The organism is bacterium (assembly GCA_023150945.1).
Lineage (GTDB): Bacteria > Zhuqueibacterota > Zhuqueibacteria > Zhuqueibacterales > Zhuqueibacteraceae > Coneutiohabitans.
The window spans coordinates 57,672-173,014 of record JAKLJX010000006.1 but is presented as its reverse complement, the minus strand read 5'-3'; the positions used below and the strand labels follow the sequence as shown (position 1 = coordinate 173,014).

91 protein-coding genes and 2 pseudogenes (2 of these 93 cut by a window edge) are annotated in these 115,343 nt (G+C 59.3%); 76 read left to right on the top strand and 17 right to left on the bottom strand.

Annotated elements, in window-relative coordinates; genetic code table 11:
* The 4 genes from L6R21_10260 to L6R21_10245 all read left to right on the top strand — a co-directional run.
* Positions 1 to 826: the 3' portion of an NAD+ synthase gene (locus L6R21_10260; protein ID MCK6559569.1), read on the top strand. Its footprint begins 902 nt before the window's first position; 826 of the gene's 1,728 nt are visible here — the last part of the coding sequence; its start codon lies off the left edge, out of view; it ends in the stop codon at positions 824 to 826.
* A gap of 27 nt (positions 827 to 853) precedes the next feature.
* A complete protein-coding gene (locus L6R21_10255) occupies positions 854 to 1,498 on the top strand; it encodes an FHA domain-containing protein (protein ID MCK6559568.1) in 645 nt (214 codons plus the stop codon).
* Between the two features lie 121 nt (positions 1,499 to 1,619).
* Positions 1,620 to 2,597: a FecR domain-containing protein gene (locus L6R21_10250; protein ID MCK6559567.1), complete on the top strand. Its 978-nt coding sequence runs from the start codon at positions 1,620 to 1,622 to the stop codon at positions 2,595 to 2,597.
* Positions 2,598 to 2,823: 226 nt separating this feature from the next.
* On the top strand, positions 2,824 to 4,977 hold the full coding sequence (locus L6R21_10245; GenBank protein ID MCK6559566.1) for a serine/threonine-protein kinase: 2,154 nt from the start codon (positions 2,824 to 2,826) through the stop codon (positions 4,975 to 4,977).
* On the opposite strand, the gene lptG is transcribed toward L6R21_10245, so the two are convergent.
* Positions 4,978 to 6,102 carry an LPS export ABC transporter permease LptG gene (gene lptG / locus L6R21_10240; GenBank protein MCK6559565.1) on the bottom strand — a complete coding sequence of 375 codons (1,125 nt, stop codon included), beginning with the start codon at positions 6,100 to 6,102 and terminating at the stop codon, positions 4,978 to 4,980. It abuts the gene before it with no gap.
* 33 nt (positions 6,103 to 6,135) lie between these two features.
* Positions 6,136 to 7,632 carry an LptF/LptG family permease gene (locus L6R21_10235; protein ID MCK6559564.1) on the bottom strand — a complete coding sequence of 499 codons (1,497 nt, stop codon included), beginning with the start codon at positions 7,630 to 7,632 and terminating at the stop codon, positions 6,136 to 6,138.
* Between the two features lie 404 nt (positions 7,633 to 8,036).
* Here L6R21_10235 and sprA point away from each other — a divergent pair, with 404 nt between their 5' ends.
* The 5 genes from sprA to L6R21_10210 all read left to right on the top strand — a co-directional run bounded on the left by sprA (position 8,037) and on the right by L6R21_10210 (position 17,822).
* Positions 8,037 to 14,561 carry a cell surface protein SprA gene (gene sprA / locus L6R21_10230; protein ID MCK6559563.1) on the top strand — a complete coding sequence of 2,175 codons (6,525 nt, stop codon included), beginning with the start codon at positions 8,037 to 8,039 and terminating at the stop codon, positions 14,559 to 14,561.
* A gap of 225 nt (positions 14,562 to 14,786) precedes the next feature.
* The gene (locus tag L6R21_10225) at positions 14,787 to 15,725 is read left to right on the top strand and encodes a M28 family peptidase (protein ID MCK6559562.1); all 939 of its coding nucleotides are present in this window, start codon (positions 14,787 to 14,789) and stop codon (positions 15,723 to 15,725) included.
* A 154-nt stretch (positions 15,726 to 15,879) separates the two neighbouring features.
* On the top strand, positions 15,880 to 16,071 hold the full coding sequence (locus L6R21_10220) for a hypothetical protein (protein MCK6559561.1): 192 nt from the start codon (positions 15,880 to 15,882) through the stop codon (positions 16,069 to 16,071).
* A gap of 85 nt (positions 16,072 to 16,156) precedes the next feature.
* Positions 16,157 to 16,837 carry a DUF4390 domain-containing protein gene (locus L6R21_10215; GenBank protein ID MCK6559560.1) on the top strand — a complete coding sequence of 227 codons (681 nt, stop codon included), beginning with the start codon at positions 16,157 to 16,159 and terminating at the stop codon, positions 16,835 to 16,837.
* A 10-nt stretch (positions 16,838 to 16,847) separates the two neighbouring features.
* Complete coding sequence (locus tag L6R21_10210) at positions 16,848 to 17,822, top strand: Ppx/GppA family phosphatase (protein ID MCK6559559.1); 975 nt, start codon at positions 16,848 to 16,850, stop codon at positions 17,820 to 17,822.
* Between the two features lie 100 nt (positions 17,823 to 17,922).
* Here the strand turns inward: L6R21_10210 and L6R21_10205 are convergent, their stop codons facing one another.
* Entirely contained in the window at positions 17,923 to 18,501 is a 579-nt protein-coding gene (locus L6R21_10205) for a sigma-70 family RNA polymerase sigma factor (protein ID MCK6559558.1), read from the bottom strand.
* Between the two features lie 100 nt (positions 18,502 to 18,601).
* On the opposite strand from L6R21_10205, the gene acpS reads away from it, so the two are divergent.
* From acpS to L6R21_10185, 4 genes are all read left to right on the top strand, one after another.
* The gene (gene acpS / locus L6R21_10200) at positions 18,602 to 18,976 is read left to right on the top strand and encodes a holo-ACP synthase (protein MCK6559557.1); all 375 of its coding nucleotides are present in this window, start codon (positions 18,602 to 18,604) and stop codon (positions 18,974 to 18,976) included.
* 176 nt (positions 18,977 to 19,152) lie between these two features.
* A complete protein-coding gene (locus tag L6R21_10195; GenBank protein ID MCK6559556.1) occupies positions 19,153 to 20,160 on the top strand; it encodes a 2-hydroxyacid dehydrogenase in 1,008 nt (335 codons plus the stop codon).
* Between the two features lie 12 nt (positions 20,161 to 20,172).
* Positions 20,173 to 21,750, top strand: a complete 1,578-nt coding sequence (locus L6R21_10190; GenBank protein MCK6559555.1) for an NAD(P)H-hydrate dehydratase — start codon at positions 20,173 to 20,175, stop codon at positions 21,748 to 21,750.
* A 30-nt stretch (positions 21,751 to 21,780) separates the two neighbouring features.
* On the top strand, positions 21,781 to 22,272 hold the full coding sequence (locus L6R21_10185; protein ID MCK6559554.1) for a VanZ family protein: 492 nt from the start codon (positions 21,781 to 21,783) through the stop codon (positions 22,270 to 22,272).
* A 19-nt stretch (positions 22,273 to 22,291) separates the two neighbouring features.
* Here the strand turns inward: L6R21_10185 and L6R21_10180 are convergent, their stop codons facing one another.
* From L6R21_10180 to ubiA, 5 genes are all read right to left on the bottom strand, one after another.
* Positions 22,292 to 22,945 (bottom strand): TrkA family potassium uptake protein, encoded by a 654-nt coding sequence (locus L6R21_10180; GenBank protein ID MCK6559553.1) that lies wholly within the window; start codon positions 22,943 to 22,945, stop codon positions 22,292 to 22,294.
* 60 nt (positions 22,946 to 23,005) lie between these two features.
* On the bottom strand, positions 23,006 to 24,433 hold the full coding sequence (locus tag L6R21_10175) for a TrkH family potassium uptake protein (protein ID MCK6559552.1): 1,428 nt from the start codon (positions 24,431 to 24,433) through the stop codon (positions 23,006 to 23,008).
* Between the two features lie 89 nt (positions 24,434 to 24,522).
* Positions 24,523 to 25,089, bottom strand: coding sequence for a hypothetical protein (locus L6R21_10170; GenBank protein ID MCK6559551.1), 567 nt, complete (start codon positions 25,087 to 25,089; stop codon positions 24,523 to 24,525).
* 36 nt (positions 25,090 to 25,125) lie between these two features.
* On the bottom strand, positions 25,126 to 25,677 hold the full coding sequence (locus tag L6R21_10165) for a UbiX family flavin prenyltransferase (protein ID MCK6559550.1): 552 nt from the start codon (positions 25,675 to 25,677) through the stop codon (positions 25,126 to 25,128).
* Entirely contained in the window at positions 25,674 to 26,513 is an 840-nt protein-coding gene (gene ubiA / locus L6R21_10160; GenBank protein ID MCK6559549.1) for a putative 4-hydroxybenzoate polyprenyltransferase, read from the bottom strand. The genes L6R21_10165 and ubiA overlap by 4 nt, the downstream gene beginning before the upstream one ends.
* A 237-nt stretch (positions 26,514 to 26,750) precedes the next feature.
* Between ubiA and ltaE the strand changes: the two genes are divergently transcribed.
* The 5 genes from ltaE to L6R21_10135 all read left to right on the top strand — a co-directional run bounded on the left by ltaE (position 26,751) and on the right by L6R21_10135 (position 33,059).
* Complete coding sequence (gene ltaE / locus L6R21_10155) at positions 26,751 to 27,785, top strand: low-specificity L-threonine aldolase (GenBank protein MCK6559548.1); 1,035 nt, start codon at positions 26,751 to 26,753, stop codon at positions 27,783 to 27,785.
* 490 nt (positions 27,786 to 28,275) lie between these two features.
* Positions 28,276 to 29,508, top strand: a complete 1,233-nt coding sequence (locus tag L6R21_10150; protein MCK6559547.1) for an ABC transporter substrate-binding protein — start codon at positions 28,276 to 28,278, stop codon at positions 29,506 to 29,508.
* 80 nt (positions 29,509 to 29,588) lie between these two features.
* Positions 29,589 to 31,361 (top strand): ATP-binding protein, encoded by a 1,773-nt coding sequence (locus L6R21_10145; GenBank protein ID MCK6559546.1) that lies wholly within the window; start codon positions 29,589 to 29,591, stop codon positions 31,359 to 31,361.
* A gap of 525 nt (positions 31,362 to 31,886) precedes the next feature.
* Positions 31,887 to 32,075 (top strand): 30S ribosomal protein S21, encoded by a 189-nt coding sequence (rpsU, locus tag L6R21_10140; GenBank protein MCK6559545.1) that lies wholly within the window; start codon positions 31,887 to 31,889, stop codon positions 32,073 to 32,075.
* Positions 32,076 to 32,201: 126 nt separating this feature from the next.
* A complete protein-coding gene (locus tag L6R21_10135; protein MCK6559544.1) occupies positions 32,202 to 33,059 on the top strand; it encodes an RNA polymerase sigma factor RpoD/SigA in 858 nt (285 codons plus the stop codon).
* A gap of 26 nt (positions 33,060 to 33,085) precedes the next feature.
* Here L6R21_10135 and L6R21_10130 read toward each other — a convergent pair whose 3' ends face one another.
* Positions 33,086 to 34,666, bottom strand: coding sequence for a hypothetical protein (locus L6R21_10130; protein ID MCK6559543.1), 1,581 nt, complete (start codon positions 34,664 to 34,666; stop codon positions 33,086 to 33,088).
* A 380-nt stretch (positions 34,667 to 35,046) separates the two neighbouring features.
* On the opposite strand from L6R21_10130, the gene L6R21_10125 reads away from it, so the two are divergent.
* From L6R21_10125 to L6R21_10070, 12 genes are all read left to right on the top strand, one after another.
* The gene (locus L6R21_10125; protein ID MCK6559542.1) at positions 35,047 to 36,111 is read left to right on the top strand and encodes a type III polyketide synthase; all 1,065 of its coding nucleotides are present in this window, start codon (positions 35,047 to 35,049) and stop codon (positions 36,109 to 36,111) included.
* A complete protein-coding gene (locus L6R21_10120) occupies positions 36,108 to 36,668 on the top strand; it encodes an isoprenylcysteine carboxyl methyltransferase (GenBank protein ID MCK6559541.1) in 561 nt (186 codons plus the stop codon). The genes L6R21_10125 and L6R21_10120 overlap by 4 nt, the downstream gene beginning before the upstream one ends.
* A 71-nt stretch (positions 36,669 to 36,739) precedes the next feature.
* A complete protein-coding gene (locus L6R21_10115) occupies positions 36,740 to 38,908 on the top strand; it encodes a glycosyltransferase family 4 protein (GenBank protein ID MCK6559540.1) in 2,169 nt (722 codons plus the stop codon).
* Positions 38,895 to 39,260, top strand: coding sequence for a cupredoxin domain-containing protein (locus L6R21_10110; protein MCK6559539.1), 366 nt, complete (start codon positions 38,895 to 38,897; stop codon positions 39,258 to 39,260). The genes L6R21_10115 and L6R21_10110 overlap by 14 nt, the downstream gene beginning before the upstream one ends.
* A gap of 121 nt (positions 39,261 to 39,381) precedes the next feature.
* Entirely contained in the window at positions 39,382 to 40,695 is a 1,314-nt protein-coding gene (locus L6R21_10105; protein MCK6559538.1) for a DUF5777 family beta-barrel protein, read from the top strand.
* 11 nt (positions 40,696 to 40,706) lie between these two features.
* A complete protein-coding gene (locus L6R21_10100) occupies positions 40,707 to 41,138 on the top strand; it encodes a hypothetical protein (protein ID MCK6559537.1) in 432 nt (143 codons plus the stop codon).
* A gap of 172 nt (positions 41,139 to 41,310) precedes the next feature.
* Positions 41,311 to 41,904, top strand: coding sequence for a cbb3-type cytochrome c oxidase subunit II (locus L6R21_10095; GenBank protein ID MCK6559536.1), 594 nt, complete (start codon positions 41,311 to 41,313; stop codon positions 41,902 to 41,904).
* Between the two features lie 176 nt (positions 41,905 to 42,080).
* Positions 42,081 to 42,866, top strand: a complete 786-nt coding sequence (locus L6R21_10090) for a class I SAM-dependent methyltransferase (protein ID MCK6559535.1) — start codon at positions 42,081 to 42,083, stop codon at positions 42,864 to 42,866.
* A 29-nt stretch (positions 42,867 to 42,895) separates the two neighbouring features.
* Entirely contained in the window at positions 42,896 to 44,314 is a 1,419-nt protein-coding gene (locus L6R21_10085) for a B12-binding domain-containing radical SAM protein (protein ID MCK6559534.1), read from the top strand.
* A gap of 59 nt (positions 44,315 to 44,373) precedes the next feature.
* Complete coding sequence (locus tag L6R21_10080) at positions 44,374 to 45,369, top strand: endonuclease/exonuclease/phosphatase family protein (protein ID MCK6559533.1); 996 nt, start codon at positions 44,374 to 44,376, stop codon at positions 45,367 to 45,369.
* 130 nt (positions 45,370 to 45,499) lie between these two features.
* Complete coding sequence (locus tag L6R21_10075; GenBank protein ID MCK6559532.1) at positions 45,500 to 46,969, top strand: B12-binding domain-containing radical SAM protein; 1,470 nt, start codon at positions 45,500 to 45,502, stop codon at positions 46,967 to 46,969.
* Between the two features lie 188 nt (positions 46,970 to 47,157).
* On the top strand, positions 47,158 to 47,799 hold the full coding sequence (locus L6R21_10070) for a class I SAM-dependent methyltransferase (protein MCK6559531.1): 642 nt from the start codon (positions 47,158 to 47,160) through the stop codon (positions 47,797 to 47,799).
* Positions 47,800 to 47,865: 66 nt separating this feature from the next.
* On the opposite strand, the gene L6R21_10065 is transcribed toward L6R21_10070, so the two are convergent.
* Positions 47,866 to 48,087, bottom strand: a complete 222-nt coding sequence (locus L6R21_10065) for a hypothetical protein (protein MCK6559530.1) — start codon at positions 48,085 to 48,087, stop codon at positions 47,866 to 47,868.
* A gap of 119 nt (positions 48,088 to 48,206) precedes the next feature.
* Here L6R21_10065 and L6R21_10060 point away from each other — a divergent pair, with 119 nt between their 5' ends.
* From L6R21_10060 to L6R21_09980, 17 genes and pseudogenes are all read left to right on the top strand, one after another.
* Entirely contained in the window at positions 48,207 to 49,394 is a 1,188-nt protein-coding gene (locus L6R21_10060) for an amidohydrolase family protein (GenBank protein MCK6559529.1), read from the top strand.
* Positions 49,395 to 49,564: 170 nt separating this feature from the next.
* On the top strand, positions 49,565 to 51,043 hold the full coding sequence (locus tag L6R21_10055; protein ID MCK6559528.1) for a B12-binding domain-containing radical SAM protein: 1,479 nt from the start codon (positions 49,565 to 49,567) through the stop codon (positions 51,041 to 51,043).
* Between the two features lie 388 nt (positions 51,044 to 51,431).
* A pseudogene (locus tag L6R21_10050) lies at positions 51,432 to 51,673 on the top strand (DUF433 domain-containing protein).
* Entirely contained in the window at positions 51,670 to 52,053 is a 384-nt protein-coding gene (locus L6R21_10045; GenBank protein ID MCK6559527.1) for a DUF5615 family PIN-like protein, read from the top strand. Before L6R21_10050 ends, L6R21_10045 begins: the two are co-directional and overlap by 4 nt.
* A gap of 186 nt (positions 52,054 to 52,239) precedes the next feature.
* A complete protein-coding gene (locus tag L6R21_10040) occupies positions 52,240 to 52,494 on the top strand; it encodes a DUF4258 domain-containing protein (protein ID MCK6559526.1) in 255 nt (84 codons plus the stop codon).
* 12 nt (positions 52,495 to 52,506) lie between these two features.
* The gene (locus L6R21_10035; GenBank protein MCK6559525.1) at positions 52,507 to 52,728 is read left to right on the top strand and encodes a DUF2283 domain-containing protein; all 222 of its coding nucleotides are present in this window, start codon (positions 52,507 to 52,509) and stop codon (positions 52,726 to 52,728) included.
* Positions 52,729 to 52,821: 93 nt separating this feature from the next.
* Complete coding sequence (locus L6R21_10030) at positions 52,822 to 54,888, top strand: site-specific DNA-methyltransferase (GenBank protein MCK6559524.1); 2,067 nt, start codon at positions 52,822 to 52,824, stop codon at positions 54,886 to 54,888.
* Positions 54,889 to 55,018: 130 nt separating this feature from the next.
* Positions 55,019 to 55,405 carry a GxxExxY protein gene (locus L6R21_10025; protein ID MCK6559523.1) on the top strand — a complete coding sequence of 129 codons (387 nt, stop codon included), beginning with the start codon at positions 55,019 to 55,021 and terminating at the stop codon, positions 55,403 to 55,405.
* 76 nt (positions 55,406 to 55,481) lie between these two features.
* Entirely contained in the window at positions 55,482 to 56,603 is a 1,122-nt protein-coding gene (locus L6R21_10020; GenBank protein MCK6559522.1) for a macro domain-containing protein, read from the top strand.
* Positions 56,604 to 56,615: 12 nt separating this feature from the next.
* Positions 56,616 to 56,912, top strand: a complete 297-nt coding sequence (locus tag L6R21_10015) for a hypothetical protein (GenBank protein MCK6559521.1) — start codon at positions 56,616 to 56,618, stop codon at positions 56,910 to 56,912.
* 61 nt (positions 56,913 to 56,973) lie between these two features.
* On the top strand, positions 56,974 to 58,164 hold the full coding sequence (locus L6R21_10010; protein ID MCK6559520.1) for a Fic family protein: 1,191 nt from the start codon (positions 56,974 to 56,976) through the stop codon (positions 58,162 to 58,164).
* 60 nt (positions 58,165 to 58,224) lie between these two features.
* A complete protein-coding gene (locus L6R21_10005) occupies positions 58,225 to 61,650 on the top strand; it encodes a DEAD/DEAH box helicase family protein (GenBank protein MCK6559519.1) in 3,426 nt (1,141 codons plus the stop codon).
* A 105-nt stretch (positions 61,651 to 61,755) separates the two neighbouring features.
* A complete protein-coding gene (locus L6R21_10000) occupies positions 61,756 to 62,058 on the top strand; it encodes a DUF962 domain-containing protein (GenBank protein MCK6559518.1) in 303 nt (100 codons plus the stop codon).
* Between the two features lie 266 nt (positions 62,059 to 62,324).
* Positions 62,325 to 63,635 carry a flippase gene (locus L6R21_09995; protein ID MCK6559517.1) on the top strand — a complete coding sequence of 437 codons (1,311 nt, stop codon included), beginning with the start codon at positions 62,325 to 62,327 and terminating at the stop codon, positions 63,633 to 63,635.
* A gap of 46 nt (positions 63,636 to 63,681) precedes the next feature.
* Positions 63,682 to 64,671: a threonine/serine dehydratase gene (locus L6R21_09990; GenBank protein MCK6559516.1), complete on the top strand. Its 990-nt coding sequence runs from the start codon at positions 63,682 to 63,684 to the stop codon at positions 64,669 to 64,671.
* Between the two features lie 18 nt (positions 64,672 to 64,689).
* On the top strand, positions 64,690 to 65,895 hold the full coding sequence (locus L6R21_09985) for a hypothetical protein (protein MCK6559515.1): 1,206 nt from the start codon (positions 64,690 to 64,692) through the stop codon (positions 65,893 to 65,895).
* A 323-nt stretch (positions 65,896 to 66,218) separates the two neighbouring features.
* Positions 66,219 to 68,489 carry a glycosyltransferase 87 family protein gene (locus L6R21_09980; protein ID MCK6559514.1) on the top strand — a complete coding sequence of 757 codons (2,271 nt, stop codon included), beginning with the start codon at positions 66,219 to 66,221 and terminating at the stop codon, positions 68,487 to 68,489.
* A gap of 48 nt (positions 68,490 to 68,537) precedes the next feature.
* On the opposite strand, the gene L6R21_09975 is transcribed toward L6R21_09980, so the two are convergent.
* Positions 68,538 to 69,311, bottom strand: a complete 774-nt coding sequence (locus L6R21_09975; protein ID MCK6559513.1) for a glycosyltransferase family 2 protein — start codon at positions 69,309 to 69,311, stop codon at positions 68,538 to 68,540.
* Positions 69,312 to 69,371: 60 nt separating this feature from the next.
* Here L6R21_09975 and L6R21_09970 point away from each other — a divergent pair, with 60 nt between their 5' ends.
* The 14 genes from L6R21_09970 to L6R21_09905 all read left to right on the top strand — a co-directional run bounded on the left by L6R21_09970 (position 69,372) and on the right by L6R21_09905 (position 90,605).
* Complete coding sequence (locus L6R21_09970; GenBank protein ID MCK6559512.1) at positions 69,372 to 69,854, top strand: HXXEE domain-containing protein; 483 nt, start codon at positions 69,372 to 69,374, stop codon at positions 69,852 to 69,854.
* Positions 69,855 to 69,859: 5 nt separating this feature from the next.
* Complete coding sequence (locus tag L6R21_09965; GenBank protein MCK6559511.1) at positions 69,860 to 71,368, top strand: hypothetical protein; 1,509 nt, start codon at positions 69,860 to 69,862, stop codon at positions 71,366 to 71,368.
* Positions 71,369 to 71,532: 164 nt separating this feature from the next.
* On the top strand, positions 71,533 to 73,038 hold the full coding sequence (locus L6R21_09960; GenBank protein MCK6559510.1) for a B12-binding domain-containing radical SAM protein: 1,506 nt from the start codon (positions 71,533 to 71,535) through the stop codon (positions 73,036 to 73,038).
* Between the two features lie 441 nt (positions 73,039 to 73,479).
* Complete coding sequence (locus L6R21_09955; GenBank protein MCK6559509.1) at positions 73,480 to 74,064, top strand: TIGR00730 family Rossman fold protein; 585 nt, start codon at positions 73,480 to 73,482, stop codon at positions 74,062 to 74,064.
* 673 nt (positions 74,065 to 74,737) lie between these two features.
* A complete protein-coding gene (locus L6R21_09950) occupies positions 74,738 to 76,039 on the top strand; it encodes an aminotransferase class V-fold PLP-dependent enzyme (GenBank protein MCK6559508.1) in 1,302 nt (433 codons plus the stop codon).
* Positions 76,040 to 76,133: 94 nt separating this feature from the next.
* A complete protein-coding gene (locus L6R21_09945; protein ID MCK6559507.1) occupies positions 76,134 to 77,666 on the top strand; it encodes a glycosyltransferase family 39 protein in 1,533 nt (510 codons plus the stop codon).
* A gap of 133 nt (positions 77,667 to 77,799) precedes the next feature.
* Complete coding sequence (locus L6R21_09940) at positions 77,800 to 80,418, top strand: fibronectin type III domain-containing protein (GenBank protein ID MCK6559506.1); 2,619 nt, start codon at positions 77,800 to 77,802, stop codon at positions 80,416 to 80,418.
* A 526-nt stretch (positions 80,419 to 80,944) separates the two neighbouring features.
* Positions 80,945 to 82,345 carry a B12-binding domain-containing radical SAM protein gene (locus tag L6R21_09935; protein MCK6559505.1) on the top strand — a complete coding sequence of 467 codons (1,401 nt, stop codon included), beginning with the start codon at positions 80,945 to 80,947 and terminating at the stop codon, positions 82,343 to 82,345.
* 215 nt (positions 82,346 to 82,560) lie between these two features.
* On the top strand, positions 82,561 to 83,256 hold the full coding sequence (locus tag L6R21_09930; GenBank protein ID MCK6559504.1) for a VIT family protein: 696 nt from the start codon (positions 82,561 to 82,563) through the stop codon (positions 83,254 to 83,256).
* Between the two features lie 166 nt (positions 83,257 to 83,422).
* On the top strand, positions 83,423 to 83,692 hold the full coding sequence (locus L6R21_09925) for a hypothetical protein (GenBank protein MCK6559503.1): 270 nt from the start codon (positions 83,423 to 83,425) through the stop codon (positions 83,690 to 83,692).
* 9 nt (positions 83,693 to 83,701) lie between these two features.
* The gene (locus L6R21_09920) at positions 83,702 to 84,109 is read left to right on the top strand and encodes a hypothetical protein (GenBank protein ID MCK6559502.1); all 408 of its coding nucleotides are present in this window, start codon (positions 83,702 to 83,704) and stop codon (positions 84,107 to 84,109) included.
* A gap of 147 nt (positions 84,110 to 84,256) precedes the next feature.
* The gene (locus L6R21_09915) at positions 84,257 to 87,829 is read left to right on the top strand and encodes a CHAT domain-containing protein (protein ID MCK6559501.1); all 3,573 of its coding nucleotides are present in this window, start codon (positions 84,257 to 84,259) and stop codon (positions 87,827 to 87,829) included.
* 24 nt (positions 87,830 to 87,853) lie between these two features.
* Positions 87,854 to 89,188 carry a methyltransferase domain-containing protein gene (locus L6R21_09910; GenBank protein MCK6559500.1) on the top strand — a complete coding sequence of 445 codons (1,335 nt, stop codon included), beginning with the start codon at positions 87,854 to 87,856 and terminating at the stop codon, positions 89,186 to 89,188.
* 157 nt (positions 89,189 to 89,345) lie between these two features.
* Entirely contained in the window at positions 89,346 to 90,605 is a 1,260-nt protein-coding gene (locus L6R21_09905; protein MCK6559499.1) for a VCBS repeat-containing protein, read from the top strand.
* A gap of 181 nt (positions 90,606 to 90,786) precedes the next feature.
* Here L6R21_09905 and L6R21_09900 read toward each other — a convergent pair whose 3' ends face one another.
* Together L6R21_09900 and L6R21_09895 are read right to left on the bottom strand one after the other, a co-directional pair.
* Positions 90,787 to 91,002 (bottom strand): hypothetical protein, encoded by a 216-nt coding sequence (locus L6R21_09900; GenBank protein ID MCK6559498.1) that lies wholly within the window; start codon positions 91,000 to 91,002, stop codon positions 90,787 to 90,789.
* Positions 90,999 to 91,301 carry a hypothetical protein gene (locus L6R21_09895; GenBank protein ID MCK6559497.1) on the bottom strand — a complete coding sequence of 101 codons (303 nt, stop codon included), beginning with the start codon at positions 91,299 to 91,301 and terminating at the stop codon, positions 90,999 to 91,001. The genes L6R21_09900 and L6R21_09895 overlap by 4 nt, the downstream gene beginning before the upstream one ends.
* A gap of 200 nt (positions 91,302 to 91,501) precedes the next feature.
* Here L6R21_09895 and L6R21_09890 point away from each other — a divergent pair, with 200 nt between their 5' ends.
* From L6R21_09890 to L6R21_09865, 6 genes and pseudogenes are all read left to right on the top strand, one after another.
* Positions 91,502 to 91,822, top strand: coding sequence for a nucleotidyltransferase domain-containing protein (locus tag L6R21_09890; protein ID MCK6559496.1), 321 nt, complete (start codon positions 91,502 to 91,504; stop codon positions 91,820 to 91,822).
* On the top strand, positions 91,815 to 91,988 hold the full coding sequence (locus tag L6R21_09885) for a hypothetical protein (protein ID MCK6559495.1): 174 nt from the start codon (positions 91,815 to 91,817) through the stop codon (positions 91,986 to 91,988). Before L6R21_09890 ends, L6R21_09885 begins: the two co-directional genes overlap by 8 nt.
* A complete protein-coding gene (locus L6R21_09880; GenBank protein ID MCK6559494.1) occupies positions 91,985 to 92,896 on the top strand; it encodes a DNA-3-methyladenine glycosylase in 912 nt (303 codons plus the stop codon). The genes L6R21_09885 and L6R21_09880 overlap by 4 nt, the downstream gene beginning before the upstream one ends.
* A 488-nt stretch (positions 92,897 to 93,384) precedes the next feature.
* Positions 93,385 to 95,055: an acetaldehyde dehydrogenase (acetylating) gene (locus L6R21_09875; GenBank protein ID MCK6559493.1), complete on the top strand. Its 1,671-nt coding sequence runs from the start codon at positions 93,385 to 93,387 to the stop codon at positions 95,053 to 95,055.
* A gap of 462 nt (positions 95,056 to 95,517) precedes the next feature.
* Positions 95,518 to 95,946: a hypothetical protein gene (locus tag L6R21_09870; protein ID MCK6559492.1), complete on the top strand. Its 429-nt coding sequence runs from the start codon at positions 95,518 to 95,520 to the stop codon at positions 95,944 to 95,946.
* Positions 95,865 to 96,082: pseudogene (locus tag L6R21_09865) on the top strand (hypothetical protein). The gene L6R21_09870 and the pseudogene L6R21_09865 overlap by 82 nt, the downstream one beginning before the upstream one ends.
* A 178-nt stretch (positions 96,083 to 96,260) precedes the next feature.
* On the opposite strand, the gene L6R21_09860 reads toward L6R21_09865, so the two are convergent.
* The gene (locus L6R21_09860) at positions 96,261 to 97,655 is read right to left on the bottom strand and encodes a DUF3187 family protein (protein MCK6559491.1); all 1,395 of its coding nucleotides are present in this window, start codon (positions 97,653 to 97,655) and stop codon (positions 96,261 to 96,263) included.
* On the opposite strand from L6R21_09860, the gene L6R21_09855 reads away from it, so the two are divergent.
* Positions 97,656 to 99,083 (top strand): geranylgeranyl reductase family protein, encoded by a 1,428-nt coding sequence (locus tag L6R21_09855; protein MCK6559490.1) that lies wholly within the window; start codon positions 97,656 to 97,658, stop codon positions 99,081 to 99,083.
* Between the two features lie 69 nt (positions 99,084 to 99,152).
* Here the strand turns inward: L6R21_09855 and L6R21_09850 are convergent, their stop codons facing one another.
* On the bottom strand, positions 99,153 to 100,217 hold the full coding sequence (locus L6R21_09850; protein MCK6559489.1) for a PA0069 family radical SAM protein: 1,065 nt from the start codon (positions 100,215 to 100,217) through the stop codon (positions 99,153 to 99,155).
* A gap of 426 nt (positions 100,218 to 100,643) precedes the next feature.
* Between L6R21_09850 and L6R21_09845 the strand changes: the two genes are divergently transcribed.
* Genes L6R21_09845 through L6R21_09835 form a run of 3 tightly spaced genes read left to right on the top strand, consistent with a single transcriptional unit; the run spans position 100,644 to position 103,146 of the window.
* A complete protein-coding gene (locus tag L6R21_09845; GenBank protein ID MCK6559488.1) occupies positions 100,644 to 101,996 on the top strand; it encodes a 5'-deoxyadenosine deaminase in 1,353 nt (450 codons plus the stop codon).
* A complete protein-coding gene (locus tag L6R21_09840) occupies positions 101,993 to 102,583 on the top strand; it encodes an inosine/xanthosine triphosphatase (GenBank protein MCK6559487.1) in 591 nt (196 codons plus the stop codon). Before L6R21_09845 ends, L6R21_09840 begins: the two co-directional genes overlap by 4 nt.
* Entirely contained in the window at positions 102,580 to 103,146 is a 567-nt protein-coding gene (locus L6R21_09835) for a class I SAM-dependent methyltransferase (protein ID MCK6559486.1), read from the top strand. Before L6R21_09840 ends, L6R21_09835 begins: the two co-directional genes overlap by 4 nt.
* 275 nt (positions 103,147 to 103,421) lie before the next feature.
* On the opposite strand, the gene L6R21_09830 is transcribed toward L6R21_09835, so the two are convergent.
* Entirely contained in the window at positions 103,422 to 105,998 is a 2,577-nt protein-coding gene (locus tag L6R21_09830; GenBank protein ID MCK6559485.1) for a beta-propeller fold lactonase family protein, read from the bottom strand.
* Positions 105,999 to 106,301: 303 nt separating this feature from the next.
* A complete protein-coding gene (locus L6R21_09825) occupies positions 106,302 to 109,436 on the bottom strand; it encodes a T9SS type A sorting domain-containing protein (GenBank protein ID MCK6559484.1) in 3,135 nt (1,044 codons plus the stop codon).
* A 438-nt stretch (positions 109,437 to 109,874) separates the two neighbouring features.
* On the opposite strand from L6R21_09825, the gene L6R21_09820 reads away from it, so the two are divergent.
* The 5 genes from L6R21_09820 to L6R21_09800 form a co-directional block, all read left to right on the top strand.
* Entirely contained in the window at positions 109,875 to 110,648 is a 774-nt protein-coding gene (locus tag L6R21_09820) for a cytochrome b N-terminal domain-containing protein (protein MCK6559483.1), read from the top strand.
* Positions 110,649 to 110,783: 135 nt separating this feature from the next.
* Positions 110,784 to 111,665 carry a cytochrome C gene (locus L6R21_09815; protein MCK6559482.1) on the top strand — a complete coding sequence of 294 codons (882 nt, stop codon included), beginning with the start codon at positions 110,784 to 110,786 and terminating at the stop codon, positions 111,663 to 111,665.
* Between the two features lie 10 nt (positions 111,666 to 111,675).
* Positions 111,676 to 114,321: a c-type cytochrome gene (locus L6R21_09810; GenBank protein MCK6559481.1), complete on the top strand. Its 2,646-nt coding sequence runs from the start codon at positions 111,676 to 111,678 to the stop codon at positions 114,319 to 114,321.
* Between the two features lie 146 nt (positions 114,322 to 114,467).
* On the top strand, positions 114,468 to 115,124 hold the full coding sequence (locus L6R21_09805) for a Rieske 2Fe-2S domain-containing protein (GenBank protein ID MCK6559480.1): 657 nt from the start codon (positions 114,468 to 114,470) through the stop codon (positions 115,122 to 115,124).
* Positions 115,125 to 115,206: 82 nt separating this feature from the next.
* A protein-coding gene (locus tag L6R21_09800; protein MCK6559479.1) for a hypothetical protein crosses the window boundary here: on the top strand, positions 115,207 to 115,343 show its 5' portion. Its footprint extends 67 nt past the window's final position; 137 of the gene's 204 nt are visible here — the first part of the coding sequence; the start codon lies at positions 115,207 to 115,209; its stop codon lies off the right edge, out of view.

The window sequence follows — 115,343 nt, the reverse complement described above, 5'->3', positions numbered from 1 at the left end:
CACGCGCGACTACGTGCGCAAGAACGGCTTCCAGAAAGTCGTGCTCGGCTTGAGCGGCGGCATCGATTCGGCGGTGACCGCTGTGATCGCCGTGGCCGCGCTGGGCGCGGAGAATGTCGCGGGCGTTTTGCTGCCCAGCTCGTTCACTGCCGCGGCCAGCAATGAAGATGCGCTGGTTTTGGCGCGCAACCTCGGCATTGCAACCCTCACCCTTCCCATCCGCGGCTTGATGGCGGCCTATGACGAAACCCTGGCAACTGCCTTTCACGGCCGGCCGCCGGATGTCACCGAGGAAAACATTCAGGCGCGCATTCGCGGCAACCTGCTGATGGCGCTCTCCAACAAGTTCAACTGGCTGGTGCTCACCACCAGCAACAAGAGTGAAACCGCGGTCGGCTACAGCACGCTCTATGGCGATATGGCGGGCGGCTTTGCCGTCATCAAAGACGTGCCCAAGAGCAAGATCTACGCCCTGGCCGGCTGGATCAACCAGCATGGCTTTCCTCAGCCCGTGATCCCGCTGCGCACCCTCGAGCGGCCGCCGACCGCAGAGCTGCGTCCCAATCAAACCGATCAGGACTCCCTGCCGCCGTACGATTTGCTCGATCGCATCATCGAGGAATATGTCGAAGATGATCGCAGCGTGCCGGAAATGATCGAGCGCGGCCTGCCCGAGAAAATCGTGAAGGAAGTCGTCAAGCTCATCGATCGCGCCGAATACAAGCGCCAGCAAGCGGCGCCCGGCATCAAGATCAGCACCAAGAATTTCGGTAAAGACCGCCGCATGCCCATCACCAACGGCTTCAGACCCGACGAGCCGCTTTGATTGCGTAATCGCCAAACCGGTTTTGCCATGGCTTCGCTCTTTATCACCAAAGACGACGTGCTGCTCTTCCAAGCCCGGCTGCGGAACGCCGAGGTGACCATCGGCCGCACCGAGGGCAATGTCATTCGCCTGGGCGATCTTTCGGTCTCGCGCTGCCACGCACGGCTGCACCGCGAAGCGTCCGGCAATTATCTGCTCGAAGACAACAACAGCACCAACGGCGTCATGGTCAACGGCCAGAAGCTGACGCTGCCGGCGCGGTTGCAGGACGGCGACGAGATCAAGATCGGTGCTTACGTGCTGCGTTTCGCCGAGGAATCCGCCACCACCACCGATCACCTGCGGGCGTTGTTTGCGCCGTCGACGCACAAAGTCGGCCGCAGGCCCGAGGCCACGGCCAGCGGCGCGCTGGTGAGTGAGGCGGAGCAGTTGGTTTTCACCATCGCGCAGGACCGGATCGTGCTCGGCAATCGCGGGGAGGTCGACATTCGGCTGGAGGGCGAGGAGCCGCTGCGTGCCTCTTTGTTCCGTCGCGGCGATCGTTTCTTCCTCTGCAGCGAAACCGGCGCGCCGTGCGTGCGCGTCAACGGCCTGCTCACGATGAATGCGCAGGTGCGCTACAACGACGTCATCGAAATCGGCGGCCGGCAGTTTGTGCTGCGCGCCGTGTGAAGTAATCACAAAATCCGCTTTTGCCTGAAACGGCTTTGTGCTATATTCGGCCTTGCCCAACGCTGCCGGGCGAGCGCCAGGCGGCGCCGCCTCGAACGTTTGATCATTCGGAGCAGTAACGATGCGGTTTGCCCATCTTCGATTGAACCACCGGATCAACAAAAGTGTCATACTGCCGGCGCTCTTGTGCCTGGCACTGCTGCCCGGCTTCCTGCGATCGCCGTCCCCGCCGCAACATGCCGCGAAGCAAGTCATCGCGCGGCGCGGCGACACCATCAGCTTTCTGGCGCTGCGTTACTACGGCTTCTTCGACGATTCTCTCCAAGCCGTGCTGGCTGCCGCCAATCCTGCCAAAGATCTGCATCACTTGCAGCCGGGCGATACGTTGAGTTTTCCCGCACGCGGCGCGGGTCAACCGCTTCCCGAGGCGCTGAAGAGCGTGGCGGCCAGCGCGGTGTTGACATTCACGGAGGGTGAAGTGAGTTACCGCCGGCCGCAGCAAAATCCCGCGTTTGTCGCGGCGCGGCCGAATCTGGTTTTGCGCAGCGGCGATGAAATCAAAACCGGCAAGAACGGCCGCGCGGAATTGGTGCTGGACAACCGCAGCGTGTTGCGCCTCGATGCCAATTCCCATTTGCGCATCGAAGATTTGCGGCGCGCCGGCGGCTATCAAGCCAAATTCGAGTTCGCCGCAGGCTCGTTGTGGACGCGCATTTCGAAACTTTTTCAACAAAAGCCGCAGATTGACGTCGAGTTTCCCACGGCGATTGCCGGCGTGCAGGGCACCACGTATCGCTCGTTGGTCGCGCCGGACAGTTCCACCACCGTGCGCGTGTATGACGGCGCCGTGGAAGTCCGCAACAGCCCGACGGCCGGCCGCAGCGGGCCACCGCAACGCATTGGCCCGCCGCAACAGGTGCCGGGCCCGGCGCAAGTTTCGCTCGAAACCTGGATCAAACTCGTGCGCGCCCATCAAGAAATCCACATTGCCAAAAGCGGCAAGCCCTCGGATCCGCGCGCGTTTCGCGATCAAGGCGCGGAGCTGGACTGGGTGCGCTGGAATCAACAGCGCGACCGTGAGCTTGATGCCGAACTGTGATCTTTCCGCAATGGAATCCTTGCCGTCAACGCAAACCGTATCACCGCCGAGCCGCAGAGCACGCTGAAAGGAGCCTCTTGGAAAAACACAGCGCACTCCGCCTCGCGCGGGTGAAATCAAATGCGCGCGTGACGCCATTGCCAAACGATGCATTGCCGCGGCAGGAACTTTTCCCCATCCCCTCAGCAGTTCTGAGGGTAAATTGTGATGCCCGCTCGCCCGGGTTATGATGACCAAACCTTCGCTTCGCTCACACCTTCCCCGCATGGTGGCCGGTGCGCTGCTGTTCGTCACCGTTCTGCTGCACGTGCGCCTATTGCCGTTGTCAAATGTGCTGGAATGGTTCGAACGCCAGAATCTCGATCTCTGCTTTCGCTTGCGCGGCAGTCTGCCCACTGATTCGAGTTTGGTGCTCGTGACCATCGATGATGCCAGCCTCCAGCGCGTGGGCGCGTGGCCCTGGCCGCGGCGCACGCTCGCCGGGCTGCTGCAAAAGCTGCTGGCCGCGCAGCCGCGGCTGGTGGTGTTGGATATCATCCTGCCGGCGCGGCCGGAGGAGGTTGCAGGCACTGCCGAATTGGCGCAGGTGATACGCGACAGCCGCGCGCAAGGCGGTGCCGGTGTAATTTTGCCTTACTACTTTTCTCGGATCAGCTTGCAGCCGTTGCCGCCGGTCGAGCCGCCGCCTCCGCCGGTGGCAGCCAGCGCCTTCATCCTATTCGATGCGCCGCCGCAAGAGGTGGCGGCACTGCCGCTGTTGCATGCCGCCGGCCTCAATCACGCTTCGCTGGATTTGCTTTCTGCGAGTTTGCCGGGCGGGCACATCAATCTCATCAGCACGGAGGAGATGGGTGATCCGGTCGTGCGCTGGGAGGCGCAGATCGTCCGGCACGGTGAGTTCTACTTGCCGGCCCTGCCGCTGCAGATTGCGGCCCAGGCAACGCAGCTCACCCGCGGACAGATTCGCTTGAAAGCCGGGGAGGGCATTCAGCTCGGCGAGCGGTTTATTCACACGGATCGCGCGGGCTGGAGTCTCATCAACTACTATGGTCCGGCGGGTGCGTTTCGCCAGATTTCCGCAGTGGAGCTTTTGGAGGGCCCAGTGTCTGCGCTCGCGGGCAAAATCGTGGTGGTGGGGGTGACCGCGGCGGGCACCCAGGATTTTCTGGCGTCACCCTTTGCCAGCCGGCTGCCGGGCGTGGAGAAACTCGCCACCTCCACCGCCAATATTTTGCGGCAAGAGCCGCTGCAGCGGCCGGATTACTTGAAGGCGGTGGAAATCCTGCTCATGCTCGGCGCCGGCACAGTGGCCTTTGGGCTTTGCCGGCGTTGGCCGCGGGCCTTGGGCGTGGTTTTGCTGTTGGGGTTGGCGTTGCTGCTGTGGCTGGTTGGCTTTGCCGCGTTTGCGGCAGGCCGAATGTGGCTGCACGGCATTGGCCTCATGCTGGCGCCGGTGCTGGCCGGAGGCAGCGCATTGCTGTTTGCGGAAAAGAAGAGCTTGACCGCAACACCTCCTTCCGCGCGCCGCGCAGCAACGGCGACCGAGGTGATTACCGATGGCAGCGGTTTGCGCCGCCTCGGCCGTTTCGAGATTACGGCCGAAGCCGGCGCGGGCGCGATGGGGAAAATCTATGCGGCGATCGATCCCACCCTCGGCCGCAAAGTCGCGATCAAGATTCTCCACCCGACGCACGGCCTCTCGGCGGCCGCGCAGGAGCGGTTGCGCGAGCGCTTTTTGCGCGAGGCGCGCGCCGCCGGTGCGTTGAATCATCCCAACATCGTTACCATCCATCAAGCGGATGAAGCGGCCGGCCGTTTTTTCATTGTGATGGAATTTTTGGAGGGCGAACCGCTCGACGAGGTGATCGAGCAGCAGGCGCCTTTGCCGCTGCCCCGGCTGCATCACCTGGCCACGCAGGTCGCCAGCGGCTTGGACTATGCCCACAGCCGCGGCGTGGTGCATCGCGACATCAAACCTTCGAATTTGATGATACTGGCCGGCGATACGGTGAAGATTCTGGATTTTGGCATCGCGCATCTGGCTCAGTCGACGCTGACGCAAGAGGGTGCGGTGTTGGGCACGCCCTGCTACATGTCGCCCGAGCAATTGCGGGGGGAGAAGATCGACGGCCGCGCCGATGTGTTTTCGCTGGCCGCAGTCGTTTATGAGATGGCAACCCGGCAGCGGCCGTTTGCCGGAGAGAATGTTGCTGCGATTTCCACCCAAATTCTTGCCGGCCGGCTGACCCGGCCGACGGCGCTCAACCGGCGGCTGCCGCCCGCCCTCGATGAAGTTCTGTTGCAGGCACTGCATCCCGAACGCGAGCGGCGTTACGCCACTGCCGGTGAGTTTGCTGCGGCCATGCAGCGCTTGCTGTGATCACGTCTTTGCCCGCCACAACACAAAGATTCCTCCCAACAAGAACATCCCATTCCCCAGCCAGGCGCCGAGCAGCGGCGGAATCGTGCCGTTCTGGCCGAGCGATTGCCCGGTCTTGACCATGCCGAAATAAAGAAAAGTGATCACCAGGGTGAGCGCCACACCCACCGCGCCACCCGAGCGCACCCGGCCGGCAGCCAGCGGCGCGCCGAACAGAATGATGATGAGGCTGGTGAACGGAAAGGAAATCTTGAGATAGAGATCCACCAGCCAGTGTTCCGGATCGCCGCCGTTGTTTGCCACTTCGGCAATGAAATGCTCCAACTCGCGATAGGACATTTCCTGCGGGTCTTTCTGCACCTTGGTCAAGACTTCGGGCGTGAACGAGAGCTGCGGCAATTGCAGCGTGTCGAAGGGAGTGGCGGTTTCACTTTCCCCCTCGAACGAGCGCTCGTAGCCTTTGAACGCCACCCAATGGCCGCCGCGCCAGCGCATGGCCGTGGCGTCGATGCGGCGCACGATGAAAACGCCGTCATACTCCTGGATGCTGATCTTGTTGGCGCTGCTGTCGGCGGCATTGTAGTAGCCGATGAACACGCGCCGGCTGCGCGGCATTTCCGGAAACTCACCGTTCCGGCGCACATTGTTTTCCGGCAGGCGTTCCTGCAAATAGAGATTCGAGTGGCGGGTGGGGAGATTGCGCGGCAGGCGGTCGATGTACTGGCTCTTCAGCTCGGCGCGGCGCTGGTTGGCTTCCGGCATTACGGTTTCGGCAAACACCAGCATCAACAGGCTCACCAGCAGGCCCAGGCCGAAGAGCGGCAGCAGAATGCGATGAATCGAAAGCCCCGAGGCCTTCATCGCGGTGAGCTCGTTGTGCTTGCTGAGCTGCCCGACGCTGAACATCGAAGCGAGCAGCATGGCGATGGGCACCATCAAAACGATGATGTAAGGCGTGTAGTAGAAATAATAGCTGAAGATCACCATCACCGGCACCTGCCGGTCGATGTAATCGGAGAGGCGTTCGACCAGATCGATAATGATGAAGATGCTGATCACCGCCACCAGCGAGAAGGCGAGGATGAACAGAAATTTGCGGAGCAGGTAGCGGTCGAGCAGGCGCATGGCGATTCACGCAAGCGGGAGCGAACAGTACGATCAGGTAGCAGAATTATTGTTTGGCGTCGCGGCACGGCGCGGCATGATCTTTGTCACCCAGGACAGGTCCGTGGAGGCGCGCACCGCCGCGGAGCGCAGGAGCAGAAACAAGCCCCAGGCACCGACGAAGAGATTCGCCGACCACATGGCCACGAACGGCGAGATGATCTGGCGCTTGGCCAAGTCTTCGCCGCCCACCAGGAACGTCCAGTAGATCAAAAAAAAGAGCAGGCTCAAGCCGCCGGCAGTGGCCATGCCGCCGCGCCGCGCCATGGTACCGAGCGGCGCGCCGATCATCACGAACACCAGACAGGCCACGGGGATCGAGTATTTCTTTTGAATCTCAACGCTCAGGGATTTGATGCGCCGCTGGTTTTGTTGGATCGACATGAGTTGGCGGTTGATCTGGGTTTGCAGATGGCGCTGGCTGTTCAAGAGATCGACCCGGGTGGTTTTGGCCGAAGGGCTGGCCGGCGGCATTTCGTTGCGGAAAAAGGGCGCGGCTGGCGGGCTGGTCTGCCGCCGGCCGGGGCCGCTGTCAGGCAAACCTGCAATATTTTCGCGCGCTTCGTTCGCAGCGCTGGAATCGGCAGGTATATTCAACAATCGCCGCAAAGAAACCGGCAGACCTCTGGCCAAAACGGCGTTTATTTGTTCACGGCTGCTCGCGATCTCTTCGCGATTTTGCCGCACTTCGGTGCGCATGTGATTCGCGCTTTTTTCCCGGTCGCCGCGATATTCCGATTCGCTGCGGCTGAGGAACATGTCATCCACAGGGATTTTGATGACGTGTTTGGGAAAGGCGATGCGGCGGAATTCCTCGGATTTTTTGAGATCGATCTCCTGCATTTCGCCGTCGAACAACGTCAGCACCAGCGCGCCCTGGCTGGCACTGAGTTCGATCAAGCCGCGTTTGGCGGAAATGGTGCGGCTCATTTCCGCGCTGCTGTAGTCATTGATGAGCAGGTTGCGGGCGCGCGTCAGGCCGGTGCTGTCTTCCAGGTCTTGCACCAGCAGGCCGTAGTTGGGGATGCCGTCGTACCACACGCCCGGCTCGATGCTGATGCTGGGCCGTTTGCGCGCGATATCGCTGCCGAGCAGGCGCGTGCGATGGTTGAAATCCGGCAGCACGTTGTTGTTGAACCAGACCATGAACACCGCCAGCCCGGCAGCGGCCACGAAGGCCGGCGCGATGATGCGATAGATGCTGATGCCGCTCGCTTCCATGGCGGTGATTTCATTGTCGGCGGCTAGGCGGCCAAAGGCCATCAGCGTGGCGGTGAGCACGGCCATCGGCACGGCGAGCGCGACGATCCAGGCCAGATTCAACAGGAAGAACTCCAGCACCACGTGCCAGGGCAGGCCCTTGCTCAAAATGCGGCTGAGCTCGCGGAAGAGCAAATTGAGCAGGAACAGCAGGGTGATGAGCGAAAAGGCAAAGAAGAACGGGCCGACGTGTTCGCGCAGAATGTAGCGTGCAAGAATGAATCTGGGCATGGTTCAGAAGAAATTCACCTGAGGCTCGTGGCTGCGGCCGTGGTCCGGATGGTACCGCGAGCCGGAGGTGCTGCGGCCCGGCCGGTCTCGCGGGCGTGGCGGCAATATAACCAACCGCCGCCTGCTTTGCCATAGAATTTTCCCGTGCTGAAATTCACTGGAACTGAGGCGCGACAAGCGGCGTTGAGGAAGGGTGCTGTGGGGCTAGCATCATATTTTTTCTTGCTTCTCAGCGGCTGGAATACTACTTTTCCGCCGCTTTCAATCGCCGGTTCAACAAAGATGGAGGCCGCTATCGAGCGTATTGCTACAGAACATCAACCCTGAGAGTCAGAGATTCGATCCCTATGACGTTTGAGTCGCGCATCGCACGAAGGGCCACGGCACAGCTTTGCACTTGCTTCTTGGTCTTTTTTTATTTCTGCCCGGCCGCCGGCCCAGTTTGGGCGCAGGCGTCGCAAGACACGACGCGCCCGGCAGTCTGGAAGCAGTGGTTTCCCGACGTTCGCAATTATGATCCCCGCGTATCACCGTTCGACGAACCGAGCGGCACCGGCCTGACCCAATTCCACGGCCGCAGCACCTGGCTGCGTTGGCAGCCCGCCTCCTTGCAACGGAAAGTCGCAGTCGATTCCACCGGCCAATTTATTACCATCCGGGAAGAGCTTTTCGAGCAGCCCATCCGCCCGATTTACAAAGCTCCTGTTTCACTCTATTATGGCTCCCGCCTATCCGACAACGAGCGCAAACTGTGGCAAAGCGCCCTGGGGAAAAGCCTGGCCACCGGCCACGAGCAACGCACCGGTCGCGGCGGCTTGGATGTTGACATTCCGGTGCCGATCAAGAGCAAGGCGTTCGCCCAAATCTTCGGCGGCAGCAGCGTCGGCCTGAACGTGCAGGGCGACATTCAAATCGATGGCGGCTTCCGCAAGGAGAATCGCAGCGAGCAGCGCACTGCCTACAATCTCGGCTCCAACACCAACTTCAAGATGACGCAGAAGCAGCGTTTCACCGTCACCGGCCGCATCGGCGAGAAAGTGACGGTGAACGTCGATCAGGACAGCGAGCGCGCCTTCGATTTTGAAAACAACATCAAACTGAACTATACCGGTTTCGATGACGACATTCTCAAGAAGGTCGAGGCCGGCAACATTGCGTTGTCCCTGCCGGGCACGCGCTATGTGACCTTCGGCGGCACCAGCGCCGGCCTGTTCGGCATCAAATCCGAGATGCAGCTCGGCAATCTTTTCCTCACCGCTATTGCCAGCCAGGAGAAGGGCGAAAGCAAGAAGCTCACCGCCAGCGGCGGCGCACAGGCCAAGAACTATACCGTGCGCGACATCAACTATGTGCGCGATACGTACTTCTTTCTCAGCCGCGAGTACCGCGAGAATTTCCGTTACTTCTCCGAAAAATGGCGGCACGTCGCGGTTCCCACCGGCCGTCAAATCAGCCGGCTGGAAGTCTACATTACCGGCCGCACCGATGACCCCAAAAACATTCAAGGCACGGCCTATCGTGACATTGTGATCAATACCGACGGCACTCTCATCGGCCTGCCGGATGAGCGCGAGAAAGTCGATGGCAGCTTCCGGCGGCTGATCGTCGATCAAGATTATCGCTTTGAGCCGACACTCGGCTACATTCGCCTGAATCAGCGCGTGCAAGAGGGCGAAGCGCTGGCGGTGGCGTATCAAACCAACGATGGCGAGATTCACGGCGACATCAACTATGCCCCCGGCAGCCTCCGGCTCAAGCTGCTGCGGGAGCGCACCTCGCTGCCGGCGCCGCGCGATCTCGACGACACCTGGCACCTGGAATGGAAAAACGTCTATGATCTCGGCAGCCGCAACATTCCGGAAGAGGGGTTGGACATTCGGGTGTATTTTCAGCCCGGCTCCGCCGGTACGCCGGAAGAAACCCTCATCCGCAACGATGGCTCGCAAGTTTCTTACCTGAACATCTTCGGCCTGGATGAAACCAACGTCAACGGCGAGCCGCGGCCCGACAATCAAATCGACCTCGACGGTTTCGTCGTCAATCGCGGCCAGGGCGAATTGACCTTTCCTTTTCTGCGGCCGTTCGACGCCACAGATTCCGTGTTCGTGCTCGATCCCGCCACCCGCCAATTCAGAATCGTCAAGAACCTGCTGCCGCTGGAGAAGCAGGTCACCGCGATGTATGACACTTCCTCGCAAAGCGAGCAGTTGCGCCTGAGCAAATTCTTTCTCGAAGTCAAATCGCAGAACCGCTCCACCACCTACCAGCTCGGCTTCAACGTCATCGAAAATTCCGAGGAAGTATTGTTGCGCGGCAGCCGGCTGGTGCGCGATCAGGATTACATCATCGACTATTTTTCCGGAACGCTGACGGTCACCAATCCCGAGGCCAACAAGCCGGACGCCCAGCTCGAAATCACCTATCAGAACAATCAGCTCTTCCAGCTCGAGAAGAAGTCGATTCTCGGCTCACGCGCGGAATACCGCTTCAACAAGGATTCCTTCATCGGCGGCACGCTGCTGTATTTGAGCGAACGCACGCTCGAGCAGCGCGTGCGGCTGAGCGGCAGCGACGAGCGCGGGCCGATGAAGAACCTGGTGTGGGATTTCAACACCCGCCTGCAGTTTCGCCCGAATTTTCTCAGCCGCGCGCTCGATGCCCTGCCGCTGATCTCGACGCAGGAAGTGAGCACGCTCAACTTCGAGGGCGAGGTGGCGCAGATCATTCCCAATCCCAACTCGCTCAACAACGAGAAGACGGGCGACCCCGACGGCGTGGCCTATGTCGATGATTTCGAGGGCACGAAGCGCACCACGCCGCTGGGCGTGTCGCGCCGTGCCTGGGTCGAAGCTTCGATTCCCGTGGAAGTTCTCACCGATGCCACCGCCGTGCGGTATGAGGAGGGTGATGCCCTGACCTTGCCGCGGCGCAAGGCGCTGGCGCGACGCGGCGATTTCATTTGGTGGAATCCGCTGCAGGGCATCCCGGTGACGGATATCTACACCACGCGCCAGACCAACGCTGGCCTGGGCGGCGCGCCCCAAAACCTGCCGGTGCTGGTGTTTGATTTCGTGCCCAAGCAGGCCACCACCCCGCAGGGCACGCCGGTCTCCGAGTTGGACAAATCATGGGCCGGCGTCTTGCGCGCGCTCTCCCCCGGCTATTTCGATCAGACCGAATCGAAGTTTCTGGAGATTTGGATCAACGGCGATACCGGCCGCGTGCACATCGATCTGGGCCTGATCTCCGAAGACGTCATTCCCAATGATTCGCTCAACTCCGAAGATCTGGTGCGCAATCGCATCATCAACAACATTCTCGATGACGGCGAAGATATCGGCATGGACATGATGGCGGGTGCCGATCCCACCGATTTCTGGGACGTCAACCGCAACGGCCGGCAGGATTGGGGCGAGCCGGCCAGCAACGATGACTGGGTCTCCAACAAAATTTCCTTCAGCGGCACCGGCACCTTGAACGGCACCGAGGCCAACGGCAGGGGCAGCAGTCTGAGCGACGAAGGCGGCCTGCGGCCCGACACCGAAGATCTCAACAACAACGGCACGCTCGACCGCGACAATACTTATTTCAGCTTTCTCATCGATCTGAACGACCCGGAGCAATCCAGCAAATACATTTCCGGCCGCGGCAAGAGCGGATGGACGCTGTACCGCATCCCGCTCTCCGATGTTGACAAAACCATTGGCAAGCCCTCGCTGGCGCGCGTGGAGTATGCCCGTATCTGGATCGACGGCATCGACCGGCCCACCCGGCTGCAGTTGGCGGAAATCAGCCTGGTGAGCAACGAGTGGAAGGAAGTCGGCATCACCACGGAAAGCATGGCGCTGGGCAACTTCCAGAAGGATGACCGGCTGGAAGTGACGATCACCAACACCGAAGAAGACCCGGATTATCCCTTCCCGCCCGGCGTCGAGCGCGAGCAGAATCTCATTCAAAAGATTTTGGAAAAAGAGCAATCGCAATTGCTGCGCGTGACGGCGCTACGGCCGGGCGAGACTGCGATCGCGCAGAAGACCCTGCAGTCCTTGAATTTCGTGCGTTACGACAGCCTGAAGATGTTCGTCTACGGCAGCGAGGACATTCGCGTGAATGCCGACACCTCGACGGTGCGGTTCTTCCTGCGCTTCGGCGCAGACGAGCGCAACTTCTATGAATTCCGCGAAGACGTTTATCCGGATCCCTTCCCCAATTCCGGCCAAAACAGCGCGCGCTGGGACCGGCGCAATGAGATGGCGATTTATCTGCCGGAATTGACCGATTTCAAGCGGCAATTGCAGGACTCCTTGCTGCTGCGCGCCGCTGAAGCTTCGGGCAAGATTAGACGCGTCCGCGCCCTGCCCTCCGACTCGCTGGACGTGACGGATTATTTCATCTATATCCCCAAGGCCGGGCGCCGGCAGGAGTGGCGCGTGCGCGGCAATCCCTCGCTCACCAACATCCGGCTGCTGGTGGCCGGCGTGCAAAACGTCGATCCCTTTCAAGATTTCACCGGCGAAGTGTGGATGGACGAGCTGCGCGTGTCCGGCGTGCAGAAGGACAAGGGCATGGCCATGCGCGGCCGTGTCGATCTCAAGCTCGCGGACGTGGCGGGCATCAACTTCGAGATCGAGAACCAGGACGCCGATTTTCACAACGTCGCGACGCGTTTCGGCACCGGCGACAACACCCGCCGCATGTCGGTGAACGGCAATCTCTCGCTCGACAAGGTTCTGCCGCAAAGCCTGGGTTTGAGCGTGCCGGTGACGATGAGTTATTCCGAAAGCCGGGCGCGGCCGAAATACATCCCGGGCAGCGACATTCTCATCACGCCCGACCTGCTCAAGCGGTTTCGCGCCGACAGCCTGGCGGCGATCGACGCCAATTCCAGCCAGCGCGGCATCAACGTTTCGGTGAGCCGGCGCGGCCGCTCGCGCAATTTCCTCATCAAGAACACGCTCGACAATTTGAGCGGCAGTTACAGCTACAGCTTCAGCGAGGCCACCAACAGCACCACGCGCATTTCGGAGCGCACCGGCAATACCGGCAATCTCGATTACCGGCTGACCTTCGGCCGCGACAATTTCATTCAGCCGTTCGGCTGGATCGGCAAAAAGACGCCGCTGTTCGGCAAACTCAACACCACCAAGCTGTACTACACGCCGCAGCGTTTCGACGCCAAGCTGCAGGCCAACAGCAGTGTGCAGTTGAATCAAACCCGGCGCACCCTCAACGGCCGTGAAATCGCGCGCGGCGACAGCATTCTCACGCAGAACTACGGCATCAACCACAGCTTCAGCAGCGCGATGAAGATTTTCGAAAATTTCACCACGGACTACTCGCTTTCATTCAACAACCTGGTCAAGCCCAAGGTGTTGCGCGGCCGGGATTCGACGACGACGCCCATCTCTCCCATGACCTTCATCGAAGGCTTGCGGCGCTTCACCTGGGGCAAACGCGAGCTGCTCAGCACCTCGCAGACCTTCAACGCCAGCTACAATCCCAACTTGTTCACTTGGATGACCACCGGTCTGGCTTACAATGCGACCTATCGCCTCAACAACAGCATCCAGCAACGGGTGGGCGGCCTGAGCACCAGCCTGAGCCGCAGCATTTCGTTCAATTCCAGCTTGCGCTTTTCCCAACTCTTCCAATTTGCCAAGCGCAAAGCCGCGCCCGCACCGGGCGGGCGGGAAGATCGCGGCCGTGGCCGCACGCGACCCGGCGAACAACCCAAGCCCGGCAGCCGGCCCGAGGATGAGCCTGCCAAGCAGCCGCCCGGCAGCAAGCCGGAAGGCGAGAAAGGCAAAAGCGATACGCCGGGCACACCGGAGTCCGAAGAAAAAACCGAAAAGAAGGGCCGCGGCATCCCCAACCCGGTCACCGGCCTGCTGCGCTGGTTTGCCGATTTCAAGGACGTGTCGGTCACCTATCGCAAAACCGAAAACGTGAGCCACAACGGCCTGGAGAGCGACAGCATCCGCTTCGGTTACAGATTCGGGTTCGTGCTGGATCCGGGACCGGGGCAGGAAGGCTCACTCGCTTCGATTTTCCGGAACTACAACCGCTCGGAAAACATCTCCGCCTCCAGCGGCTTCGATTTGACGCGCAATGTCAACATCGGCCTGCGCTTCGACTATGACCGCCAACGCACCCTCACCTCGCAGACGACAGGCAGCTCCTCCCTGTCTTGGTTCAAAGTCGGCGACAGCGGCGGCCTTCCCTTCCCGGAGTGGACCCTCAACGTCAGCGGTTTGGAAAAGCTGGCGCTCTTCAAGAGCGTGGCCAGCTCGGTGAGCGCGAGCACCAATTTTAGCGGCAAGAAATCTTACACCTGGCAGAACACGCCCACGCGCCGCGGCATTACGTCGGAGGATTTCTCCATCAGCTTCCGGCCCCTGTTGCGGCTGAGCATCAGTTGGAAGAACGGCATGACCTCCAGTCTGACCTACAACGTCAACAACGGTTACAAGCCGCAATACAACATCAACCAGAGCGGCCCGCTGTCCGACATTCTGAGCGACGAAGATTTGATGTTCTACTATTTCCAAAGCGCCACTTTCACCAATGGCACTGATCTTTCCATCACCCACAACTACTCCAAGCGCTCGGGCTTCCGGCTGCCGTTCCCCTTCCTGAAGAACAAGGAACTGAAGAACTCGGTGGATTTGGGCATCACCTTCAACTACAAGACCAGCGCCGCCACTTCGCAATTGGCGGAAGGCACAGGCGAGAACAAGCGCAAGACGGAGAAGATCGAAAACAGCAAAACCAAGCTGTGGTCCTTCCGGCCGGACATGCGCTATTCATTCAGCAACCGCGTGCAGGGCGGCGCGCATTTTGAAATCGGCAAGAACGAAGACAACCGCAGCGGCAAGGTGAGTTTCTCCGAACTCGGCATCAACATCAACATCGCCATTCGCGGAAACTGAGGCGCGGTTGTTCCGATTTATGCAGTGGTTCATTTGACCGGCCCTCCCGCTGCTGCGCCGGATTGGCGTTAGTCATGCTCAGCCGTAGCTAACTCAGAGCGAGCAGGGAATCTGCGCGGGCGCTGCGCACGCCGCCTGCGCCAATCATCATCATCTCACATGCCGCGGACCGCGAGAACGAAAAAACGGCCGTTGCAGGCCCGGCGTGCTGCCGCGCGCCCGGTCGTGACCGGCAAAAGACTCTACGGCCTGGCAATCGGGCTGGCACTGGCGGCCATCGCAATCACGATGGCCGTTTTGCTTCACCGGCGCGAGCCGGAGCTGGTGGTGCCCGCGTTTGACGGCGGCCGCGCCTACGCGTTGTTGCAGCAGCAATGCGCGTTTGGGCCGCGGGTGCCGGGCAGCGCCGCGCATGAGCAGACCGCCGCTTTTCTCATTGCCGAATTGCAGAAATATGCCGATAATGTCGTCACGCAATCGTTCGAGCACACCGTTCCCCGGCTCGGGCAAACCGTGACGCTCACGAATATCATCGCCGGCTTTCGATTTGATGCCGGTCGCCGCGTGCTGCTGTGTGCGCATTGGGATTCGCGGCCGTGGGCGGATGAGGATCCGGATTCGAGCCGGCGCAGCGAAGCGGTGATGGGCGCCAATGACGGCGCTTCCGGGGTGGCGGTCCTGCTCGAAATTGCGCGCGTGCTGCAGGAAAACCCTCCGCCGGTCGGCGTCGATATCGTGTTGTTCGACGGTGAGGATTTCGGCACGCCCGGCGATTCGCGCAGCTATGCCATCGGCGCACAGCATTTTGCCCGCACCAAAGAGGCGCGTTATAATCCCGTATTCGGCATTCTGCTGGACATGGTCGGCGATCGCGAGCTGGAGATTTTTCAGGAAGGCAACTCCGTGCAATTTGCCCGCGCTGTGGTTGATCGGGTATGGAATCTGGCCAGCCGCCTCGGGGTTCGCGAGTTTGTGCCGCGCCCGCGCCATGAGGTTTTCGATGATCACGTGCCGCTGTTGGAGGCCGGCATGCCGGTGATCGATATCATCGATTTTGATTATCCCTACTGGCATACCGTCGCCGATACGCCGGACAAGTGCAGCGCTGCCAGCCTGGAAAAAGTCGGCAAGGTCGTGCTGGCCGCGGTTTACAATGTTGAATGAGTTGAATTCTGCCTCGCGCCGCCAGTCTTTCAGATGCGCGCATTTGTTTGCGTTGTGCGCCAGCGTCGGGTTTGCAGCCACGCCGGCCAGTACCCAAAACCACGGAGATTTCGTCGCGGGCCTTGGGTTCGGCATCGGAGGCGGCGGCTTTTGCGTGAAGAGCTTCCTCGCCCGCGCGATTGCGCTGGAGCCTTATGGCGGTGGAGTGCCTTATCGCACGAATGATGGCATAGCGTTCAATTTTCATCCTTTCAGGATGAGTGAAGATTACGATCTTGTCACCGGCGTTTCACAGGTTGACTCCTGGGGTCTGGCGGGCGGTGTCAAGTACTATTTTCAAAAGTAAAGCGCAACCGGTTTAACGCACATGTGACACTCCGAGTATTCGGTTGGAGCGCTTTTTGCTTCTTGCATGCCTGATACCCTAAGTCATGAAGCCGCGACATTTTCACTTCCTGGTTGTTGCTCTGACCTGCTTGACCGTGGCGGCGCACGCGCAAGAGCCGCGCCTCACGATCGACTCGCTGCGCATGGTTTCGGGCAAGCTGGTGGTTGATTTTCATGTTGACAGCCTGCTCACCAGCCGTTTGCTGGCCGGCATGCAGCGCGGCATCACTTCTTCGGCGCGCTTTCGCGTGCAGCTCTGGCGCAAATCCGGCTGGCTGTTCAATGCCCTGGTTGCGGAGCGGGAGTTTCAGGTCAAATCCGCGTTCGAACCGTGGGAGGGCAAATATCTGGTGCAGTCGGCGGCGGAGCGGCGCTTCACCAAATCGCTGGCGTTCGTGCGCGCGAGTTGGGAACAACACCGCGACCTGGCGGTGGCGGATTCCGCGCAACTGGGCGTGAAGTCGCGTCACTATCTCGTGATCGAAATCGTTTGCGAGCCGGTGTCGCGGGAATCACTGCAGGAGATTCGCGGCTGGCTGTCCGGCGAGTTCAAGGGGCTGCCGCCGGCGGACACGACTGATGCCGAGGCGCCGCCGCGGGGCGGGTTGCGCTCACGGTTGTTTGATACCGTGGTCGATCTCACCGGCTTCGGAGCGCAGGTGAGCTCGATGAAATCCAAATCCTTCCGGCTGGCGGAAAACCACCGCATCATCTTTGAACAATGAGGGATCACACATGACGCCACAGGAGAATAACGGTGGCGTGGGGCGGCTGGCGAGTTTTGATCTTGGCACCAACACGTTTCTCTTGTTGATCGCCGAGAGGCAAGACGGCCGCCTCGCGCCGGTGTGTGAGCGGGAGACCATCGTTCGCCTCGGCAAAGACGTGGATGCCGAAGGCAACTTGAAAACGGAAGCCATGCAGCGCGGCTTGGATTGCCTGCTGGAATACCTGCGCTTGGCGCGCGAATATCACGCCACCCGGGTCATTGCCGTCGGCACCAGTGCTTTGCGCGACGCCGCCAACCGCGAGGAGTTTCTGCAGCGCGTGCAAGCGGAAACCGGCCTGGCAGTGCACATTATTTCCGGGGAAACCGAAGCGCGGCTGACTTATGCCGGCGCGTTGTCCAATCAACAGGAACTGGCTGAGCCGATCGCGGTTATGGATATCGGCGGCGGCAGCACGGAAATCGTGACCGGCACCTATGAAGAACTGCACAGCGCGCGCAGCGTAGACATTGGCTCGGTGCGGCTGACCGAGCGCTTTCTGCGCAGTGATCCGGTGACCGCGGCGGAGGTCGCAGCCGTGCGGCAGCAGGCGCAGGAGGCGATGCTCGCAGTGTGGCCGCGCACGGAGTTCGACCAGATACGCAGCCTGGTTGGTACCGCCGGCACCATCACCACGCTGGCGGCCATGGCGCAACAGTTGACGGAATATGACCCGGCCCGCGTGGACGGCTACGTGCTGAGCAAGAAGACGCTGCGAACGCTGGGCGCACAACTGTCGGGCCTCACCATTGCGCAGCGCAGGAAGCTGCCGGGCTTGCCGCCTGCCCGCGCCGACGTCATTCTCGCCGGCGCCGTGATCCTGGAAACGTTCATGGACGCCTATGATTTCGATGAGATCATGGTGAGCAACCGCGGCCTGCGCTACGGCGTGCTGCTTGAACCGGAATTGTTCGCAGACCGGGCGACAGTGCTTTCCGGATGAAAGACGGAAGAATTTGCCTCGGGAGAGAAACGGCGCAGGCGGGAACCGGCGCAACGCGATGCGGCAGGAACGATGACTCGGCTGCGCGGGGCAGCCGGCCTCACACCAGCAGCTTGCCTTTGAGCTTGTGTTTGAGCATCTCGCGGGCGCGAAAGATGCGCGCCTTCACCGTGCCGAGCGGCACGCCGGTGATCTCGGCGATTTCCTCGTAGGATTTCTCTTCGGTGTGGCGCAGAATGATGGCTTCGCGATAATGATCGGGCAGCTCGGCAATCGCCTGCGCGATCAGGGAGGACTTTTCGGAGGACAGCAGCTCATTGTCGGTGGTGGCGTGCACGTCGGCATACTCGCGCTTGAGTTCGCCTTCCTTGGATTGGATCGGCTTATCGAGCGAGTAGGTCTGCAGCTTCTTCTTGCGCAGATGATCGATGGTGGTGTTGATGGCGATTTTGTAGAGCCAGGTGGAAAAGGCGAATTCCTTGTTGAAGGTGTGCAGCGCGGCAAAAGCCTTCATGAAGGCTTCTTGCAGCAAATCCTCGGTCTCTTCGCGATTGTGCACCATGTTGTATAGCAAATTGAAAAGCGGGCCGCGGTGTCGTGCCATCAGGTCGGCGAAGGCTTTCTGTTCTCCGGCCAGGGCCTTGGCAATGAGGGGTGCGTCAGATTTTTTCGTCGCCATAACGCTCGCGAGAAGGGCAAATTTTTGCGGGGAAATCTAATTGAAAAACGATTAACAATCAAGCGAAAAGGCCGGTACTTTTGGCGGAGGAGTCGGCAGAGTGATTTGCGGCATTGGCATCGACCTCGTTGAAATCCCGCGGCTGGCGGCGCTGCTGGAACGCTGGCAGCAGCGCTTTGCTGAGAAGGTTTTCACCCGCGATGAAATTGCCTATTGCGAAGGCCGCGACAACCGCGCCGGGTCCTACGCCGCGCGCTTTGCGGCCAAGGAGGCCTTCGCCAAAGCCCTGGGCACCGGCTGGAGCGAGCATTTTCTGTGGAAGGAGTTTGCGGTGCGCAACGATGCAGAGGGCAAGCCGCTCGCCCTCTTGAGTCCGCGGCTGCAAGCGCGGCTGCACGGCATCAGCGTGCACGTCACGCTCTCGCACGCCGATCACTATGCCACCGCGCTGGTGATTCTGGAGAAGCTTGATTGATTTCGCGGCTTTGCATGAACTCTCTGGCCCAGATGGCAAAGAGTTGGTGATTGTCGGAATGCTCACGAAATCCGCATAAAGACAGATCGAAATAGCACCCATCGCAAAGGTCCCGACTCCTTTTGCAGCGATTCGACTGCGAAGATACCAAAGGCACCGGAAGGAGTTTTCGCGCCGTGCGCGTCGCATTTTTCAGCGCCAAGCCGTATGACCGCCACTCTTTTGCTGCCGCCAACCGGCAAACTGGCCATGAACTGCACTTTATTGAATCCCGCCTGACGCCGGAAACCTGCGCCCTGGCCGTCAAGGTCGATGCCGTTTGTGCCTTTGTCAACGATCAACTCGATGCCGAAGTGTTGCCTCGGCTGGCCGGACAGGGCGTGCGGCTGCTGGCCTTGCGCAGTGCGGGTTTCAATCACGTGGATCTGAACCTGGCGCAGCAACTTGGCCTTACCGTGGTGCGCGTGCCGGCATATTCGCCTCATGCGGTGGCGGAACATACCGTGGGCTTGATGCTCGCGTTGAACCGCAAAATTCATCGCGCTTACGCCCGCGTGCGCGAGGGCAATTTCGCACTGGAAGGCTTGCTGGGATTCGATTTGCACAACCGCATCGTCGGCATTGTGGGTACCGGCAGGATCGGTGCGACGGTGGCGCGAATCATGGCGGGTTTCGGCTGCCGGCTGCTGGCCCACGATCCCGTTTCCAACCCCGAATGCACCGGCGTGGGCGCGCGCTACGTCGCATTGCCCGAATTGCTGGGCAACGCCGACGTGGTGACGCTGCACTGCCCGCTCATGCCGGCGACGCATCACCTGATCAACGCGCAGTCGCTGCAGCATTTCAAGCGCGGCGGCATGTTGATCAACACCAGCCGCGGTGCGCTCATCGATACCGGCGCCGTCATTCAGGCCTTGAAGCGCGGCACCATCGGCGCGCTTGGCCTGGACGTCTATGAGGAAGAGGCCGACATGTTTTTCGAAGATCTTTCCAATCAGGTGATTCAGGATGACGTGTTCGCGCGCTTGCTGACGTTTCCCAACGTCATCATTGCCGGCCACCAGGCCTTCTTCACCCAGGAAGCGCTCGCCAACATTGCCGAAACCACCCTGGCGAACCTCACTGAATTCGAACAAACCGGCCAATGCCGCCATGCGGTGACGCCGGCCTTGATCATGAAGTAACGGTTGCCCGCCATGACTCTATCCGAACGACTCTTGACCCTGCCGCCGGTGGTTTCCGCGCAGGAAATGCAGGCCGTTGATGCTTACACCATCGGCACGCTCGGCCTGCCCGGCCGTGTGCTCATGGAGAATGCCGGACGCGCCGCATTTGAAGTATTGCAGCAGCGCTGGCGGCCGCTGCCGGGAAAACGCGCCGCGATTTTCTGCGGCAAAGGCAATAACGGCGGCGATGGCTTCGTGGTGGCGCGCTTGCTCAGCGAAGCGGGCGTGGCGTGCGAAACCTTTCTTCTGGGCGAACCAGAGGAATTGCGCGGCGAGGCCGCGGCCAACTGCATGCTGCTCTCCGCGCTCGGCCAGCGCGTGCAATCGGTGCGGTCGGGCGACGCCCTGCCCGCGCTCGCCGGTGTTGATTTCGTGGTCGACGCGCTGCTCGGCACCGGCGTGCGCGGCGCACTCACCGGTCTGCTGGCCGAGACGGTCGATCATCTCAATCAAAGCGGTTGCCCGATCGCCGCGATTGATCTGCCCACGGGCATGAACGCTGACACCGGCGCGGTGGCAGGCCCGTGCATCCGCGCGGCCGTGACCATCACCTTCGGCGCGCGCAAATCGGGCTTGCTGTTTTCTCCCGGCCGCGAACATGCCGGAGAATTGCTGGTGGCAGATATCGGATTTCCCGGCCGCGCCTATCAACAAGCGCACTGCCGCACCTATTGGCTCGCGCCGGCAGCAATGCCGGCCTGGCTGCCGCAGCGGCCGCCGGATGCGTTCAAGAATCGTGTCGGCCAGATTCTCGTCATTGCCGGTTCCACGGGCTTCGGTGGCGCCGCGCGTTTGACTGCCACCGCTGCACTCCGCGCGGGCGCCGGCTTGGTAGTACTTGCTGCTCCGCAATCGTTGCTGCCCAGTTTGGAAGCAGCCACTGCCGAGGTGATCAAGCTGCCGTTGCCGGAACAGGACGGCCGTCTCGCGCCGGAGGCTTTTGCTGCACTGGCCGAGCGGTTGGCGTGGGCCGAGGTCGTGGCGCTCGGCCCGGGGTTGGGCGTGGCGCCGGCAATCACCATGCTGGTCAAACAGATTCTGGCGACCTTCGAAAAAACCGTTGTGCTCGATGCCGATGGTTTGAATGTGCTGGCGGGCGACACCGGCGTGATTCGCAACAGCCGCGCGGCGCTGATTCTCACGCCGCATCCCGGCGAACTGCGCCGGTTGCGGCCGGCGGCAAAAGACGAACCTCCGCTGGTTGCCGCCCGGCAAGCGGCGGCCGAGTTTGGACAGATCGTGGTGTTGAAGGGTGCGCCCACCGTCGTCGCGCTGCCGTCGCAGGAAGCGTTGATCAATTCCACCGGCAATGCCGGCATGGCCACCGGCGGCAGCGGCGATGTGCTCACCGGCTTGATCGCCGGCCTCGCCGGCCTCGCCGGCCAGGGTTTGGAGCCGGCGAGCGCTGCGGCGCTGGGCGTGTTTCTGCATGGCCGCGCCGGCGATCTGGCCTGCGCTCAATTGGGCATGTGGAGCATGCTGGCCGGTGATATTCTCGATCACCTGGCGCCGGCGTTTCTGCAAACCGGAAGTTCCGAACGCGCATGAACCGCCAAACGGACGATCCAACTTTAATTCATGAGCATCAATCTTCGACTGCGCAGCTTTTGGCAGAATTACTGGACGCCGCTCTTGTGGGCGGCGGTTTTGTTCATCCAATCTTCAATCCCTGATTTGGATTCGCCCGTTCGACTCACGAAATGGGATGACAAGTGGGCGCATGTCCTGATCTATTTGCCGTTGGGATTCCTGTTGCTGGGCGCATTGGCGCGCGCGCGTGCCGGCCGTGGCAGCGGCACATTGCTGCTGATGACTTTCGCGCTCGGCTCGCTCTACGGCATTACCGATGAGATTCACCAGTATTTTGTTCCGGGCCGGCACATGGATTGGCGGGATGCTGCGGCAGACAGCCTGGGGGTGATGTTGGGAGGACTGCTTTATCTCAAGCTGCGCAACCGCCTCCAGTTGCGCGTGACCGGCGATGCAGAAAAACCCTGGCAGCGCGCGCTGCGCAAGCTCATTTTCCCCGACCCGCTATTGTCAAGCGAGGACAACCGGCCGGCGAAGTGAAACCACACTGCCGCACGCCTCAGAGCTTTTCGACCTTCTCCAAATCCTCTTCGCGGCCCACCATCACCAACACGTCACTGTCCTTGAGCACGTGATCGCCGCTGGGAATGATGACGACGCTGTCGGACAAAACATCCTTGATGACGATGATCTGGACGTTGTATTGCCGGCGCACGTCGAGCGCGGCCAGCGGCTTGCCCAGCCACTCGGAGGGCGCGCCCATCTCCACGATGCCGTAGCCCTCACCGAGCGAGACATAATCGAGCAGGATCGAGCGCCGGAGCGTGTAAGCGATGCGTTTCGCCATGTCGCGCTCGGGAAAGACCACGCTGGAAGCGCCGAGCTTGTCCAGAATCTTGGCATGATCATCAGTGATGACCTTGGCAATGATTTCCTTGACGCCGATTTCGCGCAAATAGAGCGTGATGAGGATGCTCACTTCGATCGGCTCGCCCACGGTCACCACCACCACGTCGAAGTCTTCCAGACCCAGGCTGCGAAGCACGTCCTTGTCTTTGGCATCCGCCACCACGGCCTTCTGGACGAAGGGCCTGATGTCGTCGATCTTGCCTTCGTCGACGTCGATCGCCAGCACCGGCGCGCCCAACTCCGTCAGGTGCTTGCACAAATGATAGCCGAAGCTGCTCAATCCGATGACTGCGAAACTGCGCATAGTTCCTTCCCTTTGAAAGGCTCACTGCATTGCACCGGCTGCCGCGCCGGGCAACCGATCTCATCCCACCAGAACATTTTCCTGGGCGTAGGTGAAGCGGGTTCTGGCCTGCGGACCCACCGCAATCGCCACCGTCAACGGGCCCAAGCGGCCAATGAACATCACCATGGTGATCAGGAGACGGCCGAAAGGCGTGAGCTTGGGCGTGATGCCGGTCGACAAGCCCACTGTGCCGAATGCCGAGGTGGTTTCGAAGAGAAGCTCCAGGAATAGGCCGCGGCTTTGCTGGTGGGCCATGCCGCCGGCCTCCGAGAGCAACAGCAAAAACGTGAAGAGCGCGATCAGAACGCTGGCGAAAAACACGACGGACATCGCCTTGGCGAGCACGTCATTCGGAATGCGGCGATAGAGCAAATGCACGTTCTCTTCGTTGCGAAAACGCGAACGAATGAGCGCGAGCAACACCGCGGCCGTGGTGGTTTTGATCCCGCCGCCACAGGAGCCGGGCGAGGCGCCGATGAACATCAGAATGATCAAAATGAACAACGTGGCATCCGAGAGCGCGCCGAGGGCGAGCGTGTTGAAGCCGGCCGTGCGCGCGGTGACGGACTGAAAATAGCTCGTCAAAAGCCGCGTTCCCCAGGAAAGATCAGCCATGGCATTGTTCAATTCCAGCAGCAGGATGGCAACCGCGCCGGCGCCGATCAACACGGCCGTGGTGCGCAACACCAGACGGGCATGCAGGGAGAGCGTGCGGATATTTTGCTGCAGCCGGCGGTTGATCTCGAAGATCACCACGAAACCCAAGCCACCGAGAATGATGAGCGAGGTAATGGTGAAATTGACCAGCACATCGCCGCGATATTTCTCGAGATTGTCGCCGTAGAGTGCGAAGCCGGCGTTGCAGAAGGCGGAGATGGAATGAAAGATGCCGTGATACACCGCGGTGGTGCTGGGTAAATCGCGCATGAACCGCAGCGTGAGCAGCATGGCCCCCACAAGCTCGATGGTAAGAGTGGCGAGAAAAACCGTTTTCAGCAGCGCCTTGAGATTTTGCATCGGACCCTGGCTGAAGGTCTCCTGCAAGAGATCGCGGCTGCTGAGCGAGAGCCGGCCGCCGCCCAGGACGTAGAGCACCAGCGTGGAGAACGTCATCAAGCCCAAGCCGCCGAGTTGAATCAACGCCAGGATGACGATCTGGCCGAAGCGTGTAAAGGCCGTGCCCGTGTCAACCACGGTCAAGCCGGTGACGCAGGTGGCGGAGGTGGCGGTGAAGAGCGCATCGATAAAACCGACAGGTTTGCCGGTGGAAGCGGCAGGCAGCGTTAACAAGAAGGCGCCGGTGAGGATCAAGCCGGCAAAACTGGCGACGAGAATGCGCGCCGGACCGAGGCGGCGTTGCCAACTGCGCCAGCGCAGGAGCCATTCGCCCGGAATTTGCTGGCCCAGGCGCAACAAATCACGCTGCCAGGCGCTTAGCGGAGCCATCGTGTCAGAGCTTTCTCAAGGTCATTGCTGGTAACCGGGCGCCATGATTTCGGCGTGCCGTGGATAATAGCGCAGTGCCGGATTGGGTCTCAGGTGACATTCTGCAACCTGGCTTGAAACACCTCCGCCAGGCGATCGCGATTCGGAAAAGTCGACACGACGTAGCCGATCAGAAGCGCGGCGGTGATGGCATTGACCCAATAGACCGGATGGGCTGCCATCACGTTGGTGCTCATCGCGACAAAGCAGACCACCAGGCCCATCAATGCCACGCCTTCATACATGGCCAGGCGGGTCAAGCGCGCGGTTTGAATGATGCCCAGCGCCTGTGCCGTCAGCAGCGCCGCGGAGCTTTCACCCTGGATTGCGCGGCCTCTCCGGTAGACGGCATTTTCCACCAGCGGCGCCGCGACATAGACGATGGCGGCCAGTACAAAATGCGCCAGGGTCAAGAAGCGCACCGTGGCCACACCCGCGGCATCGAGCGCCGCTTGCTGCGGCGGTGCGGCATGCGTGCCGGCCAGAAAGAAAAGCACGCCGGCGAATAGCACAACGCTGCCGCACAGCGCGGCCTGAATGATCTGCAGGCCGCGCACCCGCGAGGCCGTGACATTGGCGCGAAACGCTTCAAGATTCAAATCGCGAAACCGGCTCATAGGACTTGCTCCCGCCTCTGGTTGGACCGCAGAGATTCATTCCAATTCTTCAGCGCGCCATCCGCGGCTTTGGCGCACGCCGAGCACGCCCAGCACTTTGTCGACGAACGCCTTGATGTAGGCCTCAACGGTGGTGGGCAGAAAGTACAGCGGAGGGGAAATGGGCATGATGATGACGCCGTCGCGCGACAGCCGCAAGCATTGTTCGAGTGCCAGCGAAGACAGCGGCGTCTCCCGCACGCACAACACCATGCGGAAGCGCTCCTTGAGCGCAACCTGGGCGGTGCGGGTGATCAACGAATCGCCAATCCCGGAGGCAATTTTGCCAAGCGTGGAAGTGGTGCATGGAATAACGACAAACGCGTCGATGGCATTGGAACCGCTGGCCAGCGGCGCGTGCAAGTCATCATTGGAGAAGATTTTCTTGACATGCGGCTGCAGGTCGCGTTCGGTCATTCCCATCTCATCCTGCAACACGACCCGGCCCCATTTGCTGGCAATCAAATATTTATCGCCCGGGCACTCCTTGATGAACTCAACGGCATAAACCGCTCCGGAGGACCCGGTCACGCCAATGGCAATTCTCATGGAAAATGAACTCCGACCACGACCATCACAAACACCACAAAACCCAGGACGGCGTTGATCTTGAAGAAGGCCAGTTCCACGTCGCCGGCCTTGGCCTGTTCCAGGTAGAGCAGAAAACCGGCGGCTGCCAGGAACGGAGTCGCCGGCAAAGAGCGGATATAGCGCGCAAAAATAACGACGAGAACCACGAACGCCAGAGCATGCAGGAGGGCGGAGACGCGCAAGGCGCGCGTGCGGCCGAGCGCCGCCGGCAGCGAATGCAAATGCGCCCGCCGGTCGAATTCCTCGTCCAGCGTCGCGTAGATGATGTCGAAGCCCGCGACCCAGAGCAGCGCGAACAGCGCAAACAGCAAACCGGGGAAAAGATTCTCCAGCGACTGAGTAACCGCCACCCAGCCGGCCAGCGGTGCCATCGCCAAACCCAAGCCGACGCCGAAGTGGGCCAGCGGCGTGAAGCGTTTCATATAGGGATAGAAAAGAAAGACGGCGAGCGGCAGGGGTGACCACAGCAGGCAAAACCGGCCGATCAATCCGGCACTTACGAAATAAAGGGCCAGACCGGTGAGCATCACCGCCGCGGCTTGCGCCAGCGTCATGCGGCCGGCGGGCAACTCGCGACCGGCCGTGCGGGAATTGAGTTTGTCGATCTTGTGATCGATCATGCGATTCAGGGCCAGGGCAACGGTGCGCGCACCGACCGCGGCGAGCAGCATGAGCAGTGCCAGCTGTCCTGAAATCAGGCCGTTCGCCGCCAGAATCGCCCCGCTGAAAATCAACGGCAGGGAAAACAGCGTGTGTTCGAGCTTGACAAAGCGCATTACGGTCGTAAGTTGCACATCCTCTCTCCGGCTTGATGAACGCGAAAATTGCGGCATTAATATAGTAAAATTCATCTGAGAAACAAGCGTCGATCCCCATGCCGGGCTCGGGGAGATTTCCCTTGCAAGTTTGAGCGAAAACCGATAAAGTAAGCGACTTCAGTGCGCGCTGCCGACCGTCGCGCAGGTGATTATACCGGCGTGCAGCGGTTATGAGTCAGATCGCAGCGTGACAAAAAGAGAACGGGAATTGCCATGTCCGTGGTTGATCTGCGCAGCGACACCGTGACGAAGCCGACGCCGGCAATGCGGCGGGTGATGGCGGACGCTGAGGTCGGCGATGATGTTTACGGCGAAGATCCCAGCGTCAATCGCCTGCAGGAGTACGTTGCGGATTTGCTCGGCCAGGAGGCGGCGCTGTTCGTGCCGAGCGGGACCATGGCCAATCAGATTGCCATTCACTGCCACACCCAGCCCGGTGACGAGCTGATTTGCGAGGCGCAGTCGCACATTCTCGACTATGAGATGGGCGGCGCCGCAGCGTTGAGCGGCGTGTCGGCGCGGCCGCTGGCCGGTGAAGCTGGTGTGATCACCGCCGCACAAATTGCAGCAGCGATCCGGCCGCCGGTTTACTATTTTCCGCGCACGCGGCTGGTGGTGCTGGAGAACACGCACAACCTTGCCGGCGGAACGGTCTGGCCGTTGCCGGAAATACAGAAAATTCGCGACCTGGCAGTAAGCACTTCCCTGCGCATGCATCTGGATGGCGCGCGTTTGTGGAATGCCTGTGTGGCCGGCGGTTTGGCGCCCAGCCAATATGCCGGTTTGTTTGATTCGGTTTCGGTTTGCTTCTCCAAGGGATTGGGCGCGCCGGTCGGCTCGGCGCTGGTCGGCAGTCAGGAGTTCATTGCGGCCGCGCGGCGCTGCCGCAAGAGATTCGGCGGCGGCATGCGCCAGGCTGGGATTCTGGCGGCCGCGGCTTTGTTTGCTCTGGAGCATAATCGCGATCGGCTGGCGGAAGACCATGCGCATGCAGCGCAACTGGCGCAGGCTCTGGCGGAAATGCCGGGATTGCGTGTGGACTTGGCGCGCGTGCAAACGAACATCGTCATGATTGATGTCATCGACCCGAAGCGCGAGGCCGCGGCGATCAGTGCTGCGCTGAAACTTGAAGGCGTCTGGGTGTCGTCCGCCGGCATACGCCGCCTGCGCGCCGTGACTCACTACGAGATCACTGCCGGTGACCTCGCGCGCACCCTCGAGGTTTTCCGGCGCGTGTTGAAAGATTAGCATGCCAGCGCTCGAGTTTGTTTGAGCGGCTCATTTGCCCTGTCATCCCGCAGGGAGCTTGGGAATCGCTTGGGATTGCACCCAAATCTTCAAAAAATCCTGGCGGCATGACAGTAATGGTAGATGCCCTTTTCAGGATCACCGTGCCTCAACCGCCATGCGCGGCGCTGCAACGGTCCGTGGCTTGACCTCGCACGCGCAGAGTTAAGTTCACAGCCGCGGCTGTTTGGAAATCTCTCGAGTAATCCGCCTGTCGCATTGCGGCACGGCTGCCGGCGAATCCGTGCTGATCACGCCTGCCGGACGCGGAAATGGTCTTAGTCATGTGGAAGGATCTGGTTGAATCATTGCTACCACACTTGCTCGGAAATTCTCCCACCAAATCAATAGACCTCCACGAATGACCCCCGGAACGGAAAGGGCCGGAGCCAGCGTGCCCAATGTTTCTTGTCGTGGGTCTGGTGATGTCTTCCAAAGAATGATGGTGTGCTTGCGTCAAACATACTTTGCCCATCGCCTGGCGGGTGGATTGTGTCTGCTAGGGCTGCTGGCCGGCGCCGGATCGCCGGCAGCAGCGCAGCAGAGTTTCTCTTCCGCGCGCGCCGTGGTGGTGGTTGGGCTGCTCACCGGTGAGCAGGATGTGCGCCAGCTCGCGCTGCACACCCGCGCCGGCGCTTTTCTGGTCGCTGAGGCAAGCGAGGTCAGTCCGTTTTCCGTGATTCCGGGCAGTGCCAATAGTCTATTCCTCACCTTCAAGCCTTCGGCATTCGGGGCGCCGGTTTCGCTGGCGCCCAGCCTCCGGCCGCCATCCGGCGTCGAGTACCGCTTTTTCACCAGCGAGCGCAGCCTGGTCTCAGAGATTATCCTGGGCAATATCGACTACGCGGTGCTGACCAGCAAAACTTCCGCCGAAGAAATCCAGAACACCGACTTCAACTATCAAATTGTGCCGCTGCCGCCCGACAGCAACACCGTTGATCTGGTTTGCTACAACTACGCGCACACGTTGCTGCGCGATTTGGCCGTACGCCGCGCGCTCAGCCATGCCATCGACCGCAAGAAGTTCCTCCGGCAGGTGCTGTATAACGAGGCCGACCTGGCGCGCGGACCATTCGAAGAGGAAAGCATCTTCTACACCTCCGCGGTGCGGGAAGTCAAGTATGATCCCCGCTTGGCGATTACGCTGCTGGAGGCGGCCGGTTGGGGCCGGATCAACCGGGAACATATTCGCATCCGCAACAACCGGCCTTTGCGCTTTCGCCTGTTCTTTCAAGAGGGTGTCAAACTGAAGGAACAGCTCGCCCGGCAAATCAAGATCGACTGGAATCAAATCGGCATCGACGTCATTCCCGAGCCGCTCAGTGCCGCGGCGCTGAATGATTCCCTGCTCAGCGGCCGGTTCGATGCGGTGTTGCTGCAGCATCGTTTCGCCGATTCGCCCGCGAGCCTGCTCGAGTTTTTCGGTGATGGCTCCGGCAGCGGCATGCTGACATACCGCAGTGAGCCTTACCGGCACACCCAGACGATCTTGAGAAATTTCACCCGGCGCGAGGACATCCGAACCGCGACCATGCGGCTGCAATTGATTCTGGCGGAAGATCAACCCGCCACCTTTCTGTTTCATCCCTGGTTGGTATGGCACATCATCAATGCCGCGCGTTTTGCCGACTATCTCGACGCCAACGGCAAACCCAAGCCCTTTTATGAGTGGCGCGTGCGCTGACCGCCCGCCCGCGTGGGGCAGACGAAGAAGATCCTGGCCGGTGCAATCGCATCGCGCGAAACACAAGACGGGCCGTTGACATGCAGGTACCTCCCATCCCCATTCGGCATCGGCTCTTCACCCGCCTGCTGATTTCCCATATCTTTCTGGTGACCATTCCGCTGCTGATCACCGGCCAGATTCTCATTCACACCGCGCAAAAGGCGATTCGCGAGACCATCCTGGATCGCAACCTGCAGTTTGCGCGCCGGTCCTCCTCCTTGATCAGCGCCACGCTCGGGCGCGCGCGAGACATTCTGCGCATCAATGCCCAAAGCCCGGCCTTCTACGGCAATGACCGCATGGCGCAGGAGTTGATCATCAACAAGCTCGTGCGCGAGTTTCCCATCTTCAAGAAGATCTCGCTGCTCGATACGCTGGGCCGCGTGGTACGCTCGACCGCCTTCGGCGTGCCGCTGGATCATCTTGCCGGTCATGATCTGCTCGCCGCCCTCCGCAACAACAAGAGCTACACCTCGGCCGTCTACATCTCCGATGAAAAATTGCCGCTGATGGACATTGCCGAGCCGGTGCTGGTCTTTGATGATGTCACCGCCTGCCTGCTTGCCGAAGTCGACTTGAAAGAAATCTGGGCGCTGGTGGACAGCAATCTCGTTGGCCCCAAGAGTGAAGCCTTCATCTTTCGCGCCGACGGCCAGTACATTGCGCACACCGACCGCCGGCAGGTGCTGGAGCGCCAGCGCTTCGAAGAGGCGGACATTGTCGCGGCGGCGACCGGTGGCAGGAGCGGCAACCAAACCTACGTGGATCGCACCGGCGTCGAAATGCTGGCAGCCTATGCGCCCATTGCCGAGCAGCGCTGGGCCACGGTGATTCAACAGCCCACTCGCGAGGCCTTCGCCCCCTCGCGCGTTATGGAGCTGCAGATCTTTTTGTTGATGGCGGGGAGCGCCCTGGTAGCAGCGCTCATCGCCGCCGTCTATACCAGGCAAATCGTCAAGCCGGTCAATGAGCTGATCGGCGGCATCGCGGAGATCTCCAAAGGCGGCTTGAAACATCAGATTCGGCGCATCGGCCGTGATGAAATCAGCACCCTGGCCTTGCACTTCAACGCGATGACGCGGCGGCTGCGTCGGTTCCAAGACCGCCTCAAGCGCGCCGAGCGGCTGGAGACGCTCAACAAGCTTTCGTCCGTGCTGTCGCATGAGATTCGCAACCCGCTCAACGCCATGGTGATCAACATGCAGTTGATGCGGCGCGAGTTTCAAAAAGAAATTATTGATCCGCAAAAGCTCGAGCACTACCACCAAATCCTGGCCGCGGAGATCCGGCGCGTCGATGATCTGGTGAGCAATTTTTTGATGATCGCGCGGCCGCCCAAACTCGAGAAGTCGGAGCAATGCCTCAATGACTTGCTCGATGAATTAGTCAAAATGGAAACACCGGAGGCTTTGCAGCGAGGCATTCGCGTGGAGCGGGATTATCGCCTCGGCAATCTGCGTGTGCAGCTTGATCCGAACCGGATGCACCAAGTGTTCCTGAACATTTTCATCAATGCCGTGCAAGCCATGCCGGGTGGCGGCCGGCTGACCATCGGCCTCGATCTCGTAACCCGCCGGTCGCTCGATGACACCCGCCGGTCCTATGCGGTCGTTTCATTCCGTGACACGGGCAAGGGCATCCCCAAGGAAAACCTGAACCGGATCTTCGATTTCTATTTTTCAACCAAGAAAAGAGGCAGCGGCATCGGCCTGGCGCTGGCGCTCCAGATTGTGGAAGAGCACGGCGGCACCATTCGGGTGGAGAGTGAATTGGGGCGGGGCAGTACTTTCGTGGTTTATTTGCCGGCATGACCGGGAGGCCGTTCGCTTCAGATGGTGTCAGGCCAACGCGCGCCGGCTTGTTTCTACCTGGAATTGCAGTGCGGGGCTTAGTCGCGAGCCGGGCAGAGAAAATCAATAAATAATTGTCACATGCTTGACAAAGAGAGATTATTGCCGTATATTCCGCGCTCCAAAAAAAGAGGAAATCTACCCTATTCTTTTGGAATTCATCGAAGTTACGTCGGTGCAATTTCGTCACACCGCCGCTTTTTTTGAAAGTTTGTCGCCGACCCTAAAACAAAACGGCCTGATCCTACGTCTTCATGCAGGCACTCGGTGGCAGGATGACGCGGTCAGGAGAGCATTGACAAAATCGTAATTCAACTCACTATCGTCCAGCAGCTTGAACAGTGAGCAGTTTCCGGCAAGGGCGGAACTTTATCTCTCCTCGGGCAGTTAAGATAAATTGCCAGCGGGTCGTTAAGGTCGTTAAATTTCTAACCTTGACTCCCTGCCCGCTGCACCCAAGAGAGCTAAAGAGAAAGGGGTTATCATATGGTTCGAGTTACTGTTGGCGCGCAGGAATCGCTTGATCGCGCGATCGTTCGTTTTAAGCGCAAATGTGATCGCGCCGGTGTGTTGCGAGATTTCAGAAAGTCGACCTACTATCTCAAGCCCAGCCAGCGCAAGCGCATGCGCCGGGAAAATGCCATTCGCAGAGCAAACCGGCTGCGGTTGCGTTGAGAGGTTGGCAGGATTGCTGCAGGCTTGTCGTCCGCACATGAACGCACGAGTTTGTACTAGCAGTCTCATAAGTTTAGGCACACTATTTGTTTGATCATGGAGGCATGATCAGAATCGGATGAACACATGGCCAAGAAACGCAAAGTAACCGAAAGCCGGACCAAACAGTCGATTGAGAAATATCTCGAAGAGATTGGTGGATATTCCCCACTGGCCCCCGAAGAGGAAGTGGAACTGGCCCGACAGATCCGCAAAAGCAATGGCAAAGCCCTGGACAAATTGGTGAAAGCCAACCTCCGCTTCGTCATCAGCGTTGCCAAAGAATATCAGGGCCAGGGATTGCCCTTGCAGGATCTGATCAGCGAGGGCAACCTGGGCTTGATCAAAGCAGCGCAGCGCTTCGATGAGACCCGGGGCTTCAAATTCATTTCCTATGCGGTGTGGTGGATTCGCCAGTCGATCCTGCAGGCACTCGCCGAGCAAAGCCGGGTTGTGCGTCTGCCGCTCAACCGCGTCGGCGCCATCAACAAAGTCGGCCGCGCGCTGGAAGAGCTTGAGAAGCGCTTTGGCCGCGAGCCCAGCATGGAAGAAATCGCCGACAAGATGGAGTTGACCGCTTATGAAGTGGCGGACGTGCTGAAGACCTCGGCGCGCCATCTTTCGCTCGATGAGCCGTTCAAGGAAGAAGAAGGCAACAGCCTGCTCGATGTCATCGAGAGCGATCGCTATGCCCCGCCGGATGACGGGTTGATGCAGGAATCGCTGCAGGTGGAAATCGACAAGGTCTTGTCGACGCTCAAGCCGCGCGAAGCCGAGATCATCCGGCTCTACTTCGGTTTGGATGGCGACCGGCCATTGACCCTGGAAGAAATCGGCGAACACTTCAAGCTGACGCGCGAACGTGTGCGCCAGATCAAAGAAAAAGCCCTGCGCCGGCTGCGGCATCGCTCCCGCCTGGAACCCTTGCGCAAGTATCTGGGTTGATGCGTCCTTCCACACAAGCCTGACAATCAAATGCCTCTGGAATCATCCGGGGGCATTTTCATTTCGTCCCTGCCTGCCCTCTGTGCCGCAATTCCCCAAAGCAGCAACACAAATGGCGGACTGAATTCCAGCCACTTCCACCATGCAGCTTCCTGCCACACACCGCTGCTTTGATAGTCGTGCAGAATCCAATAGGACAGAAAGACGGTGGCCGTCAACAGCCACAAGCCGTTGAGTCCCGGCTTGGAAATCAGCGCGGGAAACAAGGCCGGCCGCGAAGTTTGTTGCGCATCGCCATCTGGCCCCCTCTGGCTCAGGCAAAGCAGCGGCAACAGCCAGAGCAAATACCACGGCTGCAAAGTCGGCGAAAGCAGTAAGAACGATGCCAAGACCGCCAGGGCAATCTGCGGCAGGAGGCCTGCCCCCTCGCCTTTTTGTGCCAGCCAGAAGCGCCGCCCAATCTGCGCATAGAACAGCAGAAAGAGAACAGCCACGCCTGCTTTGGCGAGATGCAAAGCCAGGTCGATGCGCCGCGTCCGCAGAACCGCTTCGGTGGCCTCCCAATGCGCCGGCACCATCAGCAGTGTGACCAGGCGGTCCGGCAACAGCGTGTGCACGGTGTTGAAGAGCATCGCAAAGACGCTGTCATTGAATCGCCACTTCGCGGAGTAAACCAGCAATCCTGCCAAAAGCTGTGAGCCGGCCTGCACAAACGGCGCATAGCTCAGCAAAATTGTTACTGCAAAGACAGCCAGGCTCAGGGCCGCGGCGCGCCGTCCGGCGGTACGCCAAGCCGCGACCACCCAGAACGGCAGCAGCAACAGCGCGAGAAATTTCACCAGAAATGCCAGGGCCAGAAAGAGTGCGGCCGAGGCATGATGGTTTCGCCGCGTCGCATGGATCGCAATCAGCAGGCAAAGCACGCCCACGACGTCGCTGTGGCCGCTGCCGGCGATTTCGATAATCGGCATAGGGTGCCAGGCATAGAGCAAAGCCGCGCCGCCTGCCAAGCCAAAACCCGGCAGTAGATGCAGCAGCATGCCGGCCAGCAGGAGATCAAACAAAAGCAGCACGGCCTTGAGACAAATCACCGGGTCGACATCAAATGCCTCAGCCAGCGCCACACCGGCCGCGAAGAGATATTGCAGCAACGGCGGATAAACGGTGTGAACCTCCGTATGGCTCATCCGGCCGTACACCGAATCATCGCGCAAGCTTGCCAGCTCGGCTGCGGCAGGCGGCAGGGTGTAGGGATTCACGCCGTGCGTTACCAGCCGGCCATCCCAAACATAGCGATAAATGTCGTTGGAGAGCCACGGGGTTTGCAGCAGCAGGCAAAGCCGGAATACCACGGCAAATCCCAGGATCAGCCCTTTCATTCTGCTGGAAAGAGCGCTATCGCGGACGTGGCAGCGCAACGCCCAAGCGGCCGCCAGCAACAGCAAAAACTGCACAGCCGAGAGCGCCAGAAACCAGGGAACCCGGGATTGCGCCTGACTGAGGGCATCCGGCATGTACCATCCGCCGAGCACGGCATAGATGACAGCAGTCGCGATGCCGGCAACAATGAATGCTACACCGGCGACTGCGCGATTGCGAATAATCATAGAATGCCTCTGGTGTCAAGCGAGGGAATCTCGTGAATCACTTGGCATTGCATTGAGACCTCTCAAGTCACTGCTGGGTGATCAGACATGCTGAAATTTCGGCAATATACCGAAATACCGGCAAAAGAGGCCACACGAAAATCACCATGCCGGAAAGCGAATGAGGCATTCATCGCGCGGCGCATTAGACGCGACAGCCCGGCATTGCCTGCATCATTTTCTGCCGGCGGTGACCGGAGGCTATTGCCGCCGCTGCGGAAAAAAGCCTTGCATTTGGCTGGTTTAGTGGAGATATTCCCGCCGCTTTTCCCATGCCAACTCCTGCCTTGTTTCAGGCAGGGGTCTGTTCAGTTCCTGCAACCATCGGGAGTGACGGCGAATTGCCAGCGCTTGTTGGTATCGAGACCATTGTGCCGCCATTTGTCTACCGCCAGGAAGTTGCCGGCGATTTTGCCCGGCAGCTTTTCGGCGGATCTGCGATCAACGTTGCCCGCCTGCTGCCCATCTTCAAACACGCCGAAATCGACCAGCGGCATTTCTGCATGCCGGCGGAATGGTATGGCCAGGAGCATTCCTTCAGTGAGAAGAATCGTTTGTACACCGAGCAAGCGGTGGCGCTGGCGAGCGCAGCCGTGCGCCGGCTGTGTGCGCAGCATCAGCTCACGCCGCAGGAGATTGATCATCTCTTCTTCGTTTCCACCACCGGCATTGCCACTCCGAGTATTGATGCCCATCTTGTGAATACCCTGTCTTTGCGGCCGTCGGTCCGGCGTTCTCCACTCTGGGGCCTGGGCTGCGCCGGCGGCGTGGCGGGTTTGTCCCGCGCGGCTGACTGGCTGAGAGCCTATCCGGACAAACGCGCGGTGGTCATCGCGCTGGAATTGTGCAGCTTGACTTTCATCCGCCGGGATTTTTCGAAAAGCAACTTTGTGGCGACCTCGCTGTTCGGCGACGGCGCGGCTGCCGCGCTTCTGGTTGGTGATGCCTGCCCGCTGGACAATCCGCGCTGCGTCAGAATCTTGGCCTCCGACGCCATTACTTGGCGCGATTCGCTGGAAGTGATGGGTTGGGAAATGAATGACCACGGCCTGAAGGTGCTGTTCTCCAAGGATATTCCCACCATCGTGCGGGAATCGGCCCGGCCCGCCATTCAGCAATTTCTTGCGGCGCAAGGCATGACGCTGGATGACATTTCGGATTTCCTTTCGCATCCCGGCGGCGCCAAAGTGATCGCTGCTTACACCGAAGCACTCGATATTCCGCCCCACAAGACGAAGTACATGTGGCAAATCTTGCGCGACTATGGCAACATGTCGAGCGCGACCGTGCTTTTCGTCTGGCACGAGTACTTGAAATCAGCCGATTACAAAAGTGGAAGTCACATTCTGGCGACCACGCTCGGGCCGGGCTTCTCCTCCGAAATGATCCTGGGCCAGTGCCAATGAGCGGGCCGCAGGCCATTTTGCTAGCGGCGCTGATTCTGCTGGTCGCACAGCGGCTGCTTGAGCTGCGGCAGGCCAAACGCAACGAGCAGTGGCTGCGCCGGCAGGGAGCACTGGAATTCGGCGCCGGCCATTATCGTTATATTGTTGCCCTGCATACCGCCTTTCTGCTGGGGCTGGCCGCGGAGGGATTCCTGCGCGGGCCGCAGTTGCATCTTTACTGGCCGGTGATTCTGGTTTTGATCCTGGCTGCGCAAGCGCTGCGGTATTGGTGCTTGACGGCTCTCGGGCGCTTTTGGAACACGAAGATTCTGGTGATTCCCGGTGCGCCCTTGATCAAGCGCGGGCCCTACCGCTGGTGCAAGCATCCCAATTATGGTGTGGTCATTGCGGAGATCTTCCTCATCCCATTGCTTTTTCAGGCTTGGTGGACTTTGATCGCTGTCTCATTGATTAACCTCGCCCTGCTGCGGGTGCGTATCACCGCAGAAAACGAGGCGTTGGCGTGTGCTTTGCATGGCAGCGAAAACGAGGCCGGGGCTTTTGTGCGCGAGGGATAACCTGACCTGAGTCGCTTTGCGCCGTGATCGGCGGTGACTCGCCATTTTCAAGCTCAAACCGCGAGTTTACATTGCGCATAGGAATTGACGCGACCTGTCTGCCGCCTTCGCTGGCTGGAGCGGGACGGTACGTACTCGGCCTCATTAGAGGGCTGGCCAGCCTTGATCACGATCATGAGTATTACATATTTGTGAAAGCCCACGATGCGCCGCAGTTTGCGAACCTGCCGGCCAACATGCGCCGGGTGGAACTCCCCAATTATCCCCGCCCGCTGCGTCTGCTTTGGCAGCATCTCGGCGCGGGCGTTTCTGCCCGCCGCCGCCGTTTGGAGGTCTGGCATGGCACTCACTATGCGCTGCCCCGCCCGCAGCCGGGCATTCGCCTGGTTTCGACTTTTCACGACATGGGCGTGTTCCTGCATCCGGAATTCTATCCCACCGGCAAGCGTCTCTATTTTCAGCGCGTGCTCACCCATGCGGCCCATGCCGCCGATCGTATCATTGCCGTTTCAGAGGCCACCGCGCGGGACTACCGCAGTCTTGCCCACCGACGGTCACTGCCCTCCCGCAACGGCGCGGTAACTGCCATTGCCTCGGGCATTCACCATGAATTCTTTGCCCTGGCTTCGGAGGAGCACAAACTGAGTATCCGCCGCCATTACGCCGGTGGCGCGCCCTATTTTCTCTTTGTGGGAACGTGCGAAAAGCGCAAAAACCTCGGCATGCTGCTCGCGGCCTTTCGCACTTTTTGTCAGGACGGCCGGCGCGATCATGTACTCCTGCTCGCCGGTCAGCGCGGCAATGGCTCGCCTGAAGTCGAGCAGGCATTGGCCGCCTGCCGGCTGCGCGGCCGCGTGCGGTTGCTGGGTTATGTGGCCGAGGCAGATTTGCCTGCGCTCTATCAGGCTGCCGAGTTGGTCGTGCTGCCCTCGCACTATGAAGGCTTCGGTTTCCCGCTGCTGGAGGCGATGGCCGGTGGCGCCGTTGCCCTGGCCGCTGACAACTCCGCAATGCGGGAGCTGGCGGGCCACAGCGCCACGCTCTGCGCCAATGATCCAGGAGCCTGGGCCGCCCGGATGGCGGAGCTGGTTGATCATCAGGAACTGCGCCAGGAACTGCGCAACCATGGCCGCACGCATGCCCGCCGATTCACCTGGCGCAATACGGCCGAGCAGTTGGTGGCGTTTTACGAAAGTCTGCGCCGCGAAAATCCTGTTCGCATTCTGCCTCCTGCAAATGGCGCCGCCGCAAAGGCCCGCCGCAATGGCACGGTTTCGCATACGGCAAGTCCACAGAAGGCACCGGTGGTTGCCGAGGCAGTACTGCGAACCCTGGCATATGCGGATTTGTTTGACTATCCTCTGGCGCTCGATGAGATTCACGAAGGCCTGCTGGGCGTGCGCGCCACCCTCGCCGAAGTCGCCGAGGCCCTGCGCGGTCTGCAACAGCACGGCCTGCTTGCCGAGTCCCGCGGCTTTTTCTTTCTCGCGGACCGCCGCCGCCTGCCCGAGATTCGCGCGGAACGGCGGGAGCTCAGCCGGCGTTTGCTGCGGCGCCAGCGCGGCATTCTTGCTCTCATCAAGAGATTTCCGTTCGTGCGCTCGGTTGCTCTTTCGGGCGCACTCGCCTTTGAGAACGGCCAAGCGGGGGATGATCTCGATTTGTTTCTGATCGTGGACAGCCGGCGCTTGTGGACCGTCTATGCCAGCCTGGCGCTGCTGATGAAGGTGCTGGGCAAGCGCCGCGTCATTTGCCTAAATTGTTTGATCGGCAACCGCCGGCTTGCGTGGGAGGAACGGGATTTCTTTGTCGCTCATCAAATCGCCTATTTGCTTCCGCTGAGCGGCGCCGGCACGTTTCGCCGGTTTATGGCAGCCAACGCTTGGTACCAGACATTCCTGCCGCAGGCCAGCGCCAGCCGGCGGCTGGCACATCCCCTGGCGGCCGCCGGCACGGAAGTCCGGCCGGCGCGCTGGCAGCGCCTCGTGGAAGCCGTGCTGGCGTGCAGGCCATTCGATCGGATCGAGCGTCTGGTGTTCACTTTCTATCACCGCCGGATTCAGCGCCGCACGCAACACCTACCGGCCGGCGCGGTCACGGCGCAATCCGGCCGCATTATGCTGTTCACCAACGATCATCGCGGCCGGCTCAAAGCAAAAATGGAAGCGCGGCTGCAGCCCTGGCTCGCCAGGCTGCCGGCTGCGCCTGAAGTGAGGGAAGAAAGCCATGCCTGTTCGTAAGCGGCTGCTGGTTGTCTTGGTGCTTGCCGGCCTCGCCCTGTTGCTGGTGCGCTGCGGTCAGCAGAATCCTTTTGAGCCGACGCGCGGAGATAACGAAGTGTGGATCCAGGCCACGCGCTTCGACCCGTCCGAATTGTCCGTTCCCATCGGCACCACTGTGGAATGGACCAACAAGGACAACGCCATTCACGACATCACCAGCGGCACGCCCACGCACCCGGCGAGCGACTTCACTCCCTCGCCGCCCCTGAAAGGCAATGAGACGCACGCGGTGGCGTTTCGCAAAGCCGGACGATTCCCCTACTACTGCACCGTGCATCCGCAAAAGACCGGCGTTATCATCGTGCAGTAAGTGAGAGCCCCGGCCCAAATCGTTCAAATCCTGAAAGCGCGCAGGCATGACCAGGCAGCACTGTTTTCGCCCGCATGGCCTGCCGCTGCGATACTCTTATGAACTCAACTTGGAGGAGGTCATGATGCAATTGCGCCCTCGCTGGTTGGCATGTTCTCTGGGCGTGATGCTCGCGCTGGGAGGCGCGCGCCCCACGCAGGCTGGAGAGATCAAATCTGCCGCGGCCAGCCGCACTGCTGAACCGGCATTTGCCTATCCCAACCGTCCGGATGAGCTGGAAGACCGGGTGCTCGACATCTTCGAGGCCAAATGCGCGTTTGCGGGCTGCCACGCCGGCACCGCCGCGCCGCAAGGCTTGGACTTGACCGAGCAGGGATTCAAGGCCAGCCTCCTCTCTGTCAAAAGCTCGGGGCTGCCCAAATTCATGCGCGTCAAGCCGGGTGATGCCGGCAACAGCTATCTGATGGGCAAGCTCCGCGGTTCGGCCAGCATCAAGGGCGAACGCATGCCCAAAGGCGCGGCGCCGCTTTCGGCCGAGGAGATCAAGACCATCGAATCCTGGATCAATTCGCTCGCCAGCGACATCAAAATCGAAGCGCCGCAACGGGAATATGCACAGGCCTTCTATGGCTGGTCGCTCGCCAATTTGCCCACTGCCGAGCCGGTGGAAAAAGGCGCGTTCATGTATCGCATCGCCCATCGCTTCAAAGCCACCGTGGATCAGGGCTTCGATCAACTGTTTGGCCTCGATGGCGGCGCCTTCATGATGACGCAGCTCGCGTTTCCGCTCACCAATGATTTCTCCCTCAACCTGGCGCGCTCGGGATTGAATGCCACCTTTGAGATCGGCGGCAAATGGCGCCTGCTGCGCGAGAAAACCGACGGCTCCATGCCGGTCTCCGCCGCGCTCTATGCCGGCGTTGATTGGGCCACGTTGAAGGGGATTCCGGATCCCGCCAATCCCGCGGCCGGCAACCTCAGCCGCACCGACGGCGAGCGCTTTGCGATCTTCGGCCAAGTGCCGATCACCAAACAGTTCGGCTCGCGGGTTTCCGCTGCGGTGGTGCCGGGCATTCTGCTCAACGGCAACGTCACGGTGGATGGCGAAGATCCGCTGGTCACCATCGGTCTCGGCGGCAAATTCGCGTTCAATCAGAAATACGCGCTTTTCTCGGAGATCGTGCCGATTGTCTCCGGCGATGAAACCGCGCTCACCGTGGGCGGCACCCGCTTCGATGGCGGCAAACAGATTTTCAACGACACGTTCGTCGCCGGTCTCGAGATCAAAGCCGGCGGCCACGTCTTTCACTTGTTCGTCACCAACTCCGGCGGCAATACCACCAATCAATATTTGAGCGGCGGCAACCTCGATTTTGCCGACGGCGATTTCCGCCTGGGCTTCAACATCTATCGCATTCTCAATTATCCCTTCTAAGGAGATTCAGCATGCCTTTTCAACCCATGCGACGGTACGGCTGGCGCGCGCTGGCGGCCTGCAGTGTTGCCCTTGTCTTGGCGGCCTGCCAGCACGATTTGGCCGCACCGACCGCCCCGTCTGACCCGACCACCTTCACAAGCATTCAAGCGAATATATTGACGCCGCGCTGTGTCAATCAGGGCTGCCATCCGGGCGGCGGCGCACCGATGTCGCTCGCTGCCGGCGCGGCCTACAACAACCTGGTCAATGTCAATTCCGCGACCTATGGCAAGCCGCGAGTGGCGCCCGGCAATCCCAACAACAGTGTGCTCTATCTGAAGCTGATCGGCGACAACAGCGTCGGCGGTGTTGCCGGCCGCATGCCGCCTGGCTCGGCGCTGAGCGCCACCGATATTCAGGCGGTGCGGGATTGGATCACCAAAGGCGCACCCAACAACTGATCTTCGTCCCCACTGCGGTCTCCTGAACAACGTGCTCCTGCAGCGGCTTGGCCGTTGCATCAAGATCTTGGGCGTTTTCACGACGACCGGCGAATGGGAAGCCCCGGCTCAGCCGAGGTTGGAATACTTTCAAACAAACGCCAACGAATCATCAACTCTGGAGGAGCAAACCATGCGGACATTTCTTGCCTTCGCCTTTCTCATGCTGGTGCCGGCCGGCACCGCGTTGCGGGCACAGGACAAAGCTGCCGTCCTGCCCTTTGACGCCCTGGCCGGCCGCAGCATTTACACTGCCAAGAAATGCGGAGAGTGCCACAACCAGGGCGCAGCAAAATTCACCGCCATCAAAAAGAATTACGAGGCGGCGGCACATGCCAAGCACGCCACGGATTTGAATCTGCCGCTCGCGCTGGGCGAGGCCAAGTCCGAGCGCGCCAAAAAGAAGATGCTGGAGAAGGAAAGCGAAGCACTCGTTGCCTATCTTGCCCACCGCCAGGCAGCGGATGCGGCGCCCGAAAACTTCGTGACCGCGGGATTGATCATGGTGCGGGAATCCTGCCGCAACTGCCACGTCATTCACGGCGCCGGCAGTGAAACCGGCCCGGCCCTCGCCGGCGTCGGCGCCAAACGCGATTACAAATGGCTCTATGATCATTTTGTCGATCCGCAAAAGTTCGTGAAAGATTCCACCATGCCGAAATTCGGCGAGAAGCTCAGCAAAGCCGAGTTGGAGGCACTCAGCGCCTATTTCGCCACTTGGAAGTGAGCTGCTGGCTGTGATGGCGCCGGCGCCGGCTCGAGGATGGCGCCGGCCTTTTTGCAAAGCGCGGCGAAAAATTCCCCGGCACAATGCCGCAACGCAGCAAGCACTGACGCCGAGTCCGAATCGAATTCTGCATGCACATGATTGACCAGCAACAGGCCGTAATTGGGCAGGCCGCAATGCCTTCTCCCTTTGATGCCCTCGCTTCGGCCTACGACGCGGGTGAAGCCGGCAATCCCATTCTGCAATGGATGCGGCAGCGCATTCAGCAAGCCGCGCTGCCGGCCTTTGCCGGCGCCCGGCGCCTGCTGGAGATTGGCAGCGGCACCGGCACCGATGCGATCTTCTTCGCACGCCAGGGCTTCACGGTGTTGGGACTGGAGCCGGCGGCGGCCATGCTGCAAGCGGCCCGGGCCAAAGCGCGCGCCGCTGCCTGCGAACAGCGCGTCCGCTTCGTTCAAGCCGCGGCGCAGGAAATTGCGCAAGCGGTGCCGGACGCGCAATTCGACGGCCTGTTCTCCAACTTCGGCGCGCTCAATTGTGTGGCGGATTTGCGCGGATTTGCCGAACAAACGGCGCATGTGCTGCGGCCCGGCGCGCCCGCATTCCTCGTGGTGATGCCGCCGCTGTGCCCGTGGGAAATCGGATATCATCTGCTGGCCGGCCGGCCCCGTGCCGCCGGCCGCCGTTGGACCCGACACAACGGCGTCATGGTCAATCTCGCGGGCAGCGCCGTGCGCACTTACTATTTCACACCCGCGCAGATTCGTGCCTGCTTTGCGCCGTGGTTTGGGTTGGAACGCCAATTCAGTCTCGGACTCTGTGTGCCGCCGCCTTACTTGAGCAGCTTGGCACGCCGGGCGGCCTGGTTCCGCGCCCTCACGCAGCTTGAACGAAAGACTGCCGGCTGGCCCGTGCTGCGCAACTGGGGAGATCACGTCGCGCTGCACTTCCGCCGCCGATAATCTTCGAGCCTTGCACCAATCTCATAACCGTGAAATCACAACGCCGGAAAATACTGCTCTACAATCCTCGCTCCGTGTTCTTCACGATGCCGTTGGGTTTGCTGGCGATTGCCTCGCACCTCGACCCGGCGCGCTATGAAGTGATCATTATTGACGGCCGTTTGGAGGGCGATTCCATGGCCGCCCTGCAACCACATCTGCAGGATGCCCTTTGCCTGGGCCTCTCCGTGCTCACCGGCGCGCCGATTCGCGATGCGCTGCAGGTTTCGCGCGCCGTCAAAACGCTGCGCCCGGATTTGCCAGTCGTCTGGGGCGGCTGGCATCCTTCGCTTTTTCCGACGGATTGTTTGTCCGAATCGTCCGTCGACATCACCGTGCAAGGCCAGGGCGAAGAGACGTTTCGCGAGCTAGTTGAGAAACTTGCCGCAAGAGAGAGCCTGCAATCGGTTGCCGGCATTGCTTTTCGTGAGGGCGCCGCGATTCATCAGAATCCTGCCCGGCCGCTGCGCGAGATGAATGATTTTTCGCCGGCGCGCTACGAATTGATTCCGGTGGAGGAATATTATCGTCGCAAAAATCAACGCCAGCTCGATTACATCTCTTCGATTGGCTGCCATTTCCGCTGCGCGTTTTGCGCCGATCCTTACGTCTTCAAGCGCAAGTGGAACGCGATCGCGCCGGCACGCATGGGCGAAGAACTCGAATATCTCTGGCAGCGTTTTCCTTTCGATGATCTCAACTTTCAAGACGAAACGTTCTTTACTCACGCCGATCGCGTTGCCGCCATTGCCGAAGAGTTCCTGCGGCGCAATCTGAAATTCAGTTGGGCCGGCACGCTGCGCGCGGATCAGGGCGTGCGCATGTCCGATGATCTCTTTGCCCTGTGCAAGCGCTCCGGCTTGCGCCGCGTGATGATCGGCGTGGAATCCGGCGACCAACAGACACTGAATTGGCTGAAGAAAGACATTACGCTCGAACAGGTTTTTGCAACCGCGGAGCGCTGCAAGCGTTTCGATCTCGGCGCGATATTTCCATTCATCGTTGGCTTCCCGCAGGAATCGCCGCAGAGCGTCGAGGCGAGTTTGCAGGCGGTCAAGCATCTGCGCGCCATGAGCCCGAAATTCGAGACCGTGATTTTTTTCTATCAACCCTATCCCGGCTCGCCGATTGCCGATCTGGTGCGCGCCAGCGGCTATCCCATGCCGCAAACACTAGAACAGTGGGCGGCCTTTGATTATGTCGAATCCTACGGCCCGTGGGTGCCGCAAGAAAAATGGGAGCGCGTGCAGCGCTTCAAATTCTATCAGCGCTTCGCCTGGTCGGAGAAGGGTAGTTTATTGAAGTGGCCGCTCAAGCGCCTCGCGCGCTGGCGCTGCGAAAGGGATTTCTACAAATTTCCGATTGAAAAGCGTTTGGTGGAATGGCTCAGACCCGCGGCAAGCGCATAAGCGGGATTCTGCCGCCGGGTGCAAACCGGTTTCTTATCACCAGGAAAGGGGACGTACTCATGCCAACTTCACTTCGGATTGTGACGTTCAACCTGGAGAACCTCGATGACAAGCCGGGGCAATCGCCCAGCCTGGCGGATCGCATCGCCGTGATGCGGCCGCAATTGCAGCGCTTGCGCGCCGACGTTCTTTGTTTTCAAGAAGTCAACGGCCAGGAACAGGCCGGGCAGCCGCGGCAAGTGCTGGCGCTGCAGCAAATACTGCAAAACACGCCTTATGCGGGTTATCATCTCGCGCATACGCTCACGACCAACAATGAAGCCTATGACGAACGCAACCTGGTCGTGGCCAGCCGTTTCCCGGTCATCGCCAAACAGCAAATCCGGCATGTCTATGCGCTCGAACCGCGCTATCGCAAAATGACGGCGCTTCCCGCAGAAGCGGAGGCGAAAGAGGTGACCTGGGAACGGCCGATTCTGTACGTCACGCTCGATCTGGGTGGTAATCGCAAGATTCATGTCGTCAACGTGCATTTGAAATCAAAGGTGCCGAGCAGCGTTTCCGGGCAGCAGATCAATCAATATAAATGGCGTTCGGTGGCAGGTTGGGCCGAGGGTTACTTTATTTCGTCGATGAAGCGCGTCGGCCAGGCGCTGGAAACGCGCATGCTGATCGATCAGATTTTCGACACAGCGTTCGCCGCAAACGAAGAAGCGTTCATTGTTGCGGCCGGAGATTTCAATGCCGATATTGACGACGTGCCGGTTCATGCCATTCGCGGCCAGGTGGAAGACACCGGCAATCCGGCGTTGCTGCAGCGCGTGCTGGCGCCGTGTGAGCTTTCCGTGCCGGCTTCTTCGCGCTACAGCTTTTTGCATTTGGGAAAGGGCGTGATGCTGGATCATATTCTCGTCTCGCGGCCTTTGCTCGCGTTTTATCGCGGCACGGAAATTCACAATGAGATTCTGCCTGACGAATCCGGCGCATTTCGCACGGATGTGGATTTCCCCGAGTCCGATCACGCGCCGGTGGTAGCGGAATTCGAGCTGCCGTGAATCGTGTACGACAGAATACACCACCGCCCGGGCGCTTCGTCATGAACAAGAACACGTTTTATTCGATTTGTGCACGCTTCGGGAGCAAGCGCCCGGGCGGTTTTTTCCTTATCTGGACAAATGTTAGGCTATGATCATCCTCTACAACCCCCCCAGCACGCCCTCGAAAAAACCGCATTTGCCCATGTCGCTGCTCGCGGTGGCCGCGCTGCTGGAAGGTGAATTCGATTATGAAATCGTCGACGGCAATCTGCTGGACGATCCCGTCAGCCGCATCATTCAAGTCGCAAAAGAGAAGAAAGCCAAAGCCCTTGGCGTTACCGTCATGCCCGGGCCGCAGTTGAATCATGCCGTGCCGCAGACGCAACAGATCAAGCGCGCCCTGCCGCACCTGCCGATCATCTGGGGCGGCTATTTCCCTTCGCAGCACACCGACACCTGCCTGCGCGAAGACTATGTCGACTTTTGCATTCACAGCCAGGGCGAGCAAACGCTGCTGGAATTGCTGCGCGTGCTCAACAACGGCGGCGCACTCTCCGCGATTCCCGGTTTGAGCTACAAAGAAAACCGCAGTCTCAAACACAATCCGCATCGGCCTCTCATCGGGCTCGACAAGCTGCCGGAATGGCCTTATCACAAAGTCGAAATGGATCGCTATCTCTACGCCAGCTACCTGGGCGAGCGCGTCGGCACCCATAATTCCTCGTTCGGCTGCCCGTTTGCTTGCAACTTCTGCGCGATTGTGGAGATGGTCAAGCAACGCTGGCTGTCGCAATCCGCGGCCAGGCTGGCGCACGTCGTGCAATTCCAACATGAAAATTTCGGCGTCGATGCCATGCAGTTTCATGACATGGATTTTTTCATCTCCGAGCCGCGTGTGGCGGAATTCAGCGAACGCATCGCGCCGTTGCACATAAGCTGGTGGGCGCTGGGCCGCGTCGACGAGTTGATGCGCTACACCGATGCCACCTGGCAGAAGATGCAAGCCAGCGGCTTGAAAATGGTGTTCAGCGGCGCGGAAACCGGCTCGAACGAATTGCTGCAGCGCATGAACAAAGGCGGCCAATTCAAAGTCGAGCAAACCCTCGAGCTGGCCAAACGCATGAAGTCTTACGGCATCGTACCGGAGTTTTCGTTTGTCATGGGGAATCCACCCGAACCGCTGGCGGATATCGAGAACACCATGGCATTCATCCGGCGGTTGAAGCAGGTCAATCCTGCCACCGAAGTGATTCTTTACCTCTACACGCCGGTGCCGCTCGAAGGCACGCTTTACGAAGAGGCGCGGGCGTTGGGTTTCAAATTTCCCGACACGCTCAGCGAATGGGTGAGCGGGGATTGGCGGAGCTTTTCGATTCGCCGCGATCCCAACATGCCGTGGCTCAATCCGCGCTTGCGCCAAAAGGTGCGCGATTTCGAGAGTGTGCTGAATGCGTATTATCCCACGGTGACGGACAAGAACATGAATCGCTTCAAGCGCGGCGTGCTGCGCGGACTCGGCGGTTGGCGCTATCATACAAAATTCTATCACAAACCTGTTGAGTTGCGCGCGTTTCATAGATTCTTCGGCTATCAGCGGCCGGAGACGACCGGGTTCTGAGTGATGCTTGACAATTTACATGAATACCTCAAAGTGTCATTCAGATGGAATCTTGTGAAACTTGGCTTAGGAACCGCATTTTCACAGGATTCTTTCAGAAGGGCTCTTGTGGAGTTTGGAGTCAAGAAGGAATTTTCACATGATCCCGCAAAGGCGGGATGACAAGCAGGATGGGTATAATTTTCAAAATGAAAAATACACTCGAGCCCGCCGCGGCCTATGCCCGCTGGGCAGCATCCTATCCGCCGGCGCCGCACAATCTGCTGATGGAAATGGAGCAGGCTGCGATGCTCGAGCTGCTGCCCGAAGTGCACAATCAATGCGCACTCGATCTCGCCTGCGGCAGCGGCCGTTATTTGAGCATTCTGCACGAACGCGGCGCTGCGAATGTGATCGGCTTGGATTTCTCGCGGGAAATGCTGGCGGTCGCGCAGTCAAATCAAAAAAAACTGCTACAAGGAGATGTGTGCGCGCTGCCGCTGGCCTCGGCTGCGTTTGATGTGGTTGTCTGCGGCCTGGCGGTTGGGCATGTTGAGAATTTGCGCAGTGTCATAGCCGAGGCCGGCCGCGTGTTGCGAGCGGGCGGCGAATTCCTGTATTCTGATTTTCATCCCTTCGGCGCGCTCGCCGGCTGGCGCCGAACATTCCACGCTGGCGATGGCAAAGAATACGCGGTGCGCCACTTCACACATTGGTATGAAGATCATGTTGCGGCGTGTCGCGCCGCGGGTTTGGAGATTACGGCCGTGCGCGAGCCGAAAATTAGAATTGCGCACAAATGGCGGGGATTTCCGGCGGTGTTGGTGATCAAGGCATGGAAAAAGATTTGAGTTCAAAGTCGGAAGGTGTCAGATTAATTCCAAACGGTAGGAACGATAGCGGCGTGACAAGTCGAATCAGGAATGATATTTCACCGCCATGATTTCTTCATCAGAGAAATCTGCATTCTTAATGATGCCCCGCAGATCCGCCAGCGTTTTCGTTTTTGGGGTTTTAGGCGGCGTTTGTTTCTGCAAGTTAAGTGTCATTTTTCGAAGCACATCTAATTGTTCTTCACGCGGAAGCTGGGATAACAATCCCAAAACTTTCTCATAGGTTATCGTCGTGAGAGATTGCATATTTTACTCCGCTCAAGGGCAAATGGTTAAGTTTTTTCCCTTTTTTTGCAAATATAAGCAGTGAGCTTGCTTATGTCAAGTCGTGAAATAGATGGAATTTCAAAAGCCCGCTGTTTCCTATGACTTGGTCAATGCAGCGCAGGATTTCATTTGTCAACGCCAACATTTTATGCGATAGCGGTAGCATCGCCACTGCGTTGCGTCTCCAGCGCGGCCGCGTTGACGAAATCGACGCGAAACCGCGCAACGGCGATTTGATTGTCGATCTCCATGGCGACCTCGTCGCGCCGGGCTTGATCAACGCCCACGATCATCTCGAATTCAACTGCTTCAAACGCCTGAAATGGCGCGAGAAGTATCGCAATGCCGCGGAATGGATCGCAGACTTTCAGCCGCGCTTTGAAACGGATCCGGATTTGCTCGGCCCGATGGCGATTCCCGTCGCCGATCGGCTCTGGATTGGCGGCCTCAAGAATTTGCTCAGCGGCGTTACGACCGTATGCCATCACAATCCCTGGCATCGTGCGCTGGACAACGGCTTTCCGGTGCGCGTCGTCAAAAACTTTCGCCACAGCCATTCCCTGCTGATCGACGGCGAAAAAGTTGCGGCTGAATATCAACGTACCCCGCGCGATTGGCCCTGGATTATTCATCTCGCCGAAGGCATTGACGAAGCGGCGGCAGCGGAATTGCCGCGTCTGCAACAACTGGGATGCTTGCAGGCCAACACCGTTCTCGTTCACGGCGTTGGTCTCACCGCCGCCGATCAAGCGCGTGTGATCGACAGCGGCGGAGCATTGCTTTGGTGCCCGTCCTCCAATCAATTCCTTTTCGGAACTACGGTGAACGTGACGGCATTCGCCGCCGCGCATCGGGTAGCGCTCGGCAGTGATTCACGCTTGAGCGGCGAGCGTGATCTGCTGGCAGAATTGAAAATCGCGCACGAAACAAAACAAGTGGATGCCAAAACTCTGTTTCGCATGATCACCAGCGACGCCGCAAATATCCTGCGTCTGCCGCAGGCCGGCCGCATTGCCGCCAGGCTGCCCGCGGATTTGACAATTTCTCCCGCGCGCCGAGAAGATCCCTTCAGCGCCATTCTCTCTGCCAATCGTGCAGACATTCGCCTGGTGATGATTGCCGGCCAGCCTCGCCTCGGCGATTTGGACATGGCTCCGGTTTTCGCTGCCGCGAAAGTTGCCACCGCCCGTGTCAGAGTTGACGGCGTTGAAAAACTCATGGCCGCCGGCATTGCGCATCGCTTGCAGCGCGCCGCAGTCAACGAGCCGGGCCTGGAACTATTTTGATCGTAGTAATGCCTTCAGGCATCCAGCGCGCATGAGCTCTGACTGCCCTCAGGTGTTCCTGTGTGGAATTCCTCGTAAATGCGAGTGCTGCATAATTTCCTCGGGCCTTCGGCGCGCATGAACTGCTGATGCCCAAAGGCAATACTACGAACTTCAAGGATTGATTCTCCATGTCCCGCAAGAAAAAAATCGTCTTCTTCTTCCCCTCCTACGGCAGTGATGAAGCCTGCCCGCCGCTGGCCCTCATCGCTATTGCCGGGCCGCTCGTCACCGCCGGCTATCAGGTCAAAATCATCGACGCCGCGCTCGAACCCGATTACGTCAACGCTGTGTTGCGCGAAATGGATGAGGCCCTGTGCCTGGGCATGTCATTCATCACCGGCTCGATGATCGACGGCGCCGTGCAAGTGGGCCGCGCCGTGAAGGAAAAATATGCCGACATTCCCATCGTGCTCGGCGGCTGGCATCCCTCGATTCTGCCGGAGCAAACCCTCGCCGCCTCGTTCGTCGACGTCGTGGCTTTGCGCCAGGGTGAAACGACCATGCTGGAATTGGCGCAACACTTTTCCGAAGGCGCCTCGCTCTCGGACGTCACCGGCATTCTCTGGAAAAATGGCGGCAGCCTGCAATGGAATTCTGCGCGCCAATATCCGCACGTCGCCGAGCTGCCCAGCCGCATTCCGGGCTACGATCTCATGGATTACGATCGCTACGAAGCCTTACACGGCATGCGCTGGATCATGTATTCTTCGAGTCACGGCTGTCCCTACAATTGCAGCTATTGCTCCAACGCCTCGGTTTATGGCCGCAATCTCGACGTGCTGCCGGTCGAGCAAGTGGTCGACGAAGTCACTTATCTCGTGCGCAAATACCGCCTGCGCCTCGTGGGCATCATCGATGACCTTTTCTTCGCCTCGCGGGAGCGCAGCCTGCAAATCGCCGAAGGTTTCGTGCGCGCGGGTTTGCAATTCGAATGGTACATTCAAGATCGCGCGGATTCCTGGGCGCGCCTCACCACCGAGCAGGCCCGCCTCTATCGCCGCGCCGGACTCGTGCGCATTCACTTCGGCGCGGAATCCGGCTCCGACGAGGTGCTGAAGTCCATCGAGAAAAAATCCAACACTGAAAAAACGCTGGCTGCGGTGCAGCGCTGCAAAGAAGCGGATATTCGCGCCAGCTTCGGTTTCATCTTCGGCCTGCCCGCGGAAGCCGAGGAAGATCTCGCCCTCACGCTCGATCTCATTCATCGCATTTATTCCGCCTATGACAAAGCCGATTGCTACACCAACATTTTCACGCCCTATCCCGGCTCGCCGCTGTGGCCGGTGAGCTTGAAGATGGGACTCGCAGCGCCCAAGTCGCTGGAAGAATGGGGCAAATTCTATCCGCGCATCACCTATTTGCCCTGGCTCGGCGAAGCAGGCCATCGCCGCTTGCAGGCCATCCGGCAATACATTCGCTTCGGCTATCATCAAGTCAAAGTCGGCGAAAAGGCGTTTTCGTGGCAGCACACGCTGCTGCTCAATTTGCTCAAACCCACGGCGCGGCTGCGGGTGCAGCATCACAAATTTGATCTGCCCCTGGAAGTGTATGCCTATTGGGGTTTGCAGAAGTTGAAAAAGGGGTTCAGTTTGTATGAGAGATATTGAAGCGGCCGTGGGGTAAAGCCGCCGGCAGCTTGCAAAACACGCAGCAAATGCGTAAGTTTCGCGGCAAGTCCGCGATCGGCCAGAGCAGCATGCGCCAAAGGCCGCGGTGCTCTTGCTGGTACTTTGAATCAGGCTGATGTGGGAAGGCAAGTACGACGAGTACGGCAATCGCCGGCCGGTGAAGTTGCCCACTTCGGCTCTACCGTTGCAGCGCAATGAGACCATAGACGAGCCCGAGAGATAAGCCATTTTTGAGTCAACTATCTCCCGGGACGGCCTGCTTTTCCCAAGAGATTTCAGCTTGATGAAGTGGAGAAAAATGCGTAACCTTTTTTAGTATGATGGTGGAACAGGGTGGTAAGCTTCGAACCAAACCGGAAAAATCGCCATGAATCCGCTGCTGCAACGTATTTCGATTGATCCCAATATCTGTTTTGGCAAGCCCTGCATTCGTGGCACCAGAATTTGGGTCTCTCTTATCCTCGATTTTCTGGCTGCCGGCATGAGACGGAAGAAATTCTCGAGGAATATCCTCAATTGACGGCGCCAGACCTCCTTGCCGCCATTGCCTACGGTGCAGAGATGTCTCGAGAAAGATATGTTGAAATTCCGATTGGCCAAGCGGTATGAAATTCAAACTGGATGAAAACTTCGGCAGGCGCATGCAGCAACTGTTTCGACTGGCTGGCCATGATGTGCAAACCGTACGTGAGGAAGGATTGCAGGGAAGCCCGGATCATGCCCTCTACGCTCATTGTTGCCGCGAACAGCGCTGTTTGGTCACGTTGGATTTGGATTTTGCCGAAGTCACTCGTTTTCCGCCCAATCAAACCGCAGGCATTGCGGTCATCCGTATCCCCAAGAACCCAACCCTACCACTGCTGGAATCTTTGATTCGCCAGTTTTTGTATGCACTCAATACAACGTCTGTGAACAAACAACTGTGGATTATTGAAATTGGCCGGATTCGAGTGCATCAATCCGAGACCGATGCAGAAACCAGCGTGTGACGGTAAAACTATGGATTGGGCCTCTCAGCCGCCTGGTTTTTCGCGCCATGGTCGGCCCAACTCTCGGCATGTAGCCGGCTATTTTCGCCCCCAAACTCGATCCGGTGAAGGCGTTGAGTGAAGAGTAGTTGTCGCGGCCAGGTAACGTTCACGTGTTCATTTTGCTGAAACCAGACACTGCAATTCATGAAGCCCATCCGTTTGACACAACACGCGATTGATCAATGTAAGGAACGCGGCACCAACGAAATTGAGGTGCGTCAGGCGATTGAACAAGGATCTCGGGAGCCGGCGAAGAAAGGCCGTGAACTGTGTCGCTTCAACTTTCCCTTTGGCCGGTCCTGGCAGGGAAATGACTATCCGATCAAACAAGTCGCGCCAGTCATCAAAGAAGAAGTGGACGAGATCATTGTCATTACCGTTTACACATTTTTCTTCTGAGAGGTGATCGCAATGAAAATCAGTTATGATCCAGAGGTGGATGCTCTGTACATACGCTTGCTCGAAGGCGACTATGAATGCCGGACTGTCCGGTTGAACGATGAAGTCGCACTGAATATCGGGCCGGGAGAGCAATTGATCGGCATCGAGATTCTCGACGCCAGAGAAGTCCTGGGAAAAGGCCAGTTGCCGCCGGTTATTCTGGAGAATGTTGCTCTGGCCCAACCCGCCTAGTTGCGAGCATACATTTCGCCGTGATATGCCAGGTGGCGAGTCGCAGGAACGAACCACTAACCACTGTCCTCACCTCACGACCTAGGAACCCCGATGCCCGAAAGCAACAATAAGCCCTCTTGGGGCCCCGACAACCCGCATCCGCTGGCGAAGATGAAGACCGAGCTGGTGTGGGAAGGCAAGTACGATGAGTACGGCAATCGCCGGCCGGTGAAGTTGCCTGCTTCGGATTTGCCGTTGCAGCGCATTGAGACGATTGACGAGCCGCACGACCGTGCGAAGGCGGCGCAGGGCAGTTTGTTCGATCACGCCGAGTTTAGCGCCAAAGCTCACCGCGACGATTTCCGGAACATGCTGATTTGGGGCGACAACAAGCTCGCCATGGCTTCTTTGCTCGAGCGCTTTCGTGGCAAGATCGATCTGATTTATATCGACCCGCCGTTCGACGTTGGCGCGGATTTCACCATGCAAGTGCAGATTGGCGAGGAAGGCGAGGCGCTGCAAAAGGAGCAATCCATCCTCGAAGCCGTGGCCTACCGAGATACCTGGGGCAAAGGTACCGATTCTTATTTGCACATGATGTATGAACGGCTGACGCTGATGCGGGATTTGTTGAGTGAGAGAGGGAGTATTTATGTGCATTGTGATTGGCATGTATCTCATCTATTGCGTAGTTTATTGGATGATGTTTTTTCACCCCAATTATTTCAAAATGAGATTATCTGGAAGAGGACAACTGGGCATAGCGATTCTGCAACTTATGGTCATAACCACGATTGCATTCTGTTTTATGCAAAATCAGAAACGATAATTTGGAACAATCCAAAAACTCAATACGAGGAATGGTACATAGAAAGATACTACCGATATACAGAACCTAATGGACGTCGTTTCATGTCTGATAATCTTTCAGCGTCTGGTTTGAGCGGAGGCGGATATTATTATAAGTGGAAGGGAAAAGATGGTTATTGGCGATGCCCCAAATCCACTATGGAGAAGCTTGATGCGGATGGTCGTATTTTTTATACAAAAAATAACATTCCAAGATATAAGCGCTACCTTGATGAAATGGAAGGTTTGCCAGTACAAACAATCTGGGATGACTTACAGTCTGTTGTTTCGTGGTCTCCAGAGGCAATGGGGTATAACACTCAAAAACCAGAGGGAATTGCGCACCGCATTCTGAGTGCTTCTTCCAACGAAGGCGATCTCGTCGCCGACTTCTTCTGCGGCTCGGGCACAACGCTGGCCGTAGCAGAGAAGCTCGGCCGGCGGTGGATTGGTGTCGATCTCGGCCGCTATGCCATTCACACCACGCGCAAGCGTCTCATTCAGGTGCAACGCGAGCTGCACGAAAAAGGCCAGCCGTATCGCTCGTTCGATGTTTACAATCTCGGCCGCTACGAGCGGCAATGGTGGCAAATGGAACGGCTGGCCGGCGCCGACGAAGAACACCGCCGTATCGTGTTGGATTTTTACAAAGCCGCGCCGCTTGGTTCGACAGGCTCACCAACCAAGGGCTCGACAAGCTCACTATCCCATCCGCTTTTGCACGGCACCAAGCATGGTGCTTTCGTGCATGTCGATCAAATCGATGGTTTGTTCACGTTCGAAGAACTGCGCACGGTTGCCGAGGCGGCGCAAGCAGCGGGCAGCCGCGAGCTGCATTGTTTGGCGTGGGAATTCGAGATGGAATTGCAGCACAAAAAGCAGGCGGTGGAGGCGGAAACCGGCCTCACCATCCGGCTGAAATATATCCCGCGCGAGATCATGGAGCCGAACCGCACCGAGTGCCAATTCTTCGAAGCCGGCGCGTTGGAGGTGAAAGTTCTACATCGAAATAAAAAGATCGACATCGCATTGCAGCACTTCACGCCGGCGCTGGCCGAAGCTCCGGAAATGGAAATGGAGGCCTTGCGCAAACGCGCGGTCAAATCGCCGTTCGATTTCATCGACTTCTGGGCGGTGGATTTCGAGTGGCATGCCAACAAACCCTTCGAGCATCATTGGCAGGATTTCCGCACGCGCAAAGATCGTTCGCTCAAAACCAAAACCGACATCGGCTGGGAATACAAAACCTCCGGCAAAAAGCAAATCTGCGTCAAAGTCATCGACGTGTTTGGGGTGGATACCACGACGGTGGTGGAGGTGGATATCTAAACAAAAAAAGCAAAAGCATTCACGCAAAGACGCAGAGACGCAAAGGATTCGCAAAGAAAAGCTTCATGAGTTATAGGGTGAACTGCATTGCCGATTCAGGGTAAGATAAAATTATAAAGGGAGAATGGCCATGACCGAGAACGAATTGTCTTTCGAGATTATCGGCGCGGCCATCGAAGTCCATCGGATTTTGGGGTCTGAGCTTTTGGAATCTGCTTATGAAGAATGTCTTTGTTATGAACTGAGACAAAAAGGATTCCATATTGATCAACAACTCTGGCTGCCGTTGCATTACAAAGATGTGATTGTCAAAGAAAGCATGTATCGCCTGGACATTTGGGTGGAGAGAAAAGTAATTGTTGATGTAAAATCGGTCGAGCAGATCCCGCCGGTTCATTTCAAACAAGTAAGGTCATATTTGCAGTTGACCGTCAGCAAATTGGGGTTGCTTCTAAATTTCAATGTTCCAGTTCTGAAGGATGGTATTCACCGCATTGTGCTCGGCCTGGAGGAGTAAAATTTGTCATCTTTTTCTTTGCGTCTTAGCGTCTTTGCGTGCGGCTTTTTTCAGTCGAAGTGAGGATAGATGACGTATGCTTGGCAATATCAGAATCAAAAAAGCTGACATCTTTCAGTCGGAAGCGCAGACGTTGGTGAATACCGTCAACTGCGTCGGGGTGATGGGCAAAGGCCTGGCGCTGGAATTCAAGCAGCGATTTCCCGAGATGTTCAAGGACTATGAGGCGCGCTGTGCCCGAGGTGAAGTGCAGCTTGGCAGGCCTTATCTTTATCGAGGCTTGTTCCCGCCGTGGATTCTGAATTTTCCGACCAGGGATCATTGGCGCAGCGTCTCGCGTTTGGAGGATATTGTCAATGGCCTGAATTATCTCAAAGATCATTACCAGGCCTGGGGAATCACTTCCATGGCGGTGCCGGCGCTCGGCTCTTCGCACGGCCAGTTGGACTGGAAGGTGGTCGGCCCGACGATGTACCGGGTTCTCAGCGAGTTCGAGATTCCGATCGAGCTTTGCGTGCCGTTGAACGAGTCGGTCGAGGATTTTGAAAAACTGCTCGCCGGCAAAACGCTGGATAGCCCCGAGAATGACAGCATGCTTCGCATCAAGCCGGCATGGGTGGCCTTGGTTGCCGTGCTGGCGGAATTGGAAAAAGAACCCTATCGCAGTCCGCTCGGGCGCACGATGTTTCAAAAGGTCGCTTATTTCGCCACGATGAGCGGCTTGCCAACCGGATTGAACTACCGGCGCGGCAGTTACGGTCCCTTTGCCGATAAGCTCAAGGCGATCATCACTCAACTGGTCAACAACGGCCTGATCGAAGCACGCGCTTTCAAACAAAAGATGTTCGAGGTGCGCGTCGGTCCGGCATATCGTGACGCCAGCCAAAGATTTGCGAACGACTTGCGCGATGGGAGCGCGATCATCAAGCGCGTGGCCGATCTTTTTGCGCGTGTCAATACCCAGCAAGCCGAAGTGATGGCAACGGTGCATAAGGCAGCACACGACCTTGGCCGGCGCATCGGGCGGAAGCCATCATCCAGCGAGGTGACCGGAGAAGTGCTGGCTTGGAAGCAAAAAAGGAAGCCGCCGCTCAATCAGAAAATGATCGAAAATGCCGTTAGCGCGCTTGCCATGCTGGGATGGATCGAGATTGAAGCTGGGGAAGATTTGGTGATCGAGGAACCGGAGCTGGTATAGCGCCGATCATCAGTGAGACAAGATTTCCGCACGCGCAAAGATCGTTCGCTTAAAACCAAAACCGACATCGGCTGGGAATACAAAATCACCGGCAAAAAACAAATCTGCGTCAAAATCATCGACGTGTTCGGGGTGGATACGACGACGGTGGTGGAGGTGGAAGTTTTAAAGCAAAAGCATTCACGCAAAGACGCAGAGACGCAAAGGGCTTTGAAGGCAAGACTATTACAGCAAAACGATTATAAGCACAACAGAAACATCAATCTGTCACTGCATAACCAACGTCAGCCTTATTTGTGTTTCAGATGAAAAGCGTAAATAACGGGTGTGGTTATTTACGCTTCCGATAACAAGCACGAATTCGAAAAAAATGAACCCTGAATCATTCAAAGACTCAACGGCGGGCCGATGTATCTTGACGCCAACTGGTTTTCACGCTTTTGTGCCCAATCCATTGCCTCCCAAGCTGGAGGTGGACTGGGAGTTGACCAATCTTTTGTCGGAGGCCAACGTCCACCTGGGTGAATTGTCCGGGTCGGGGCGCTTGCTGCCCAATCCGCATCTGCTCATTCAGCCATATCTCCGCCGTGAAGCGGTTTTGAGTTCCCGCATTGAAAACACCGTGGCAGGAATGGATGATCTGTTCTTCTTCGAAGCAGATGAGAGCGAGCCGCCGCACGCCCCCGATGTTCGCGAAGTTGCAAACTACGTGCGCGCCTTGGAGTATGGACTGAAACGCATCAAGGAATTGCCCATCAGCGGCCGCCTGGTTCGGGAGATTCATGAACACTTGATGAAGGACGTCCGGGGAGGAAATATCCCGAATGCGCCGGGGGAGTTTCGCCGTTCGCAAAACTGGATTGGCCCTCCAGGATGTACCCTGATGGAAGCGACCTTTGTGCCTCCGCCTGTCAATGAAATGCAGGAGGCGCTGGCGGCCTGGGAAAAATATCTGAACACTACTCCCAGGGAACCGGTTTTGATTCAGTGTGCGCTGATGCACTATCAATTTGAAGCCATTCATCCTTTCGTCGATGGCAACGGCCGCGTGGGTCGGCTATTAATCACTTTTCTGCTTTGTGAACGCGGTGTGTTGTCTCAGCCGCTGCTTTATCTTTCCGCTTTTTTTGAACGGCATCGGGATGAATACTATCGGCGCCTGTTGGCCATCAGCGAAAAGGGAGATTGGCGCGGCTGGATCGAATTTTTTCTGCGCGGCATCATTGTGCAATCAAAAGAAGCGCTCGAGAACGCCAATGCCATTCTTGATTTGCACGCAAACATGATGGGAAAAATTCAGTCGAAAAAAGCGCCTCATACGGCACGTCGCATTATTGATCATCTCTTCGGCAATCCTATCATTTCCATCCACGGATTATCCCGACTTTGGGGATTGGAGTATTTGACGATTCAAAGAGGCGTTCGATATTTGGAAAACGCCGGCATTCTAAAGGAAATTACCGGACAACGGCGGAATCGTTTGTTTGTCGCCGCTCAGCTTCTTGAATTGCTGACTGGAAACCTCGGCAAGTCAGCTGCAAAAGGACAGAAAGAGAATTGAAATTGACTCAGCGTGAAAAGTTGCAGGAGGAGACGCCAATTGCGATGAGGAGATGCGATCATGGCCTTCGAAATCACCGAGAGAAATGCCTCAGCGCTTGAACCGTTGTTCAAGCCGTGGGAAGAGCCAACACTGCACCGCTTGCCCAATCCGCAAAAAGGCGAGGCGGCGATCATTCAACCGGGCCGGCGGCCGAGCAAATGTCCGTTGGTGCGCTCGATCCGCGCGCAAGTGGATGGCTGGCGGCGCGGCGGTTATGCCGGCGTCAGCGACACTTCGCGCAAGCTGATGAGCTTTTGGTTCAACACCGAGCATCAAGTCGAGGATGAAGACGGCAACGCCATGCCGTTTCGCTATCACTGGGCCCAGCGCGAAGCCATCGAGACCATCATTTATCTTTACGAAATGCGCCGCGTGCGCAACGTGGCGGAGCTGCTGTTCGAGTTTGGGGACGACACGATTGCCGATCTGGCATTGGGCATCAATCCCGAAGAGGATCGCTGGGCCAAATATTGCAGTAAGATCGCCACCGGCGGCGGCAAAACCAAGGTGATGAGCCTCGCCATCGTGTGGAGCTACTTTCACTCCTTGTATGAGCCGGATTCCAGTCTCGCGCAACATTTCGTCATCATCGCGCCGAATTTGACAGTGTACGAACGGCTGAAGGATGATTTTGAAAATTGCAAAATTTTTTACCAAGACCCGCTGCTGCCGGAAGACTGGGCGGCTGATTTCAAAAATCAAATGCAAGTCGTGCTGCAGGACAGTTCCGGCGGCACGAGCACGCGCGGGGCGATTTATCTGACCAACATTCACCGCTTGCATGAGAATCGCGGCAAAAGCGACAACGACGATTCGCCCACCACTTCCATCTTCGGCCCGCCGGTGAAAAAGGCGCAAGCGCTGGATACCGGCGCCACGCTGCGCGACCGCATCACCAGCCATCCGCGGCTGATGGTGCTGAACGACGAAGCGCATCATCTGCACGATGCCGATTTGGCGTGGAATCGCGCCATCGAAGCGCTGCAAAGCCAGAGTCTCAGCAAAGGCAACGCGGGCATCTGCCTGCAACTGGATTACACCGCTACGCCGAAACACAACAACGGCGAGCTGTTCCGCCACATCATCTGCGATTTTCCGCTGGGTGAGGCCGTGGACGCGGGCATCGTCAAAGTGCCGGTGCTCGGCGAATCGGACGAGCTAGTGGTACACGGCGACAAAAAGGCGCCGGCGCATGAACGCTACGCCATGCACTTGAAGCTCGGCTATCAACGCTACAAGAAAACTTTTGAAGAGTACAGCAAAGTCCGCAAGCCGATTCTTTTTGTGATGACCGAGGACGCGGATGCCGCCAACGAGATCGCTGATTATCTCGACAGCAAACAGTTTCCCCTGCTCAAAGGCCGCGTGCTGAACCTCCACACGCGCTTGAAGGGCCGCATCAAAAAGGTCACACGCAACGGCCGGGAGATCAAAGAGTTTGTCGAAAACGAAACCGCGATGAAGCCGGAGGACTTGCGCGAGCTGCGCGAAATGTCCCGCGAGCTGGATGCGAAGGACAGCAAATTCCGCTGCGTGGTTTCGGTGATGATGCTGCGCGAAGGCTGGGACGTGCGCAACGTCACTACGATTGTGCCGCTGCGGCCGTATTCGGCGAAGTCGGGCATTCTGCCGGAGCAAACCTTGGGGCGCGGCTTGCGGCGGATGTTTCCCACTGCCGAAACCCCGGAAATGGTGACGGTGGTGCATCATCCGGCCTTTCGCAAACTGTACGAAGATGAGCTGGCGCAGGAAGGCCTCGACATTGCGGTGCTGCCGATTCGCGAGGCGTTCAAACAGACGGTGACGATCTTCGTCGATCACGAGCACAAGCCGGTCGAAAATCTTGCCATCGAAATTCCGCTCATCTCCGACGCTATCGAAACCACAAATGAGCTGCAAGGCTTGACCTTCGAGGCGGTGCGCGACTATTTTCAACAGCGCTATCAGCCGCTGCCGATTGGCCAGAAAAAAGACGGGCCGGTGGAATACAAGGAACGGCATCTCTTCACGGACGAAATCGTCAGCCGCATGCAGCTCGATGCCGGCTTGTTGACCAACGCCTGGTCGGCCGCCGGTTATTTCGCACAGATGCTGGGCCGCGTCTGCAAGCTCAGCAATCCCCATCAAGTGCTAGCGCCATTGCTTGAGAAGTTCATTTCCAAAGTTCTATTCGAACGCGAAGTGGATTTGTACGCCGGCGAGATCGATCACCGCATGCGCGACACCGATGTGCAGGAACATGTGCGCGCCACGTTGACGCCGTTGATTCTGCAAAAGACCGTCCAGAAGAAAGATCGCAAACGCATTAGCCAGGGCCAGCCACTTTCTGCCTGGCAACCATTTCAAGCCACCAGCAATGACAAACGGCCGGCGGTCACCGCCAAGCGGACGATGTTCAATCTGACGCCGTGCGAGAATGAATTCGAGCAGTCGTTTGTCGATTTTTGCGACTTTGCCAACGACGTGGCGGCCTTTGCGAAAAACGCCGGTCCGCAAAAGTTGATGATCGACTACTTGCGTCCCGACGGCTACCGCGCGCTGTACGTGCCGGATTTTTTCGTGCGCGAAAACTTGGGCGACTATTACTTGGTTGAGTTAAAAGGAAAAACTGACACGCTGGTGCCGGTGAAGGCGCAAGCCGCTGCGGAATGGTGCAAAGTTGCTTCGCGAAAAGGCGTGAAATGGCATTACCTTTACGTGCCGTATTCTCTGTTTCAACAAAGCTCGGCTTCGAGCATCGCGGAACTGGCACGCGCCTGCGAGCCTTCTCTTCGCTCTTTGCTGGACGAAGCGAAGACGCGCCAGATACAATTGCCGCTGGCCGAAGAAACGGCAAAGAAAGACGCGGAGGATTTTTTCACGCAAATCTGCCAAAACGCCGGCGTCAAAGCGCTTCCTGAGGCAATCGACGGCACGATCCGACAGGCGGTGGCGTTGCTGGATCATGCCATCAAAACGCGAATGCCGGACCTGGCGCACGCGTTTCAACCCATGCTGCGGCTGTATGATGATTATGCGATCAAAATTCTCTCGCAAAAACTCTCCCCTCAGATTCCCGCCCGCGAAAGCGAGCGCCGCGATTTCTTCAATCCCTATTTGGGCGCCGTGGATTATCGCATGCGCACACCGCTGGAGAAAAATCAACGCTACCTCCAGCAGAATCTAATTCACGGGCGGCCGATTCAAAAACTGGGTACGCTGCTCTTTTGCCTGGATTATGCGCAGCAAGGCGGCTCGGGCGTGGCCGGCGTGTGGAAGGCGGTGGCGAAGATATTTGCCGATGCCGGCATGAAAGGCCTGTACGATGACTTGAAAAAAGTCAACGAAGTCCGCAACCGGCACGTCGCACACAGCGAGGCGCCGCTTGCTGATCCGGAAACAGCGGTGGAGGCGATGGGCGATTGGGTGCGGTGCCTTGATCGCATGGTAAATCTGGCATCATGATCAGCGCTGGGGCGTGATGAAGCAGAGCATGATGCAACCTAGAAGCTGAATCGTTTTCCGTGTTGCCAAAGTGGTTACCCATCAAACCCAAAGGGAGAGCAAACCATGTTCGCTGGAAAAACCTGGGACGAATGGATCGGGCAGTATGCGCAGAGCCACCAAAATCCCGTCAATCGTGCGTGTCACACCGTCGGTATTCCCCTGATTGCGATTTCCGTGCTGCTGTTCCTTGCCGCGCCCTTCTTTGCGAATCTCTGGCTGCCGGCGCTGGCGCTGTTTGTCATCGGCTGGATTTTTCAATTCATCGGACATGCCTTCGAAGGCAAGCCACCGGAGTTTTTCCGCGACTGGCGCTTTCTATTCGTGGGGCTGCGCTGGTGGTTTGCCAAAGTGCGCGGCCGCGCGTGAGCATGCACGCCATCACATTGACCCCAACTCCGTCATTCTGCGAGAATCCGTTTTTGATCCTTCCAGTCTGACTCCCAAAGCGGTTCATCAGCCGTAATCAACTTACTCACCGCGAGACGCGAGGGACGCAGAGTTCAATAGCCGTTCTGATTTTTGTCTTGGCGCTCTTGGCGTCTTCGCGGTTCAGAAAAATCTCTGCGGTCGCAATCGATTTTCCGGAGTCATGCTCCACGCAGAACCGGATCCTGGCAGAACGGCCATTTTGCATGCCCGCCCTTCTCTCGAAATTGTTCAAGAACTCGGCCTATCTCCTGGTCATGAATCTCGGCATGCTGGCCGCGTTGTTCGTGTTCTCCGTGCTGCTGGCGCGCAGCCTGGGCAAGGAGGCGCTCGGACTCTACACGCTGTTCACCGCCACGCTCATGCCGTTCGCCTATTTTGTCGATCTCGGGCAATCGACTTCCCTGGTGCAGGACATTGGCCGCGCGCCACACGCCAGCACCCGCATCGTGCACACCAGCCTCGCCTTGAAGGCGCTGTTGAGCGCGATCGCGGCTCCGGCGCTGATGCTGTTTTCCTTCCTTTACTTCAAGCAAGCGGAGGAACGCCAGCTCTTTTGGGTGTTGGGATTGCTGTTGCTGCCGCGCAGCCTTGGCGCCACGCTCGAAGCCGCTTTCCGGGCGCACCAGCAAATGGTTCCTCCCACCACGGCCACGCTGGGCAGTAGCGCCTTGTTGCTGGCCGGCGCATGGTGGTTGCTCGCCACGACGCGCGATCTGCAGACCGTCTTGTGGTTTTTGGTGATCGTGGAAATCGCCAAGACGGCCTTGCTGGCGGAACTCTATCGGCGGGCGCATGGCTACGGACTTGCCGCGCACAAACCGTTCTTTGATCGTGCTCTTGGCCGCGAGCTGGTGGTGGCAGCGCTGCCGTTCTTTCTGATGGGCTTGCTCGGCATTCTGCATTATCGCTTGGATATCATGCTGCTCGCGGCCCTGCGCGACAACGCGGAAGCCGGCATTTACAGCGCCGCCGGCAATTTCGTGAAGGTGTTGCGCGTGGCGCCCTCGGTGATCGTGGCCGCGTTCTTTCCGGCGATTGCCGGCATGCGCACGAATTCGGCCGCGGTGCGAGCGCTGGCGCGCAAAACACTGTGGCTGCAACTGGTCTGCAGCAGCGCGCTGGCGCTGGCGATTTTTCTGTTCGCCGAGATTCTGATCGGACAAACCTATCATTTCACCGAAGCGGTGACGGTGTTGCGCGTGCAGGTTTGGTCAATCGTGCCGCTGGCGTTGTATGCCACGCTGGTTTATGTCTTCTTCCAAGCCGACAAGCCGGCCTGGAACATGCGCATCATGGCAGCGGCGGTGGTGTGCAATGTCATGCTGAATTGCCTGCTCATTCCGCGCTGGGGCGCGCTCGCCGCCGCGATCAGCAGCGTGGCCAGCGAATCATTGTGTTGCGTTTTGTATTTCGGCTGCTACTTCGCACTGCAACGGTCCACGCTGCCGGAGTCTGCGGCAGTGGAGCGTGCCGCCGGCAGGGTCAATTCCTCCGCGCCGTGCGACACGGCGTGAGTATGGTGCTCGTGAACCGGCAATTGAAAACAACGAGGCCACTGCCATGAATGATCTCGCTGCCCACGTGTTGCAGGCTGCCGAGCATTTGCGGCCGCACGTGAAAGAGACACCGCTCGAGTATTCGTTGCCGTTGAGTCAGGACACCGGCAGCGAGGTTTATCTGAAGCTGGAGAATTTGCAGCACACCGGTTCTTTCAAAGTCCGCGGCGCCTTGAACAAGATGCTTACGCTCGCGGCGGCGCAACCGGACCGCGGCGTGGTCGCGGCTTCCACCGGCAATCACGGTGCAGCGGTGGCATTCGGCGGCCGCAAGCTGGGTCTCAAACCGCTCATTTTTGTGCCGGACAATGCCTCGCCCGCGAAGATGGCGGCGATTCGCCGGCTGGGCGCGGAGATACGCGTGCACGGCCACGACTCGGTGATCACCGAGATCTTCGCGCGCGAGTATGCCCGCGAAAACGGACTGGTCTACATTTCGCCCTACAACGACGAGCAGGTGATCGCGGGTCAGGGCACGATCGGCGTCGAAATCGCGCGCCAGCACGACCATCTCGAGGCGGTGTTCGTCGCGCTCGGCGGCGGCGGCATGATTGCGGGTATCGCTGCTTATCTCAAGTCGATGCAACCCGGCATCAAGATCATCGGCTGCTCGCCGCGGAACTCCTGCGTGATGATCGAATCCGTGAAAGCCGGCCACATCCTGGAGCTGGAATCGCTGCCTACGCTTTCCGACGGCACGGCCGGCGGTGTCGAAGCCGACGCCCTCACGCTGCCGTTGTGCCGCGACCTGGTGGATGACTATGTGACGGTCACCGAGGAGGAGATCAGCGCGACGCTGCTGTGGTTCATGGAAACGCATCATCAACTCATCGAAGGCGCGGCCGCGGTGGCGATCAGCGCTTTTGTGCAACAAGCCGAATCTTACCGCGGCAAACACGTCGCCGTGGTGATTTGCGGCGGTAACCTCAGTCTCGCGACTCTGCGAAGTCTTTTGTGCGGCGCTACTGCCGGCACAGCAGCGCACAACGAATGAATGCCGCAACATTTTTCCATGCGAAGAGATCACAACAATCCGAGCGTTTCCGGTGAGATCGCGGCCGTGATCATCACCGTGACCTGCGATTGGGACGGTTTGGATTACCCCGTGGCAGGACCGCACAATCCCGGCGCCGATCGGCATTTTCGCTTCCATCGCGGCCTGCAGGCGATTCAGTATTTCAACCGCCATTTTGGCGGCCGTATTCCGCTCACTCATTTCATTTGCCCGGTCTATTTCACCCGCAGTCTCCGTTTGACTGAGTACTATGCGCCGCGCATCTCCGAACTGGTTGCGCACAGCAACTGCGAAGTTGGCCTGCATCTGCACGGGTGGATGAGTTTGGTGCAAGCCTGCGGCCTCTCGCCGGCTGATCCGGTGCAGGATCCGGAACTGCCGGATTGGGGCACGCAGGGCGAGAATCGCCTGGGTTTGAGCGTGCCTTATGTCGATGATGCCGGCCTGGCGCGGCTCGACTACGGTCACGGTGTGCCGCTCGGCGTTTATCCGCAGGATGAAATCGTACAACTGGCGCAGGCCGGCAGAGGCTTGCTGCTCGCCAACCAGATCATCGCCAGTGCGGAGGCATGCCGGAGTTTCCGCTGCGGCGGCTGGCTGGCGAATGACGCGGTGCTGGCGGCGTTGCAGATCACGCAGCCGGCGTTCCAGTATGAAACTTCAGCGGTGGACCCTGCCTTTTTTCCGGCAGGCAGCGGCGTGTTGGCGGATTGGCTGAGGCTGCTCTGGGGCAGCCGCCGGCAATCGGCGCAGACGTTTCTCTCGAATCAACTTTTTCTCGCCGCTTATCCGCAAGGCCTCGCGATTCACACCCACAGCAACGCGGTGACGGAAGCGCAGCCGCGGCTCATCCAAAACTTGCTCGAGATTCCGGACACCGCATTGCTGGCGGATTATGTCGAGGCCGGTTTCATGGTTGATCAAGTCGCGCGTGCGCGGGCAGCAGTGGCGCAGCAGGAAAGCGACGTCTATGTCAGCCTCGGTTTTCATCTCGAATCCGGCGGCGATCCACGTTTTGGCAAAGTCTTTGGTCACCTCGAACGCGTGATCGAGGCGCTGGACGAAATCGAGCGGCGCTACGGCGGCGCGATTCACTATCTCACTATTGCCAAAGCCGGCCGGCGGTGGCACGCAACCCGGGGAAGGAACTTGGGCGCTTATGAGCGCCCTGGCGACAAAAAATTGTCGCCAGCAAAGAAGTAATTTCGTTGCTGCCCGCAGGGCAGCAGATTTCAGCTTGTCTGAAATCTGGCGCAGTTTCTTTGAAGGGAAAGCGTTGGCTTGAAGGCAAGAAATTTCTCCAACGGATTGAGACAGCTCAGCGGACAAAAAATATCCGCTGGGTTGTTTCAATGCGTTGGCAATTCTCATTGAGTTGCGGTTTATCCGCTTTAGGAAAAACCGCCGCTGCACGCTTAGTGTAGAACGGGTGTGTCATCACTCCCGTGATTCATTTGATCTGTCATCCAGAACGGATCCTGTGAAGATGAGGCGCAGCGCCGGGAGTTTCACCGGATAATTTCTGGATGACATTTGTGAAGCAAAACCATCACGCGGCTGATCCGCATCAATACTACTGCTCTCGCATCGTGTCCACTTCTCCATCAAATCGCCGGCTCGCGCTTGCGCTCGCAGGCACGCTTATCGTCTTTGCGCTGCTGATCATCAAGTTCGGCATTCTCCCCAGTCTCAACAACACCCGCGGCGATTTTGCCAATTACTACACCGCCGCCCGCCTGGTGCGCGAGGGCGCGCCGCTGGCACGCGCGTATCAGGATTTTGTCTGGTTTCAAATGGAGATGGATCGCAAGGGCATCGTGCATCAAGTCGGCGGTTTCATTCCGCATCCGCCGCCCACGGCCACGGTATTTTTGCCGCTGACGTTTCTTGATGCGGTTGCGGCGCGCAACGTCTGGACCGCGGTCAACGCCCTCCTCATCGTTGTTTGCATTTGCGGCCTTGCCTGCCTCACGCGGTTGCACTGGCTGGCAACGGCGGTGATCTTGCTCGGCACCGGCTTCGGCTTGATCAACAATTTCCTGTTTGGCCAGATGTATCTGCTGCTCACCGCCACGCTCGTGCTCGGCTTGCTGGCGCAGCAGCGGGGCAAAGACGCGCTCGCCGGAGTTTTGCTCGGCCTGCTGATTCCGATGAAATACGTGGGGATTCTCTTCGTGGCTTATTTCGCCTGGCGGCGGCGCTGGCGGCTGGTGCTCGCGGCAGGCGCCACGGTGGCGGCCGTCGCCGGCTTCACCGCGCTGCTGGCGGGCAGCGAGCCGTTTCGCGTCTTTCTCACTGAAGTCTTTCCGCGCCATTTACGCGGTGAAATTCAGGATCCGTTCGCGATTCTCTTTCAATCATGGGCCAGCCTGTTTCGCCGGCTTTTTGTTCACAATGCCACCCTCAATCCCGCGCCGCCTTTGGATTGTCCGCCGGCTTTCTATTTTCTCAGCGCTGCGGCGTTTTGGGGATTCACCGCGCTCGCTGCGTGGCTGATCGCAGTGGTGCGCTTCGCGGCGCCGCGCCACCAGTTCTTGTTCGAAATCGGATTGCTGCCGTTGTGGTTCCTGCTGGTCTCGCCGAGCGGCACGACGTATCATTTTCTGCTGCTGACCTTGACCACCACCGCCTTTGTCGCTCTTCTGCTCGAGCTGCAACGCCGGCATGCCGCTGCCGGGCTAGCGGCGTTGTTCATCGTGATCAATCTACCGCATTATCTCAAACTCATGCCGCTGGCGCAGGGCTGGCTCACGCCGCTGGGATATTCCCGCTTGTGGCTGTTGTTGCTCTTCGGCGTGCTGGCCTGGCGCTTTTTCCGGCCGCTGATTTCGCTGCGGCCAACGAAAACCAAACTGGGCAGAGCGCTGGCGGTTGCGGTGACTTTGATCGCGAGTCTCTCCGCTTTGGCGGCCAGCCGCGGCCGGCCGGCACCAGCGGATGACGGCGCCACCTGGCTGGCCCTGGAAGACGCCGAATTCCAACGCCATCAAGGTCTGCTGATGAAGCATCCCGATGCCGGCCGCCGGCGTCTGGTCTTCAGCTATTGCGAGTTTTGGAACGAGCAATACACCATTTTCTCGACGGATTCCGGCCGGTGGACGCCGCCAGCGCGCCGCAACTACTATCATCCTGATCTCGCCGAGGATGATGCCAGTTTGCTGGTGCAAACGATCGTGAACGGCCGCGATGAAATCTGGCTGAGCCGGGCGCAGGGTGAGGAGCCGCAATTCTTGCTTGCCGGCAGTCAGCCGAGCTGGCAGGAAGCGGGGAAGAGTTTTGTCTATGTCAACGGCGAGGCGCTGTTCCTGGCGGTGCTGGCAGACGATCAGTTGCAACTGCGGGTGTTGCGCACCGCCGCTGGCGAGCAGATGCGGTTCTATGATCCCGCCTGTTCGCCGCGGGGAAATCTACTGGCGTACTGTGTTGAAGATCGAAATGCCGCAGCGCCGGAGGGCGGCCGCTTTCAGTTGCGGCTCTATGATTTTTCCGATGGCCGCGATGAGCTGGTGTTGGCGGCGGACGATCGTCTGGAGCAGCCGGCCTGGTCACCGGACGCAAGCGTGCTGCTGTTTGCGCAGAAGCAAAACGCAACAATAGCGCTCGCGGCAGTGAAGCTGGCCGACAGAAGCAAGCAAGCCGCAGCAGGCGATCGATACCTTTTGACCACGGCTGCCGGCCACAATACTTCTCCGCTTTGGGATGCCGCGAATGACCGCATTCTCTTCACTTCCGACCGCGGCCGTGGCTTGGAATTCAGCGCGATTTTTGTGCTGCCGGTGCCGCCGGCGCTGCGGTGAAAGAAAAAGCCGGTGAACGGCGGCGGCGCAGCGCGGGTGAAGAGCTTGTCAAACTGCGCCGACTTGACTTCCTGGCAAAAGCTCTCTATCTTGCGCCGGTTTTGCGGGCCGGCGAAAGCGATAGCGCAGCAACGTCAGCAGCGCCTGCAGGCCGTGCCGCCAGGTGATCTTCTTGCCTTGCGCGCGCGAGCGGGGATGATAGTGCACCGGCACTTCGTGAATCACGCACCCGCGGCGGGCGAGCTTGGCCGTCACCTCCGAGCAAAACTCAAAGCCGGCATATTCCAGCGGCAACACCTGCTGCAGTGCCCGGCGGGTGAAGAGTTTGTAGCCGGTGGATTCGTCGGTGAGGCGGCTGCCGAACAGCAGGTTGGTGAGCCAGCTCAACAGCCGGCCGCCCCAATAGAAATGCAGATAAGAATAGTCCCGCGTGCCGAACACGCGTGCGCCGAGAATGCGCGAGCCATAAACCACTTCGGCGCGGCCGGCGAGAATCGGCGCGAGCAGGGCGGCATAGTCGCGGGGATCATATTCCAAATCAGCATCCTGAATCAGAATGAGATCGCCGGTCGCGTGCGCCAGTCCCGCCTGCACCGCCGCGCCCTTGCCGCGATTCCGGCGCTGCTGAACGAGCGTGAACCCCGCGCTCGCCGCAAGCTGCGCGAGAATCTCTCCCGTGCCATCCTGTGAGCCGTCATTGACCACGATGATCTCGCGTTGCACGCCCAGATGGCTCAGCTCGACGCGCTGCACGCGCGCCAGAATTTCACCAATGGTGTGCTCCTCATTGTAAGCCGGCACGATGATTGAAAGTGTTGTCATGGGTCGAAAATGGGGGGGTGAATCCAGCAAGTCAAGCAGAAATTCGACGAGCTTCCGTCCATGTCCATTACCCTCACCTCCGCGCCGCCCGCTTTGGCGGGAAAATGGTTGTGGCTTTTTCCGGCCACTTATCTCGTGCATCTCACCGAGGAGTATTGGGGCGGTGAGGGCTTCTACCGCTGGCTGGCCAAATTCGCCGGCAACGGGCTGACCGCCGGGCAATTTCTCTCCATCAATGCCCTCTTCCTGATCATCATGATCGTCAGCATGCTGGTGATTCTGCGCGGCCCGGCTTGGCATTGGCTGTTGAGCGGATACGGCACGCTGGTGGTGATCAACGGCGTGTTGCACGTGATCGGCACCATGGTCACGGCCTCCTACTCGCCGGGACTGGTGTCGGGCGTGCTGTTGTGGATTCCGCTGGGCATATACACGCTGCGGCGCTGCCGGCGCACGCTGCCGCCCGCCGAGTTCTGGTTCGGCTTTTCCGCGGGCGTCGTGATGCACGCGGCGGTCTCTTTGATCGCCTTGACGATCGGATGAATCGCATGTCCGAGCCGCAGAAAGCCGCCCGCCGCGACTTGCTTCTCATCTTTGTGTTCGGCTTTGCGCTGCGTCTGCTGCTGCTGTGGGCCTTCCCCGCGCCCTACGGCAATGACAGCATCGGCCGGCTTTATTTTCGCGACACGCTTTTTCTCGCGCACTGGCTGCCGCTCACGCAGGCGCTGGTGTACGTGCCGGCTTTGCTGAGCCCCAGCATCATGCCGATTCGCGTGCTCTTTGCCGCGCTCGGCAGCCTCGCGGCCTGCGGCTTCTATCTCTGCTTGCGCCGTTGCACCGCGCCGGCGTTCGCCCGCATGGGCGGCTTGCTGTTCGCGGCCAATGCGCTCTTCGTCATTCTCTCACTGATGCCTTATCAGGACGTGTTGTTTCTCGGACTGTTCTATGCCGCGCTGGCAATGTTGTTTCATCCGCAGAAAATCCTGCGGTCGCGCACCGGCGGCTTGCTTTACGGCCTCGCTTGTCTCACGCGCTATGAAAGTTGGTTCGTGTTGCCCCTTCTCGTTTGGTGGAGAACCAACCGCGAAGCCGCGGGGGCACGTGCCGGCGCCGTGATCAAAAACTCTTTCGCAGCCGCGCTGTTCTTCGGCTGGGCACCCGGGCTTTGGCTTTTGCTCAGCCAATTCCATTGGGGCGAATGGCACAGCTTTCTCTTTCAAACCGCGGATCGCACATTCTATGCCTGGCAACCGCATTTTGATTTGGGCTGGGCGGCACGCTACGCCGGCCGCATGCTTTACTGGTTGGGACTCTTCGGCTCGCCGCTGCTGCTATTTGCCCTGCCGGGAGTCCGGTGGCTGTGGCAGAATCGTAAGTCTTGGCCTCCAGTTTTGAAATTACTATTGGCTTGGGGCGCGCTGGTGCTGATTTTTTTCTTCTTCATCATCGGCAAGGAATTTGAAACGGTGAATCGTTTTGCCGCGATTCCGCTGAGCCTGGCGTTGCTACTCGCCGTGGTCGGCATGGAGGCCATCGCGGCGGGGTTGCAGCAGCGCCGCGGCTGGTGGTCGCGCTGGCTGGCGCCCCGTGCGGCAAATGTTCTGGTGGGATTGCTGCTGGCCGGTTTGGCGGTTTATGCTGCAATTCCGGTGGCGCGGCTGCACGCCAATCCTGAATTCCGCGAGCCGTACGAGATGACTCGATTCCTGGAGCGGGCGCTGCCTTCCGACGAGAAGGCGCTGGTGGTGGCGGAACGTTTTCGCCATCGGCAAGATGCGGCGCCCATGGCGTATCAGCGCATCGCGGCGCAGTCGAAGGATCATCGCGAAAGGATTCTCTGCGCGGGATTGCTCACTTTCGAGCGGCGTGAGGAGTTGCTCGACTACGCGCGCCGCCAGCAGGTGAGATATCTGGTGATCTTCACGAATTTTCAGCCCTGGCTGGCCGCGGATGTGTTCTTCGCGGAATTCGTGCGCGCCGAGCCGTTGCGCTGCCGGCCGGTGTTGCGTCTCGCGCAGGCCACGGTTTATGAAGTCACGCAATGGCCGGAGCAGTGAAGCGGCCGCCGAGTTGCGAAGTTGGCTCATTCGCTTCTTGCTGTTATGCTGAAAGCATCTTCCCCGGCACTGGAGTGGTGCATGGTGCGGAGGGAGGTCCCTGGCGGGACGAGGGCTGTGCTCGCGGTGATGCTGGTGTTTCCCAAGACGACGAGATGGTTGCAATGATCGATGTCTTGCTCGCCCATTCTTTTTTTCTCCGCTTCGATCCCAAACAGTGGCAGACGATGCAGCCCTATCCACCGCTGGGGACGTTGTATGCCGCCGCTTATCTGCGGCAAAAGGGCTGGCGCGTTGCCCTGTTCGACAGCATGCTCGCCGCCGGCCCCGCAGCGCTGCGCCCGGCGCTCGACAATTCTCAACCGCGCGCCGTGGTGTTCTATGAAGACAGCTTCAACTGGCTCAGCAAGATGTGCCTGACGCGCATGCGCGAGGCTTGCTTCGCAATGATCTCACTCGCCAAGACTCGCGGCGTGCCGGTGATCGTGGCCGGCTCGGATGCCACCGACCAGCAACAGCTCTATTTCAACGCCGGGGCGGACTATGTCATTTTGGGAGAAGGTGAAATTTCGCTGGCAGAGCTGGTGGCGGCGATTCTCCAGCGCCCGGCCCAACCGCTGGATCAAATCGCGGGCATCGCTTTCCGGCAGAACGGTAGCATCACAGCAACGGCGGGCCGCGGCTTTCTCAAACAACTCGATCAACTGCCGTTTCCGGCGTGGGACTTGGTCGACATCGACTCGTATCGCAATGCGTGGCGCCGCAAACACGGCTATTTTTCGATGAACATGGTCAGCACGCGCGGCTGCCCGTTTCGTTGCAACTGGTGCGCAAAGCCGATCTATGGCGATCGTTACAATTCCCGTTCGCCAGAGAATGTGGCGCAGGAGATGGCCTGGCTGAAACAGCAGTATCAGCCGGATCACATTTGGTTCAGCGACGACATCTTCGGCCTCAAGCCGGGCTGGGTCGAGCGTTTCGGTGAGGCAGTGCAAGCCGCCGAGGCGACCATCCCGTTCAAGATTCAAGCGCGCGTCGATTTGCTGCACGAAGAGGCCGTCCTCGGTTTGAAGCAAGCCGGCTGCCGGACCGTGTGGGTGGGCGCGGAATCCGGCTCGCAGAGGATTCTCGATGCCATGGACAAGGGCACCACTGTGGCGCAGATTCATGCGGCGGCCGAGCGGCTGCACCGCCACGGCCTGCAAGTGTGCTTCTTTCTGCAATTCGGCTATCCCGGTGAAACCGATGCCGATATCGAAAAGACCATCAAAATGGTGCATGATTGCCGGCCCGACGACCTCGGCATCTCGGTTTCCTATCCGCTGCCCGGCACGCGCTTCTATGAGCGCGTCAAGGCTGAGCTGGGTGAGAAACACAACTGGGAGCACAGCGATGATCTCGACCTGATGTTTCGCGGCCAGTATCAACCGGAATTCTACCGCCAGTTGCATCGCGTCGTGCATCAGGAGTTCCGTTTGCACAAAACTGCGGCTTTGTTCTCGGAGATGTGGCAGAAGCCCTCGCAATTGACGCTGCGCAAGGTGCGGCAGTTGCTTGCGGCTGCCGGCCGTTGGCCGCTGCTGCACGTTGAGCGCGCGCGTTTGCAGCGGCTGAAAAGACCGAACCAGGCGTTCGAGGTTGAAAAGACGAAAGACCGGCCGAGGACGTAACGCAGATCAATCGCAAAGAGGAGGAAATCGCCCGCAGGCAGTATCAACCCAAAGGGTGGACGAGTTTCTTATCAGTTGGCTTGTATCTATCTGCTGGAAACATTCTTTGCTGTTGAGGCAATGATTTCGCCAAGGAACTGCATCAGATTGAAGATTTGAGCACGGTGCCAAGTACCTCACGAGATTCCTTCTGAATGACACGCGGAATCACTCATGCAAATCAAGACAACAAAGCTCTATTCTAGGACACCTCGAATTCACCCAAAGGCATCACCGGCACCGCAGCGTTGCCGAGAACGCAGTGCAGAGCACTCTTGATATGACCGCTCGGCGATCTCCTCTTTTTCGCGATTCAATCGTTTGCTTGGTGGTCAGGAATCTTTCAGACTTTTTTCTGAGTTGGAAAAACTAATCGAGTACCAACCGAAGGAATCGATTCCCTTGTCCCTCCAACGGGTTTGTGTCTATTGCGCCTCCAGCAGCCAGTGCGATGCCTTCTATTTCGAAGAAACCCGGCGTCTTGGCGCTGAGCTGGCGCGTCACGGCCTCACCATTGTTTTCGGCGGCGGCAGCGTCGGCCTGATGGGCGCGCTCGCGGACAGCGCGCTGGCCGCCGGCGGCAAAGTCATCGGCGTCCTGCCGCACTTCATGCAGGAAGTGGAGTGGGGCCACAACGGCCTCACCGAGCTGCATCTCACCGACGATATGCACCAGCGCAAGCGTGTGATGATCGAAAAATCCCAGGGCCTGATTGCGCTGCCCGGCGGCAGCGGCACGCTGGAGGAATTGTTCGAAGCGATCACGTGGAAGCGCCTGGGCTTGCACACCCATCCCATTGTCATCGTGAACCTGCGCGGCTTCTTCGATCCTGCCCTCGAGCTGCTCGAACGCTGCATTCGCGAACGCTTCATGCGGCCGCAGCATCGTTTAATGTGGTCGGTGGTGGATTCCGTCGACGGCGTGATTGGCGCACTGCACAACGCCCCGCCCTGGGATCGCAACGCCATGCCAGAAGCCAGAGTCTGAGCCGGCGCCCAATGAACGGGAGACGGACGCCGGCGTTGCGCGGTTGCCGGCCTTGGAATGCTTGCGGTCGATCCGCGTCGTGCAAACGATCACAAGATCTTGGCCCGGCCAAGGTTGGAACGGATTCCCCCTCAGAAGTTGGTGAGTCTCTGTCCGAAAATGTTCCACCCTCGGCTGAGCCGAGGTTTCCAAACCTTCAAGTGTCGTGGAAACTCAGAGTATTTTGATGCAACGTGCAACGGCCTAGCCGTTGCAGGAACATTTTCTCAGAAGTTCGCGATTTCGGATGGATCGTACTACAACGTTGGGTATGCACTCTCCTCGTTTAGAAGGCCGGGTTGACCCCGACGGGGCCGCATGCAATAGCCCACGGGCAGCGCCTTGGGAACCGATAGGATTTGTCGCATTCAGCCCGAGGGGCGACATTCCAGACGTAGTTCTATGGCGCCCCGCATGGGGCTTGGTGATTTCTCCTGATTACGGTTTTCTTTTCCAGGGCGTTGCCCTTCGCTTTTGCATGGCGCCCCTTTGGAGCTGTTTGTCTGTGCAGTAGAATTCGACTTAGCGTTGTAGTACTAGCGACATTAGGCACGAGGCCTCCCAAGAGAGTTGCATCGCAATTGCGCAATTCTTCGTTGTTCCTGGCCGTTGATAACGCAAAGGAGGAGAGGGCATGTACAGCCGCCGTTCGTTCTTGGGTGCGCTGGGTGGCGCCGCCGGGTCTCTGTTGGCACTGCCCGCCCTGCGCCCGGGGAGTTCAAACGATGTTTTCGCTGCTTTCGCCGACGAAACCCGTCCGCCCATGGAAGTCGCCAGCGATGAAGCGCTTTGGTTTGAAGTGCAGCAGGCCTTTGCCGTCGATCGCAGCCTGATCAATCTCAACAACGGCGGCGTCAGCCCCTCGCCGGCAGTGGTGCAGGCCGCGCTGCAGCGCCATCTCGATTTCTCCAACCAGGCGCCGGCGTACACCATGTGGCAGATTCTCGAGCCGGAACGCGAGGGCGTGCGCCAGCGCCTGGCGCGCATGTTCGGCTGCGAGACGGAGGAAATCGCGCTGACGCGCAATGCTTCCGAAGGCCTGCAGATTTGCCAATTCGGTTTCGATCTCGCCGCCGGCGACGAGGTGCTCACCACCAACCAGGATTATCCCCGCATGATCACCACCTGGCAGCAGCGTGAACGCCGCGACGGGATCAAGCTGCGGCAGTTCTCGCTGCCCGTGCCCTGCGAGGATCCCGATTTGATTGTCTCGCTCTTTGAAAAGAATGTCACGCCGAAAACAAAATTGATTCTCATGTGCCACATGATCAACCTCACCGGCCAGATTTTGCCGGTGAAGCAAATTGTGGCCATGGCACGCCGCCGCAACCTGCCGGTGATCGTGGACGGCGCGCATGCCTTGGCGCATTTCGATTTCACCCACGCGGATTTGGAGTGCGACTACTATGCCGCCAGCCTGCACAAATGGCTGTGCGCGCCGCACGGCACCGGCATGCTCTACGTGCGCCGCGACAAGATCAAAAACCTGTGGCCGATGATGGCCGCGCCCGCGGCGCTGGACGGCGACATCCGCAAGTTCGAGGAGATCGGCACGCATCCGGCGGCCAATTATCTCGCCATTGCCGACGCGCTCACCTTTCATCAAGGCATCGGTGCGCAGCGCAAGGAAGCGCGCCTGATTTTTCTGCGCGACCGCTGGGCTCGGCGGCTGCTGCAGCACGAACGCGTGCGCCTCAACACCAGTCTCCGGCCCGGCTTTGCTTGCGGCTTGGCGAATGTGCAGATCCAAGGCGTCGAATCCAAAGCCCTCGCCCTTCATTTGTGGAATCAACACCGCATCCTCGTGATTGCCATCAAGCACGCCGAGTTTGAAGGCCTCCGCGTCTCCCCCAGCGTCTACACCACGCTCGAGGAAATCGACCGCTTCGCCGAGGCCATTGAACGCGTCATCAAACACGGATTACCGAAAACGTGAGCAGCAATGCGATCAGCGCTTCCTGCACTCGCCGGAATTTCTCCGAACCGCCGACGAGGCGCGCGGACTTTGACCCGAAGCCGGCAGCGCGGCCATGAACAGCCATCAGCGCAGCGGGCCGGCCGCTGGCCGCCGAAATGATCGCGCTGATTTCGGCTTCGGCCTGTTGCTCGTTGCTTTTGCCGCCGCCTTGCGCTTCTGGCAGCTCGACAGCCTCGGCCTCACGCATTTCGACGAAGGCTCGTACGCCATGACCGGCCGCTGGCTCGCCACCTTCGGCAGAGAAGGGTGGATTTTTCAATCCGGCCACGCGCCCGGTTTGTTTCCCACGCTGGTGGGAATGTGCTTCCTGCTCTGCGGTGTGCAGGATTACGCCGCCATCGGCGTGTCCGCTTGCACCGGCAGCTTGACGGTGGCCGTGATTTATGCGATCGGACGCTGCTGGTTCGGCCGCGCCGCCGGATTGCTCGCGGCCCTGTTCCTGGCCACGGCCGAATACCATCTCATCTATTCGCGCCTGGCCCTGACTGACGCAACTTTTACATTGCTGTTTTGGGCGAGTCTGGGATGTCTGTTCATGGGCATCCAGGAGAATCGCCGGAGCTGGCTCATCAGCGGCGGTGTGCTCACCGGGCTGTGCTGGAACACCAAGTACCACGGCTTCTTTCCGCTCTTGATTGCCGGCGCCTGGCTCTGTGTGCAAGCGGTGTATCGTCTCTCGCGCCGACACCAGCCGGTTGCCGCAAAGGAACTCTGGCGCAGTTTCGGTTTGGCCGCGGCGATTGCCGGACTGCTCTATTTGCCGTGGCTGTCGTTCGTGCAGTTTTCGGTGGGCTACGGCGCCATTCTGCAAGGGCAAGTGGCGCATTCCTTTGGACAATCCGCGCTGCTGGTCACCTCGCCGCAGACACTGTACTTCTACCTCAGCCATTGGCTCACCCCGGCCTTGTTGCTGGCGGCTTTGGCCGGCGCAACGGCCGTGCTGCTGCGTCGTGATCGCAGCGGCTTCTTTCTCCTGCTGGTGCTGGTGCTGTTCGCAGCTTCCGCGCTTTTCTATCTCAGCTTCCCGCGCCTGCTGCTGCCGGTGGTGCCGGGCTTGTGTCTGCTGGCCGGCCTTGGCGTCGCAGAGTTGGGCCGGCTTTTTCGCCGGCGGGCCCAATGGCTGAGGGCAGGGCTCGCTGTCGTCATTCTCACGATGAACAGCCGAGCCGCGCAACCGGTGCTGGCGCTGCGCACTGATGCCTATCGCCGCGCAGCAGATTATCTGCAGCAGGCCCGCGTTCCCGTGCTCACGCAAATGAGCAAGAATTTCTATTTCTATGAGAAAGCGAAATCGCTCGAGCTGCGCCGCCACCAACCCGCACAGCTCGATTCATTGCTGCTGCATGCCGGGCAGGCGTTGATTGCGGTGGATCCAATCCTGCAGCGATTTCCGGAGCGGGCGCAGTGGTTTGAAAAGTGGCGCCCGCGTTTGTCCCATGTGCACGAGATTCCCATCGATCTGTATGAGCCGGTTTATTACCAAGGGTTCGATCCCACCCGTCTGGCGCAATTGCCGCCGGTGGTTGCGCCGTTTCGTCCTGGCGAGGCGAAGATCGAGATATATGAATGGAGGAATCCGCGTTGAAATCCCTGCGCCTGCTGCTCGCGTTTGTTATGAGAGAGTGAATCATTGCGTGTGATGTTTCCGTAGAAAAGCCGCCGTTGCGTCCAATTCCACCGGCTACCGGCCGGGCATCTCACTTTGCTTGGAGGGTTACATGGTACGCAATTTCCACTCGTCACGAGGCAGAATCGTGATGGCGGCCGCTTTGTGTGTCGCTTGCTTCGGCAAGGCAGAGGCGCAGTGGCAGTGGGAGAAAAAGACTTCGCTGCATGGCAATATTGCCCAAATTGCCCAGGTGGCGGTGGCGATCAATCCCCGCAATCCGAACACGATTTATGCCGCGGGTGATTCCTTTGCGATCAGCCGCGACCGGGGCGAGCACTGGCAGCACCTGCCGCTGCCTCCCGGCGTGCTGGCGATCAGCACGATCACGGTGCATCCGGCGGACACCAACCTCATTCTCATCGGCGGCTATGCCACCGGCGTGCATCGCACCACGGATTCGGGCTTGAGTTGGCAGGAAGTGCTGCCGCGTGTCGATTTCAATGGCCGCTCGATTGTCGTGGATCCGATTCATCCCGATACCTTGCATCTCGGCAGTCTCGGACAGGGGTTCTATTCGAGCCATGATCGCGGGCAAACCTGGTTTCTCGCGTCGAGCGAGATTGGCTCGTTTTGCTGTCTGGCCCTCCGGCCGGACCGCTCCAATGTTCTGCTGGGCGGAACCTACACCAATGCCACCATCAGCAAATCGGACGATCACGGTAAGACCTGGCGCGCCGTGACCAAGCGTGATGCCGCCGAGATTCCCGTCATCGTGTTCGATCACAACGCGCCCGGCAATGTCTATGCTTCGGTGTGGGGCACACGCAGCGATCACGGGGTCGTGCACAGCACCGATGGCGGAGAGAATTGGTCGCCGCTCGGTTTTGCCGGCACCGAGATCTGGGCGTTGGAGGTCAGTCCGGCTGACCCCAATCTTTTGGTTGCCGGAGGCTTTGGCCTTTCGATGGGGCGGACTTATCTCAGCCATGATCGCGGCCGTTCATGGTGTGCCATTGAACGCGGCTTGCCGCGCGATATGCTCGTCTGGATGATCGCGATTTCGGCGGCCAATGAAGTCTATCTCGCCGGCACCCCGCAAGCCACCAATCAGGGCGGCGTGTACAAGCTGGCGCCGGGTGATTTCCCGCCCGACCCGCCGCAGGCGCTGGCAGCGCGCGAAACCGGTTCCGGCACCACCGCGCTGCTTTCCTGGCAGCCGCCCGCCACCTGCAGCGCGCCGATTGTCAACTATCACGTGCGTTATGGCCGCAGCAGCGGCACTGTCACCGATTCCGTGGAGGCCGGCAGCGCCACGCAGATTTTGCTGACCGATCTGCAGGAAGGCGTGACTCACTTCATTCAAGTCCTGGCGATTGACAATGCCGGCCGCCGCAGTTTGCCTTCGGCCGAAATTCGTTTCACACCCAGTCGCATACCGGCGGCGCCGCAGGGCCTCGCCGCGCGCCACGGCTTGTTTCAGGCAAAACTCGCCTGGCAGCGCAACACCGATCTCGATCTGGCCGGCTACAATCTCTATCGCAGCCGGCAGCCGCATGCCGGTTTCACCAAACTCAACACGGCGCTTATTGGCGATACGGCTTATGTCGACGCGGATTTGCCGGCCGGCCGTTTCTACTATGCCCTCACGGCCGTGGATACGACCGGTTTCGAAAGCGCATTTACCGCGCCGCTGGCCTATCGTCCGCTCACGCTCGCGCGCGGCCTGTTGCTCATCGATGAAACCCGTGACGGCACCGGCATCCCGGCCTCGCCCTCCGATGCCCAGGTCGATGATTTCTATCGCCGGCTGCTGGCGCGTTTCGAGTTTGCCGAATACGACGTGCGCAGCGCCGGCCTGCCGGATGACACGCTCGGCGCCTACCGCATGCTGCTCTGGCACCACGATGACACCACGCCCACCAACCTTCCCGGCCTGCAGAAGCTTCTGGCGGACTACCTCGAGGCCGGCGGCCGGCTGCTCTTTTCCGGATGGAATCTCATGGCCAGTTTTACCGGCAACACTTCTCCCAAAGGCTTTGCCGCCGGCGATTTTGCCTTTGATTATCTCCAGATCGACACGACCTGGAAGGCGACCGAGGTGCAATTCACCGGTGTGCGCGGTGCGGCCGCCGGCTATCAGGCGGTGGGCGTCGATGCCCAGCGTGTGCCGGTGCCCTCCTGGAACGGCTTGTTGCGCGACGTCTACGTCTTTCGTCCGCGGCCAGGGGCGAAAACGCTGTTTCGCTACCTGGCGAATGACACAGCCTATGCCTTCCACGACTATCCGGCCGGCATGGTCTCGACCCAGCATCATGTCGCCGTGCTCGGCTTTCCAATGTACTTCATGGTGGAATCCGAAGCCGGCGCGGCAATGCACACGCTGCTGACCCAGGAATTCGGCTTGACACCAACCGGCGTCGAAAGCGGTCTTGCAAACGACGGCTTCCCGCAATCGTATGCGCTCTCGCCCAACTATCCGAATCCATTTGCGGCTTTCACGCGGCTGCAGTTCTTTTTGCCGCAAGCGGCAACCGTGGAAATCGAGATCTTCAATGTGCTGGGAGAAAGCGTTGTCCGCCTGGCAAACGGCGACTTCGAGGCGGGCCGGCATGAGCTGGCGGTGACCCAGGCGCTCGGGCGCAACGGCGTTTATTTCTGCCGGATGACAGTGAAACAGCGTGAGGCCGTGGTGCATCGCCAAACCCGGAAGCTGGTGGTGATCAATTGACTTGCCAGCGCACTGTTACCTTGAAAAGCCTATCTGCCTCCCTTGTCATCCTGAAAGGATCCTGGGAAAATGAAGGTGCAATGCCAGGCATTTCACGGGATTCTCCTGCATGACATGCCGCATAGACGAATGTCTGTCCGGAAACGGGAAGACCGCCCAGGCGGTTGACCAGGGTCCGTCCGCAATCGCAGCCTGTTGCGAAAGGTGTTCCTGCCACGGCTTGGCCGTTGCATTGAAAACCACAAAGTTTCCACGGTGCTCGAAGTCCTGGAAACCCCGGCATTGCCGAAGTTGGAGCATCTTCGGACGGACACTCACGCAGGTCCAGTAGTCGTCGGGATCGTTCGATGCAACCCGGCCGGGTGGCGATGTTTTCGAACGGACACGAGACTACCGATACGAATTGAAGCAACTGCGCGCCGGCGCAACAGAATACCGCTTTGAATTCCCGGCGGCCTCTGCAGCATGGCGCCGAATCCGGCTGGTTCAGGATACGTACCGGCCACCACCATTGGCAACGTGAACTATGGACCTTCTTCTCACCCACGGCTATTTTCTGCAGGACGATGCCAAAGAGCGGGAAATCATGAAGCCCTACCCGCCGCTTGGGTTGCTTTACCTTTCTGCGTATCTCAAGCAAAAAGATTTTGCCGTGGCAATCTTCGACAGCACGTTCGCGGGCCAGCAGGACTTTGCGCAATTGCTGTCGGCGAAGAAGCCGGCTGCCGTCGGCCTCTACGCCAATCTCATGACGAAATTCAACGTCCTGGCGATGATCTCGATTGCGAAGCAGCACAATTGCACGGTGATCGTTGGCGGGCCGGATCCGCCCTACTACGCCGAGGAATATCTCGACTGCGGCGCGGATATTGTAGTCATCGGCGAGGGCGAGCAGACTCTGGAAGAATTGCTACCGATTTTGCAATCCGGCCGGCACGAACGCCTGCTGCAGGTGGCCGGCATCGTTTTCAAAGATCAACACGGCCGGGCGCAGCGCACGCCCGCGCGGCCGCTGCTGGCTGATCTCGATCGGCTGCCGCTGCCCGACCGCGGCGCTATTGATTTGCCGCGCTACGTTGCCGCGTGGCGCACGCATCATGGCACGGGCGCGGTGTCGTTGATCACCAGCCGCGGTTGCCCTTATTCCTGCACCTGGTGCAGCCATTCGGTGTACGGCAAATCCCTGCGCAAACGCAGCCCGCAACTTTGCGCGGAGGAAGTCGAGCTGATTCGCGCGGCGTATCAGCCCGATATGCTGTGGTATGCCGACGACGTGTTCAACATCAATCACAAATGGCTGTTCGAATATGCCGCCGCGCTGCAACAGCGCAAGATCAAGATTCCCTTCGAATGCATCTGCCGCGCCGACCGGCTGAATGAAGAAATCGTGGCGGTGCTGGCGGAAATGGGCTGCCTGCGCGTGTGGCTGGGCTCGGAGAGCGGCTCGCAGCGCCTGCTGGATCAAATGAAGCGCGGGGTGAAGGCCGGGCAGGTGCAGGCCATGACGCGGCTGGCCAAACGCTACGGTCTCGAAACCGGCATGTTCCTGATGTGGGGTTTCGAGGACGAAAACGAAGATGACATTGCCGCTACGATCGACCATGTGAAAAAAGCCAATCCCGATCTCGTGCTGACCACGGTGAGCTATCCCATCAAGGGCACGGAATACTACCAGCGCATGGCTGAGCAGAACCTGATTGCTGCAAACGGCAAGTGGCAGGCAAGCAACGACCGCGATTTTCGCATCCGCGGCCGGCACTCGCGGCGCTACTACGATTACGTCAATCGCCGGCTGCACGGCGAGCTGGCGCGGCAGCGGCTGCAAGAGAACGGAACCGGCTCCTGGCTGCGCCGCGCACAAGCGGCCGCGCAGGCGCAGCTCGGCAGGCTGGGTATGGCGCTGACCGCGCATGAGCGGGAGGCATGACCCACCGGGCGACGAGCAGCAAAGAAACCCTTGTTGACTTTCTGGCTTTTTCTGTGGAGATTGAACTGCCTGGTGCGGCACGACTGGCCTTGTGTAAGCCGGCGGTGATCGGCAGCAGCTCTCCCCGGTGAGCCTTGTCTTGTTGCGCGATGGAGTTGACGAGTGCTTTGAGAAGCTCTGGCGTGGCACGTTGCCACGGAGGAAAGGCGGGCACAATGGGTAAATCTGAAGCAGAACGCCATTATGCAGAACGGATTGGATGGTTGCGCGCAGCAGTTCTGGGTGCGAACGACGGCATTGTCTCGACCGCAAGTCTGGTGGTGGGCGTTGCCGCCGCGCAGGCGACCCGCAGTAACGTGCTGATCGCGGGAGTCGCCGGTCTGGTCGCCGGTGCCATGTCGATGGCAGCGGGGGAATATGTTTCGGTCAGCTCGCAGGCAGATACCGAGAAAGCCGACTTGCAACGGGAACGCGACGAGCTGGCGACGAATGTGGAATTCGAGCGCGACGAGCTGGCGTCCATCTATGTCAAGCGCGGACTCGAACCGACCCTGGCGCAACAAGTCGCCGATCAATTGATGGCGCACGACGCCCTGTCGGCTCATGCCCGCGACGAGCTTGGGCTTTCTGAAACGCACACAGCGCGCCCGATTCAAGCCGCGCTGGCCTCTGCCGCCACCTTCGCAGTGGGCGCAACTTTGCCGCTGTTGATCGTCTTGATCAGCCCACCTTCGAACATGATTCCTCTTGTCGCCGGCAGTTCTCTCGTGTTTCTGGCGCTGATGGGTGGACTGGCCGCGCGCGTCGGCGGCGCCCGGGTGGTCACCGGCGCGGTGCGCGTGACGTTTTGGGGAGCCTTGGCCATGGCCGCCACGGCGGCAGTGGGCGCCATGTTTGGAACCGTCGCGTGAGCGGCTGAAGAGAGATCGCCGACGAAGCTGGCCTTTACGGTTTCACTGCGCCTGTTGGAACAGCAGAGGCGTTATTTGCGGGACTCGAACTCTGTGCTCTGCCAGGTCCCGGCGATTTTAAGCGGCGCTGTTTCGTACGATTCACACAAGAGAGAAGGCGCCCGGCATGATTCAATTCCTCGGCAGCATCGGCTTTGGCTTGGTGTGGGGCTGGCTGCTCGCCTGGCTGACGGCGCGCCGGCCCGCGGCCCATCCCTTCCTGAAATTTCTCGCGCTGGCCGCCGCCACCATTCTCGCTGCTTTCATTCCACTGCTGTTCGTCAACCTGCGGGCGGTTATCGCCTTCGGGCTGGCAATGGCGCTGGCCTTTCTAGTTCACACCGTGTGGCGCGCGGATCTGCACAAGCGCGCGTCTTCATCATCTTCACTTTCCTGAGGAGGGCTTATGAACGAATCCGCTTCGTTGATTCAACTGCTCGGCGCCGGCGGCTTGGGCGCGGTTATCGGCTGGTATGTCTACTATATCAACCGTTATCGCCAGGGCGACGTGCAGCTCAGCGATATCGTCACGCTGGTGGGCGCGATCGGCGGCAGCGCGGTGCTCGCCATCTTCCCGCAGCGCAGCGATCTCTTCGGCGCGTACGGCATCGGTTTGTTTAGCGGCTTTTTCGGGTACTTCTTCATCCTGATCGTCATGGTGCTGATCTCGAGAAACTTCAACCGCGACTGGTTTCTCGACGGCCGCCGCAAGAAGCTCGGCGCGGATGAGTTCATTCCGGAAGGCGCGCGCATGGAAGGCAGCACGCCCATGGCCATGCCGGATCAGGAAGGCAAGAAATCGCCGCTCGGCTGAGCGCAGCCGCCGGTTCACGGTTTTGATTTCACCGGATTGATTTGCTGCAGAGACAAAGCGTAGCGCAGGCTGCCCGCCTGCCAGCGAGGGCAAGCTGGAAATCTGCGCATCAAGCTTATTGTGATCGTTCTGCGAGAGTGAGACGATATGCCCGAGAATCCGCAAGCAACGCTGCGCGCATTGCTGCTGGGTGAGCCGCCGCACGAGCGGCCGGGCGCGCCCGAGCCGGAGCTGCTGGCTGAGCTGGCGCCGGTGCTGCCGGCCGCGGTGCTCGCCAACGCCATCAACACCATCACCGGCATCGGCTTCATGCCGGAAGCCGAGCGGCTGGCGGCATTGGCCGCCTTGTTGCAGCGCGCCTACGAGTTGGGCGATCATGCGCTGCTGGCCACCGAACTGGTGCGCTTTCCCCGCGTCGTGCCTGCTCTCTCCTCTTCTCTGCTGGAGCCGGCCTTTGCGGCCGTGCGCGAAGCTGACCTCACCAGCCTTTATCGCGGTGAAGCGGATCGTGCTCTTGCCCTCGCGTTGCTGGCCGACCGCCTGCCAGGGACACCCTTCTTGCGATCTCTCACGCAAGCAGCTTTGATGCTGGCAAAACAGCCCAATCTCGACAGCGACCAGCAGGAAGCGCTGGTGATTTTGCTCAGCCGCTTGCCGGCGCCTCTGCCGCCGGACGAAGCCAATGCTCTGCTGGCGGCGGCGCGCGCGATGAGCGAGGAACGCTGGCGCAGCCTGGCGCTGGCCGGTTTGATGCCACATTTCTCCGAGGCGGAAGAGCGCAGTCTGGCCGTTGAGTGCATGCTGGCCGCGCGCGCGATCAACTGGACCACAGCGCGGCTGGAAGCTCTGCTCGAACTGAGCCTGCGCGTGTCCGGCGCGTTGCCGCAGGAAATCGCGGCGGAGGCGCGCAGCCAGGGCTCGGCGGAAGAACACGCGTCCGCGCTGTCCCTGATTGCAGAGCGCGCCGGCCCCGGCTTGCAGGCCGCCTTGCGCCAGCAGGTGGAGGCTGCCGGTTTGCCGAATGAAGGCACGCTGCGCAATTTCCTGCCGCTGATGCCGTTCTGGTCGGATCAACAAGTCGCCGCGGCAATTGGATTGTTGGAAGATTTGTGGGAATCGGAACAGGAAATGACCCTGAGCCGGCTGTTGCCCCATCTTGACGAATTGCAATTGGGGCAAGCGCTGGCTTTCGTACGGCAATGGCAGGCGTCCGAGATTACGCGCGCGCGGCTTTTGTTGCGAATGGCGCCCCGGCTTTCGCCGGCGCTGGCGCAACAGGTGCAGACCATCGCAGAGAGTTTTGAAATCAAATGGTGGCAGCGCCGGGTGCTGGCCGCCTTGCGGCCGTATTTGCCGGCGGCAGCGCAAGCGGCTCTGCCCGCGGAAGTGAAAACGGTTTCTGGCGAGTATTGGCGTGCGCTGTTTATGCAGATGCCGGAGGAGCAACGCCGCCAGCTCGTGCTCGACATGATCGCCGCGATTTGGGATCACTACGGCGGTGCCGCCGCACCAGCGCCGCAAGCGAAGAACGGCGGCTCGACGGATCAAACGCGGACGGATGAGCCACTGCCTGCACCACCGCCGGCATCTCCGAGCCGAACCGAACGCGGCACTGGCGGCGCGTATGATAAGGATTATTCCCCTCTGCCGGGTCCCGTCCCGGAACCGCCGCGTAGCTCCAAACGCTCATGGCCGTGGCCGGGTAAGCGCAAGGCTGAGCGCGAAAGTGACTCGGGCACACGCTCTCGCGGTGTGCCGCGCAATGGCGGCTCCCGCACGCGCTCGCGCGGAGCACGCGGTCGCGGCGTCGGCAGCGGCGATGATTTCGAGGGCGCGCCGCCCATCGAGCCGGACGATACGCTCTACTTTGAGCCGGGCGCTGAGCCAGCGCCGCCACGCCAGCCCACGGTGAACACCGGCTTTGCGAGTCTCGAGAACGCCGGCCTGCCCCTGCCTCCGGCTCAGCCCTTGGTGCAGCAGCAGCGCTGCTATTTTTGGTTTGAAGTGAGCCGCGAGCGCATCGCGGGCGCAATGGATCTACAGCCCACGGCCCTGCCGGTGGAACATCTGCCCAAAGAGGCGCGCCTCAAAGTCGCGTTGTTCGCCTATGACGGCGAAATCGAGTTGACCACCGGCGAGGACATTGGTGAGATTCAACTGCAGCAGGATGGGCTGGCGGAGGTTACCCGGCCGGCTGCGCAACCTGCCGGCCTCTCTGTGGAATTGCTGCAGCGGCGGCTGTTCTTTGCGGTGAAGATGCCCCCGCGCGCCGGTCGCTTTCACCTGCGCTGCAATATTTACTGCGAACAGGTGCTGGTGCAATCGCATCTCGTGGAAGTGGAGGTGGCGTCACGGCTGCAACGCCTGCTGCGCGGCAGCCGCACAAGCCCGGCACTACAAACCCGCGCCGATTTCACCCTCAGCAAGAATCTCGATGTTGCGCGGTTGGAGCACTTGCAGCCTCATCGCCTGAGCTTGATGCTCAACGACAACGGCAACGGCACACACGGCTTTCGCTTCTTCGGCGCTGAGGGTGCATCCGAGTTCAAAGAAGACGCGAGTATTCCTGGCCAGGAATTGCAGAATCTCATCACCAAAGCACGCGAAGCGTTGCGCCTGGCAGCCTGGGGTGACAGCGAGCCGTGGCAGTCCGGCAAGAAGTTCAAGTACGACGGCAGCGGCGAACTTGAACAGCTCAAAGCCGACCTGATCAAATTCGCCAAGCGCGGCTACCGCTTCTATGACGTGGTGATCACTCGCCTGGCCGGCGGCAAGGAGAAAGCGCGGGCCCTGCAGGAACTCATGCGCAAGCCCGGTCTGGTGCAAATCGCCAACAAAGACTCGATTCGCCATCTCCTGCCGGTTGCCATGCTGTATGACTATGATTTCGACACCACTGCGCCGGCGGACGGCTACACGCTCTGTCCATCTTTCCTGCAGGCCCTGCAGCAGCCTGGTCAGCTTTCTGAGAATGAATGCTTCCAGGGTGCATGCCCCAGCCGCGGCCAGCCGCTGGTGATTTGTCCCAGCGGTTTTTGGGGCTACCGCCACAACCTCGGCATGCCGCCTTCGCTCACCAACGCGCCGGTGGAAGCCGCCACGGAGATCCGCTACCAACAAGCGCCGGCGCTGGTGGTCGCGGTTTCGACCGATGTCAACTTTAAGCTGCGACCGCAGCACGAAGCCCGGCTGCAGGCGTTGCGTCCGGGTGTGGGATGGCATCATGCCCTCACCCGCGACGACACCATGACGCAGATGAAAGAAGTTGATTCGCAGGTGGTGTATTTTTATTGCCACGGCGGCTTCGATAGCGAGGAAGATGTTCCCTATCTGCAAGTCGGTGATCCCGCGGTGCAGCAATACATCACCCGGGATTATTTGCGCAGCAAGCTCCGCGACCTGCCGGCGGCCAAGCCGCAGCCGCTGGTTTTTCTCAACGGCTGCCACACCACCGCGCTCGAGCCTGAAGTGGCATTGGATTTGGTCAGCGGCTTTGTGGAGAATGCCCATGCCGCGGGCGTGATCGGCACCGAGATCACGATCAATGAAGCGCTGGCGTGCATCTTCGCGGAAGAATGCCTGCGCCACTTTCTCGACGGTGTTGCCATTGGCGAGGCGGTGCGCCGCGGCCGGCTGAAGCTGCTGCAGCAGGGCAATCCCCTGGGCCTGGTTTACATTCCATACGTGGTCGCCAGCTTGACGCTGGTCAAGGCAGGGTGAATGCAACGCGGCGCCGCAACAAGAATGCATGAACAAATCTATCACTGGCTCGCGGTGTTGCGTTGTCCCGCCTGTCGCGGCCCGCTGGCGTTGACTGTGGCCGGCTCGGTGCGTGCTCTGGGTTGCCCGGCGTGCGACACGAGCTTTGCCATTCTCGACCAAATTCCCCGCCTGCTTGCGCGCGAGCGCGTCGCCGCGCTGGCCTCCTATTGCGCACAATACGATGATTTGCGGCTGCGCGAGGGTTGGGCCAGCACGGTGCCCGGCTATTACCAGCATTTGCCGTTTCGTGATCTCACCGCAACCCATGTGGCCGAATGGCGGCTGCGCGCGCAATCCTTTCAATTCCTGCAAAAATGGTTGCAGCAAAACCACGGCAAGAGCAGCCTGCGCATTTTGGATCTCGGCGCCGGCAGCGGCTGGCTGAGCCGCCGGCTTGCAGAGCAACACGCCGTGCTCGCTCTGGATGTGAACGCGGGGCCGCATGGCCTGGCTGCGTTGCCGGCAAACCAGCGGCGCTTTCTGGCCGTGCAAGCCGAACTCGAGCGGCCGCCGCTCGCCGCTGCCAGTTTCGAGATAGTGATCGCGAATGCGAGTCTGCATTATGCCCGCGACCCGGCGCAATGCTGCGCGGAAGCCGCGCGCGTGCTGCGGCCCGGCGGGCAATTCATCGTGATGGATTCGCCCGTCTATCCCACACCGGCAGCAGCGCAAGCAGCGGCCCGCCGCAGCGCAGCCTATTATGCCGAATACGGCGTGCCCGGGCTGGCACAAAACTACGGCGGCTTGACCGATGAACTCTTCACCGCGCAGAAGCACTTTCGCTTCATTCGTCTGCGCCGTGACTTTGTCACTCGCGAGTTGATGGTGAAATGGCTGCGTGAAAAAACCGGAAGTGCCGTGGCGGCCCGCTTTCCGATTTGGATCGGCGAGCGGTTGCCGCAACCGGCAGAAAACTGGAAGCCGGGACGGCCGCGCGCCGGCGCCGTGCTGGTGCACGACCGGCACTTGCTTACCTATCATTGTCTGGTCGAAGGCCTTGATGTGTGGCGCATTCCCGGCGGCGGCATCGAACCCAGTGAAACGCCGGAGCAGGCGGTGCAGCGTGAATTGCACGAGGAACTCGGCCTCACCATTACGCCGCAACGCAAATTCGGACCTTATCATCAGCCGCGCAAGACGGATTGGTATTTCCTCGCGACCGCGGACGGTGCTGCGTTGCCCACCAATCACGTCCAGCCGCCCGAAGACGGCTGCCTGGTACAGTGGCTGCCGCTGGCCAACCTCGCGGATTTCGACATTCGCCCGCCGGCGCTGAAGTGGGAGCTGGTGGAATATTTCAATCATCATGATGCTTGAGTCTACCACCACCAAAAAGAGGGCGACGTCTCGGACGGTGCTTCGTCATTTCTGGCGTCCGACTCAAGCATGCAGGAGATTCTTGCAGAATGACAAGAGTTGGATCGAATGCAAGTCATTGGGCGCTTCAGCAGAACCTCAGAACTTCGGCAGCTCCGTGGTCCAACACGCAGGCAGCGGCTTCGCCAAAATTGCTGTATTCTTGTTGATCAGTTGCGGTCAACAAAACTTCCCTCCGGGCCATCTCTTCCGCGCCACTGCCGCAGAAACCGTCTCCTCGCCTGCTGTTTATGATTTCGATCACGACGGCCGCCTGGAGATTGTCATCGGCTCCTTCGATGGGTTTTGCTATTTGCTCGATGACTCCCTGCGCGATCTGCCCAACTGGCCGCAACGCATCGCCGGTGGCGCGTTTTCTTCTCCGGCGTTGTGGGACGTTGACGGCGATGAACAGCCCGAGATTTTCATCGGCGGGAATGACGGCCGGTTGCACGGCTGGCATTTCACCGGCGCGAAGGTCGCCGGCTTTCCGATTGATCTCGGCTATCGCGTCTGGTCTTCGCCGGTGATCATTGCGGATTCCCTGCTCGCGATTGGCGGCCATGAGCAGATGTTCGTGTGCAATCGGCGTGGCCAACCCGCAACCGGCTGGCCGCAGCGCATGCAAGGTTGGGCCATGGCAACTCCGGCTTGGCACGAGGATTTGCTGGTGATCACGACTCTGACGCCCGGTGAAGCGAGTCGCGGTTACGTTTATGCCTGGCGTCTTTCCGGAGAGGCTTCTCCCGGTTTCCCCATTCGCCTGCCCATGGATGCGCCGGCTTCGCCGAGCCTGGCGGATTTGAATGGCGACGGCCGCGTGGAAATCATTGCCGGCGACGAAAGCGGCTTTCTGCATGTGTTGCAACTGGAGGGCAGCGAGCTGCCGCCGTTTCCGCGCCTGGTCGGCAAAGGCATTCATGCAAATCCGGTGATCGCTGATCTCGATGAAGACGGCAAACTCGATCTCATTTTCGCCACCACCGACGGCGCGGTGCACGCGTGGAGCGCCACCGGCGATTGTCTGCTGGGCTGGCCGGTGCGCCTCGGCTACGAGATGAACAGCTCCGCGGCAGTGGTCGCGCTGGCCGGCGGCGGACTCGGTGTGATCATCGGCGGCGGCGATCATTTGCTGCACGGCTTTGCCGCCGGCGGCAGGCCGCTCGCCGGCTTTCCGGTGGCGTGCGGCGCGGAAATGCATGCCTCGCCGCTGGTGGCTGATTTGGACGGCAATGGCCGGCGCGAGATCGTTGCCGGTGCGCACAATGGGATTCATCTGTTGCAGGATTGGTTGCCGGCCGGCAGCGCGGTGTTGCAATCGCAAGAGTGGCCGATGTTCCGGCGCAATGCGCAGCGCAGCGGCTTGGGGCGGGAATGAGCCGCGGCTTGACAGGACGGCGAAGCCGGCAGGTACAGAGCTGTATTCCCTCAGCGGCGGTAATGGTGGGCAGCAGAAACGAATGGACAACATAAGGTTCGCCGGCGTGCGGGCAGCAACCTGGCGAGCGAATCTAGCAGTGGCGGACGGTCATCTTCTTCGAAGCCCGTCAGGACGCGAATCATGAGGGCTCGGGCTTTCTCATTTGCTTGATTTCAGCCACGATGTTGTCGAGTGACAATTCGCCGAACAATTGCCGGCGCTCTTCTGTGTAATTCCCGTGGCCGGTGGAGAATTGGTTGATGAAGCGGATGGTATTCACAACGCCAATCTCTTTGCACAAGACTTGAATCGCTGTGTGAGTGATCTCCGTAAGCGGTTTCAATTGCAGGGTCATGAGGAAACCTCCTCGATCAAGTGAATTGGTGAAACCACCTTTATTTTCAATTTCTTCAATTTTCTCGCTTCCTTCAGAAGCTTGTCATCAGTCGTGCAAAAACAATCGGCTTGAATCGCCTCTGCCGAGGCGAGATGCAAAGCGTCGAGCACATTTATTTTCTGCAGAGTGAATTCATGGCCGCGGGCGACGTCCGGATTTTTCAGTGTTTCAAACAACAAAACTTCCGAGGAAACCAGCTCCAGTTTTCCTGACTCACAGAGCGCCAGAAGAGACAGAACCGCCTCCGCTTCCACCATCACGCGGACTTGCTTTTTCTCATCCAGCGGACGCTGCAGGCTGCAGTTGTCGAAGTAGACTTTCATGTTTCACAATATAAATTTTCCTTGTCAACTATCATTTGACATTTTTGCAGCGCAGCGGCCGTGGGCGGGAATGAGCCGCGGCTTGACTTTTCTCCAAGACCCGAGTAGCTTTCTGCAACCATTTGAAGCAAATCATGAAGGATGTTCCAGAAACTTTGCTGCGCGAGATTACGCGGCGGCTGGTGGCTGAGCTGCAGCCCGAGAAGATCATCCAATTCGGCTCGCATGTCTGGGGGGAACCAGACACCGACAGCGATCTCGACCTGTTGGTGATCGTGGCTGATAGCAACGAGCGGCCGGTGCAACGCAGCAGGCGGGCGCATCGCTGTCTGAGGGGTCTCGGCGTTCCGAAGGATATCATCGTCAAGACGAAAGCCGAAGCCGAGCGCAGCCGCCGTATTCCGACCTCACTCACAAACAAAGTGATTACTCAAGGGCGGGTACTCTATGGATGAAGCCAAGTCCGAGGCGATTCAAAAATGGCTCACCATCGCGCAGCACGATCTGGCCTCAGCGCACAACCTCGCGCAGGAACCAGAGCCGTTGCTTGATACGGCCATCTATCACTCACTGTCAGCAGGCCGCCGAAAAAGCTTGGAAAGCCCTGTTGGTTTTTCATGACCTTCCTTCTCTGCCAAGTGTTAAGAGCAATTGCTGAAACCGGCACGGTCAATCTCAGCCTGACGCTGCGGCGCTACCGGGCTTTCGGCGAGGATGCCGCCAACTGGTACGATGGCAAAGTTTTCAGAAAAGTCTTTGCCTGCGCCGCGCGCTTGCATATGCTGGAAATTTTTGCCGAGGGAAATGAAGTCCGCTATCGGGTGGTTCCTGCAACGCGCGCGCGGCGCGTCCAGGCGGAAGCCGATCGGCTTGCCCGCCACATTCTCGGCCTGCAATTTCCGCTCGACGCATTCTATGCGTTCGCCGAACACGATCCGGTTCTGCGCCGGCTCACGCGGCAATTCCGCGGGTTCCGGCCGACGCTGACCGCCGATCTGTTCGAGATGATGGTTACTTCCATCAGCGCGCAGCAGATCAATTTGCCGTTTGCCTTTGCCGTGCGCAGCCGGCTGGTGCGGCGTTACGGTGAGCGCCTCTCGCTCGGCGGCGGGAGGTATTTTGCCTTCCCCACGCCGGAAAAATTGGCGCGCGTGCGTGTCGCCTCCCTGCGCCGGCTGCAATTCACGGAGAGAAAATCCGAGTATATCATCGGCTTGGCGGCAGCGATTCGCGACGGCCGTCTGGATTTGCAGCAATTGCCCCAACTCCCGGACGAAGAAATCGCCGCGCGCTTGCTCCCTGTGCGCGGTGTGGGCCGGTGGACGGTCGACTGGCTACTGGCGCGCGGACTCGGCCGCGGCCACGCCATTGCCGCCGGCGATCTCGGTGTGCGCAAGGCGATTCAACATTTCTATTGCAATGATGAGCCGCAGACGGAAGACACCATCCGCGCCTTCGCGCAGCGCTGGGGAAATTTCACCAATCTGGCCGTGCATTATTTGCTGACGGGCTTGGCGCTGGGCGCCTAGCGCACGGCTGCTCCAGTTTCCATGCCATCAGGCGCTCAAAGCCTGAATAGGATTCTGAAGGATTCTTGACCACAATGCAACCACTTGCACCGCGGAGCCGCGGAGAGCGCAGCGTTTCAAAATCAAGAGAGTCATTCTTCGCGTGTTCGCGCTGAGCCTTTGAGGTGAATGACACGGGCGTGTGCCTCAATCTTCACAGGATCCATACTGGATGACAGTTGGATGACGGTGATGGTGGCCGGGCTTTTCAAGGCAACGCCACCTGCGTTCAGACTGGCAATACGCCAGGCCCGCCCGCGCGCTCGGGGAGAAGAATCGCTTGCGAATGAAACATCTTTTGCTAGATTTTCTGCCGGCCATTGAATTCCAGCGGGAAGAGACAGCGCAACCTCAGAGGGAATGGATGCCGTTCGGCCGCGCTTGCCGTGCGCGCCGCAAGCATGACATCTGTCATTGACACCCTTCCGCATCGACCATCCGGAGCAATCATGTCCGCCCTTCTCGATCAAGATCTTCAGTCTCTGCAGGAAGTACGCAGCCTGATGCAGCGCGCGAAAGCGGCCCAGCTCGCCTTCAAAACGTTCTCCCAGGAGCAGGTCGATCGCGTGGTCGCGGCTATGGCCGAGGCCGGCTTCAAGGCCAGTGAGCGGCTGGCGCGGCAGGCGGTGGAGGAAACCAAGTACGGCAAGGTCGCCGACAAGATCATCAAGAATCAATTCGCCACGCGCGATCTCTACGAAAGTCTGAAAGCGCTCAAGACGGTCGGCATCATTCGTGAAGACGCGAAGAAGAAGATTATCGAGATTGCCGAACCGATGGGCGTGGTTGCCGCCATCGTGCCCACCACCAATCCCACCTCGACCGCGATGTTCAAGTGTCTCATCAGCGTGAAGGCGCGCAATGCGGTGGTGGTTTCTCCGCATCCGCGCGCCAAAGAATGCACGCTGGCCGCCGTGCATGTGATGCGCACAGCCGCGGAAAGCGCGGGCGCGCCGCCGGATTTGTGTCTCTGTTTATCGCTGCCCTCGCAAGAAGGCACGAACGAGCTGATGCGCCATCGTGATACTGCGGTGATTCTCGCCACCGGCGGAACGGGACTCGTGCGCGCGGCCTATTCCGCCGGCAAGCCGGCCTATGGCGTGGGGCCCGGCAACGTGCCGGTTTACATCGACCGCAGCGCGGACATTCCCAAAGCCGTGGCCGATGCGGTCGCCGGCAAGACTTTCGACTGGGGCACGCTGTGCTCCTCGGAGCAGGCGCTGGTGGTCGATGCGCCGGTGGCTGATCGCGTGCTCGAGGAGCTGCACAAGCAGAAAGCATATTTTTTGAATGACAGCGAGGCGGACAAAGTCGCCAAGGCCCTGGTCACGCCGGATTTTCGCATCAACGCCGAGATGGTGGGGCAGTCACCGCAGCGCATTGCCGCGGCTGCGGGCTTCAGCGTGCCGGATGACACGCGCGTGCTGGTGGCGCGCCTCGCCGGCGTGGGCAAGCCATACCCGCTTTCGATGGAGAAGCTTGCGCCGGTGCTCGCGCTCTACGTGGAAGACGGCTGGCAGAAGGGCTGCGACCGCTGCATCGAGCTGCTCAACTTCGGTGGCCGCGGCCACACGCTGGCGATTCACTGCCAGGAGCGCGACCTCATTCTGCAATTCGGCCTGCAGAAGCCCGCGTTTCGCATCATCGTGAATTCGCCGGCGGCCATCGGCGCGGTGGGCTACACCACCGACCTCGATCCCAGCATGACGCTGGGCTGCGGCTCGTATGGCGGCAACATCACCAGCGACAACATCGGGCCGGTGCATTTGATGAACATCAAGCGGGTGGCGTGGGAAACCAAGCCGCTGGCAAAACCGCGCGACACCGGCGCCTGGCGGCCTGCGGTTGCCGTGGAGGCGCGCGGCAGAAATGAGTTCCCCTATCAAAAAGCGCTGTCCTCCGACGTCTCCCGCAAAGGGCCGGCATTGTCGAGCACACCGCCCGTTGCTGCCGGGAATCCGGTGGCGCCTGCCCGCGCCGAGGTGGCGACGATGCCGCCGCCGGCTGCGATCAAGCCCATGGCGGCGGCACCGGCTGCTGCCGATCAGAAATTCGGCACCAGCGGTTTGAGTGCGGAGGAGGTGGATAGGATTGTCGCTGAGTTTTCCAAACGCAAATGAAGGATTGTCCGACATACCTCGCGCAATGTCTTCAGGCCAGATAAACTTCCTGGCAATAAAAAAGCCCGTTTTCAGAAACGCTTCCGGGCAAGTCAGGAAAGGCTATCAAATGGCCACCACTATCTTCCGCGGGCAACGGGCTGACCTCAAACGGATAGTTCCTCGGGTTTTCCGTTCAGCCTCCTCTGTCTCCGTCAACGAGACGGATACTTCTTGATGTAAACCGGCTTGATTGGCTGCTGTGCCGGAACCGTCAGCTTCGCGCCATTCGGAGGGCGGAACGTCGCGTGACTTGTTCCGGGCGGTCACGATCAGACGGCTGGCCCGCGTGAAAATTTCTCTTTGAGAAAGTGTTTGTACAGACAAACGGTGTTTGCATTGCTTCGAAATTTGTCTTATTTGTGGAGTCGGTAAGCAAACGGTTGATAGTGAGCGTCATAGAACTATCGTCAGGAACAAATAATGGCGACAAAGATACAGCAAACACAAGCGGACTTGGTGAAGGCCATTACGGACATTGCTGAGGCGGTGCCGCTGGCGCGAGCGGTGCAGCTCCATCAGTTTGCGCTCTTTTTCAAGACTCATCCGCTGCCCACCGAAGAAACATTTGAAGAAATCGCCACCGATGAGGCCTTGTGGGATGAACAATTTGCAGGGACCGACAATGCCAAGTTAGCTGGACTGGTGGCGGCAGTCGAGGCTGAAACCAACGAAGGCAAAGTGCTGCCGATGTTCGATGAACGCGGCGAATTCATCGAGCACCAATGCAGTCGCAAACGACCAAATCGTTCTGGAAACATTATTGGGCCTTGCCTTCAGAAATCCGCCAACGCGCACGGCACGCCTACAAGTTGTGGAGAGATAAACCAGCGCACCCCAGCCTTTTCTTAAAGCCGGTGAAAGACGGACAGCCTATCTGTTCGGTCGTATTGGTTTAGGATACAGAGCGCTCGGATTGCTCAAGGCAGATACGGTTACCTGGTTTTGGATTGGCACACACGATGAGTATGACCACCTTCTCAAGTGAGCGAAGCGAATTCGTCGCCAAGTCGCTGCCCGACACACGCTTGTCCCTGACGCTGCTCCGCTGCGCTTCGCGGCAGAGGTGATGTTGTGCAACTACTTTCAGTCTCTCAATCCGCCACTCGCGCAGATTGCTCCGCAACTTTTCCAGGATCTTAGTCCGAACATTTCTCAGACAGGCCCTAGTCTTGCCTCCACGGCCAGCCGGCCTCCACCCCCACCTGCAACCCCAAATCCGGTGAGCTGTTGAAATAGGCGTAGTTCTCCGTCACCGCAATGCTCCAGCGCAAGCCGTGGCTGGCGTCGAGCTTCACGCCGGCGGTGATTTCATGCGCCATGCGGCGGATGCCTTCACTCGTCACGCCGGCCAGGGGACTGGTGGTGTGGCGATCTTGCATCAAAAGAGAAAGGCGCTTGCCGAACGAATGCTCGTAGCTCAAGATGATGGTATAAATCGGAGACAAATCGAGTTCCGGCAAAATCTCCCAGCGTCCGGGTTTGGTCACCGCGAGGTTCAAGTCCAGCCAGTTGCGTTGCCAGGCCCATGAAGCACACAGCGCCACGCCGAAATCAACGGAACCGTTGCCGCGCAGTTTTTTCTCGTTGCCGGTCGGCAGCTCGAGAGCCGCAGTAACGGCCAGCGCCGGACGCAGCTTTCCGCTGGTCGCAAATTCTCTTTTCACCAGCAGCGACAAATCCCCCACGCCGATTCCCGCCAGGCTGGCTTTACCCCCAAAGAAAAGCTGTTGATCGAAGTACAAAAACACATTGGCATCGTGGCGCAGGAAATCCGGCCGGTCACCGTCCGGCATGCTGAAGAGACGGTGAAAGCGCTCGATCACCGGGTCCATGAACTGTCCGCCGAAGCGCAGCACCGGGAGCTCGGCAGCGAACGAGAGTTGCGCCAGCGGCGCATAGTCGAGGCGCAGCCGCCAGCGGCTCACCTCGCAATCGAGCAGAAAGGCATCCACCGCCGGATTGCTGCGCACAATGCGCTGCACGGTTTCATCGGTGAAGGGATTGCGGCGGCCGGGCAACTCGAGCTGCGCCACGATGCCGCCGGACTTGACAAAGGTGTTGGCACGCTCGTACGAAAGTTCGAGGCGGAGCTGAGACGGCGGCAGAGTCGCTGCCGGTTCCGCGGTGAACACAAAAAAGGGCAGCGCCACCGGGAATTGGTTGCGTGCGTGCAATGGACCACGGCGGGTGACGGTTTGAATCGTGTCGCCTGCGGCAGCGCGGGCGGTTTCTGAAGAGTCGTTTGCCTCGCTTTCTTTCATGCCGAATGAATCTTCGGACGCGATGGTCCACGGCTCAGTCTTCACAGGTTCCCCGCGGAACGAGCCTTGTGCCGCGAGCTGGCTGTGCGCCAGCAGCGCGAGGGAGAGGAGGGCAGCTTTCAGGGCGGTGACCGGCTTTCTTGTTCTATCATACTCGCAGGAATTTTTTCTCGCGTTCAGGACGAGCCTCGCTTGCGCCGCGCTCCCAATGAGGGGAAAAATGACCGCGCGCGGGGCAGAAATGCCAATGCGAGCTGCGCGACTGAGCAACGAAGCAAGCGGGTGAGTGTGGGACACGTGATTCTTCCTTTTTTGTGCGAATGCAAAATACAGTCATTCCAGCCGGAAAACAAGCATCAAGTCAAAGGGCTTGCTGATTTCGGCAAATCTTGCTACCATCTCGCGTGCAAGATCATGCTGCAGCCCGGCCATCGCCGGGCCAGTGACCGGCTTCGAATTTCCACGGCCAAAATTTTTGAGGAGGAGAATCTGAATACACGCAGGGAGGAGTACGACGTGATCGTGGTGGGCGGCGGCCCGGCGGGCGCGACCGCCACGCTTTATTGCGCCCGCCACGGCTTGAAAACCTTGCTGCTCGACAAAAGCAAATTCCCGCGCGACAAAATCTGCGGCGATGCCATCTCCGGCAAAGGCCTGCGCTTTCTGCGCGAACTGGGCCTGGAGCAGGATCTCCAGCTCGTGCCCAAAATGAAGGCGCGCGGCATCATCTTCTCGGCGCCCAACGGCAAAGCCGCGAGCATCTCCTTCACGCCGCCGCAGTCCAAACGGCTGGTGCATGGGTATGTGTGCCGGCGGCTGGTGTTCGACAATGTGCTGTTCCGCGCCGCCAGGCAGGCCGCTGCCGCCTGCGTTGAAGATTTCATCGTCGAACAGCTTCGCACAGAAGGCGAGACGGTGGTGGGCGTGGCCGGCCGCGAGCGCGGCAGCGGCATGCAGCGCGAGTTCAGCGCGAAGATCGTCCTGGGCGCGGACGGCTTCGATTCCGTGGTGGCGCGCGGCATGGGCCTCTATGAGCATGACAGCCGGCACTGGTGCGTGGCCACGCGCTGCTACTATCGCGGGGTGAGCGAGCTGACCGACTACATCGAAATTCATTTCGTGGAAGACGTGCTGCCGGGCTACTTCTGGATTTTTCCCCTGGAAGACGGACTGGCCAACGTCGGCATCGGCATACTGCATTCCGAGATTCGCAAGCGCAAGATCAATCTGCGCGCGGCGCATCTGGCCGCCACGCAATCTCCCCATTTCAAAAAACGATTCGCGCAGGCGCAGCCGCTGGAGGACATTCGCGGCTGGAATTTGCCGCTGGGCAGCAAGCGCCGGCCAATTCACGGCCACGGCTTCATGCTGCTGGGTGATGCCGCCGGCTTGATCGATCCCTTCTCCGGCGAGGGCATCAGCAATGCCATCTATTCCGGGCATCTCGCGGCGCAGGTGGCAGCGCACGCCTGCACGGCCGGCGATTATTCCGCGGCCGGACTACAGGAGTATGCCGATTCGCTGTGGCAGGCCATCGGTCCCGAGCTGCAAACCAGTTTCATGCTGCAGCGCATTGGCCGCATCCGGCCTTTGCTCAATCTGGTGATCGGCAAAGCGGCGAAGAGCATCGAAGTGGCGCAATGGATTTCGAGCATGATGGCCAACGAAGCGCCGAAAGAGGCGCTGGCCTCACCGCTGACGTATTTGCGGCTGCTGTTCACGTAGTGAGACAAGGAGTCAAGGAGGCACGGAGACAAGGAGTCAAGGGGACAAGGGAGAGGGCGTTTGTATTCGTTACGAGTGTTCGAACAAATCCGCCTGCGCCGAGGGCCGGCGAAAATGAGTGGTGGCAAGCGGCGAGTCGTTCTGGTTGAGTCCGTACTTCTGGCAGCAGACTTCGAACAGCCTGGCGATCATGCCGGCGCGCTCGCCGGCGCCGGTCATGCGCGAGCCGAAGCAAGAATCATTGAGTTTGCCCTGGCGCATCTCGGTCAGCGCATTCAGCACCTTGGCGGCGCGCTCGGGGTAATGCACGGCCAGCCAGTTCGTGAACAGCTCTTTGACCGCATGGGGCAGCCGCAGCATGATATAGCCCGCGCTGGTGGCGCCGCGTTCCGCTGCCGCGGCCAGCACCGCCGCCATTTCATGATCGTTGAGTCCCGGAATTACCGGCGCGAAGTTGACGCCCACGGGAATGCCCGCAGCCGCAAGCCGGCCAATCGCCGTCAGCCGTTTTTCCGGCGCCGAGGTGCGCGGCTCCATTTTGCGGCAAAGCTGATTGTCCAGCGTGGTGATCGAAATCGTGACCGCGACCAGATTGCAGCGCGCCAACTCCCGCAGCAGATCGAGATCGCGCAGGAGGAGGGCATTCTTGGTGATGATGCCGGTGGGATTGCGAAAGCGCAGCAACACCTCCAGGCAGCCGCGCGTCAGGCGCAGCCGCCGTTCCGCGATTTGATAACAGTCGGTGTTGCCGGAGAGCGCGATGACTTGCGGCCGCCAGCCGGGCTTGCGCAGCTCCTGCTCCAGCAGCGCCGGCGCCCGTGGCTTCACCAAAATTTTGGTTTCGAAATCCAGGCCGGCGGACCAGCCGAAATATTCATGGGAGGGCCGCGCATAGCAATAGATGCAGCCGTGCTCGCAGCCGCGATAGGGATTGAGGCCGTAGGTGAAAGGAACATCCGGGCTGTCGTTTTTCGAAAGAATCGAGTTGCTGTTGTCGACGAAGTAGGTCGTGGGCGCGGCCGGCAAGCCCTCCTGCGCCAGCCACTCCGGGTCGATCTCAACCCTGAGCTTTTCGAAACGATTGCCCGGGTTGAGCGTGGTTCCGCGGCCTTTGATGAGATATTCTGGCGTCATATTAGTTCTTTTTGTTCACCAAAATAATCTCCTGACAGGCAACCTGCAAGCACAATATTGGTATTTTTGTTCACATAAATCGACAATGTCACATTCTGAGCATCAACACTGGGTCGCGGAGTTCGCAGGCAAAATTGCCTGAATTCTCTGCGAACTCGGTGGGTCAGCACGCAGCCTGACATAGTCAAAATAAGTGAGTGGGTGTTCTCCATCATACCCAGGCAGGCTTACCGAAAACGGTGACACTAACCGCCGTTGACTTGCCCCATCAAGCAGGAGGGGGATTGCGCCTTCAAATCAATGCGCGGATTATCAGCCGGCAGTCAGCCGGCCTCTGCTGCGTCTTCATCATGGAAAAGTCCATTGCGATTGCGAACCTGAAATATTAAGTTCAGCGCCAATCGCGTCACCACGACGAATAGAGAGATGCCAAGTATCCTCTTCAAAAACGCATTGCTCGTGACCATGAATCCGGCCCGCGAGGTTTTTCACGGCGATTTGCTGGTGGAAGACGATCGCATCGCGCGCCTGGTGCAGGCAGATGAGCCGGACAACATTGCCTTGCCGGCTGCGCCGGAGGCGCGCGTGATCGATGCCAGCGGCTGCGCGCTGCTACCGGGTTTCGTGCAGAGCCACATTCATCTGTGCCAGACTTTGTTTCGCAATCATGCCGAAGATTTGCGTTTACTCGACTGGCTGCAGCAGAAAATTTGGCCGTTCGAGGCCGCGCACCATGCCGCTTCGATGCGCCTGTCCGCGCGGCTGGGCATCGTGGAATTGCTGGCCGGCGGCACGACCACGATTTTGGACATGGGCAGCGTGCATCATTATGATGAAGTCTTTGCCGAAGCCGAGCGTTGGGGTTTGCGCTTGGTGGGCGGCAAGTGCATGATGGATTTCGGCGACCAAACGCCGGCGGGCTTGCGCGAAAGCACCGCCGATTCCCTGCGGGAAAGTGAGCGCCTGCGGCAACACTGGCACGGCGCTGCCGCCGGCCGGCTGCGCTATGCCTATGCCCCGCGCTTTGCGCTTTCCTGTTCTGAAGGCTTGTTGCGCGCGGTGGCGGAAGCGGCGGCCGCACAAGGCTGCATGGTGCACACGCATGCGGCTGAGACTGCGGAGGAAGAGGCCATCCTGCAGGCGCAAAAACAGCGCAGCAGCGTGGCCTTTTTTCATGATGTGGGCATTGCCGGCCGGCATTGCTGCTTTGCGCACGCGGTGCAGGCGAAGCCGGAGGACATTCAGATGCTGGCGCGGGACGGCACCGCGGTCGCGCATTGTCCCGGATCGAATTTGAAGCTGGCCAGCGGCCTCGCGCCCGTGGTCGAACTGCGGCGGGCGGGCGTCACCGTTGGTTTGGGCGCTGACGGCGCGCCCTGCAACAACCGCCTCGACATTTTCAGGGAGATGCAATTGGCGGGTTTGATTCAGAAGATTCGCCACGGCCCGCAAGCGCTCTCCGCTGAGGCCGTCGTGGCAATGGCCACGATCGAGGGCGCCGCTGGTCTGGGATTGCGCCGCGAAATCGGCAGCCTGGAGGTGGGCAAAAAGGCGGACTTGACCTTGCTGCGCCTCGAGAGTGTGCATCAAACGCCGCCCAATTTGAGTGAGGTCTATTCACAAATCGTTTATGCCGCCGGCGCCGGCGATGTCCGGCTCACCATGGTCGATGGCCGGGTGTGTTATGCGGGTGGGGAAATTCCGCAGCTCGACCTCGCGCAAACCATCGCCCAGGCGCGGGCCGAATGGCGGCAATTACTGCTGCGAGTGGCTTTATGAACGACGGGGAATTGCGGGTGGCGATCGGATCGCTGCGGCCGCCGAAACTGGAAGCCGTGCGCGAAGTGATGAGCCAGGTCGCGCCGCTGCTCGGCTACCGGCCGGGTCGGATCAACTACATTGCGCGCGAGGTGGAAAGCGGTGTGTCGGAAGTGCCGCTCTCGATTCATGAGATTCGCCGCGGGGCGCGCAATCGCGCCGAAGCGGTGCGCAAACTGGTCGAGAGTGAATTCGGTCCGGTGGATTTTGCCATCGGCCTGGAGGGCGGGCTGTTCATCCTCAGTACCGCGCGCATCGAGCGCGTGCATTTGCAGAGTTGGGCCTTCGCCGAGCGCGGCGGCCTCGGCCACTACGGCAGCTCGATGAGCATGCCGGTGCCGCCGGCGGTCACGCGCGCGGTGATCGAGAAAAAAGAGGAGCTCAGCGCGGTCATCGACCGCTATGCCGGCCGTAGCGGCGTGCGCAATCAGGACGGCGCTTTTGGCGTGCTCAGCCGCGGCTTTCTCAATCGCCAGCAGGCTTTCGAGCTGGCGCTGTTCGCAGCGCTGGCGCCCTTCTATCACGAAAAACTGTACAACCTGCCATGAGTCTGTGGCGCATCAAGGCGCCGATCTACTCCCGCCTTCGCCGCCTGCCGCCGCTGCACTTCATTCTGCAACAGGAAGGCCGGCAGCTCGCCGCGCTGCTGCAGCAGATTGAACTTCCCATTCACCGGCATTTGGATGTGGGCAGCGGCACCGGCGATGCGCTGGCGCTGTTTCCGGCTGCCCGCTGGCGCGTGTGCGTGGACGCTTCGCCGGCGATGCTGAGGCAATTGCACGCTTCGCCGAAGCTGGCGGCGCACGCCGAGCATTTGCCCTTTCGCGGCCAGTCTTTTGATTTCATCACTGCCATCGGAGTGAGCGAGTACGTTGCGGATGTCGCGGCATTTTTCCGCGAGAGCCGGCGCGTGCTCACGCCGGAGGGTTTTTTCCTGTTCACGACGGCGCCGCCCAAGCCCGGCAATTGTGCGCGGCAGATTTTGGGTGAGCCGCTTCATTTTTTGCGCAGTGCCGAAGTGGCGGCGCACCTCACGCGCAGCGGCTGGCGCCTGCTGGCGCAACGGCGAAGCTGGCTGCAGGAGCAATGGCTGGTGCAGCCGTCTGTGTGACGGCGCAGCGCGTTTTGCCAGCGCTTTTCCTGCGTTTGACATAAATGGTGTCCGTCCAGAAATGAAGAAACCGCCCGGGCGCTTGGCCTCGAGGCGTACACAGGCCGAATAAGACGTGTACTTGTTTATGGCGAAGCGCCCGGGCGGTGGCGTTTTCGGACGGCTAACTATTCCTGCAATGGCCTGGCCGTTGCAGGAATACTTCGCGGTTTCCCTGCCTTTTGAAGCTTTGGAAACCCCGGCTCGGTCGCGATTGGAACCTCATCGGAGGGACACTACCTCACCACCGCCAGCTTGCGCGTCGCGCTGAAGCCTTCGCTTTCCAAACGATAGAAATAAATCCCGGAAGCCAGGCCGCGGGCATCGAACTCGACGCGGTGGCTGCCGGCAGGCCGCTCGCCCTCGATCAACACGCGCACCAACTCACCGCGCAGATTGTAGACCGCAAGGTTGACTCTCCCGGTGTGCGGCAGCTCGAAGCGAATGGTCGTTGCCGGATTGAAGGGATTGGGATAATTTTGTGAGAGGGAAAATTGGGTTGGGGAAGTTGCAGCAATGGGATCGGCAACTGAAGTCGTATTGCTGCGACCGGTGGCAAAGGTGGCGATGCCGCCCAAATCGGCGACGTAGAGAAAACGGCCATCGGGTGAAAGCGTCAAGTCTGCCGGGTCAAACATGCCATAAACGCCGTTGCGCCAGCTTTGGAAACTCTCCTGTTGCGTGAGCTCGCCGCTAACACTGTCGCGCTCGAAAAAGGCGAGCAAGCTCGCGCTATAGCCGATGCCGCTGACGAGCGCATAGACTTCAAGGCCGTCGGAAGAGATCTCCAAATCGCGAATTTCTGTCCAGCCGCTGATCAGCATGCTCCGCAACAGAGACAGTTCGCCTGAAATTGAATTCCGCTTGAAGATCGCAATGGCAGGCTCACCATCGAAATCGGCGTCGAAATCGGCGGTGGAGGCATAGACGTGTCTGCCATCCGGAGAAACTTTGATGGCCATGCCGGCATAGCCGGAAACGTTATTTGTTGTCACTTTGCTTTGAAAGGAAAGTTCACCGGTTTGGGCATTGCGCTCGAAGGTGGCAATCTTTTGCAACAGATCGTTGCCGACGTGGTTGCAATAGAAGTTCCTGCCATCGGGTGAAAGCGTCATGGAGACGATCTCGAACAAGCCATAGGGCCGGCAATCGAGCTTTTGCACGAGGGAGATTTCGCCGCTTTGATGATTTCGGTGGTAAACCCGCAGGAACATTTTGTCATTGAGATAGAGATGCGAGCTTTCCGGGGCAAAGACCATGGCGCCACCCCATTCCAGATACGTTGGCAAGACGAGAGAGTCTTGCCGGGTTTGAACAAGCTGCAAGTCACCACTGGCGGGATCGATTGCGAAAGCCGTGAGGGTGCCCTTCTCGAAGCTTGAGACGTAAAGATGCCTGCCGTCGGGCGCCATGACCATCGCGTTGAGGCTCGCAAGGGCATCACTTCCCACGAGCGAAAGAATGCCATCTTCTTGCTGGCGGGAGAAGGTGCTGATGCCTGCATCTTCGAAGCGCGCCGCCACATAGAGAAAGCGACCATCGGGGGAGACTTCGACGGAGCGCGAGCCGCGCAACCGGTCGGTGCCGCCAATATTATTTTTGAATTGTTGGGCCAGCGACAGTGCTCCTGTGGAGACATCTCTTTTAAATATCGAATGCCGGCTGCGGCCATCAATCATATATATGGCATCTCCATTGGGCGACATGCAAATGCGCGAGGGTTGATCGGAGGTGTAGTAGTCGATCTTGAGCAGATGATCATTCACGGCCGTAAGCAGACCAGTGCTGTCATCTCTTTGGTACAAGGCGAAATAACTGGCATTGTCGTAATGAAGAAAATATAAATGCATGCCATCCGAAGAAACCACCAGGTTATCGGGGCTGTTTTGAGTTATCTTCTGCAAAAGCATCAATCGCTCATTCTTTGAATCATAGCTCAAAACAAGCAGTGCATCTGTCGCTGCGTTGGTTATATAAACTTGCCGTCCATCCGGAGACTCTGTTACCGTTCCATACTCCCAACGTCCATCGGGTGTCGGACCTATGTCATAGAGATCTTGGTAATCGATTTTCCCGGAAACCGAGTTGCGGCCAATGATTGTCATTCTAGTGCCATTCTTTCCACCGCCGTAAAAACGCTTTCCATCGGGCGAGATCGCAATCCACGCTGGAACATTGAGGCCACCCAACTCGGGCGCACCGTTTCTCAAAACCTGAACTTTCTCGATCTCGCCGCTCTCAATATTACGAGCAAAGGTTGCTACCAGACCGATGCCACTGTAAAACCAATAAAGGTGCCGGCCATCAGGTGAAATCAAAAGCTTGTGATTGCGTTCCACAAAGGGCACGGTGCCACGTCGCCGGCCAAAGACACTGTCCTGTATGACTTGCTTCAGAACAATCTTGCCATTGGTTGTATCCCTGGTGAAGAGCAGCAAGGTTTGCTGGTTCTGACAGACGCCGTAGAGATAGCGACCATCGGGTGAGAGGGCGAGATCCGACACATTGTGAACGTCGTGCACACCCTCATGATCATTGTTGAGAACCTGAATAACCGCGATTGTGTCAATACCGTCACGGCGCTGAAAAACGGCAATGGTGTAACTGCCGCTGGCGTAGACGTTTTTGCCGTCCGGAGAGCAGATAATGGCATGATCCAAGTGAGTGTCGGCAATGAACGATACAAAGTCGGCTTGCTGAGCGTAAAGGGAGGAAAACAGAAGAAACAAAGCCATGCCAAAGGTTCGAATACGAACAGCCTGTCTGCGGAATGGCAGGGGACTTGGTTGGCATTTGAATTCATCCTGACACATGAGCATAGTCCTATTCAGGCAAATTGAGTATCAAAACGCTGTAAGGGGGGATACTTGACATTATACTCTCACTCAGCTCATTCTGAAGAAAGACCAAGCGAGCTCCCGAGCCGTTCACGTAAACTCGACGGACCGCCTCATTCTTGTTCTCGACTGAAACGCATGGAAGGAAAAGGGAGAACGCGGCTTTCTTCCGCCTTCTCCCTTTGTGTAGAGCGAGATTCCATACAACCATGCCTGCAGTGCTGGCGACTCTGTGCTCTCAATCAAGCAGCGCCGGAAAAAGAGCGCCGCAACGCGATATCATTTTACAACTGCCAGCTTGCGAACCTTATCGAACTCGGTGGTATGTAGCCGGTAGAAATAAACTCCCGAAGCTACAGAAACACCCTGGTGATTGCGACCATCCCAGATCTTGGCATGATAGCCGGCTTTCATTGGCTCATCTATGAGTGTCCGGACACGACGGCCCAACACGTCGTAGATAATCAATGTCACGTGAGTTGCTTTGGGAAGATCGAACTTCATCACGGTCACCGGATTAAAGGGGTTGGGATAATTGGGATGCAAGGCAAAGCGCTTGGGCAACCCATCATCGGCTCGAGTGGAATCCGGCTGGGCGACGATCTTCGGCGCGCCATCCGGTCTTGTTCCGATCCAAATACCGTTGCCGTGCGTGGGCATAATAAGCGTGTCGTTCATGCCAGGCACGAACGCCAAAGTCACTGCATCGGGCCATTTGTGCTGGGTTACGCTGTTGGGCAGGGCAGAGAACGTCTCGCCGCCATCGGTGCTTTGCCAGAGATTCATGAGCTTGTAGTTGTCCTCGCCTCGATACTTGCCGCTGGAGATCAGTCGATCTGCCCGCAGTCCAAAGCGATAGGTCACTGCCAGGATGGTATTGGGATTGGCTGGATCTTGAGCCAAGCCGCCAATGGCTATATTGAAACCTGGCCTTCCCAGACTGTCGGGGCCGCCAATTTTCCAAAAGCTTCTCCCTGCTACATCGTTCTTCTCCCATCGTACCAAGCCGCCGGCATAATTTAGACTATCCTGGTCAGCCTGATGTCCACCAGTCACACCGGCAAAGACGTGCGTCGGGGTGATCAAGAGATTGATCACCTCTGCGGTCTTGGAAGTATCGACACCAGTTTCAGCGGCTGCGCCGTTGAATCGCCCCTTGATCACCTCCTCCACCTGCACGATACAATTTGCCGGATCAAGATTGGTTCTGTTGCTCACCAACTTAATCCTGAACACCCCGCCCGCGGGCCAGTGCCGGGAAACGTACAAATGATCGGCGCTGTCGGGGTCGAACATCAGGCGCGAATAATAATGATGACCACCAGTGGAACTCGTCGGAATCACAGCATCAAGATCAGCGTCCGTGATCTTGGCAAATTGACCATTGTTGTAACTGCCATCGAGCGTGCCATCAGCATTGAGCCGCGCGTAATATAGGCCATGATTACGCACGCCGGCAAACACGCCTCTGCGGTCATCCTTGACGTCAAAGACAAACGCATGAATCATCGCATCTGGCAGGCCGGCAAAGGTGCCACCACCGGCAACGCTCGGTCCGCCGGCAATGATCGCCCAATCTTCCGGCCCGCCGGCGCCGGCGAGATTGTTTTGGAGTAATCCGCCCCGGCCAGCGTCGTTCGGCCGCAAATTGCGCGTGCCGGCTGAGACGAGCACGGTGTTGCTGTTCAACGGATGAAACGCGAGATGATAAATGAATTGGTTCAAAGTATTGCCGTTCGAAGTGTACCACTGCGACGTCGCCAGCCTGCGCTGCGACCATCTCACTGGTCTTTCATGAATATCGGCGGTGCGCAGCAAGCCGTTATCCCCGCAGCCCAGCAACACCACCTTGGGATCAACAGGTTTGAAAGCCGGTATTTGACCATTGAAGAACACTTCGTCCATGCCCCGGCTGATGTATGCCTCATCGCCACTCGCATCCGTGCCGGCTTTGGTGGTGAAAATTTGCCGGAAGGAACGCGGTGAATCGAAGCGGGGAAGGGGGAAGGTGTTGTCAATGACCTCGCCGGTTTCATTGCCGGGCGGCGGCGCCTTGAGCGGACCATACCCCCAACAACCGTAAACGATGGGATGGTTGTTCGGATCTTCGGGATTCAAGGTGAGGCTGCCGAAGCGAAGCTGGGTGTTGCCATCGCTGTCCAGCTCGCGATAGCCCCAATCGCTTGTCCCCCACTCTGGCGAGACGATGCGCTGAAACACATTCATGCCGCCTGCCAGCGCATGACTGGTGACCGCCAGATAAATTTCCTCGCCCAGCTCTTTGCCCAGGAACAATTGGAAATTGGAGCGTGTGGCGCCGGTTTTGGCAGCCAACCGCCCCAGTCGCTTGTCAACCTGTTTGCTCTTCCAGTCCGGCTGATTGATCGAGGTGGCCTGATGCGACAGCGGCTCCGCAGCGAGGGCAATCAACGAATCCAGCGTGGTGACGGCACGATAAACACCGCCGCCCTCACCGTCATTCTGAGCATAGCGAGTCGCCCACAGATGCAGGGGTGAGTCAGCGCCGACGGGCGTGGGCAGAGGGCTGTTGCACAACGGCACCAGACTGACCACATTCGTCACCAGCTTGTTGTTACTGGCGGGCAGGCTGGTAATCTTGACGAATGTGATGCTGTCAGGATCTGGATGAAACAGCGTGTTACTGTAGTAGAGGGCGCCTTTGTAAGCATAGCCCTGGCCGTTCTGAAGAGTATGACCGGTGGCAATGAAAACGTGCAGACTGTCACTGTTACTGGAACTGGTGACATAGTCGATGTCATAGACGATTTCGTCTGTTTCAGCGCCGTCGAGGCTGACCAGCTCCCAGTTCTGTCCGCCGTCGATAGAGCGCAACAGCGCGCCCAGGCCATGCTGCGTATCGGGCTTTTCACGCAGATCACCGATGCCGGCAAGCATGAAATCCGTGTTCAATGGGTATTCCCGGATGATCCCAATCCACGGAAAGCGCCCATCTTCTGCACGCATTACCGGAACGCCGGGATCATTGCGCGCCGGCATCACTGCGGCGCGCCAGTCGCCGCCGGCCGCCGGGCCATAATAGATGCCCTCGGCACTGCCGGCGATGAGCCGGGCGTTGGTTCGGTTGAAAGCCACGGTGGTGAGGTAGGCATCGGGAACATCGCTTTCACTGGTGGGGTCGGGATCCCAAACCGGCTGCCACGAATTGCCGAGATCAGTGGAGCGATAAAGCCCGGAAACATCCGTTGCCAAATAGAGCGTGGGTGGGCTTCCTGCTGGCCGGTAAATGTCGTAGGGATCAAAGCGAATCTCAAGGCAAAATCCCCCGCCGCCGATCGAGTGATTGGTCCATGAGAAACCATTCTGCCCGAGGCTCTGGCCACACAGACTGGAAAGAGTCAAAGCCAGCGCCACAACTTGCAATTTGCTCGACATAAAACCTCCCTGCTGAAAAGGTGAACTGCCGCCTTTCCTGCCGCGTCAAAGCTGCCGTGCCGAGAGGATTGGTTGGGACGGAAAGTGATGGAATTGGATGATGGGGTGGTTGCTGTGCCGGGAGGAAATCCCCTTCCCCGTGGCGGAAATTCGCTTTTGACGACGAGAAGGTCAAGGAGGATTTCGGGCGAGGGGGCAAGGCCGCAGTGATTGTCGGCGATGATCTCGCCACGGCTGTGCCGTGGCGGGCGGTCACGACGCCCGGCTCCAGGCGCCAAGAGCAACGGTGCCACCGTTGCTGAGCAATATGACACCGCCGGAAACTGAGGCATTGCCGCAGCGGCGGCTTCCCGCTTGACAATCAAGACTTTTTCGTTTATATTCGCGCCATTCAAAAATCGAATCTGGCTGGTACGGAACCACATCAGAGGAGAGGGCATGCAAGCAGTCATCAACAAGATGCGGGAGAGCCTGCTCAAGTCTCAAGTCTGGAAGTCGATGTTCCGTCATGATTACGAGGATTCCCAGCGTAATCGCCTGCTGCAAGTGCTCGACAATTTCTGGATGCACTTGCATCCCACCAAGCTTCCCCGCCACGGCACGTACATCCGTTTCACCTGGTGCATGGGCGGCATCACCTTTCTGCTCTTTCTCGTCACCGCCGTCACCGGCGTCTTGTTGATGTTCTACTATCGCCCCACCGCCGAATACGCCTTCGCGGACATGAAATATTTGCAGTTCGACGTGCCCTTCGGCATGTTCCTGCGCAACATGCACCGCTGGGCGGCGCACGGCATGGTGATCGCCGTGTGGCTGCACATGTTTCGCGTTTTTCTCACCGGCTCCTACAAGCCCCCCCGGGAATTCAACTGGGTGGTCGGCGTCATTCTGCTCACCACCACGCTTCTGCTCTCCTTTACCGGATATCTGTTGCCGTGGGATCAGCTTTCCATCTGGGCGGTGACGGTCGGCACCAATATGGCGCGCGCCACACCCTTGCTCGGCCATGAGGGCCCGTTCGGCCCCGAGCTGGGCATGAAGCCCGACAACGACGTGCGCTTCATGCTGCTCGGCGGCACGCAAGTCGGCCCGCCCACGCTGCTGCGTTTCTACGTGTTGCACTGCATCTTCCTGCCGTTGTTTGCGGCGGTTTTCATGGGCGTGCACTTTTGGCGCGTCCGCAAAGACGGCGGCATTTCCGGCCCGCTGTAGTGGGGCCGTGCCGCCCGCGGGCGGCCTTGCAACACAACACCCCCGCTCTCTTGACAATTGGGCACGCCTCTGCTGATCGGCGGTTGCGGTGCGCCGGTCAGGCGCAGCTTCACACGCACAGAAGGTTGGGTATTCATGGAAAATCTCATCAATATTCTGAAGAACCCCGACAACATTCCGATCGTGGGTCTGCTGTTCATCATTCCTTTTTATGTGGGATTGTGGTGGCGCGAGGCCAGCCGCAACGACCGCCGCCTCACCAACGGCGAGTTCGAAAAGATGAAGGAGGAGGGGCAGGATCGCATTCACACCTGGCCTTACCTCACCCGCAACGAGTTTCTCGCCGCCCTCATCGTGATGATCATCCTCACCGTCTGGTCCGTGGTGCTGGATGCGCCGCTGGAAGAACCTGCCAATCCCTCCCGCACGCCGAATCCTTCCAAAGCGCCGTGGTACTTCCTGGGCCTGCAGGAAATGCTGGTCTACTTCGATCCCTGGATTGCCGGCGTGGTGCTGCCAACACTGATCATCGTCGGGCTGATGGCGATCCCCTACATCGACCCCAACAAAAAGGGCAACGGCTATTACACCTTCAAAGAGCGGCCGTTCGCCATTTCGGTTTTTCTTTTCGGTTTTCTCGTGTTGTGGCTGTGGCTGATCATTCTCGGCACCTTTTTGCGCGGCCCGGGCTGGAATTTTTTCGCACCCTGGGAATTGTGGGACCCGCACAAGGTGGTGGCGATGGTGAATGTCGATCTGCACGAAGTGGTCGGCATTCGCTCCAAACTGGGCGCCGGGCTGTTTGGCCTGGTGTTGGTCGGGGGGTATTTCGCATTGATTCCGATCTATTGGTTCTGGAAACGAGACAAGTCCGATATCCTGAAAACGCTGGGGCCACTGCGTTACAGCGTCAATGCCTTTCTGCTGCTGTCCATGATGGGCTTGGTCATCAAGATGTTCTTGCGGATCGCGTTCAACATCAAGTACATCTGGGTAACGCCGTGGTTCAATGTCTAAGGAGGCGGACTTGGCGAAACGTTCCGATATTCCGATCGAAGAACGGGACTATAGTCGCATCTATTTTGTCTGCAGCGCATTGCTCGCGCTCACGACCTTCTGGGCGGTGATCGACATGATCTGGGTGCGCTCGCCCTGGCAGCGTACCCAGCGCGAATTCAACCGCCTCGAGCGCGACAGCCTGCAAACCCAGCTCGCCGCGGAAAACGCCAAACTGCATGACGGCGAGTTGAAAGAGCAATACCAGGATCTGCTGGCGCAACTGGCACAGGCACAGGCGGCGCTGCGCAGCCCGGAATACCAACAGGCGCTGGCGGATTCGGCGCAAGTTGCGGCCACCATTGCCAGGGCGGTGCAGCAATACCGCTTCGCCAAAAGCGAGGCCGATGCCGAGTATTACCTCTACAAGGAGGCGCAATACCATCACGATCAAGCGGCGCACGAGCGGCACGGCCGCCGGCTGGAAGAACTCAACCGGCTGGCCGCGGAGTGGAAGCAGAAGTGGGATGAAGCTGAGGCCCAGAAGCACGCGGTGCAGGAACGGCTGCGCCGGCAGCGCGCACAGCTTCACGAAGTCGAAGGCCAGTTGACGCAACTCACGAAGGGCCGCGAGGAGTTGCAGTTTCGCCTCGACCGCATCGACGAGCGCAAGATCAAGATTCAGCAAGTCGTGCTGCCGGAATTTGCCAAGGGCAACTTCGGCAATTTCATCAACAACGTCGATCGCTGCCATACTTGCCATGTGGCCTACAACCGCAAGGGCTTCGAGGCGATGACCGAGCCGTTCCGCACCCACGCCTCGCTGGATACGCTCTTGCGCATTCATCCGGTCGAGCGCTTCGGCTGCACACCGTGTCACGAAGGCCAGGGCCCGGCGTTGCAAACCGTGGACATGGCGCATGGCTTCGCCAAACATTGGGAACATCCGCTGCTCACCGGCGCGTTTGTGCAAACCGGCTGCAACAAGTGTCACGCGCAAGAACTGCGGCTGGCGCATGCCGAGCAGCTCAACCGCGCCAAGCGCATGGTCTTCGATCTGGGCTGCTACGGTTGTCATGAAATTCGCGGCTATGAGACGCTCGATCGCATCGGGCCGGATTTGAGCCGCGTGGCGCACAAGCTTTCGCCGGGCTTTGTTTACGGCTGGCTGCGCAACAATCGCGAGCTGCGGCCGCATTCGCGCATGCCCAATCCCATGTACACCCATGAAGAGGCGGTGGCGGCAACCGCCTATCTGTTCGAGGCCGGCAAGCAGCCGGGCTGGACGCCCGTCGCGATGCCGGCCAACGGCAATGCAGCACGCGGCGAGACGCTGGTGGAAACCGTGGGCTGCAAGGGTTGCCACGTCGTGGCAGCGGAAGATCGCGAGCTGCGGCCCAACCCGCTGCCCTATGACATGGCGCCTGATTTGAGCGTGGTGGCGGCCAAGGCCACGCCGCAGTGGTTGTATGATTGGATCAAGAATCCCAAGCATTTTTCGCCGGCGACGCGCATGCCCAATCTGCGCTTGAGCGATCAGGAAGCGGCGGACATTACGGCTTATCTGCTGACCTATAAAGGCAGCACCACCTTGCCCGGCAATTACAGCGCGCCCCTGCCGGAGCTCAGCAATCCTGCATTGATCAGCCAGGGTAAAGCGGTGCTGCGCAACTTCGGTTGTCACGGCTGCCATGTCATTCCCGGCCTGGAGAATGAAGGCCGCGTGTCGGTTTCGCTGAATGAGTTCGGCGCGAAGACCACCGAAGAGTTGTTCTACGGCGATGCGCTGGCCAACCAGCAGGTGGAGAAAACCTGGACGGGCTGGACCATCGGCAAGCTGAAGAACTCGCGCCTGTATGCCACCGAAGCGGTGATTCAGCGCATGCCGAATTATCAATTGGCGGAGGAAGATGCCACTGCATTGGCCGTACTATTGCGGTCATGGGACGGCCGCGTGATCGGTGAGCGCTACGTCAAGCCCTGGCATGGCCGCGATGAAGCCGTGCAGGCCGGTCGCCAATTGGTGCGCAAGTACAACTGCACCGGCTGCCATGTGATCGAAGGTGAAGGCTGGGATATCAAGCCCGCGCTCATCCAGGCGCTGGGTAAGGAAGGCCTCGACGAGTTCACCGCCTCGGCTTATGCGCCGCCGGACTTGATCGGAGAGGGCCGGAAGGTGCAGAGCGAATGGCTCTTCAATTTTCTCAAGCAGCCGCGCACCGGCGAGATCCGGCCGTGGCTGCGCACGCGTATGCCGACATTCGGCTTCACCGACAAGGAAGCCAACGCCCTGGTCGAGTATTTCAAATCGTTGGAAGGAGAAGCGCCCGGGTTTTCTTATTTGCCGGAATACGAGATCACCGCAGATCAACGCGTGGGCGCACAGAAGCTGGTTTCACGCGATTATTTTGATTGCTTTTCGTGTCATCAACGCGGCGCGCAAAAGCCGCAAGGCCCGCCGGATGGTTGGGCGCCGGACCTGGCAATGGCCAGCCAACGCTTGAATCCGGAATGGATTGCGGCCTGGATTCGCGACCCTCAGACCTTGCAGCCGGGCACGAAAATGCCCTCGTTCTATCCGGATTCCTATCCGCCGGATGTCTTGGATGGCGATCCCGACAAGCAGATTATCGCTTTGCGCAATTACTTGCTGGGCTTGGGAAACGGCAAACCCTGATGGCCGGGCAAGCCGCCACCCTGCGCTGCTGAGACTGAAATGTTTGGATTCTCATGTGCAGGCACGCAGTCGATTGTGATCCATGCGCACTCAGATTCCTTTCCTGGCAGAAGCACGCATCGAATCCGAGTTAGAGGAGGTTGCCCGTGTCCGAAGAAAAAAAAGAAGCTGCGGGGCCGGCTGGTGAAATGAAGAAAGCGGCTGCCCCGGCGGTCGGCGCCGAGAAGAAAACTTCACCCGCCGCGGCGGAAGTGACCAAAGCCAAGCCGGGATCCCGCTCGACACTGACCGAGCCGCTGGCGCCCGGCACGCTGTGGATGTCACGCCGCAATTTTCTCTCGCGCGCCGGCTGGGTGGCGTTTTTCAGCTTTCTCGGCACGATGTTGCTCGGCTCGTTGCGTTACATGTTTCCGCGCGTGCTGTTCGAGCCGTCCACTCTGTTCAAGGCCGGCTTGCCCGACGATTATCCCGTGGGCGCGGTCAGCACCAAGTGGGTGAAGGACTACCGCACCTGGATCGTGCGCAACGACAAGGGGTTCTACGCCATCTTCGCGCAGTGCACACATCTCGGCTGCACGCCGCGCTGGCTCGAAGCCGAAGCCAAGTTCAAATGTCCGTGCCACGGCAGCGGCTTCACGATGGATGGCCTCAACTTCGAAGGCCCGGCGCCGCGGCCGCTGGAACGCGTGAAGATCGATATTTCCGAAGACGGCCAATTGCTGGTGGATACCAGCATCCGTTACCGTGAAGAGCAGGGGCAGTGGAACAATCCTGGTGCCTTTCTCCCGCTGGGCGTATCGTGACGCCTCAGGCAAACGACAAGGGGCAAACGGCGAGAGGCACGGATGCACGAGTCCCCCTGGCCGTTTGCCCCTTCTTATTTGAATGGAGGCGTTTCTGCGCAAGGCGCTCTGGTATTTCGCCAAGGCTTTTCAGATGCTCGGCCTGGCGCTCACGTTGTGGGGCATCATCACCGGACTCTCGGATCCGCTGGGCGATGCGGCTTTCAAAGCCGAGGCCAG

Excerpts from the sequence above, each read along its gene's own strand:
- L6R21_10255 (MCK6559568.1), top strand. The coding sequence starts at position 854 with ATGGCTTCGCTCTTTATCACCAAAGACGACGTGCTGCTCTTCCAAGCC.
- L6R21_10250 (MCK6559567.1), top strand. The coding sequence starts at position 1,620 with ATGCGGTTTGCCCATCTTCGATTGAACCACCGGATCAACAAAAGTGTC.
- L6R21_10245 (MCK6559566.1), top strand. The coding sequence starts at position 2,824 with ATGATGACCAAACCTTCGCTTCGCTCACACCTTCCCCGCATGGTGGCC.
- lptG (MCK6559565.1), bottom strand. The coding sequence starts at position 6,102 with ATGCGCCTGCTCGACCGCTACCTGCTCCGCAAATTTCTGTTCATCCTC.
- L6R21_10235 (MCK6559564.1), bottom strand. The coding sequence starts at position 7,632 with ATGCCCAGATTCATTCTTGCACGCTACATTCTGCGCGAACACGTCGGC.
- L6R21_10215 (MCK6559560.1), top strand. The coding sequence starts at position 16,157 with ATGAAGCCGCGACATTTTCACTTCCTGGTTGTTGCTCTGACCTGCTTG.
- L6R21_10210 (MCK6559559.1), top strand. The coding sequence starts at position 16,848 with ATGACGCCACAGGAGAATAACGGTGGCGTGGGGCGGCTGGCGAGTTTT.
- L6R21_10205 (MCK6559558.1), bottom strand. The coding sequence starts at position 18,501 with ATGGCGACGAAAAAATCTGACGCACCCCTCATTGCCAAGGCCCTGGCC.
- L6R21_10190 (MCK6559555.1), top strand. The coding sequence starts at position 20,173 with ATGACTCTATCCGAACGACTCTTGACCCTGCCGCCGGTGGTTTCCGCG.
- L6R21_10185 (MCK6559554.1), top strand. The coding sequence starts at position 21,781 with ATGAGCATCAATCTTCGACTGCGCAGCTTTTGGCAGAATTACTGGACG.
- L6R21_10180 (MCK6559553.1), bottom strand. The coding sequence starts at position 22,945 with ATGCGCAGTTTCGCAGTCATCGGATTGAGCAGCTTCGGCTATCATTTG.
- L6R21_10175 (MCK6559552.1), bottom strand. The coding sequence starts at position 24,433 with ATGGCTCCGCTAAGCGCCTGGCAGCGTGATTTGTTGCGCCTGGGCCAG.
- L6R21_10170 (MCK6559551.1), bottom strand. The coding sequence starts at position 25,089 with ATGAGCCGGTTTCGCGATTTGAATCTTGAAGCGTTTCGCGCCAATGTC.
- L6R21_10165 (MCK6559550.1), bottom strand. The coding sequence starts at position 25,677 with ATGAGAATTGCCATTGGCGTGACCGGGTCCTCCGGAGCGGTTTATGCC.
- ltaE (MCK6559548.1), top strand. The coding sequence starts at position 26,751 with ATGTCCGTGGTTGATCTGCGCAGCGACACCGTGACGAAGCCGACGCCG.
- L6R21_10145 (MCK6559546.1), top strand. The coding sequence starts at position 29,589 with ATGCAGGTACCTCCCATCCCCATTCGGCATCGGCTCTTCACCCGCCTG.
- rpsU (MCK6559545.1), top strand. The coding sequence starts at position 31,887 with ATGGTTCGAGTTACTGTTGGCGCGCAGGAATCGCTTGATCGCGCGATC.
- L6R21_10135 (MCK6559544.1), top strand. The coding sequence starts at position 32,202 with ATGGCCAAGAAACGCAAAGTAACCGAAAGCCGGACCAAACAGTCGATT.
- L6R21_10130 (MCK6559543.1), bottom strand. The coding sequence starts at position 34,666 with ATGATTATTCGCAATCGCGCAGTCGCCGGTGTAGCATTCATTGTTGCC.
- L6R21_10120 (MCK6559541.1), top strand. The coding sequence starts at position 36,108 with ATGAGCGGGCCGCAGGCCATTTTGCTAGCGGCGCTGATTCTGCTGGTC.
- L6R21_10110 (MCK6559539.1), top strand. The coding sequence starts at position 38,895 with ATGCCTGTTCGTAAGCGGCTGCTGGTTGTCTTGGTGCTTGCCGGCCTC.
- L6R21_10105 (MCK6559538.1), top strand. The coding sequence starts at position 39,382 with ATGATGCAATTGCGCCCTCGCTGGTTGGCATGTTCTCTGGGCGTGATG.
- L6R21_10100 (MCK6559537.1), top strand. The coding sequence starts at position 40,707 with ATGCCTTTTCAACCCATGCGACGGTACGGCTGGCGCGCGCTGGCGGCC.
- L6R21_10095 (MCK6559536.1), top strand. The coding sequence starts at position 41,311 with ATGCGGACATTTCTTGCCTTCGCCTTTCTCATGCTGGTGCCGGCCGGC.
- L6R21_10090 (MCK6559535.1), top strand. The coding sequence starts at position 42,081 with ATGCCTTCTCCCTTTGATGCCCTCGCTTCGGCCTACGACGCGGGTGAA.
- L6R21_10080 (MCK6559533.1), top strand. The coding sequence starts at position 44,374 with ATGCCAACTTCACTTCGGATTGTGACGTTCAACCTGGAGAACCTCGAT.
- L6R21_10075 (MCK6559532.1), top strand. The coding sequence starts at position 45,500 with ATGATCATCCTCTACAACCCCCCCAGCACGCCCTCGAAAAAACCGCAT.
- L6R21_10070 (MCK6559531.1), top strand. The coding sequence starts at position 47,158 with ATGAAAAATACACTCGAGCCCGCCGCGGCCTATGCCCGCTGGGCAGCA.
- L6R21_10065 (MCK6559530.1), bottom strand. The coding sequence starts at position 48,087 with ATGCAATCTCTCACGACGATAACCTATGAGAAAGTTTTGGGATTGTTA.
- L6R21_10060 (MCK6559529.1), top strand. The coding sequence starts at position 48,207 with ATGACTTGGTCAATGCAGCGCAGGATTTCATTTGTCAACGCCAACATT.
- L6R21_10055 (MCK6559528.1), top strand. The coding sequence starts at position 49,565 with ATGTCCCGCAAGAAAAAAATCGTCTTCTTCTTCCCCTCCTACGGCAGT.
- L6R21_10045 (MCK6559527.1), top strand. The coding sequence starts at position 51,670 with ATGAAATTCAAACTGGATGAAAACTTCGGCAGGCGCATGCAGCAACTG.
- L6R21_10040 (MCK6559526.1), top strand. The coding sequence starts at position 52,240 with ATGAAGCCCATCCGTTTGACACAACACGCGATTGATCAATGTAAGGAA.
- L6R21_10035 (MCK6559525.1), top strand. The coding sequence starts at position 52,507 with ATGAAAATCAGTTATGATCCAGAGGTGGATGCTCTGTACATACGCTTG.
- L6R21_10030 (MCK6559524.1), top strand. The coding sequence starts at position 52,822 with ATGCCCGAAAGCAACAATAAGCCCTCTTGGGGCCCCGACAACCCGCAT.
- L6R21_10025 (MCK6559523.1), top strand. The coding sequence starts at position 55,019 with ATGACCGAGAACGAATTGTCTTTCGAGATTATCGGCGCGGCCATCGAA.
- L6R21_10020 (MCK6559522.1), top strand. The coding sequence starts at position 55,482 with ATGCTTGGCAATATCAGAATCAAAAAAGCTGACATCTTTCAGTCGGAA.
- L6R21_10010 (MCK6559520.1), top strand. The coding sequence starts at position 56,974 with ATGAACCCTGAATCATTCAAAGACTCAACGGCGGGCCGATGTATCTTG.
- L6R21_10005 (MCK6559519.1), top strand. The coding sequence starts at position 58,225 with ATGGCCTTCGAAATCACCGAGAGAAATGCCTCAGCGCTTGAACCGTTG.
- L6R21_10000 (MCK6559518.1), top strand. The coding sequence starts at position 61,756 with ATGTTCGCTGGAAAAACCTGGGACGAATGGATCGGGCAGTATGCGCAG.
- L6R21_09995 (MCK6559517.1), top strand. The coding sequence starts at position 62,325 with ATGCCCGCCCTTCTCTCGAAATTGTTCAAGAACTCGGCCTATCTCCTG.
- L6R21_09990 (MCK6559516.1), top strand. The coding sequence starts at position 63,682 with ATGAATGATCTCGCTGCCCACGTGTTGCAGGCTGCCGAGCATTTGCGG.
- L6R21_09985 (MCK6559515.1), top strand. The coding sequence starts at position 64,690 with ATGCGAAGAGATCACAACAATCCGAGCGTTTCCGGTGAGATCGCGGCC.
- L6R21_09980 (MCK6559514.1), top strand. The coding sequence starts at position 66,219 with ATGACATTTGTGAAGCAAAACCATCACGCGGCTGATCCGCATCAATAC.
- L6R21_09975 (MCK6559513.1), bottom strand. The coding sequence starts at position 69,311 with ATGACAACACTTTCAATCATCGTGCCGGCTTACAATGAGGAGCACACC.
- L6R21_09970 (MCK6559512.1), top strand. The coding sequence starts at position 69,372 with ATGTCCATTACCCTCACCTCCGCGCCGCCCGCTTTGGCGGGAAAATGG.
- L6R21_09965 (MCK6559511.1), top strand. The coding sequence starts at position 69,860 with ATGTCCGAGCCGCAGAAAGCCGCCCGCCGCGACTTGCTTCTCATCTTT.
- L6R21_09960 (MCK6559510.1), top strand. The coding sequence starts at position 71,533 with ATGATCGATGTCTTGCTCGCCCATTCTTTTTTTCTCCGCTTCGATCCC.
- L6R21_09950 (MCK6559508.1), top strand. The coding sequence starts at position 74,738 with ATGTACAGCCGCCGTTCGTTCTTGGGTGCGCTGGGTGGCGCCGCCGGG.
- L6R21_09945 (MCK6559507.1), top strand. The coding sequence starts at position 76,134 with ATGAACAGCCATCAGCGCAGCGGGCCGGCCGCTGGCCGCCGAAATGAT.
- L6R21_09940 (MCK6559506.1), top strand. The coding sequence starts at position 77,800 with ATGGTACGCAATTTCCACTCGTCACGAGGCAGAATCGTGATGGCGGCC.
- L6R21_09935 (MCK6559505.1), top strand. The coding sequence starts at position 80,945 with ATGGACCTTCTTCTCACCCACGGCTATTTTCTGCAGGACGATGCCAAA.
- L6R21_09930 (MCK6559504.1), top strand. The coding sequence starts at position 82,561 with ATGGGTAAATCTGAAGCAGAACGCCATTATGCAGAACGGATTGGATGG.
- L6R21_09925 (MCK6559503.1), top strand. The coding sequence starts at position 83,423 with ATGATTCAATTCCTCGGCAGCATCGGCTTTGGCTTGGTGTGGGGCTGG.
- L6R21_09920 (MCK6559502.1), top strand. The coding sequence starts at position 83,702 with ATGAACGAATCCGCTTCGTTGATTCAACTGCTCGGCGCCGGCGGCTTG.
- L6R21_09915 (MCK6559501.1), top strand. The coding sequence starts at position 84,257 with ATGCCCGAGAATCCGCAAGCAACGCTGCGCGCATTGCTGCTGGGTGAG.
- L6R21_09910 (MCK6559500.1), top strand. The coding sequence starts at position 87,854 with ATGCATGAACAAATCTATCACTGGCTCGCGGTGTTGCGTTGTCCCGCC.
- L6R21_09900 (MCK6559498.1), bottom strand. The coding sequence starts at position 91,002 with ATGACCCTGCAATTGAAACCGCTTACGGAGATCACTCACACAGCGATT.
- L6R21_09895 (MCK6559497.1), bottom strand. The coding sequence starts at position 91,301 with ATGGTGGAAGCGGAGGCGGTTCTGTCTCTTCTGGCGCTCTGTGAGTCA.
- L6R21_09890 (MCK6559496.1), top strand. The coding sequence starts at position 91,502 with ATGAAGGATGTTCCAGAAACTTTGCTGCGCGAGATTACGCGGCGGCTG.
- L6R21_09885 (MCK6559495.1), top strand. The coding sequence starts at position 91,815 with ATGGATGAAGCCAAGTCCGAGGCGATTCAAAAATGGCTCACCATCGCG.
- L6R21_09880 (MCK6559494.1), top strand. The coding sequence starts at position 91,985 with ATGACCTTCCTTCTCTGCCAAGTGTTAAGAGCAATTGCTGAAACCGGC.
- L6R21_09875 (MCK6559493.1), top strand. The coding sequence starts at position 93,385 with ATGTCCGCCCTTCTCGATCAAGATCTTCAGTCTCTGCAGGAAGTACGC.
- L6R21_09870 (MCK6559492.1), top strand. The coding sequence starts at position 95,518 with ATGGCGACAAAGATACAGCAAACACAAGCGGACTTGGTGAAGGCCATT.
- L6R21_09850 (MCK6559489.1), bottom strand. The coding sequence starts at position 100,217 with ATGACGCCAGAATATCTCATCAAAGGCCGCGGAACCACGCTCAACCCG.
- L6R21_09845 (MCK6559488.1), top strand. The coding sequence starts at position 100,644 with ATGCCAAGTATCCTCTTCAAAAACGCATTGCTCGTGACCATGAATCCG.
- L6R21_09840 (MCK6559487.1), top strand. The coding sequence starts at position 101,993 with ATGAACGACGGGGAATTGCGGGTGGCGATCGGATCGCTGCGGCCGCCG.
- L6R21_09835 (MCK6559486.1), top strand. The coding sequence starts at position 102,580 with ATGAGTCTGTGGCGCATCAAGGCGCCGATCTACTCCCGCCTTCGCCGC.
- L6R21_09830 (MCK6559485.1), bottom strand. The coding sequence starts at position 105,998 with ATGTGTCAGGATGAATTCAAATGCCAACCAAGTCCCCTGCCATTCCGC.
- L6R21_09825 (MCK6559484.1), bottom strand. The coding sequence starts at position 109,436 with ATGTCGAGCAAATTGCAAGTTGTGGCGCTGGCTTTGACTCTTTCCAGT.
- L6R21_09820 (MCK6559483.1), top strand. The coding sequence starts at position 109,875 with ATGCAAGCAGTCATCAACAAGATGCGGGAGAGCCTGCTCAAGTCTCAA.
- L6R21_09815 (MCK6559482.1), top strand. The coding sequence starts at position 110,784 with ATGGAAAATCTCATCAATATTCTGAAGAACCCCGACAACATTCCGATC.